General features: G+C 65.6%; 103 protein-coding genes and 1 pseudogene (1 of these 104 only partly in view). 66 read left to right on the top strand and 38 right to left on the bottom strand.

Features of this window, described 5'->3' with window-relative positions:
* Window positions 1-775, bottom strand: partial view of an ABC transporter substrate-binding protein gene (locus tag ACQP1T_RS35085; protein ID WP_433757277.1) — the 5' portion only. It extends 209 nt beyond the left edge of the window; the window shows 775 of its 984 coding nt (coding positions 1-775); it begins with the start codon at window positions 773-775; its stop codon lies off the left edge, out of view.
* Window positions 776-1,046: 271 nt separating this feature from the next.
* Here ACQP1T_RS35085 and ACQP1T_RS35080 point away from each other — a divergent pair, with 271 nt between their 5' ends.
* Both ACQP1T_RS35080 and ACQP1T_RS35075 read left to right on the top strand, forming a co-directional pair.
* Window positions 1,047-1,379, top strand: a complete 333-nt coding sequence (locus ACQP1T_RS35080) for a hypothetical protein (protein ID WP_433757276.1) — start codon at window positions 1,047-1,049, stop codon at window positions 1,377-1,379.
* Between the two features lie 160 nt (window positions 1,380-1,539).
* Window positions 1,540-2,121, top strand: coding sequence for a Uma2 family endonuclease (locus tag ACQP1T_RS35075; RefSeq protein WP_433757275.1), 582 nt, complete (start codon window positions 1,540-1,542; stop codon window positions 2,119-2,121).
* A 41-nt stretch (window positions 2,122-2,162) separates the two neighbouring features.
* Here ACQP1T_RS35075 and ACQP1T_RS35070 read toward each other — a convergent pair whose 3' ends face one another.
* On the bottom strand, window positions 2,163-4,199 hold the full coding sequence (locus tag ACQP1T_RS35070) for a M13 family metallopeptidase (RefSeq protein WP_433757274.1): 2,037 nt from the start codon (window positions 4,197-4,199) through the stop codon (window positions 2,163-2,165).
* A 98-nt stretch (window positions 4,200-4,297) separates the two neighbouring features.
* On the bottom strand, window positions 4,298-6,343 hold the full coding sequence (locus tag ACQP1T_RS35065) for a M13 family metallopeptidase (protein WP_433757273.1): 2,046 nt from the start codon (window positions 6,341-6,343) through the stop codon (window positions 4,298-4,300).
* Between the two features lie 346 nt (window positions 6,344-6,689).
* Here ACQP1T_RS35065 and rplN point away from each other — a divergent pair, with 346 nt between their 5' ends.
* Genes rplN through ACQP1T_RS35045 form a run of 4 tightly spaced genes read left to right on the top strand, consistent with a single transcriptional unit; the run spans window position 6,690 to window position 8,132 of the window.
* Window positions 6,690-7,058 (top strand): 50S ribosomal protein L14, encoded by a 369-nt coding sequence (gene rplN / locus ACQP1T_RS35060; protein WP_040686591.1) that lies wholly within the window; start codon window positions 6,690-6,692, stop codon window positions 7,056-7,058.
* A gap of 1 nt (window position 7,059) precedes the next feature.
* Window positions 7,060-7,377: a 50S ribosomal protein L24 gene (rplX, locus tag ACQP1T_RS35055; RefSeq protein ID WP_062983172.1), complete on the top strand. Its 318-nt coding sequence runs from the start codon at window positions 7,060-7,062 to the stop codon at window positions 7,375-7,377.
* Between the two features lies 1 nt (window position 7,378).
* A complete protein-coding gene (rplE, locus tag ACQP1T_RS35050) occupies window positions 7,379-7,942 on the top strand; it encodes a 50S ribosomal protein L5 (protein ID WP_062983164.1) in 564 nt (187 codons plus the stop codon).
* A 4-nt stretch (window positions 7,943-7,946) separates the two neighbouring features.
* Window positions 7,947-8,132 carry a type Z 30S ribosomal protein S14 gene (locus ACQP1T_RS35045; protein WP_062983162.1) on the top strand — a complete coding sequence of 62 codons (186 nt, stop codon included), beginning with the start codon at window positions 7,947-7,949 and terminating at the stop codon, window positions 8,130-8,132.
* 299 nt (window positions 8,133-8,431) lie between these two features.
* Here ACQP1T_RS35045 and ACQP1T_RS35040 read toward each other — a convergent pair whose 3' ends face one another.
* Window positions 8,432-11,209: an ATP-binding protein gene (locus ACQP1T_RS35040; RefSeq protein WP_433757272.1), complete on the bottom strand. Its 2,778-nt coding sequence runs from the start codon at window positions 11,207-11,209 to the stop codon at window positions 8,432-8,434.
* A 275-nt stretch (window positions 11,210-11,484) separates the two neighbouring features.
* Here ACQP1T_RS35040 and rpsH point away from each other — a divergent pair, with 275 nt between their 5' ends.
* From rpsH to map, 9 genes are all read left to right on the top strand, one after another.
* The gene (rpsH, locus tag ACQP1T_RS35035) at window positions 11,485-11,883 is read left to right on the top strand and encodes a 30S ribosomal protein S8 (protein ID WP_062983150.1); all 399 of its coding nucleotides are present in this window, start codon (window positions 11,485-11,487) and stop codon (window positions 11,881-11,883) included.
* A gap of 14 nt (window positions 11,884-11,897) precedes the next feature.
* Window positions 11,898-12,437: a 50S ribosomal protein L6 gene (gene rplF, locus ACQP1T_RS35030; RefSeq protein WP_433757271.1), complete on the top strand. Its 540-nt coding sequence runs from the start codon at window positions 11,898-11,900 to the stop codon at window positions 12,435-12,437.
* A gap of 2 nt (window positions 12,438-12,439) precedes the next feature.
* Window positions 12,440-12,847 carry a 50S ribosomal protein L18 gene (gene rplR, locus ACQP1T_RS35025; protein WP_062983146.1) on the top strand — a complete coding sequence of 136 codons (408 nt, stop codon included), beginning with the start codon at window positions 12,440-12,442 and terminating at the stop codon, window positions 12,845-12,847.
* A gap of 31 nt (window positions 12,848-12,878) precedes the next feature.
* Window positions 12,879-13,541, top strand: coding sequence for a 30S ribosomal protein S5 (gene rpsE / locus ACQP1T_RS35020; protein WP_364780190.1), 663 nt, complete (start codon window positions 12,879-12,881; stop codon window positions 13,539-13,541).
* A 2-nt stretch (window positions 13,542-13,543) separates the two neighbouring features.
* On the top strand, window positions 13,544-13,723 hold the full coding sequence (gene rpmD, locus ACQP1T_RS35015) for a 50S ribosomal protein L30 (protein ID WP_062983142.1): 180 nt from the start codon (window positions 13,544-13,546) through the stop codon (window positions 13,721-13,723).
* A 1-nt stretch (window position 13,724) separates the two neighbouring features.
* Complete coding sequence (rplO, locus tag ACQP1T_RS35010) at window positions 13,725-14,168, top strand: 50S ribosomal protein L15 (RefSeq protein ID WP_433757270.1); 444 nt, start codon at window positions 13,725-13,727, stop codon at window positions 14,166-14,168.
* Window positions 14,169-14,303: 135 nt separating this feature from the next.
* Entirely contained in the window at window positions 14,304-15,626 is a 1,323-nt protein-coding gene (gene secY / locus ACQP1T_RS35005) for a preprotein translocase subunit SecY (RefSeq protein ID WP_433757269.1), read from the top strand.
* Entirely contained in the window at window positions 15,623-16,168 is a 546-nt protein-coding gene (locus tag ACQP1T_RS35000) for an adenylate kinase (protein ID WP_433757268.1), read from the top strand. The genes secY and ACQP1T_RS35000 overlap by 4 nt, the downstream gene beginning before the upstream one ends.
* Before the next feature lie 6 nt (window positions 16,169-16,174).
* Window positions 16,175-16,972, top strand: a complete 798-nt coding sequence (gene map, locus ACQP1T_RS34995; RefSeq protein WP_433757267.1) for a type I methionyl aminopeptidase — start codon at window positions 16,175-16,177, stop codon at window positions 16,970-16,972.
* A 577-nt stretch (window positions 16,973-17,549) separates the two neighbouring features.
* Here the strand turns inward: map and ACQP1T_RS34990 are convergent.
* The 3 genes from ACQP1T_RS34990 to ACQP1T_RS34980 form a co-directional block, all read right to left on the bottom strand.
* On the bottom strand, window positions 17,550-19,058 hold the full coding sequence (locus ACQP1T_RS34990) for a hypothetical protein (protein WP_433757266.1): 1,509 nt from the start codon (window positions 19,056-19,058) through the stop codon (window positions 17,550-17,552).
* 152 nt (window positions 19,059-19,210) lie between these two features.
* A complete protein-coding gene (gene dtd, locus ACQP1T_RS34985) occupies window positions 19,211-19,642 on the bottom strand; it encodes a D-aminoacyl-tRNA deacylase (RefSeq protein WP_433757265.1) in 432 nt (143 codons plus the stop codon).
* 53 nt (window positions 19,643-19,695) lie between these two features.
* Window positions 19,696-21,453 carry a hypothetical protein gene (locus ACQP1T_RS34980; protein WP_433757264.1) on the bottom strand — a complete coding sequence of 586 codons (1,758 nt, stop codon included), beginning with the start codon at window positions 21,451-21,453 and terminating at the stop codon, window positions 19,696-19,698.
* Between the two features lie 324 nt (window positions 21,454-21,777).
* Between ACQP1T_RS34980 and ACQP1T_RS34975 the strand changes: the two genes are divergently transcribed.
* The gene (locus ACQP1T_RS34975) at window positions 21,778-22,599 is read left to right on the top strand and encodes a cupin-like domain-containing protein (RefSeq protein ID WP_433757263.1); all 822 of its coding nucleotides are present in this window, start codon (window positions 21,778-21,780) and stop codon (window positions 22,597-22,599) included.
* Between the two features lie 147 nt (window positions 22,600-22,746).
* Window positions 22,747-24,357, top strand: coding sequence for a hypothetical protein (locus tag ACQP1T_RS34970; RefSeq protein WP_433757261.1), 1,611 nt, complete (start codon window positions 22,747-22,749; stop codon window positions 24,355-24,357).
* On the opposite strand, the gene ACQP1T_RS34965 is transcribed toward ACQP1T_RS34970, so the two are convergent.
* Window positions 24,354-25,019 (bottom strand): response regulator transcription factor, encoded by a 666-nt coding sequence (locus ACQP1T_RS34965; RefSeq protein WP_433757260.1) that lies wholly within the window; start codon window positions 25,017-25,019, stop codon window positions 24,354-24,356. The genes ACQP1T_RS34970 and ACQP1T_RS34965 overlap by 4 nt on opposite strands.
* Window positions 25,020-25,557: 538 nt before the next feature.
* Here ACQP1T_RS34965 and ACQP1T_RS34960 point away from each other — a divergent pair.
* Together ACQP1T_RS34960 and ACQP1T_RS34955 are read left to right on the top strand one after the other, a co-directional pair.
* Window positions 25,558-26,853 carry a hypothetical protein gene (locus ACQP1T_RS34960; RefSeq protein WP_433757259.1) on the top strand — a complete coding sequence of 432 codons (1,296 nt, stop codon included), beginning with the start codon at window positions 25,558-25,560 and terminating at the stop codon, window positions 26,851-26,853.
* A gap of 74 nt (window positions 26,854-26,927) precedes the next feature.
* A complete protein-coding gene (locus tag ACQP1T_RS34955; RefSeq protein ID WP_433757258.1) occupies window positions 26,928-27,215 on the top strand; it encodes a hypothetical protein in 288 nt (95 codons plus the stop codon).
* Here the strand turns inward: ACQP1T_RS34955 and ACQP1T_RS34950 are convergent.
* Together ACQP1T_RS34950 and ACQP1T_RS34945 are read right to left on the bottom strand one after the other, a co-directional pair.
* Window positions 27,197-27,802 (bottom strand): GNAT family N-acetyltransferase, encoded by a 606-nt coding sequence (locus ACQP1T_RS34950; protein ID WP_433757257.1) that lies wholly within the window; start codon window positions 27,800-27,802, stop codon window positions 27,197-27,199. The two genes, ACQP1T_RS34955 and ACQP1T_RS34950, sit on opposite strands and share 19 nt — an antisense overlap.
* Before the next feature lie 30 nt (window positions 27,803-27,832).
* Window positions 27,833-28,642 carry a GntR family transcriptional regulator gene (locus ACQP1T_RS34945; protein ID WP_433757256.1) on the bottom strand — a complete coding sequence of 270 codons (810 nt, stop codon included), beginning with the start codon at window positions 28,640-28,642 and terminating at the stop codon, window positions 27,833-27,835.
* A 174-nt stretch (window positions 28,643-28,816) separates the two neighbouring features.
* Here ACQP1T_RS34945 and ACQP1T_RS34940 point away from each other — a divergent pair, with 174 nt between their 5' ends.
* A complete protein-coding gene (locus tag ACQP1T_RS34940; protein ID WP_062983115.1) occupies window positions 28,817-29,317 on the top strand; it encodes a DUF4254 domain-containing protein in 501 nt (166 codons plus the stop codon).
* A 73-nt stretch (window positions 29,318-29,390) separates the two neighbouring features.
* Here the strand turns inward: ACQP1T_RS34940 and ACQP1T_RS34935 are convergent, their stop codons facing one another.
* Both ACQP1T_RS34935 and ACQP1T_RS34930 read right to left on the bottom strand, forming a co-directional pair.
* Window positions 29,391-29,663: a hypothetical protein gene (locus tag ACQP1T_RS34935; protein WP_433757255.1), complete on the bottom strand. Its 273-nt coding sequence runs from the start codon at window positions 29,661-29,663 to the stop codon at window positions 29,391-29,393.
* Between the two features lie 218 nt (window positions 29,664-29,881).
* Window positions 29,882-30,313: a VOC family protein gene (locus ACQP1T_RS34930; RefSeq protein ID WP_433757254.1), complete on the bottom strand. Its 432-nt coding sequence runs from the start codon at window positions 30,311-30,313 to the stop codon at window positions 29,882-29,884.
* 100 nt (window positions 30,314-30,413) lie between these two features.
* On the opposite strand from ACQP1T_RS34930, the gene ACQP1T_RS34925 reads away from it, so the two are divergent.
* On the top strand, window positions 30,414-31,388 hold the full coding sequence (locus tag ACQP1T_RS34925; protein ID WP_433757253.1) for a GlxA family transcriptional regulator: 975 nt from the start codon (window positions 30,414-30,416) through the stop codon (window positions 31,386-31,388).
* A 264-nt stretch (window positions 31,389-31,652) separates the two neighbouring features.
* On the opposite strand, the gene ACQP1T_RS34920 is transcribed toward ACQP1T_RS34925, so the two are convergent.
* Window positions 31,653-32,936: an AAA family ATPase gene (locus tag ACQP1T_RS34920; protein ID WP_433757252.1), complete on the bottom strand. Its 1,284-nt coding sequence runs from the start codon at window positions 32,934-32,936 to the stop codon at window positions 31,653-31,655.
* Window positions 32,937-38,027: 5,091 nt separating this feature from the next.
* On the opposite strand from ACQP1T_RS34920, the gene infA reads away from it, so the two are divergent.
* From infA to truA, 8 genes are all read left to right on the top strand, one after another.
* Window positions 38,028-38,249 (top strand): translation initiation factor IF-1, encoded by a 222-nt coding sequence (gene infA / locus ACQP1T_RS34915; protein WP_003418601.1) that lies wholly within the window; start codon window positions 38,028-38,030, stop codon window positions 38,247-38,249.
* A gap of 148 nt (window positions 38,250-38,397) precedes the next feature.
* Window positions 38,398-38,511 (top strand): 50S ribosomal protein L36, encoded by a 114-nt coding sequence (gene rpmJ, locus ACQP1T_RS34910; protein WP_040686659.1) that lies wholly within the window; start codon window positions 38,398-38,400, stop codon window positions 38,509-38,511.
* Between the two features lie 218 nt (window positions 38,512-38,729).
* Window positions 38,730-39,101: a 30S ribosomal protein S13 gene (gene rpsM, locus ACQP1T_RS34905; protein ID WP_364390903.1), complete on the top strand. Its 372-nt coding sequence runs from the start codon at window positions 38,730-38,732 to the stop codon at window positions 39,099-39,101.
* A gap of 10 nt (window positions 39,102-39,111) precedes the next feature.
* A complete protein-coding gene (gene rpsK / locus ACQP1T_RS34900; RefSeq protein ID WP_014349147.1) occupies window positions 39,112-39,525 on the top strand; it encodes a 30S ribosomal protein S11 in 414 nt (137 codons plus the stop codon).
* Between the two features lie 20 nt (window positions 39,526-39,545).
* Window positions 39,546-40,151 carry a 30S ribosomal protein S4 gene (gene rpsD, locus ACQP1T_RS34895; RefSeq protein WP_327095488.1) on the top strand — a complete coding sequence of 202 codons (606 nt, stop codon included), beginning with the start codon at window positions 39,546-39,548 and terminating at the stop codon, window positions 40,149-40,151.
* 108 nt (window positions 40,152-40,259) lie between these two features.
* Complete coding sequence (locus tag ACQP1T_RS34890; RefSeq protein WP_040686662.1) at window positions 40,260-41,318, top strand: DNA-directed RNA polymerase subunit alpha; 1,059 nt, start codon at window positions 40,260-40,262, stop codon at window positions 41,316-41,318.
* Between the two features lie 49 nt (window positions 41,319-41,367).
* Window positions 41,368-41,895, top strand: a complete 528-nt coding sequence (gene rplQ, locus ACQP1T_RS34885; protein ID WP_433757251.1) for a 50S ribosomal protein L17 — start codon at window positions 41,368-41,370, stop codon at window positions 41,893-41,895.
* Between the two features lie 217 nt (window positions 41,896-42,112).
* Entirely contained in the window at window positions 42,113-42,973 is an 861-nt protein-coding gene (gene truA / locus ACQP1T_RS34880; protein ID WP_433762485.1) for a tRNA pseudouridine(38-40) synthase TruA, read from the top strand.
* A gap of 65 nt (window positions 42,974-43,038) precedes the next feature.
* Here the strand turns inward: truA and ACQP1T_RS34875 are convergent, their stop codons facing one another.
* Window positions 43,039-43,482: an Hsp20/alpha crystallin family protein gene (locus ACQP1T_RS34875; RefSeq protein WP_433757250.1), complete on the bottom strand. Its 444-nt coding sequence runs from the start codon at window positions 43,480-43,482 to the stop codon at window positions 43,039-43,041.
* A 187-nt stretch (window positions 43,483-43,669) separates the two neighbouring features.
* Here ACQP1T_RS34875 and ACQP1T_RS34870 point away from each other — a divergent pair, with 187 nt between their 5' ends.
* From ACQP1T_RS34870 to ACQP1T_RS34850, 5 genes are all read left to right on the top strand, one after another.
* Window positions 43,670-44,494, top strand: a complete 825-nt coding sequence (locus ACQP1T_RS34870; protein ID WP_433757249.1) for an LLM class F420-dependent oxidoreductase — start codon at window positions 43,670-43,672, stop codon at window positions 44,492-44,494.
* Window positions 44,495-44,759: 265 nt separating this feature from the next.
* The gene (locus tag ACQP1T_RS34865) at window positions 44,760-46,160 is read left to right on the top strand and encodes an MFS transporter (RefSeq protein ID WP_433757248.1); all 1,401 of its coding nucleotides are present in this window, start codon (window positions 44,760-44,762) and stop codon (window positions 46,158-46,160) included.
* A 46-nt stretch (window positions 46,161-46,206) separates the two neighbouring features.
* Window positions 46,207-46,866, top strand: coding sequence for a response regulator transcription factor (locus ACQP1T_RS34860; protein WP_420776945.1), 660 nt, complete (start codon window positions 46,207-46,209; stop codon window positions 46,864-46,866).
* Between the two features lie 36 nt (window positions 46,867-46,902).
* Window positions 46,903-48,327 (top strand): sensor histidine kinase, encoded by a 1,425-nt coding sequence (locus ACQP1T_RS34855; protein ID WP_433757247.1) that lies wholly within the window; start codon window positions 46,903-46,905, stop codon window positions 48,325-48,327.
* A complete protein-coding gene (locus tag ACQP1T_RS34850; protein ID WP_433757246.1) occupies window positions 48,324-49,232 on the top strand; it encodes a TAXI family TRAP transporter solute-binding subunit in 909 nt (302 codons plus the stop codon). The genes ACQP1T_RS34855 and ACQP1T_RS34850 overlap by 4 nt, the downstream gene beginning before the upstream one ends.
* A gap of 3 nt (window positions 49,233-49,235) precedes the next feature.
* On the opposite strand, the gene ACQP1T_RS34845 is transcribed toward ACQP1T_RS34850, so the two are convergent.
* Window positions 49,236-49,505, bottom strand: coding sequence for a metal-sensitive transcriptional regulator (locus ACQP1T_RS34845; RefSeq protein ID WP_062983353.1), 270 nt, complete (start codon window positions 49,503-49,505; stop codon window positions 49,236-49,238).
* A gap of 296 nt (window positions 49,506-49,801) precedes the next feature.
* Between ACQP1T_RS34845 and ACQP1T_RS34840 the strand changes: the two genes are divergently transcribed.
* Window positions 49,802-50,611, top strand: a complete 810-nt coding sequence (locus ACQP1T_RS34840; protein WP_433757245.1) for an S-methyl-5'-thioadenosine phosphorylase — start codon at window positions 49,802-49,804, stop codon at window positions 50,609-50,611.
* Between the two features lie 39 nt (window positions 50,612-50,650).
* Window positions 50,651-51,619: pseudogene (locus ACQP1T_RS34835) on the top strand (NAD-dependent epimerase/dehydratase family protein); the annotation flags it as partial.
* Window positions 51,620-52,327: 708 nt separating this feature from the next.
* On the opposite strand, the gene ACQP1T_RS34830 reads toward ACQP1T_RS34835, so the two are convergent.
* On the bottom strand, window positions 52,328-53,164 hold the full coding sequence (locus ACQP1T_RS34830) for an NAD(P)H-binding protein (protein WP_433757244.1): 837 nt from the start codon (window positions 53,162-53,164) through the stop codon (window positions 52,328-52,330).
* Between the two features lie 135 nt (window positions 53,165-53,299).
* On the opposite strand from ACQP1T_RS34830, the gene ACQP1T_RS34825 reads away from it, so the two are divergent.
* Window positions 53,300-53,860: an NADPH-dependent FMN reductase gene (locus ACQP1T_RS34825; protein ID WP_433757243.1), complete on the top strand. Its 561-nt coding sequence runs from the start codon at window positions 53,300-53,302 to the stop codon at window positions 53,858-53,860.
* Between the two features lie 259 nt (window positions 53,861-54,119).
* On the opposite strand, the gene eccE is transcribed toward ACQP1T_RS34825, so the two are convergent.
* Complete coding sequence (eccE, locus tag ACQP1T_RS34820; protein WP_433757242.1) at window positions 54,120-55,769, bottom strand: type VII secretion protein EccE; 1,650 nt, start codon at window positions 55,767-55,769, stop codon at window positions 54,120-54,122.
* A 112-nt stretch (window positions 55,770-55,881) separates the two neighbouring features.
* On the opposite strand from eccE, the gene eccB reads away from it, so the two are divergent.
* On the top strand, window positions 55,882-57,369 hold the full coding sequence (gene eccB / locus ACQP1T_RS34815) for a type VII secretion protein EccB (protein WP_433757241.1): 1,488 nt from the start codon (window positions 55,882-55,884) through the stop codon (window positions 57,367-57,369).
* Between the two features lies 1 nt (window position 57,370).
* Here the strand turns inward: eccB and ACQP1T_RS34810 are convergent, their stop codons facing one another.
* From ACQP1T_RS34810 to eccD, 3 genes are read right to left on the bottom strand one after another with little or no spacing between them, the layout of a single operon-like run.
* Window positions 57,371-58,120: a potassium channel family protein gene (locus ACQP1T_RS34810; RefSeq protein ID WP_433757240.1), complete on the bottom strand. Its 750-nt coding sequence runs from the start codon at window positions 58,118-58,120 to the stop codon at window positions 57,371-57,373.
* A 60-nt stretch (window positions 58,121-58,180) separates the two neighbouring features.
* On the bottom strand, window positions 58,181-59,575 hold the full coding sequence (gene mycP, locus ACQP1T_RS34805; RefSeq protein ID WP_433757239.1) for a type VII secretion-associated serine protease mycosin: 1,395 nt from the start codon (window positions 59,573-59,575) through the stop codon (window positions 58,181-58,183).
* 8 nt (window positions 59,576-59,583) lie between these two features.
* On the bottom strand, window positions 59,584-61,050 hold the full coding sequence (gene eccD / locus ACQP1T_RS34800) for a type VII secretion integral membrane protein EccD (RefSeq protein WP_433757238.1): 1,467 nt from the start codon (window positions 61,048-61,050) through the stop codon (window positions 59,584-59,586).
* Window positions 61,051-61,224: 174 nt separating this feature from the next.
* Between eccD and eccCa the strand changes: the two genes are divergently transcribed.
* Together eccCa and ACQP1T_RS34790 are read left to right on the top strand one after the other, a co-directional pair.
* Window positions 61,225-65,265, top strand: coding sequence for a type VII secretion protein EccCa (gene eccCa / locus ACQP1T_RS34795; protein WP_433757237.1), 4,041 nt, complete (start codon window positions 61,225-61,227; stop codon window positions 65,263-65,265).
* Window positions 65,266-65,282: 17 nt separating this feature from the next.
* Complete coding sequence (locus tag ACQP1T_RS34790; RefSeq protein WP_433757236.1) at window positions 65,283-66,716, top strand: type VII secretion-associated protein; 1,434 nt, start codon at window positions 65,283-65,285, stop codon at window positions 66,714-66,716.
* A 112-nt stretch (window positions 66,717-66,828) separates the two neighbouring features.
* Here ACQP1T_RS34790 and ACQP1T_RS34785 read toward each other — a convergent pair whose 3' ends face one another.
* From ACQP1T_RS34785 to ACQP1T_RS34755, 7 genes are all read right to left on the bottom strand, one after another.
* Window positions 66,829-67,134 carry a WXG100 family type VII secretion target gene (locus tag ACQP1T_RS34785; RefSeq protein ID WP_062983067.1) on the bottom strand — a complete coding sequence of 102 codons (306 nt, stop codon included), beginning with the start codon at window positions 67,132-67,134 and terminating at the stop codon, window positions 66,829-66,831.
* A 34-nt stretch (window positions 67,135-67,168) separates the two neighbouring features.
* Entirely contained in the window at window positions 67,169-67,492 is a 324-nt protein-coding gene (locus tag ACQP1T_RS34780; RefSeq protein ID WP_062983065.1) for a WXG100 family type VII secretion target, read from the bottom strand.
* 376 nt (window positions 67,493-67,868) lie between these two features.
* The gene (locus ACQP1T_RS34775; RefSeq protein WP_433757235.1) at window positions 67,869-69,452 is read right to left on the bottom strand and encodes a serine/threonine-protein kinase; all 1,584 of its coding nucleotides are present in this window, start codon (window positions 69,450-69,452) and stop codon (window positions 67,869-67,871) included.
* Between the two features lie 134 nt (window positions 69,453-69,586).
* The gene (locus tag ACQP1T_RS34770; protein ID WP_433757234.1) at window positions 69,587-70,807 is read right to left on the bottom strand and encodes a DUF7373 family lipoprotein; all 1,221 of its coding nucleotides are present in this window, start codon (window positions 70,805-70,807) and stop codon (window positions 69,587-69,589) included.
* Between the two features lie 7 nt (window positions 70,808-70,814).
* On the bottom strand, window positions 70,815-72,032 hold the full coding sequence (locus ACQP1T_RS34765) for a DUF7373 family lipoprotein (RefSeq protein ID WP_433757233.1): 1,218 nt from the start codon (window positions 72,030-72,032) through the stop codon (window positions 70,815-70,817).
* 10 nt (window positions 72,033-72,042) lie between these two features.
* Complete coding sequence (locus ACQP1T_RS34760; protein ID WP_433757232.1) at window positions 72,043-73,272, bottom strand: DUF7373 family lipoprotein; 1,230 nt, start codon at window positions 73,270-73,272, stop codon at window positions 72,043-72,045.
* A gap of 228 nt (window positions 73,273-73,500) precedes the next feature.
* Entirely contained in the window at window positions 73,501-74,706 is a 1,206-nt protein-coding gene (locus ACQP1T_RS34755) for a DUF7373 family lipoprotein (protein ID WP_433757231.1), read from the bottom strand.
* Between the two features lie 142 nt (window positions 74,707-74,848).
* Here ACQP1T_RS34755 and ACQP1T_RS34750 point away from each other — a divergent pair, with 142 nt between their 5' ends.
* Window positions 74,849-76,147, top strand: a complete 1,299-nt coding sequence (locus tag ACQP1T_RS34750) for an FHA domain-containing protein (RefSeq protein WP_433757230.1) — start codon at window positions 74,849-74,851, stop codon at window positions 76,145-76,147.
* 165 nt (window positions 76,148-76,312) lie between these two features.
* Here ACQP1T_RS34750 and ACQP1T_RS34745 read toward each other — a convergent pair whose 3' ends face one another.
* Window positions 76,313-77,704 (bottom strand): metallopeptidase, encoded by a 1,392-nt coding sequence (locus tag ACQP1T_RS34745; protein WP_433757229.1) that lies wholly within the window; start codon window positions 77,702-77,704, stop codon window positions 76,313-76,315.
* Window positions 77,705-77,865: 161 nt separating this feature from the next.
* Between ACQP1T_RS34745 and ACQP1T_RS34740 the strand changes: the two genes are divergently transcribed.
* From ACQP1T_RS34740 to ACQP1T_RS34715, 6 genes are all read left to right on the top strand, one after another.
* On the top strand, window positions 77,866-80,445 hold the full coding sequence (locus ACQP1T_RS34740; RefSeq protein WP_433757228.1) for an FHA domain-containing protein: 2,580 nt from the start codon (window positions 77,866-77,868) through the stop codon (window positions 80,443-80,445).
* Window positions 80,446-80,515: 70 nt separating this feature from the next.
* Window positions 80,516-82,312: a hypothetical protein gene (locus tag ACQP1T_RS34735; protein WP_433757227.1), complete on the top strand. Its 1,797-nt coding sequence runs from the start codon at window positions 80,516-80,518 to the stop codon at window positions 82,310-82,312.
* Window positions 82,313-82,457: 145 nt separating this feature from the next.
* Window positions 82,458-82,901: a 50S ribosomal protein L13 gene (rplM, locus tag ACQP1T_RS34730; protein WP_040686710.1), complete on the top strand. Its 444-nt coding sequence runs from the start codon at window positions 82,458-82,460 to the stop codon at window positions 82,899-82,901.
* Complete coding sequence (gene rpsI, locus ACQP1T_RS34725; RefSeq protein ID WP_397055801.1) at window positions 82,898-83,398, top strand: 30S ribosomal protein S9; 501 nt, start codon at window positions 82,898-82,900, stop codon at window positions 83,396-83,398. Before rplM ends, rpsI begins: the two co-directional genes overlap by 4 nt.
* 217 nt (window positions 83,399-83,615) lie before the next feature.
* On the top strand, window positions 83,616-84,992 hold the full coding sequence (glmM, locus tag ACQP1T_RS34720) for a phosphoglucosamine mutase (protein WP_433757226.1): 1,377 nt from the start codon (window positions 83,616-83,618) through the stop codon (window positions 84,990-84,992).
* Between the two features lie 270 nt (window positions 84,993-85,262).
* A complete protein-coding gene (locus ACQP1T_RS34715; RefSeq protein WP_433757225.1) occupies window positions 85,263-85,958 on the top strand; it encodes a hypothetical protein in 696 nt (231 codons plus the stop codon).
* Here ACQP1T_RS34715 and ACQP1T_RS34710 read toward each other — a convergent pair.
* Window positions 85,955-87,613 (bottom strand): ABC-F family ATP-binding cassette domain-containing protein, encoded by a 1,659-nt coding sequence (locus ACQP1T_RS34710; protein ID WP_433757224.1) that lies wholly within the window; start codon window positions 87,611-87,613, stop codon window positions 85,955-85,957. The two genes, ACQP1T_RS34715 and ACQP1T_RS34710, sit on opposite strands and share 4 nt — an antisense overlap.
* 168 nt (window positions 87,614-87,781) lie before the next feature.
* Between ACQP1T_RS34710 and ACQP1T_RS34705 the strand changes: the two genes are divergently transcribed.
* The 5 genes from ACQP1T_RS34705 (at window position 87,782) to ACQP1T_RS34685 (ending at window position 91,138) form a co-directional block, all read left to right on the top strand.
* Complete coding sequence (locus ACQP1T_RS34705) at window positions 87,782-87,979, top strand: PspC domain-containing protein (RefSeq protein WP_433757223.1); 198 nt, start codon at window positions 87,782-87,784, stop codon at window positions 87,977-87,979.
* A 113-nt stretch (window positions 87,980-88,092) separates the two neighbouring features.
* Window positions 88,093-88,401, top strand: coding sequence for a DUF6802 family protein (locus ACQP1T_RS34700; protein ID WP_433757222.1), 309 nt, complete (start codon window positions 88,093-88,095; stop codon window positions 88,399-88,401).
* A gap of 369 nt (window positions 88,402-88,770) precedes the next feature.
* Window positions 88,771-89,082 carry a hypothetical protein gene (locus ACQP1T_RS34695; protein WP_433757221.1) on the top strand — a complete coding sequence of 104 codons (312 nt, stop codon included), beginning with the start codon at window positions 88,771-88,773 and terminating at the stop codon, window positions 89,080-89,082.
* A 44-nt stretch (window positions 89,083-89,126) separates the two neighbouring features.
* Window positions 89,127-90,722 (top strand): hypothetical protein, encoded by a 1,596-nt coding sequence (locus ACQP1T_RS34690; RefSeq protein WP_433757220.1) that lies wholly within the window; start codon window positions 89,127-89,129, stop codon window positions 90,720-90,722.
* Between the two features lie 29 nt (window positions 90,723-90,751).
* Window positions 90,752-91,138 carry a hypothetical protein gene (locus tag ACQP1T_RS34685; protein WP_433757219.1) on the top strand — a complete coding sequence of 129 codons (387 nt, stop codon included), beginning with the start codon at window positions 90,752-90,754 and terminating at the stop codon, window positions 91,136-91,138.
* Between the two features lie 11 nt (window positions 91,139-91,149).
* Here the strand turns inward: ACQP1T_RS34685 and ACQP1T_RS34680 are convergent, their stop codons facing one another.
* Both ACQP1T_RS34680 and ACQP1T_RS34675 read right to left on the bottom strand, forming a co-directional pair.
* Window positions 91,150-91,920 (bottom strand): ESX secretion-associated protein EspG, encoded by a 771-nt coding sequence (locus ACQP1T_RS34680; protein ID WP_433757218.1) that lies wholly within the window; start codon window positions 91,918-91,920, stop codon window positions 91,150-91,152.
* A gap of 228 nt (window positions 91,921-92,148) precedes the next feature.
* Window positions 92,149-93,309, bottom strand: coding sequence for a WXG100 family type VII secretion target (locus ACQP1T_RS34675; RefSeq protein WP_433757217.1), 1,161 nt, complete (start codon window positions 93,307-93,309; stop codon window positions 92,149-92,151).
* Window positions 93,310-93,541: 232 nt separating this feature from the next.
* On the opposite strand from ACQP1T_RS34675, the gene ACQP1T_RS34670 reads away from it, so the two are divergent.
* Together ACQP1T_RS34670 and ACQP1T_RS34665 are read left to right on the top strand one after the other, a co-directional pair.
* Window positions 93,542-93,991 (top strand): DUF6640 family protein, encoded by a 450-nt coding sequence (locus ACQP1T_RS34670; RefSeq protein ID WP_433757216.1) that lies wholly within the window; start codon window positions 93,542-93,544, stop codon window positions 93,989-93,991.
* 26 nt (window positions 93,992-94,017) lie between these two features.
* Window positions 94,018-94,569 carry a TetR/AcrR family transcriptional regulator gene (locus ACQP1T_RS34665; protein ID WP_433757215.1) on the top strand — a complete coding sequence of 184 codons (552 nt, stop codon included), beginning with the start codon at window positions 94,018-94,020 and terminating at the stop codon, window positions 94,567-94,569.
* Here ACQP1T_RS34665 and ACQP1T_RS34660 read toward each other — a convergent pair whose 3' ends face one another.
* A complete protein-coding gene (locus ACQP1T_RS34660; protein WP_433757214.1) occupies window positions 94,570-95,427 on the bottom strand; it encodes a dienelactone hydrolase family protein in 858 nt (285 codons plus the stop codon).
* A 36-nt stretch (window positions 95,428-95,463) separates the two neighbouring features.
* Between ACQP1T_RS34660 and glmS the strand changes: the two genes are divergently transcribed.
* Window positions 95,464-97,344: a glutamine--fructose-6-phosphate transaminase (isomerizing) gene (gene glmS / locus ACQP1T_RS34655; RefSeq protein WP_433757213.1), complete on the top strand. Its 1,881-nt coding sequence runs from the start codon at window positions 95,464-95,466 to the stop codon at window positions 97,342-97,344.
* 418 nt (window positions 97,345-97,762) lie between these two features.
* On the opposite strand, the gene ACQP1T_RS34650 is transcribed toward glmS, so the two are convergent.
* The gene (locus tag ACQP1T_RS34650; protein WP_433757212.1) at window positions 97,763-98,959 is read right to left on the bottom strand and encodes an MFS transporter; all 1,197 of its coding nucleotides are present in this window, start codon (window positions 98,957-98,959) and stop codon (window positions 97,763-97,765) included.
* Window positions 98,960-99,098: 139 nt separating this feature from the next.
* On the opposite strand from ACQP1T_RS34650, the gene ACQP1T_RS34645 reads away from it, so the two are divergent.
* Complete coding sequence (locus ACQP1T_RS34645; RefSeq protein ID WP_433757211.1) at window positions 99,099-99,572, top strand: MarR family winged helix-turn-helix transcriptional regulator; 474 nt, start codon at window positions 99,099-99,101, stop codon at window positions 99,570-99,572.
* 238 nt (window positions 99,573-99,810) lie between these two features.
* On the opposite strand, the gene ACQP1T_RS34640 is transcribed toward ACQP1T_RS34645, so the two are convergent.
* Window positions 99,811-100,359 (bottom strand): plastocyanin/azurin family copper-binding protein, encoded by a 549-nt coding sequence (locus tag ACQP1T_RS34640; RefSeq protein WP_433757210.1) that lies wholly within the window; start codon window positions 100,357-100,359, stop codon window positions 99,811-99,813.
* Between ACQP1T_RS34640 and ACQP1T_RS34635 the strand changes: the two genes are divergently transcribed.
* From ACQP1T_RS34635 to tsaD, 7 genes are all read left to right on the top strand, one after another.
* A complete protein-coding gene (locus tag ACQP1T_RS34635; RefSeq protein WP_433757209.1) occupies window positions 100,358-102,019 on the top strand; it encodes an NAD(P)H-hydrate dehydratase in 1,662 nt (553 codons plus the stop codon). The two genes, ACQP1T_RS34640 and ACQP1T_RS34635, sit on opposite strands and share 2 nt — an antisense overlap.
* A gap of 452 nt (window positions 102,020-102,471) precedes the next feature.
* Complete coding sequence (gene alr / locus ACQP1T_RS34630) at window positions 102,472-103,611, top strand: alanine racemase (protein ID WP_433757208.1); 1,140 nt, start codon at window positions 102,472-102,474, stop codon at window positions 103,609-103,611.
* A complete protein-coding gene (locus ACQP1T_RS34625; protein WP_433757207.1) occupies window positions 103,608-104,681 on the top strand; it encodes an alpha/beta fold hydrolase in 1,074 nt (357 codons plus the stop codon). The genes alr and ACQP1T_RS34625 overlap by 4 nt, the downstream gene beginning before the upstream one ends.
* Complete coding sequence (gene tsaE / locus ACQP1T_RS34620; RefSeq protein WP_062983010.1) at window positions 104,674-105,126, top strand: tRNA (adenosine(37)-N6)-threonylcarbamoyltransferase complex ATPase subunit type 1 TsaE; 453 nt, start codon at window positions 104,674-104,676, stop codon at window positions 105,124-105,126. Before ACQP1T_RS34625 ends, tsaE begins: the two co-directional genes overlap by 8 nt.
* 88 nt (window positions 105,127-105,214) lie before the next feature.
* Entirely contained in the window at window positions 105,215-105,928 is a 714-nt protein-coding gene (gene tsaB, locus ACQP1T_RS34615) for a tRNA (adenosine(37)-N6)-threonylcarbamoyltransferase complex dimerization subunit type 1 TsaB (protein ID WP_433757206.1), read from the top strand.
* Between the two features lie 41 nt (window positions 105,929-105,969).
* Window positions 105,970-106,473 (top strand): ribosomal protein S18-alanine N-acetyltransferase, encoded by a 504-nt coding sequence (gene rimI, locus ACQP1T_RS34610; RefSeq protein WP_433757205.1) that lies wholly within the window; start codon window positions 105,970-105,972, stop codon window positions 106,471-106,473.
* Window positions 106,470-107,513 (top strand): tRNA (adenosine(37)-N6)-threonylcarbamoyltransferase complex transferase subunit TsaD, encoded by a 1,044-nt coding sequence (gene tsaD / locus ACQP1T_RS34605; RefSeq protein ID WP_433757204.1) that lies wholly within the window; start codon window positions 106,470-106,472, stop codon window positions 107,511-107,513. Before rimI ends, tsaD begins: the two co-directional genes overlap by 4 nt.
* Before the next feature lie 394 nt (window positions 107,514-107,907).
* Here the strand turns inward: tsaD and ACQP1T_RS34600 are convergent, their stop codons facing one another.
* On the bottom strand, window positions 107,908-109,461 hold the full coding sequence (locus tag ACQP1T_RS34600; RefSeq protein WP_433757203.1) for an Hsp70 family protein: 1,554 nt from the start codon (window positions 109,459-109,461) through the stop codon (window positions 107,908-107,910).
* 719 nt (window positions 109,462-110,180) lie between these two features.
* Here ACQP1T_RS34600 and groES point away from each other — a divergent pair.
* On the top strand, window positions 110,181-110,480 hold the full coding sequence (gene groES / locus ACQP1T_RS34595) for a co-chaperone GroES (protein ID WP_040686722.1): 300 nt from the start codon (window positions 110,181-110,183) through the stop codon (window positions 110,478-110,480).
* 88 nt (window positions 110,481-110,568) lie between these two features.
* A complete protein-coding gene (groL, locus tag ACQP1T_RS34590; RefSeq protein ID WP_433757202.1) occupies window positions 110,569-112,179 on the top strand; it encodes a chaperonin GroEL in 1,611 nt (536 codons plus the stop codon).
* A gap of 124 nt (window positions 112,180-112,303) precedes the next feature.
* On the opposite strand, the gene ACQP1T_RS34585 is transcribed toward groL, so the two are convergent.
* From ACQP1T_RS34585 to ACQP1T_RS34575, 3 genes are all read right to left on the bottom strand, one after another.
* Window positions 112,304-112,555: an RskA family anti-sigma factor gene (locus tag ACQP1T_RS34585; RefSeq protein ID WP_433757201.1), complete on the bottom strand. Its 252-nt coding sequence runs from the start codon at window positions 112,553-112,555 to the stop codon at window positions 112,304-112,306.
* 1 nt (window position 112,556) lies between these two features.
* The gene (locus tag ACQP1T_RS34580) at window positions 112,557-113,132 is read right to left on the bottom strand and encodes a sigma-70 family RNA polymerase sigma factor (RefSeq protein ID WP_433757200.1); all 576 of its coding nucleotides are present in this window, start codon (window positions 113,130-113,132) and stop codon (window positions 112,557-112,559) included.
* A gap of 339 nt (window positions 113,133-113,471) precedes the next feature.
* Window positions 113,472-113,765: a WhiB family transcriptional regulator gene (locus ACQP1T_RS34575; protein ID WP_014981828.1), complete on the bottom strand. Its 294-nt coding sequence runs from the start codon at window positions 113,763-113,765 to the stop codon at window positions 113,472-113,474.
* A gap of 625 nt (window positions 113,766-114,390) precedes the next feature.
* Between ACQP1T_RS34575 and ACQP1T_RS34570 the strand changes: the two genes are divergently transcribed.
* The gene (locus ACQP1T_RS34570; protein ID WP_433757199.1) at window positions 114,391-115,254 is read left to right on the top strand and encodes a hypothetical protein; all 864 of its coding nucleotides are present in this window, start codon (window positions 114,391-114,393) and stop codon (window positions 115,252-115,254) included.
* Window positions 115,255-115,343 lie beyond the last annotated feature (89 nt).

The raw sequence follows: 115,343 nt of genomic DNA, 5'->3' as shown, positions 1-115,343 counted from the left end.
TGAGCTCGTCGACCCGCTCCGGCGACAGTGCGAGCCTGCCCTGATTCGACGGCTGATCGGTAAGGTTCTTCGGAATGGTCAAACCCAGCTGGGTGAAGATCTTGCTCGACCCGTCGTTCGGATCGGTCAGCACCATCAGCTGTGCCGGACTGGCCAACCAGGTGCTCGCGAAGGTCTTGCCCTTCAGGCCCGGATTTGCCTGGCCGATGGATCCCACCTTCTTGTCCACATCGGCGATCACGCGCGTCGCGTCATCTTCTTTGTGCAGTACCTTGCCGAGCGTGGTCACCAGGTCCTGCCAGGGTTGGATGGACGAGGCGGTGAGTGCGGGCAGCGTCGGGGCGACCTTGGACAGCTCGTCATAGGTTTTCTGGTCGGCCAGGAAGCCGTCCACCAGAATCAGATCCGGCTCCAACGCCGCGACCTGCTCGGCGATATTGCCGGTGGTATTCAAGGCCTTCGCCGATTCGAGCGACTTCGGCTCCCATGCCGGGGTGCTCTTGGATACCGAGGCGACATTGTCGACATAGCCGACCGGCGTCACACCGAGCGCCAGTGTCGAATCCAGCCACTGATTCCCCAGTGTGACAATCTTTTTCGGGGTGCCTTGGACCGTTGTCGTACCGCGCGCGTGGGTGATGGTCACGGGTGCGCCACCGTCGGATCCCGCGTCATCGCTCGACGACCCGCAGGCGGCGATGCCCAGGCTGAACGCACCGGCCAGCACGGCGACCGCCGCCCGCTGCCAGACACGAGACGTCCGAACAGACTCCATCGTCACCCTCTCCTTCATCGAGGAATTCCCCGACTCGGCTCCCGCACGCCGCAATAGCAAAGGCCAGCCTAACCTATCTTGTTCGCCGCACTGCCTCGGCCTGCTGGTCGCTGTCATGTCATCTGTTGCGAACCTATTGAACGTGCCGCTATCTAGCGGTACGTTAAATGACGTCAATACATGATCCTCTCGTCCGGGAGGCATCGACGTCGAACCCGTGAACACGCGGGTCTTCGCACGACTGACGCATACCGAATTGAGGTTAGTTCCGATGAACCAAAAGAGTTCCGCACGACGCGTCCGCCCCATGGTCGCCCGTATCGCCATCACCTCCGCACTGGCCCTGGCCCCGATCGCCGCGGTAGCTGGCCCGGCGCTCGCCGATACGACCGACACCCAGGCCCCGGCGATCGTGCAGGTGGATCAGGCCGAAGACATCCACGGCCACCACGGCTACGGCGGCTTCGGCGGCTGGGGCGGCTGGGGCCACGGCGGTTGGGACGGTTGGGGCCACCGCAGCTACCCCGGCTACCCGAGCTACCCGGGCTTCTACCCCGGCTGGCCCGGCTACTTCCCCCGCCCCTCCACCGGCAGCGCCTTCTGACCCGACTCGCGTCAGCGGCGAAGCCATTTCCCAGCAGCGTCTCGCCTCCGAATGAGCCCGGCACAAGCCGGGCTCATTTCACACCCATTCGACGACGGCCACCGGCGCGGTCGATCATCGGACATCGGCTGTCGATATGGCGAATGGGTAGGCTTCCGTCATGACGATCGAGCCGTCCGGCCATCTGCCGCACGAGATGACCGAGGAGCAATACCGTCAGCTGCCCGAGGCGACAGCGCGCGAGATCGAGGTCGTGCACGGGCATGTGATCGTCTGTGAATCACCGGTGCCCGAGCACAATCGCGTGGCACGCCGACTGGCTAGTGCCATGGAGCAGCTGCCGAGCACCGAGCCGTGTATTCGGGTCGAGACCGATATCGTCGTAGTGCTCTGGCGAGTACCCAAATTCACGTTCCGGCGGCCGGATGTCACGGTCTATCGGTGCCTTCCGGAGCGGGGTGCGAAACCGGAGGCCGGTGATGCCCTGATCGTCATCGAGGTTTCCTCGCCATCCACCATGGCCGAGGATCTGCTCGACAAGAAAGCGCAGTACGCGCGCGCAGGCATCCCGCTCTATCTGGTCGTAGCTCTCGATACCAAATACGACATCGAAGAAGTCCGCGAGTTCCGGCTCGACGCGCACGCCGCCGAGTACCGCCTGCACCGCCTGCATCGCGACGGATTCGTCCAGCTCGAGCACGTCGTGCTGGGCGAGATCAGTTTCGCTGACCTGGTTCGATAACGAAGCAGCCCAGCGTGGGCCGGGCTGCTTCGAGATCGGTTTCAGAGGGTGATGCGCTGGTTTTCGGGGAGGAAGAGTTTGTCGCCTTCGTTGACGCCGAAGGTGTTGTAGAACTGGGCGATATTGCGGACGATCTGGTTGCAGCGGAATTCGTTGGCGGCGTGGACGTCCTGTAGCTGGCTGATGGTGGCTTCCTCGGTCTGCTTTTCCCGCCAGCTGCGGGCGTAGGAGAAGAACATCTGCTGGTAGTCGGGGTCGATGCCCGCGCGCTTGGCGGCGATGCGGTAGGCCTCGACGGCGATTTGCAGGCCGCGCAGGTCGGCGAGGTTTTCGCCGACGGTGAGTGCGCCGTCGACATGGTATTTGGGATCGAGGCCCTCGGGCACCAGCACGTCGAATTGGTCGATCAGCTGTTTGGTCTTGGCCTCGAACGCGGCCAGATCCTCCGGTGTCCACCAGTCGCTGCGATTACCGCTGGCATCGTATTTGCGGCCCTGATCGTCGAAGCCGTGGCCGATCTCGTGGCCGATGGTCGCACCGACGGCACCATAATTGACCGCGGTGGTCGCGTCCTTGTCGAAGAACGGGGGCTGCAGATAAGCGGCGGGGAAAGTGATCTGGTTGCTGGTGGGTGAATAGTAGGCATTGACGGTCTGCGGCGACATACCCCATTCGGACTTGTCGACCGGAGTGCCGAGCCGGTTGAACGCCTTCTTGGATTCGAAAGCATTGACGGCGCGCAGGGATTCGATCAGCTTGCCGCGAGTGATCTTCAGCGCGGAGTAGTCGTCCCACTTATCCGGATATCCGATCCTGGCCTCGATCTTGTCCAGCTTGACGATCGATGCGTCCCTGGTCGGCTTGGACATCCAGGTCGAATTGGTGAAGTTCTCCCGATAGGCGGCCATGAGGTCGGCCACCATCTCCTTGGCCCGATCCTTGGCGGCAGGCGGAAAGTGCTTGTCCACATACAGTTTGCCGAGCTGGTCACCCAGATTGTCGTTGACCACGCCGACGCCGGACTTCCAGGTCTCCGGCCGCTCCTCGAGTCCGCTGAGCACCTTGCCGACGAAATCGAACCGCGCGTCGCGGATCGCCTTGGGCAGAAAACGGGCGTATTCCGCAACCACATTGACCCGCAGGAACTCTCGCCACAGCGTGATATCGGTGTCGGCCCACAGCCGCGCGGCCGCGGTCACGAAGGACGGTTGTGCCACCACGAGCTTGTCGAACAGCGAGCGCGGTCGGTCGGTATTGCCCGCCATCCACGGATCCCAGTCGAATTGTGGTCCGAGCGCGACCAGATCGTGCCAGCTCATCACGTTGTAGGTGGCATCGGTATTGCGATTGCGCACGCTGTCCCAATGCGCCGCCGCGATCTTGGTCTCCAGATCGACCACGCGCTGGGCGATCCCCGCCGGATCGGCGAAGCCCGCGCCCTCGGACATCTTCTCGAGGTAGGTCTTGTAGCCGGCGAGCTGCTTGGCGTACTCCGGCTTGCGGTAGTACTGCTCGCTCAGCGCGATACCCGACTGACTGATGGTGGGGATATAGGCATTGGAGTCCTTGCGATCGATGCCGACTCCGATGCCGATCAGCCCGGCGATCGGCAGCTCCGCCATCACCTTGGCCAGATCCGGTTTGGTCGCCGCACCATCGATCTTGGCGAACAGATCGGTCAGCGGTGTCATGCCGAGCGTTTCGAAGGCGGCCTCATCCAGCCGCGCATCGTAGAGATCGCGAATCTGCTGCGCCTCCGAACCCGGCTTCGGATCCTTGATGCCCTCGATGATCTCGCGCAGTTGATCCAGCGTCCGGTCGCTCGCATCGCTGATCGCGCCGACCGTGGACTTATCCGGCGGCAGCTGGTAATCCCGCAGCCATGTGCCGTTGACATGCCGGTACAGATCGTCCTGCGGCCGGATAGCCGGGTCCGCGCCGCCCATATCGACCCCGGTGAGCCGCACCGGCTGCGCATCCTTCGAGCAGGAGACCAGGGCGACGGCCGCGGGCACCACCCCGAGCGCGACCAGGAAGGCACGACGGTCCAGCTGACCGAGACGACCGGTTGATGTCACGAGGACTTCCTCTCCCGATGCGGTCCCGGCCGCATCCTCGTCAGGCGCGATAGTGCTGGCCCGAGGCTACCTGTCTCCGGCGTTGCCAGCCTGTCGGATCACAGCGAGACCCGCTGGTCCTCGGCCAGGTACAGCTTGTCGCTTGGTTCGACGGCGAAGGTGGTGTGGAACTCGTCGATATTGCGGACCACCTGATTGCAGCGGAATTCGTTGGGCGCGTGCGGATCCATGGCCAATCGCAATTCCATATGCTGCTTCGTCGATTTCTCCCGCCAGATCCTGGCCCAGGACAGGAACAGGGTGCGGTTGTCCGGGGCGGCCTTGCCATCGCGTTCATCGGCGATACCGAGGGCGGCCAGGGCGATACCGAGACCACGCAGATCCGCGAGATTCTCCCCGACCGTGAGCGCGCCGTCGACGTGTTTGCTGGGGTCGAGTCCCGTCGGGACCAGCGCGTTGTACTGCTCGATGAGCTGGTTGGTCTTGGCCTCGAATGCGGCCCGGTCCTCGGGCGTCCACCAGTCGCGCAGATTGCCGTCACCGTCGTAGCGCGAGCCCTGGTCGTCGAAGCCATGCCCGATCTCGTGGCCGATGATCGCCCCGATCGCGCCGTAATTGACCGCGTTCGCGGCATCGGGGTCGAAGAACGGGGGCTGCAGAATGGCGGCCGGAAACGAGATCGAATTGGCATTCGGGTCGTATTGGGCATTCACCAGCTGCGGCGGCATATGCCATTCGGACTTGTCGACCGGGTTGCCCAACCGCGCGAAGCCGCGCTTGATCTCGAAATGCTTTGCGGCGCAGACGGATTCGATCAATTTGCCGCGGGTGATCGTCAATCCCGAGTAGTCGATCCAGTTGTCCGGATAGCCGATCTCGGCGACGATTTTGTCGAGCTTCGCGATGGCGGCCTGTCTGGTCGGCGGCGACATCCAGGTCGAATCGGTGAAGTCGGCCCGATAGGCGGACATGAGATCGGCGACCATCGCCAAGGCCCGCTCTTTCGCCGCAGGCGGAAAGTGCTCGGCCACATAGAGTTTCCCGAGTGGCTGGCCCAGATTCGCATTGACGGTTGCGATACCGTCCTTCCACAGCTCCGGACGCTCCCGCAATCCCTGCAGCACCTTGCCGACGAAATCGAATTCGGCATCGGCAATGGCCTTCGGCAGCAGCGATGCGAACTCTTTGACCACCGCCATACGCAGATACTCCCGCCAGGCCGCGATATCGACCTCGGCCCAGAGCTTTCCGGCCGTCGTCACGAACGACGGCTGACCGACCACCACGCGCTCGAATAGTGCGCGCGGTCGATCGGTATTGCCGGCCAGCCACGGCTCCCAGTCGAATTGCGGTGCGAGCGCGGTCAATTGGGCCCAGTTCATCGGGTTGTAGACGGCGTCGGGATTGCGCAGCCGAACATCGTCCCAGTAACCGGCGGCGATCTTGGTCTCCAGTTCGAATACCCGCTGGGCGGTGCCCGTCGGATCGGGAAGGCCCGCGCCCGCGGCGACGCGTTGCAGATAGGTCTGATACGCGGCACGCTGCTCGGCGTATTCGGGCTTGCGGTAGTACTTCTCGCCCATATTCGGGTCGATACCGGACTGCGAGATATTCGCGACGTACTCCGCCGAATTCTTCTGATCGGCCCCGACGGACAGACCGACCAGCCCACCGATCGGCAGCCCACCCATCACCTTGGCCAGATCCGGTTTGGTCGCCGCGCCGTCGATCGCCGCGAACAGATCGGTCAGCGGGGTCACGCCGAGCCGCTCGATTTCGGCCAGATCGACCCGAGCGTCGTAGAGATCGCGGATCTGCTGCTCGGCGGTCCCGGCCTTCGGTTCGTGAATGCCGTCGATGATCGCCCGCAGTTGCTGTTCCACCCGGTCGCCGACCTCGTCGAAGGTGGTGTAGGACGGCTTGTCCGGCGGCAGCTGATAATCGCGCAGCCAGCCGCCGTTGACGTAGCGGAACAGATCGTCCTGCGGACGAACCGCCCGATCCCCACCTTGCATATCGACACCGGTCAGCTGCACCGACCGCTCCCGCGCACAGGAGACCAGCGCCGTGGTGGCCGGAATCACGCCGAGTGCGATCAGAAAAGTGCGACGAGCGAGCCGGGCCGAACGCGTGGACGAACTCAAGAAAACCCCCTATATCAGCGACGATGCGGAATATGCACGGTTCATCTGGTGATCTTGCTCGTCCCGAGGGTAATAACGGGACCGTCCGCAAGCACTGATCCACGCGGGTTTCACAGCGGAAGTTCAGCCTGCGGTTGCGGTGCCCGATTTGGGACCGACCTGGGCGTTCACCTACACTGAACCGGTTGCCTGCGGGAGCTGTGCCCGCAATCCGGCCGCGAACCCCCAGTGGTTGATCCATCCGATCGAGAAAACCGCTGGCAGGCGCGCGTTCGGGTGGTAACACGACCATGCCCGTCGGGTCGGCAATCCGGCGTGCGTATACATCCAGGTCAAGGAGGCTGAAGTGATTCAGCAGGAGTCGCGACTGCGCGTCGCCGACAACACGGGTGCGAAGGAAATCCTCTGCATCCGCGTTCTCGGTGGTTCGTCGCGTCGCTATGCCGGTATCGGCGACATCATCGTCGCCACCGTCAAGGACGCTGTCCCCGGCGGCAACGTCAAGAAGGGCGAGGTCGTCAAGGCCGTCGTCGTGCGCACCGTCAAGGAGCGTCGTCGCCCGGACGGTTCGTACATCAAGTTCGACGAGAACGCGGCCGTGCTGATCAAGGCGGACAACGACCCGCGTGGCACTCGTATCTTCGGCCCGGTCGGCCGCGAGCTGCGCGAGAAGAAGTTCATGAAGATCGTTTCGCTGGCTCCGGAGGTGCTCTGACATGAAGGTGCACAAGGGCGACACGGTGCTCGTCATCTCGGGTAAGGACAAGGGCGCCAAGGGCAAGGTCATCCAGGCCTACCCGAAGGAGAACCGGGTCCTGGTCGAGGGCGTGAACCGGATCAAGAAGCACGTTGCCAACTCCACCAACCAGCGTGGCGCCTCCTCGGGCGGCATCGTGACCCAGGAAGCTCCGATCCACGTGTCCAACGTGATGGTCGTCGACTCCGACGGCAAGCCGACCCGCGTCGGCTACCGGACGGACGAGGAGAGCGGCAAGCGGGTCCGGATCTCCCGTAAGAACGGGAAGGACATCTGACATGACCACCTCTGAGAAGACCCAGCCGCGCCTGAAGGCTCGCTACCGTGCCGAGATCAAGGACGCGCTGAACAGCGAGTTCAACTACGCCAACGTGATGCAGATCCCGGGCGTGGTCAAGGTCGTCGTGAACATGGGTGTCGGTGACGCCGCGCGCGACGCCAAGCTCATCAACGGCGCGGTCCGGGACCTGGAACTGATCACCGGTCAGAAGCCCGAGATCCGCAAGGCGACCAAGTCGATCGCGCAGTTCAAGCTGCGTGAGGGCATGCCGATCGGCGCGAAGGTCACCCTGCGCGGCGACCGCATGTGGGAGTTCCTGGATCGCCTGGTCTCCATCGCGCTGCCCCGTATCCGCGACTTCCGCGGTCTGTCGCCGAAGCAGTTCGACGGCAACGGCAACTACACGTTCGGCCTGAGCGAGCAGTCGATGTTCCACGAGATCGACGTGGATTCCATCGACCGCCCGCGCGGTATGGACATCACCGTGGTGACCACCGCGACCAACAACGAAGAAGGCCGTGCCCTGCTCAAGCACCTCGGCTTCCCGTTCAAGGAGAACTGAGCACATGGCTAAGAAAGCACTGGTCAACAAGGCCAACAGCAAGCCGAAGTTCGCCGTTCGCGCCTACACCCGCTGCCAGCGCTGCGGCCGCCCGCACGCGGTGTACCGCAAGTTCGGCCTGTGCCGCGTGTGCCTGCGCGAAATGGCGCACCGCGGTGAACTCCCGGGCGTGCACAAGAGCTCCTGGTGAGCCCGCGCTCTTCGTGAGCGCACCCGCACGAAACTGAACAAGGGCACGGCCTCTGGTAGAGGCCGTGCCCTTGCTCGTTTCCAGTGCCCGCATATTCTTCATGGCTCGAAGCCGCTCGCGACGAGTCGGAATCTGCTTCAAGCCAGCTCGGTGGCTGCCGATTCGCTTGCCGCGGTTCAGAATTCGAGTTCGGACCAGCGGATGCGGATGGGGAAGTCCGCGGCTATTGCGTCGGAATCCTTGGGCGTCCATTTGCCGATGAGCAGGTAGTTCGCGGGGTACAGCGGGTGGACTCTGGGTCAGCGGGGTCGAGGCATGGCGGTGGCGATTTCGCGGCGGGAGCGGAGGTCGAGTTTGGCCAGGATGTTCGAGACGTGGGATTGAATTGTGCGGCGGGACAAGAACATTTGGGCGGCGATGTCGGTGTTGGACAGGCCATCGGCTACCTGGGCGGCGACCTTGCGTTCGGTATCGGTCAGTGCCGCCCAGCCGGATTTGGGGCGGTTGCGGGGGCCGCGGACGCCGCGGCGGATTCCGTACGGTCGCACTCGTGCTACCGCGCGGGCGCAATCCCAGGACGCACCGAGGCCGGAATACAGTTCGACCGCGGCGTCCAGCGCGTTGCGTGACTCGGGTGCGCGCCCCGCTGCGGCCAGGAGTACGGCAGCGTTTTCGTGCGCCTGGGCCTCGAACAGCGGACGGCCGGATTGCCGGAAAGCACTTGCGGCCCTGAGGAGAGCGTCGGGATCGGAATCGACGAGGCCGCGGCACAGCAGCGCGGTTGCGGTGCGAGATGCGGTCGGCTGTCGCGTGAGCAGCAGATCCGCGCTGGCGGCTACCGACCGGGCAGCGCGCGCGTCGCCGACGTCGGCGGCCAAACGCGCGATGTCCGGAAAGATGTAATGCAGTGTGGCCGCGGCCAATCCGTCGGCAAGGCGATGCTGGGTATCGACGAGTAGTCCCAGTGCCAGGTCGGGGCGACCGCGCGCCTCGGAAGTCAGCGCCTTGACCCATGGATGGAAATGCGCGTAGCCGACATTGCCCGGCCGATCGTCCGGCGTGGGCAAGCCGTCCTGGTCCGGCAGGAAAGTGCCGCGGCGAATTCCGATGAGCGCCGAGATGGTGTGCGCGACCGTCGCGTAACCGAGCACATCGGGCATCTGCATGCTCGCCGAGCATTCGGCCAGCGCATCGTCCCAGCGCCCTCCCACCAAATACATCCGCGCCTTGGCGACCAGGTTCGAGGACAGATAGACGCCGCGGAATCGACGGTTGCGCCCGATCGCCGTCTGCAAAACCTCCTCGGCGTCGCTCAGCCGATCGAGTTCGATCAGGCAGTGGGCATACAGCGCATACGGATCGAATTGGTCTGGCCCGGTTCCGTCCTCGAAGAGGGCCGGGATGCGGGCGCTGAGGTTCAACGCTTCGTCCAGGTGGCCCCGGGTGTAATGCACGGCGCCCACCGCGGTGAGTCCGTATCCGGTGGCCAGCGGGTTCCCGGTGCTCTCGCCTAGTGCCACGGCCCGTCGACCGGCCTGCTCGGCCGCGGCGAACCGCTCGAGGAAGAAATTGCCGAGTCCGCACATGCCGAGAAACCGGGCCGAGTCCTCGGCGTCGAGCTCCCGAGTGGACAGCACCTCCTCGGCCAATGCGACCGCATCGGACAACCGTGCCTGGGCCTGATAGATCTGGGCGAGCAGCCAGTGCAGTTCGATGTCCGGCTGGGTGAGCAACGCCTCACGCACCACCGATTCGGCCTCGGCGGCGTTCCCATCCCAGAGCAGGGCGTGAATTCTCAGTCGGATCAGTACCGAGCGCGTTCCAGCGTCGAGATCCGGCGTAGCGGCGACTCGGCTCAACAGCCGTTTCGCCAGTTCGGGCGCGCGAACGATCAGCTTGTCGGCGACACCGATCAGCCATTCGAGGCTGGCCAGGTCCAACTCGCGATCGGCGGCCGATAAGTAATAGGCAACCCGCTCGATCGGCGCATCGGTGGACTGGAGCGCCTGTCCGGCCCGTTGAAGCAGATCCGACCGCAGTGAAGCAGGCAGCCGATCGGCGAGTGCGTGCCGGATCAGATCGTGCCGAAATACCAGCTCTGCGTCGACTCGGATGAGCAGCCCGCCGTCCAGCGCCTCGGTCACGGCGCTCCAAGCATCCAGGATTGGGATCTTCAACACCACGGCCAGGTCCGCGACATCGATAGTCGGCCCGAGTGCCGCGGCCATCGGCAACACATCCCGTGTCGGACGGGACAGGAAGTCCAGCCGCTGCGTAATCGCCTCGGCAAGTGAGGCGGACGGGTTTGCGACAACAGCGCCCCCGGGATCGGCGGTGTCGGCGATCACCCTGATCGCCCCGTCGCGCACCAAGGCGGCCACCAATTCCGTGACATGCAGTGGATTCCCACCGGCCTCGGCCACCTTCGCCAGCAACCGAGGTCCCGGTTCGGCGCCGACCAGATGACGCACCAGTTCCGCGGCATCCGCGACAGGCAGACCGTCGAGCCGCAGCACCGGGGCCTGTCGCGCCGCCAGTTCGGCCGTCAGTGCGGCGTACGCCGGATCGCGCGGTAGCGGCCGGGCTGCGAGGACCAGCAGCAGCGGCAGTTCGTCGACGAGTGTGCAGAGCCGGTGCAGCAGCGTCAGGCTCGACCGATCCGCCCAGTGCACGTCGTCCATGACCAGCGCGATCGGTCCCGCCGCGCACCAGGTGTCGATCTGGTCCAGAATCGCCTCGGCAATGGCGAGTTCATGCGACGCCGCCACATCGCCCACGCGATCTCCGCTGCGCAGCGCCTCGATCGGGGAGGTCGTTCCCGCGTCGTCCAGCCAGGAGCACACCCCGGCGAACGGCACGCCCTGCCGCAACTCGTCGGCAGCGCCGATACGGATGTGCAGGCCCGCTGCCGCCAATGGATTTCGCGCCGCTTCCAGCAGTGCCGATTTGCCGATTCCCGGCGCACCCTCGATCGAAACGACGCACCCGTGACCGGCGACGGCACGCCGTCCGAGGGCGGTCAGAGTTGCTAGTTCGGCATCGCGGCCCACGAACGCGGCCGCGAGGGAATCCTGCACGCGGGTGAGTGTAAGGGGCCCGACCCGGATTTTGTCCTGGTCAGCCCATTGCCTACACTAGAGCGGTTGCTCGGGCACCTCTGTGTCCGCATGTCCGCGATGCGATGCCGCATCGACGATTGGACGGCCCGCGCACCGAGAGCTCATATGAGAACTCAATCCGGTCGGCAAATGTCGGCCGGACCGCCGAATTGCTGTAGGCCCACGGCTGGCATGCCTATTGGTGTGCCGGTGTTGCATGGGAACCGCGGCGAGAAAGGTGTCAAGGTCGAACCATGACCATGACTGATCCGATCGCAGACTTCCTGACACGTCTGCGCAACGCCAACTCGGCGTACCACGATCAGGTGAAGGCTCCGCACTCGAAGCTCAAGGCGAATATCGCCGAGATCCTCAAGCGCGAGGGCTACATCGCCGACTACCGGACCGAGGACGCGACCGTGGGCAAGACCCTCGTCGTCGACCTCAAGTACGGCCCCAGCCGTGAGCGCAGCCTGCAGGGCCTGCGTCGGGTGTCGAAGCCGGGTCTGCGTGTGTACGCGAAGTCCACCAATCTGCCCAAGGTCCTGGGCGGCCTCGGCGTGGCGATCATTTCCACGTCGACCGGTCTGCTCACCGATCGTCAGGCGGCCAAGCAGGGCGTGGGCGGCGAAGTCCTCGCCTACGTCTGGTAAGGGAGGTAGGACAAATGTCGCGTATTGGTAAGAAGCCCATCGCCATTCCTGCCGGTGTCGAGGTCGCCATCGACGGCCAAAACGTGTCGGTGAAGGGTCCCAAGGGCGCCCTGACCCACGTCGTCGCCGAGCCGATCACCGTCACCAAGGGTGAGGACGGCCAGCTCGAGGTCGCCCGCCCGGACGACCAGCGCCAGAACCGCTCGCTGCACGGCCTGACCCGTACCCTGGTCGCCAACATGATCGAGGGCGTCACCAAGGGTTACGAGAAGAAGATGGAAATCTTCGGCGTCGGTTACCGTGTCGCGGCCAAGGGCTCCAACCTGGAATTCGCCCTCGGCTACTCGCACCCGGTGCCGATCGAGGCCCCGGAGGGCATCACCTTCGCGGTGGAATCGCCCACCAAGTTCTCCGTGTCCGGAATCGACAAGCAGAAGGTCGGCCAGATCTCCGCTGTCATCCACGGACTGCGTAAGCCCGATCCCTACAAGGGCAAGGGCATCCGCTACGCCGGCGAGGTCGTTCGCCGCAAGGTCGGAAAGACGGGTAAGTGATCATGGCGCAAACCGAAAACCAGAAGGCCAAGCGCATTCCGCGTGGCAAGGACGTGTCGACGACGCGTCGTCTGTCGAAGACCCGCCGTCACTTCCGTCTGCGCAAGAAGGTCGTCGGCACCACCGAGCGTCCGCGCCTGGTGGTCAACCGCTCCTCGCGTCACCTGCACGCACAGCTCATCGACGACTCGCTCGGCAAGACCATTGCCGCCGCGTCCTCGATCGAGGCCGATGTGCGCGCACTGGACGGCGACAAGTCGGCCAAGGGCAAGAAGGTCGGTCAGCTGATCGCCGAGCGTGCCAAGGCCGCGGGCATCGAGGCCGTCGTATTCGACCGTGGTGGTCACGACTACCACGGCCGCATCGCGGCGCTCGCCGATGCCGCTCGCGAAGGTGGGTTGAAGTTCTGATGACTGCAAACATTTACGGAAGGAACGTCTGATGCCGGGACGTCAGAGGCGTGACGGCGGCAACGGACCCGCCGGACAGCAGAATGGTGCCGCCGGTGGCGGCGACAGCCGGGACGGCCGCGGCGGTGGCCGCGACCGTCGTGGCGGTGGTGACCGTCGTGACCAGCAGACCGACAAGAACCAGCTCGAGCGCGTCGTAGCGATCAACCGTGTCTCCAAGGTCGTGAAGGGTGGTCGTCGCTTCAGCTTCACCGCCCTGGTGATCGTCGGTGACGGCAACGGTCTGGTCGGCGTCGGCTACGGCAAGGCCAAGGAAGTTCCCGCGGCCATCCAGAAGGGTGTCGAGGAGGCTCGCAAGGGCTTCTTCCGCGTTCCGATGATCGGCTCGACCATCACCCACCCGGTACAGGGTGAGGCGGCGGCCGGTGTGGTCATGCTGCGTCCGGCCTCGCCCGGTACCGGTGTGATCGCCGGTGGTGCGGCGCGTGCGGTGCTGGAATGCGCTGGTATCCATGACATTCTGGCGAAGTCGCTCGGTAGCGACAACGCCATCAACGTCGTGCACGCGACGGTTGCGGCGCTGAAGATGCTGCAGCGTCCGGAAGAGGTCGCGGCCCGTCGTGGTCTGCCCCTCGAGGACGTCGCCCCCGCGGGCATGCTGCGCGCACGCGCTCAGGCAGCGGGAGGTCGGTAGATATGGCAGATCTCAAGGTGACCCAGATCAAGTCGTCGATCGGCGCCAAGGCGAATCAGCGGGAGAGCCTTCGTACGCTCGGCCTGCGCAAGATCCGCCAGACCGTGGTTCGTGAGGACAACCCGCAGAACCGTGGGCTGATCAACGTCGTGCGCCACCTCGTAACAGTTGAGGAGGTCTGACATGACCATCAAGTTGCATCACCTGCGTCCGGCTCCCGGCGCCAAGACCGAGAAGACCCGTGTGGGTCGCGGTGAGGGCTCCAAGGGCAAGACCGCGGGCCGTGGTACCAAGGGCACCAAGGCTCGCAAGAATGTCCCGGCCGCCTTCGAGGGTGGGCAGATGCCGATTCACATGCGGCTGCCCAAGCTCAAGGGCTTCACGAACCGGTTCCGGGTGGAATACCAGGTCGTGAATGTCGGCGCGATCGCCAAGCTGTTCCCCGAGGGCGGCGCGGTCGGCAAGGCGGAGCTGGTAGCCGCCGGCGCGGTTCGCAAGAACCAGCTGGTGAAGGTTCTCGGCGACGGCGAGATCGGCGTCGCGGTCCAGGTGACCGTCGACAAGGTGACCGGCGCCGCCAAGGAGAAGATCACCGCGGCCGGTGGCACTGTCACCGAGCTGGGCTGACGGTACTCTGACAACAAGTGGCACCGGACGAGTGAAGGCTCGTCCGGTGCCACTGTTAGAGTTCAATTGTTGTCTGCCAAAGCCTCGTCATGGGTTATTTCCATGGCATGACCATGTCGTTCGCCAGGAGGATCTGTGCTTTCCGCCTTCGTATCGGCCTTCCGGACTCCGGACTTACGGCGGAAGATTCTCTTCACGCTGGGGTTGATCGCGCTGTACCGCTTGGGTGCTTCGCTGCCGTCCCCCGGTGTCGACTACAAGAGCGTCCAGGAATGTATAGACCTGGTCTCCGGCGGTGACTCCGCCGGTATCTATCAGCTGATCAATCTGTTCTCCGGTGGTGCGCTGCTGCAGTTGTCGGTCTTCGCGATCGGCATCATGCCCTACATCACCGCGAGCATCATTATCCAGCTGCTCACCGTCGTCATCCCGCGCTTCGAAGAACTGCGCAAAGAAGGCCAAGCAGGCCAGAACAAGATGACGCAGTACACCCGCTACCTCTCGATCGCGCTGGCGATTCTGCAGGCCACCGGTCTGGTCGCGCTCGCGGCCCGCGGTCAGCTGCTGCAGGGCTGCCAGAAGGACATCCTGGCCGACACCAGCATCTTCGGCATGGTGATCATCGTGCTGGTGATGACCGCCGGTGCCGCACTGGTCATGTGGTTCGGCGAGCAGATCACCGAGCGCGGCATCGGCAACGGCATGTCACTGCTGATTTTCGGTGGTATCGCCGCGCGTATCCCGAACGAGGGCAACAACATCCTGCAGAACCGCGGTGGACTGGTCTTCGGTCTGGTGTGTGTGGCCGCGTTCGCGATCGTCACCGCGGTCATCTTCGTCGAGCAGGGCCAGCGCCGGATTCCGGTGCAGTACGCCAAGCGTGTGGTCGGCCGCAAGATGTACGGCGGGTCCTCGACCTATCTGCCGCTGAAGGTCAATCAGGCCGGCGTCATTCCGGTGATCTTCGCGTCCTCCCTGTTGTATCTGCCGAACCTGGTCGCGCAGCTGACCTCGTCGAAGACCGCCACCGATAGAAGTTGGTGGCAGGAGATCATCCAGAAATACTTGGTGAATCCGGGCAACCCCGTATACATCGCGATCTACTTCGGTCTGATCGTGTTCTTCACCTACTTCTATGTCGCGATCACCTTCAACCCGGAGGAACGCGCGGACGAGATGAAGAAGTTCGGTGGCTTCATTCCCGGATACCGTCCCGGTAGGCCGACCGCCGACTACCTCAACTTCGTATTGAGCCGCATTACCCTGCCCGGCTCGATCTACCTCGGTCTCGTGGCCGTCCTGCCTAACCTGTTCCTCGATATCGGCGCGTCCGGTGGCACCCAGAACCTTCCGTTCGGTGGCACCTCGGTGCTGATCATGGTGAGCGTCGGCTTGGACACCGTGAAGCAGATCGAAAGCCAGCTGATGAATCGAAATTACGAAGGGTTCCTCAAGTGAGACTTGTACTGCTCGGACCGCCGGGCGCCGGCAAAGGCACTCAAGCCGACCTCCTGTCGGACAAGCTGGGTGTCCCACACATCTCCACCGGGGACCTGTTCCGCACCAATATTTCCGCCCAGACGCCGCTGGGTCGGGAGGCGCAGAAGTACATCGACGCGGGCGATCTGGTGCCGAGCGATGTGACCAACCGCATGGTCGAGGCTCGGGTCGCCGAGCCGGATGCCGCGAACGGCTTTGTGCTGGACGGCTACCCGCGCACGGTCGACCAGGCCGACGCGCTGGAGAAGATTCTCGCGGATATGGACAAGAAGCTCGACGCGGTGCTCTGCTTCGTGGTGCCCGAGGAGACCGTGGTCGCCCGGATGATGGCGCGCGGTCGCAACGACGACAACGAGGACGTGATCCGCAACCGGCTGCGGGTGTACCGCGAGGAGACCGAGCCGCTGCTGGAGCATTACGACGGTCTGGTCGTCTCGGTCGACGGTGTCGGCGAGATCGACGAGGTCAACACGCGCGCGCTGCGCGCCCTGGGACACTGAGGCCGGATGGTCTTCAACCGCAAGAAGAAGGTCGTGCCGTTCCGGACGGCGGGCGAACTGGATGCGATGGCGGCGGCCGGTGCGATTGTCGGCCGCGCGCTCGTCGCGGTGCGTGCGGCGGCCAAGCCCGGGGTTTCCACCCTGGAGTTGGACGAGGTCGCCGAGCAGGTGATCCGCGATGCGGGTGCGGTGCCGTCGTTCAAGGGGTATCACGGCTTTCCCGGTTCGATCTGCGCGTCGGTGAACGACCGTGTGGTGCATGGGATTCCGACTTCGTCGGAGATTCTGACCGAAGGTGATCTGGTCTCGATCGACTGCGGCGCGATTCTCGAAGGCTGGCATGGTGATTCGGCCTGGACCTTCGGCGTCGGCACGATCATCGAGGCCGATCAGCTGCTCAGCGAGGCCACCAAGTCGTCGATGGAGGCGGGTATCGCGGCCATGCTGCCCGGTAACCGGCTGACCGATATCTCCCATGCCATCGAAATGGGTACGCGCGCGGCCGAAAAGGAGCACGGCCGGTCCTACGGCATCGTCGACGGTTACGGTGGGCACGCCATCGGCCGGGAGATGCATATGGATCCATTCCTGGCCAACGAGGGTGCGCCGGGTAAGGGGCCGAAACTCGTGGTCGGATCGGTGCTGGCGATCGAGCCGATGTTGACGTTGGGCACTACGCAGACGAAGGTGCTCGACGACGACTGGACCGTGGTGACGTTGGACGGTAGCCGCGCCGCGCACTGGGAACATTCGGTCGCGGTTACCGAGGATGGGCCGCGGATTCTTACGGTTCGTCCGGAGTAAGAGCGGTATCCCGCACATTCCTTCACGTGCGGTGGTCGGTCACCCTGTCGGACTCCGGGTTCGGTGGCGTCGCGCGGCGAGGAGCCGAGCCGCACCGACGCCCGCAGGTCGTAAATGTCTGGCATTCAACGGCTTCGGACACAATGCGTCCGCCGCCTTACCTGACGTTACCCAGCTCGCGCTGGATCGGTGACGTCGTTCCTTGCACCCGCGCTTGTGCGTCTTACCGCGCCTCGGGGTCATCCAGGAGATCGACCGCAACCACAGTGGCGATGATTTCTCCTCTGATTCGTACTGAACTTCGACGATGGGAGAAGCGTATGGTCGGGCCGGAGTGCTCACCCGAGTAGATAGCTACTCGAATTCCCTTGTGGGATTGCGTAGTTCTGTGGCGAACAGTGATCTCGCGATACGCGCCGTCGAAGTGGCGATAGGGTCTTCGCGCAGCTCAGGGCGGTACTGCGGGGCGCGTGGAGTATCGAGTAGGTAGGTAGCTGCTTCCGCTAGACGGCCGCGCGGCTCAATTCGGCTGTGGCGCCGAGGTATCGGGGCGTATGGCGCGGATACGTCGGTGCGGTCAATTCCCGTTGCCGCGGAAGAACAGGACGTTGTCGCCGTAGTCCGCGAGCGGAATGGCCAGTGCCGCCTGCCGGATGCCGCTGGCGGGCAGGTGGGTGAGTTTGGCGAACATATCGGTGTTACCGAAGGCGGCACGGACCTGGGTTTCGGACGCGTAGTCCGCGCCGTAGTCGGCCAGGGCGGCGAAGTCCAATGGTGCCAGGGGTGTATCGAGCGGAGCTTGACCGCTCGGGCGGCCGAGTGCGGCGTACTGGGTGGCCACACCGTCTTCGTATCGGCACAGCTCGTAGGACATCTTCTCGTTCGCGGTGACGCTGATGACCGGCCAGCGTGCGGAAAGATGCTGTGCCAGTGGGTGTTTGCCGACCGGTGCCATCTCCCAGTTCAGGCTCATGACGACAACCGAACCGCCGTACGGCTGTTCGATCAGCACCACATCGTCGCCGAGGGATTCGGCCGGGTTCAGTTCGGGATCGAAGGTGTGCCAGTGCGTTTCGTGTGCGCCGCGCACGGCCGTGCGATCGACCTGTCGTGCGTTGTCGGCGGCGTAGGCCGCGATGATCGCGGCGCGGACCTGGGCGACGGCATCGCGAGCGCTGCAGCGGACGCTCAATGCGCCGAAGGTCGCGCCGATTTCCACCGGCCGCGACGGTGGATCGGGTAGCGCACCCGCGGCCAGCGGCTTCAAGCCGACCAGCGCGAGTTTCCAGTTGATCTCTTCGATCGTGGCGAGATCGCCGGAAGTTTGGTACAGAATCTGCTGCTGCGTCAGATGTCCCGCGCGCTGCAAGGTCCGGGCTTCGAGTTTGGTGAGCGCGGTGAAGGACTTATTCGTGAAATCGATATCCTCGATGCGGGTTTCGCGCAGCCGCGCCGTCATCTCCGGTGAGGTCAGTGCCGCGTACCGCTCGCGGTACATCGCTACGGCCTGTTTGCGCTGGCGGCCGACCATCAGCGTGCGCAGCAGCATATTCAGGCTGGCGAGATACTTTCCGGACTGATCCGGATTCGCCGCGAACAGCGCGCTGCGGATACGCACGGCATCCTCGCTGGCGGCGACGGCGGCCTTCGGGTCGAGGCGGCACAACCAGACGCCGCATTTCGACAGCCCATCCGCGCAGACCGCGGCCACCTGCGGATGCGTCCGCGCCACTTGACGGTAGGTATGGCAGGCATTGCGGATAGTGCTCGCCGCGAGCTCACGGTGACCGATATGCCGGGTCGCCTGCTCGAAGACGCGCAGCGCATCCTGGACTTCGCCCGCGAATTCGGCGGTCACGCGACCGGCGGCGAGCCAGTGCAGCCGGATGCCAACAGACTCCTGCGATGGCGCGAGCGCCTCGGCCGTCCGGTCCCGGCCGGGGCCGTTCTTGGTGGCGACCAGGCCCTTTGCCAGGTCGCACAGCGATGTGGCCAAACGCAATTCGTTCTCGACCGTCCGGTCGATGGCTGCCCGGCGATCCTCGGCTACCCGACGCTCGAGTGCAGTCAGATCCCTCAGATCCATCGCGACCTCAACTCCCGCTTCACCTTCCGCGTCACGGTCGTCGAGCGGCCGCATTCTGCTCGACCGAGTTTGCCATACAAATGGCCGGAATGAGCAGGCAATCAACCGGCGACCGCTGCCGCCGCGATCGACCTGTTGACAGCTGTCGCGAATCAGCCCTCGAGCAGCAGTGTCACCGGACCGTCGTTGACGAGTTCGACGTGCATATGCGCGCCGAACCGGCCGGTGGCGACGGTCGCGCCGAGCCCGCGCAGTGCCTGGGCAAACGCTTCGACCAGCGGTTCGGCGACAGCGCCGGGCGCCGCGGCGGACCAGGACGGCCGCCGCCCCTTGCCGGTATCGGCGTAGAGGGTGAACTGGCTGACCACGAGTATCGGCGCATTCAGATCCGCGGCGGCGCGTTCCCCAGCCAGGATCCGCAGCCGCCACACCTTGTCCGCCAATGCCTTCGCGGTGGCCTCGGTGTCGTCATGCGTCACGCCGACCAGGGCGAGCAGGCCCTGCGGATTCGGTTCGATCCGGCCGACGGTCTGTCCGTCGACGGTCACTTGCGCGGCGGATACGCGCTGCACCAGTACTCGCATGCTTCGATCCTCGCACCCGGGTGATCGCGGTACCCGGCTGCACCGGACCGGCCTCAGGTCTGGTCCGGTTCGTCGGTCGGCTCGGCTTCGGTGATCGGGCGTGCCTCTTCGGTATGGGACGACGCCAGGTCGCGCAGGATTGCCGGATCGATCGCGAGGTCCTCCAACGCGGCGATATCCGTCGACGGGATCGGCGTATCACGGACTGCCAGAAAGGTATCGAGGATCGCGAGTGCGTCGGGTGATAGACCGGAATCGGCGGACAACAGCTCGTCCTGCAAGATTTCCAGCCCGGATGCCGCCTCGATACCGGGCGATGTGGGATCGACCCGCCGCCACCGCACCGCGGCCGTCCATGATGGGTCGGTACCGGCCCACGCCCAGATGACATCGCGAACGACCTTGTGCCGCAAGGTATATACCCGAAAATGTTCCGATGCGGATCCGGCCCGGTGCTCGATTTCGTAGACCCACTCGTGGCGGCGCGTTCGGATATAGGTCTCGTCCGTGCGTGCGACGACCAGGAATGGATCGTCCGGGTCGGCGGCGGCGACCACCAAGTCGTCGAGCAGTGCGCGGGTGAGGTAGGGCAGTGACCGGCCGTCACCGACGGTCACGTGGACCTCGACGTGACCGCGCGGGTCGTAGAGGTGGCCCGTCTCGACGTCGAGCACGGCGAGGTCGCGGTCCTTGGTGAGTTTCAGTACGGCGAGCAGGTGCTGGCCCCGGTTCGGTCCCCAGGTGCGCAGTACGGCGCCGCGCGAATCAGCAACGGCCGCAACGAATCCGACGGCGGCGCCGTTGCGGTCGATTTCGGCGATGAGGTCGTCGATGGCGGGTGGGGTCGCAATGTCGTCCGGAGCGGTGCACATCTGTCGGTACTGCTCCAGCGCGTCGAGCGCGGTATCGACCCCGTCGGCGGGTACCACCGCGAATTCGTAGGTCACTGCCAGGCTGGTCAGCAATGCCTCGAATTCCGGGGTCGGGCGCACCTCGACATTGTGATCGGGATCGATCTCGGTAATGGCGGCCAGGCTGATCTCCCCGTCTCGCCACCAGTAGACCGCCGGACTGATGGGCCGCGGTTCGCTGCGATAGGTGTTGGCGGCGACCTTGCCCAGCAGGATCATCGCCGTCAGTGCATTCGGTCCGACAATCGGATGCGCGTAGACGTTGCCCTCGTGCGAGACGACGAAAAGCGCTCCGTACGTTCCGATTACCGGATAATCGCCGAGCCAGTTCGAATGGGCGCTGGCGGAATCCGAGCCGCTAAGAATGGCGAAATGCGCATCGTTGTAGTTGCGCCATTCGATCTCGAGCCGCCCGGCCGCGCGAGTATTCGCCTCGGCCAGTTCGAAGAGTTCGTTGCTATCGATCTGCCACTGGTCGAGCTGATCGGTGGTGACGGCCTCGGCGGTGCGGGGTTGCTCGATCACCACCACCTGAATGATGCCCGGCGCGATGTAGCGCCCGACGTTGTCGATACCGGCGATGGTTTCCGACGACGCGAATCGTGTCCTGAGAAGTCCACGCACGGTAAGGAATTCGTCGATGTCGAGCGGCTCGGTGTTATCGAGATCCACTCGCGTCAGAAACGTTTCGACATGATCGGCGACGAGCGAGGGCCACTGCTCGAACGGCTGCTCGTCGAGTCTGCGCCGCAGGTTGTGCAGCCACAGGAAATGCGGCCCGTCGCCGCCTGGCCCCACCAATTGCACTTCGTCGGGTTCAGTTGCCCGGCACGAATACCCCATGTGCTCAGCCGCCACGGTCACCAGCGAAATCAACGGGTCCGAAGGCAAGTCGGCCACGACATCTCCTGAGATCGGCGTCCCCCCGACCCTAGGTGACGCGACCGGCGCGGACTGTTGCCGTTCGTGGGAGGACCGCCTACTCGGGCCGTGACGGTGTGTTCCCAGCGGTGGGTACGGTTCTGGACGGTAGACTCGAGGTTGTCGATAGTGTCGGCTCACGTCGGGGTGATGGTGGCGTTGAGCGACCGAAAGTCACAGCACTGGACCAATTCTCAGAGAAGATTCGGGGATATGACCAAGGGTTACGATGAGAGGCCGGTCACGCTGGCTCCTATTTTCCTAGCCAGCTTTGCACTGTGGGTCGGTCGGAGTATTCGGGATGTGGTGCGTCCGTCGACAGGCGGACGGCAGGGACTGGTCGTACCGGATCGGGATTTCCAACTCGAGGCTGTCTTCGATGAGCAGACTCCGGTCGTATTCCGTGGTGTCGCAACAACATGGCCCGTATTCGAGGATTTTCAGCCGGAAGCGCTGCGCGAGAAATACGGCGACAAGAAGGTCGCCGCGCTGACCAGCGCGACCAACGTGTTCACCCAGGAGACGTCGCCGGTCGAGGTGCTCGAATATCGCGATGTCATGGCAGCCGTCTTCGATGAGCCGAAGCCGGGCAAGAACTATTACTCGCGTGCCGCCGCCGAACCGCAGCCGCTCGCCGATCAGCTGCCCGCGCGCGTCGGCACTCGGCAGCAGAGTTCGGCGGCGAGCAGTGTGTGGATCGGCCAGCAGGGCAATCTGACTCCGTTGCACAATGACCCATGGCACGGCCTGCTGATTCAGCTGCACGGTCGCAAGCGGGTCCGGCTGTTTCCGCCGAATGAGTACCGCAATGTGTACGGCCGGATACCGAGGAAAGTTTCCGACCCCTACACCGGACTGCCCGACGAATTCGATCCGGATGTCAGCAGTTTCGAGAAGCTGGGCGAGGCATCCTGCTACGACGTGGTCCTCGAGACCGGTGACATCCTCTACATCCCGATGTTCTGGTGGCACCAGGTCGAATCCGTGGATCCGGCGATCTCGTATGTCGCGCGCTACAACCCGAGCTACTTCGAGTTCATGAAGGCGGCCTTCTTCCCGATGGCGGTGCGCGGTGTGCTACGCATTGTCGACGGCATCGTGGGCAGGTTCCGTAAACAGAAGTGACCGCGAACCGCGGTTCATGGGCACTGTAGCCGGCGCGGCGCTCGCCGTTCATGTTCGAGCTACCGATGAGTTGCCGAGCGCGCTGTCACCGTCGACCTTGGGACTGTGCGTGCGGGTCGGTGTGCATATGAGGGAGATTGCGGCGACGTGACCACACCTGATGGCGAAGCGACCGGTGGCAAGTCGAATGACGGGCCGAACTCGGATCGCGAGCAGCGCGCGGCCGGGACCGATGGCGATGCGGAGTTCATGGCCGAGTTCATGAAGGCCTTCGAGGCGGCCGACGATAACCCGAGCGACGACGACCCGACCGTGGACGAAGACGCCGCTGATATCGGCTTGGCCCTCGACGAACCGGTAGACGTCGCCGAGCAGGCCGAACAGCTCGTACATCGGATCGCCCGCGCACTCGCGGTCGGTGGCCCATCGGGCTGGCGTCGCCTGGAGGCCGTGTTCGCGATGACCACGAGCACCGAAATCGGGTTGGTGACCTTCGCCGATGACGAGCAGCGGGAGGTGCGGGTCCAGCCGAGCGATGATGTGCTCGAGCTGGTTCGCGAACAGCGGCATCTTTCGGCGCAACTGAGCGACGGTCCCTGGTGGCGCCTGTTGATCGACCTGGCGAGCACCGGCGAGATCGAGGTCGATTACGACTACGGTGACGAGCCCTTCCCGGACGATCACCTATTCCTCCCCGACGCCTATCTCGCGGATTTGCAGGCGTATCCGCGCGACCGGCTGCCGGTCTGGCTCGCGGCCTATATCCGCCACGGTGACCGGCAATCCCGCCCGGCCGCCGCCGCGGCCGCGCAGGCCAGGGCGGACCGGGAAATCGGGGTCCGGCCGGTGCTGTCCGAGCGGGACTTTCCGGCCTTTCCGGTGCTGTCGGCCCGCTGGGCGGTCATCGCAGCCGCCTTCGTGGCGGCCGGATCACAGTGGGGACCAAGGGTTTTGCCCGCGCTCGGCTGGTTCGAAGGTTCGAAACGCAGCGGGTCGACCCTATATGCCCTGCCAGGTGGTCGCGCGGTGCTGTCCGGTGGCGTGTGGGATGCCCCCGAACTCGATGCCGTCTACAACGGCGGGACGCCGATGCCCGCACTGTACGCCGGTGCCCCGGAGTGGGTCGCCAATCCGGTGCTGAATCCGCGCGCGGCCAGCGGATTGTTGACGTTCTGCTATTGGTGGGACGGTGGTCGGTGGTATCGCGGCGAGTCGCCGACCGCGGACCGGGTCAGCGAAGCGGTGCCCGGCATCTGGACCTCCGATACCGTGGCCGGTGTGGTCGCGAGCCTGGTCGCGGAGCAGCCGACCGATGTTCAGCGCGCGGCGGTGGCGAATCTGGTGTCGGCGGCGGAAATCGGTGTGGTAACCCGGGATACGCTCGTCGAGGTCTTCGGCGACGACAGCACTTTCGATATCGATGGCGCCCTCTATCAGCTCACGCTGGCCGGTGTGACGATCACCTTGCCGGAGCCGATCTCGCGGGAAACCGCGATAGCGCAGGTCCGGCGGTTCGTTCTGGATCAGAACATGGACACCATCGGCTATCCGCTGGAAAATCTGCGCGCGGACCGGATCAGCGTCGGATGGATGGTGTACGTGCCGACCGAACCCGGCGAGATATCGATCGGACGCGCGATCTTCTATGTCGCGGATGACGGTGTGCTGGAACAATCTTCGTCATCGGTGGCGCCGTCGGTCTATGCGGCTGAGTTCGAGCAGCGCTTCCAGCAGCGGCACGGTTCGGTGCAGAGCTAGGAGCCGTCGGTGCGCCACCGATAGCCGAAGCCGCGGATGGTGGTGATCAAACCGGGCCGGTCGAGTTTCGCGCGCAATCCGGCCATATGCACATCGAGCGCGCGCGATACCGAGGCCGATGAGTCGCCCCAGATGCGGTCCATCAGTTCTTGCCTGCTGACGGCGGTATCGGGGCGTTCCGCGAGGATCCGAACCAGCTGGAATTCCTTGTGGGTGAGCATGATCGGCACTCCGGCGACCTCGACCTGCCGAGCCATCAGATCCACTCGAACATCTTGGGAGACAACCGCTTCCATGGGTGAGGTATGGATCACGACGCGGCGGGTGACGGTCTCCAGCCGTGCGACCAACTCCGCGATGCGCGGCGGTTTCACCAGATAGTCGTCCGCGCCGGAGCGCAGTGCGTGCACGACGGTGCGCTCACCGGCCCGGGCGGTGAGGATCAGCACCGGAACCGAGCTGACCGCACGCAGCCGCCGCAATACCTCCAGCCCGTCCATATCCGGCAGTCCGAGATCGAGGATCACCGCGTCGTAGTCGCGGTGCGTGCGAAGTAGGTCCGCACCGCGCCGCTTGCGGTCGACGAGGTAGCCGCGAGCTGTGAGCGCGGCCTGCAGCGCTTCACCGACTCCGTCATCGTCTTCCACCAGCACAAGCCGCACGCGCCGATCCTTGCAAAGCGAAGGTTCGACGCGCAGGCATTTGCGGATAGCCATGCTCGATGCCCGGCCACCTCGGCGTCGGCGTCGGCCTTCGCCTCGATCGCGGAGTTCTTCGAGGTCTCGCGCATGAGGTATTCGCGAGCACGGTTTATGATCGAACCCGCGCGCCGGACGATCGTATTCGGCCTGGAATTGCTCGCATTCGTCCATGCTTCGCCGCAACCACATGACCAGCAGCGCATCGCCCGCGCCGATCAGGAACGGAATGCGCCGGCCCCACGTGTGCCTCTGCGCGTCGCCGAGAATGTTCCACAGCACGATCCGAGCCGACTTCAACGCTCGAAATTCGGCAGATGCGCAGGTCGAAGGCGATTCGAATTCTTAACAGTCCCTTTAGCTAGTCACCATCGGTAACGGGATACGGGCGCCGATCCGCATGCCAGTATCGGAAATGACACCGATGGCGACTATGTGCCGAGCACTCGATACAACAGTGCATGTTCGGTGAATCGGTTGTGTTGGAACAGGAACGAGAGCAATGACTCGAGCATCGCGTAGCGATTCCGTGCGGGGTGGCGATCGGGCGACGGGTGGGCGCGACGGACATATCGTCGTCGCCGACCACGGCCGGTACGCCGACACCTTGGTTTCGCGCATCGCGAGCGAGTTGGGCGAACTCGGACCACTCGGTTGGCAGCGGCTGAACGCGGTATTCGCCCTCACCGTGACCGTCGAATCGGCTCGCGTCGAGTTCACCGGCGAGCATCGGCCGGTGCGCCTGGAAGTGCCGGAGTCGGTGGTCGCGCTGGTGCGGCAGTGCCGTGCCGAGATCGCCGCGTCCGGCACCGAGCCGTGGTGGCGACTGTTGTTGCGGGCCAACGCATATGGTGATGTAGAGGTCGACTACGACTACGGCGACGAACCGTTCCCGGCCGATCAACTCTTCCGCCCGGAGGCGTATCGCGCCGACGTGGCTGCGTATCCGCGCCCGCGACTGCCGGTGTGGTTGGCGGCTTACATGGGTCACCGTGACCGACAGTGTCGCCGCCCGCGCCGTGCCGTGGCCGCCGCGCTCGTCGACCGGGCGCACGGGGTGACCGCGCGCCCGGTGGATCCGGAACTGCCGTCGTTTCCGCAGTTGTGGGCCCGCTGGGCGATGATTTCGGCGGCGCACGTCGCCGTTTCGTCCGACCGCGGGCCCCGCGTCGTGCCGTCGAACGGCTGGTTCGAGAGCGGCGGGAACCGCAGCAGCGGCTCCACCCTGTATGTCGTGCCGGGTGGCCGTGCCGTGCTTTCGGGCGGGGTATGGGACGCACCGGCCTTGAACGCGGCTTACAACGGCGGTGTCGACCTGCCGAATTTCTATGCGGGAGCACCGGATTGGGTGACCAATGCGGTACTGAGTCCACGTGCGGCCGTCGGATTGCTCTCGTTCTGCTTCTGGTGGGACGGCCAGCGGTGGTGCTGCGGGGAGTCGCCCTCGGTACAGCAGTGCGGTGTGGCGATGCCGGAAATCTGGGAGTCGCACACCGTGATCGAGACGGTGGCCCGGTTACTGTCGGGGGATCCGGGCACCCGAACGCGAACCGCGGTGGCGCAGTTGCTGACTGCCACCGAGCGCGGCACGATCACGCGAGAGCTGTTGGTGGACGTCTTCGGACGCGATGCCGATCTCGAAGCCGCGATGCGTCAGCTTTCCGCGGCCGGATTATTTGCGCCGCAACCGAATCGAGTCCATGCCGGAAACCGGTGGCGACAGCCGGTTTCCGAGAGCGTTCCGGGATTTCATCTTTTGGACGGCAGACGTCCGTGCGGTGATCAGGTTGCGCTTTAACCTGAGTTCCGAGAGGGCTCGAGCACAGCTGGTGGAGCGGACCCGAAATCTATCTGCGGATCGACGATTGCGACATGATCACCGCGGGCATCAATCCACAGCTGGAGTACCTGCCGCAGGCCCGCGATATCGGTCTGCACGTGGTCGTCACCGACGCACCGGCGGCGTCTCGCGCGCGACGACAATGTGCTCGGCGATATGAAGAACCTCTCCGTCGACGCGCTGATCATGAGCGGCCGCAAGGACGAAGGCAAGCCGATGGTGATGTCCGTCCGATGACGCTGCCGCCCGGACGCGGCATCCTGGTGTCGCGCAACCGCGGTCAGGAGATGGTGACGATCGCCTATCTGCCGCCGCTGTGAGCCTCCGGCGCTGGCTGCGGCGCTGGCTGCGGTACATGGGTCAGCATCGGCGTCATCGGCTCGAAGGTCCAACTGTCGGAGCGGCGTTGGAACAGCGCGCGGGACGGTCCCGAGGCGGCCGGGCCCGCGATCCTGGCCAGATGGAAGCCTTCCCTGCGGTAGTAGTCGTGCAGGTCGGTGTTGGTGGTCCAGGCATCTAGTCGGACCCAATGGCGTTGTCGTTGGCGCGCAAGCGATGCGGCGTGCGCCAATAGCCGGTGGCCGACGCGCTGCCCGGCGAAGCGAAGATCGACGATCATGAAATGCGCGATCACCGCATCGGCCAGTTCCCATGGCGACCACAAACCCGGGTCCGCATGGTCGTTGACGGTGATCGTCCCGGCCGGTTCCCCGGCCACCTCGGCGATCCAGGTTTCGCCCGCGTCCAGCGATCGGCCGACCGCCCGTGCGAAGATCTCGATCGGCAGGCCACGGCCCGCGACGGTCCACTGATCGGAGCCACGCGCCGTGAGCCAGGCGGTGCGCTGGATCCGGAGCCGGCAGATGGTGCCGAGATCACTCAGGGTTGCCCGGCGGATGGAATTCATGACTGCACCGTATTCATGGCCGAACGTTTTTCATGGCAACGAGATACCCGGCCGGTAGGAAATGCCGAGCGTATGTCGGATGACGTTGCTGCCCTCGTCATCGCCGAGCTCATAGGCCAGCCGGTTGCGGGTGGCGATCGACCGATGCCGGGTGGCCCTGGTGATGCGCTCGTGATTGGCGCCGATCCGGAGATGATCCAGCAGGATGGTGCCGGTCGCGACACCGAGCACGATCGCCTCCTCGGCACTGGCCGGGCGGGCGACAAGCGTGTCGCGGTGCGCGGTCTCGGCGTGGCCGCGGTCGGCAAGTCGGCGTGTCGTGCCCTCGGGAATATCGTGCGGCGAGTCGATGCCGGTCGCCTCCGCCAAGTCTCGTGGATAGAAACTGACCTCCCACGACCACGGCTCGTTGTCCAGATACTGGACGACCGTCCTGGCCAGTACCCAGGAATCCTCCGGCACGCCGAGCCAATGCGCCACCTCCGGATTCGCGGGTTCCATCTTCGCGCTGAACTCCTTGGTCGGCTCGCGATGTGCGGCACGCGCGATCTCTTCGAAAATATCGTGGGCCGATTGCGGACGATCCGGACGAATATGGTCGGTGACAACCGATTCCAGAACTTCTTGGTTTCGCACGATCGTTCCGCGGGAAGTAGCTGTGTAGACCAGATTTTCGGTGACCAGAACCTGAATAGCATTGCGCGCGGTAGTGATCGAAACCTGCATTTGATCGGCCAGCTCGGTATGGCTGGGCAACCGATCGCCCGGATTCCACTTGCCTGCGCGGATCTCCTCGCGGAGGAGGTCTGCGATCCGGAGATACGTCGGACCGTCCGCCATCTTGCTCCTCGGTCAGTCGTGCAGGTAACGAAGTGTACTCTTCGTGTCTCCCTACGGCCGGGTAACGCTTGACAGGTGCCTTCAGAGGTTTATTGTAATGAACGTCCTGATCCAGGTGTTGTGCGGCGATGACGGCGAGGCAACGTGGCAGGTTCGGATTCATCAACGGTTGTGATGGCTCTTCCAGGCACACCGAGGTGTGTCGATTCGACGGTGCAGTCCCTGACTCCCGGGCTACTTCCCACGTCGGATCTACTTGTTCGGGCGTGTCGCGGTCACCGGGTTGTCGGTGGTCCGCTGCTATGGTTCGCCCGTGACCTGGCGATTCTGCATGAGAGACGGCTCGTAGGTCGTGGCGGATCGGTATCCACCGATCCGGCGACGATCCTCGAAATCGAGCGTCGCAGAATCGAATTGGTCATGGCGATCGACGATTGGGTGGCGCGCAGTGTGCCGCAGCACCGGCTCGGCGCGACACTACACACCGAAACCGTCGGCTCGGTCATCGACCGGATCGCGGAGTCCTCGGTCCGCGCTCACCACGCGTTGATGACCCTGGACGCGCACGACGAACAGCTACACGGCGCGTGGCATCATCTGGCCGAATTGGCCGATGCCTACGACGATTTGGTGCGCGATGTACTCGCGGGGCGGCGGCGACTCCCGGAGTGGTGACGACCCGGGTTGACGAGGGGCCGTGGCTTCCCAGCCGGGTGTCACGGCCCCTTGCCGATTCGCGGCGGTCAGCTCACCGGTGCCTGGTGTCGGGTGACAGGCACCAGCGCCCGTCCTCGGCTTCGCGGACCAAATCTCCGTAGGCATTTGACAATTCGGCCAGCCGCGTCCATGCCACGTGCATATGTTCGCCGGTCAGATCATCGGTCATCAGCAGGTGGAAGGCGCGGTCGGCGGTGGCGGCGATGCGATCGATGATGTCGCCGAGTGCGGCGGCGCGATGGTCGGCGGCGCGCAGCGGCAGGTGCTCGGTTGCCCAGGCATTGATATTGGCAACCAATTCCATGCGGAGACAGTCGATTACCGCCGCACGCTGAGGATGCTCCCGTCTCATGCGGTGCAACCGGACCAGATCACGCGACCATCGGCAGACATGCCCGCGGACCTGTTTTCCGCTCAGTGCGCACAGTAGTTCGCTGGTGCTCGGCAGTGCCGAGCCGACATTCGTGCGCACCAGCGTCGGCGGCCGACGGAACGTCGGGTTACTACAGTGCGCCGGCGCGTTCACAGCGGTGCGGTGAGCTCGAGGTGGATACCGTCGGGATCGCTGAAGGACAGGATCGCGATGCCGAGTCCGTCCAGTAGCGTGACCTCGCCGTGTTCGATTCCGGCCGCGGCCAACCGGGCGGCGGTGCTGGTCAGATCATCGACCGAGGGCACAGCGAAGCTGAGATGGTCCAGACCGACGCGTTCGGAATCGAATTTGTCGCTCGGTTCGGCCACCGGACGTAGTCCGAACAGCATTCCGTTCGTTTGGAATACGACGCCGCCGTAGAACTGGGCCGGATCGGTGCGCACCTGCGGATCCTCGGGACGGCCCGGCGATTCCACCGCGATCTCGAAACCGAGCACATCACGGTAGAACGCCTTGGAGCGGTCGATATCGGTCACGGTCAGCCGGATGTGGTGGATACCGGTGGTTTCGACGATCGTCATATGAACTCCGCAGGGCAGGCCGGGTAAGTAATACGAACACTAAGCCGCTTATTCCGCAGTTCCGAGTGTCGGAAACGACATATTCAGTACTGTTTGCGACATGGATGTTGCGGTCTTCGTGCAGGACGGCGTCGCCGACCTCGGACTCACCGCTGTACTGGAGACCTTCGCCACCGCCAATGGACTGCGCGAGGAGTTGGAGTCGGCTCCCGAACCATGGCGGGTGCATCTCGTCGCCGATGGCGAACAAGTGCTTACGGCGCACGGTTTCCGCGCGCAGACGACACCGATGACCGAACTGCCCGACGATGTCGGTCTGATCGTCGTCCCGGCAACGCGCGTCCTGGACGCGGACGGGCTGATCGGCTTGGTATCCGCACCCGCGAATCGGCCGGTGCTGCAACTGATGACGCGGGCCTACGAATCCGGTGCGCACCTCGCCGCGGCCTGCACCGGAACCTTCTACCTGGCCGAGGCGGGTGTGTTGGACGGCGTGGTGGCAACGACGAGTTGGTGGCTCGGCCCGGCCTTTCGGCGCCGGTATCCGCGCATCGACCTGGACGAGAGCCGAATTCTGTGCCGGGCGGATCGGCTCACCACCGCGGCGGCCTCGCTCTCGCATATCGACCTCGCGCTGGCGCTGATCGCCGCGCAGAGTCCCACCCTGGCCGAATTGACCGCGCGATATCTGGTGGTCGGCGATCGCCGAATGCAGATCGACTCCGCGATTCCCGAGGTGATCGCCCGCAACGACTCCCTGGTCGCGACATTCGAGCGATGGGTGCGCGACCACATCGCCGAGCAGTTCCGAATCGCCGACGCGGCACATCTACTCGGCGTCACCGAACGCACGCTACAGCGCGCCACCCAAGCCGAAATCGGAATGTCACCACGGGATTTCGTGCACGAGGTCCGGTTGGAACGCGCCACCCAACTACTGCGCACCACGACCTTGACCATCGACGCGATAGCGGTCAAGGTCGGCTACCTGAACGCGGGCACACTGCGCGGACTGTTCCGTCGCCGTCGCGGGCGATCCATTGCGGAGGTGCGTGCGTCCCGGCTGTCATGGTGAGTTTTCCGCGCATGGTTGTGGCCGCGGTGATTTCACGAAGCGAGTCTTACGAGCGGAGTTCGTGGGCCGTGTCGCGTCCGCGCGAAGGCGCGGCCATCGAGCTCAGCCGAGTAGGAAGCGTAGACGCCGCAGTCGCGAGTATCGACGACGTCGTCAGCGACTGGTTGCAGATCGCTCGAATGGTCGGACATGAGGGTCGCCACGACCCCTCATCGAACCGCTACATTTCGGGCCGCGAACACGCCGCGTCGCAGGTGCGGCGAATCAAACACCATAGCGGCGGTGATCGATGCCGAATTCGTCTGCGACGGTAGCGGCGAGTTCGACGTAGGCGCGCTTGGTGGTCTTGTGCAGGCGGTGCAGATCGATCTCGGCGCCCTCGGACAGGTGCGAGTCGAACGGGATGATGTGCACGGCGCGGCAGCGCGACAGGAAGTATTCGCGCAGCTGCTGGATGCCGACATTCGGGGAACCCTCACGCGGCAGGTTGATCACCACGACCGCATTGCGGACCAGATGGTCGTGGCCGTGCAGGGACAACCAGTCGAGCGTCGCGGCGGCACTGCGCGCGCCATCGATCGCCGCCGAGGAGATCAGCACCAGCGAATGCGCGAGGTCGAGTACACCGCCCATTGCCGAATGCATCAGTCCGGTACCGCAGTCGGTCAGGATGATGTTGTAGAACCGCTGCAGAATGCGGGCGACCGCGCGGTACTCCTCATCGTTGAACGACTCCGACGCCGCCGGATCACGTTCGCTGGCAAGCACTTCCAATCGGCTGGTGCCCTGCGAGGTATGCCTGCGCACATCCGAATACCGCTGGATCGCGGGATCGAGCAACAGATCTCGCACGGTCGAGCGGGTCTGCAGCGGCACCCGCTGCGACAGCGTGCCGAAGTCCGGATTGGCATCGACCGCGATCACTCGGTCACCACGGATGGAGGCGAAGATCGACCCGAGACCCATTGTCGTGGTGGTCTTTCCGACACCGCCCTTGAGCGAGAGCACCGCGATCCGATAGTCACCGCGCACCGGCTGTCGGATCCGCGCCACCAACTCCTGCAGCCGCAACTCCTCTGACGACAAGCCGGGATTGATGGCGCCACCGGACACATGGTGCACCGCCTTGCGCCACCCACTGCTCGGCGACTTCTTCGCGCGCCGCAATGGCACGTCATCGAGCGAAGGGTGTGGACCATGCGGAGGCTGCGGCTGATATGGCGCGGGCTGATACTGCCCACCCTGCTGATACCCGGGCGGCATCCCCTGCAGCCCAGCGGGCGGACGGCCGTATCCCTGCGGATCCCCAACGGGCGCTTGCTGTCCCATCGGCCCCGAAGCCTGCCCCTGCTGCCAGTGGTCACCCGTCGACTGCTGCCCCGACCCCCGTGCCGCCGGATTCTGCCACTGCTCACCCTCAGGCGCCCGCCCGACCTGCGGCTGCCCATACCCGGGCGCGCCCTGCCACGGCGCGTGATCCCCGCCGGGCGCTCGGCCTATGGGTCCGGGTCCCTGCCACCCCGCCTGATCACCCGACGCCTGCCCCATTGGCCCGGCCACACCTTGCCATGGTGCCTGGTCGCCGCCGGGAACCTGACCTGCCGGTTGCGGTGCCTGGTCGCCGGGCGCTGGGCCAGTAGGTGCGGGTCCGCCTTGCCACGATGCGTGGTCGCTACCGGGTGCGTGCCCGATGGGTCCGCTCTGTGCTTGGTCGCTGCCGGGCGCTTGGCCCGTAGGTGCGGGTCCGCCTTGCCACACGTGGTCGCCGCCAGGTGTGTACCCGGTGCGACCGCTCTGTGACGATGCTTCATCGCCGCCGGGCATCTGCCCCATAGGCGCGGGTCCACCTTGCCATGACACGTGGTCGTCACCGATTGCTTGGCCGGTAGATCCGGAGCCGCCGTGCCATGGCATCTGATCGCTGCCGGGTATGCGCGCGATTGGCCCGCTCTGTGACGGTCCCTGGTCGCCGCCAGACGCCTGTCCTGTGGGCGCGGGTCCGCCTTGCCATGGTGCGTGAGTGTCGCCTGAGGCTTGCGCCATGGGACCGCTCTGCCACGGTGGGTCAGCCTGCTCGCTGACCGATGCCTGCCCGATGGGAGGTTGCGTGTGCCCGGGCCCGGTCTGCTGCGGCGCGGCTTGATCGCTGCCAACGGCTTGCCCCGTGGGCCCGAGGCCGACCGCCCGGAGGCTTTGGTCGCTGCCGGGTACCTGCCCGGTGGGCGCTAGTCCGCCTTGCCATGGTGCGTGAGCGTCGCTTGGGGCGTGCCCTATTGGACCGCTCTGCCATGGGTCGGCCTGCTCGCTGACGGGTGCCTGCCCGATGGGCGGTTGCGTGTACCTGGGCCCGGTCTGCTGCGGCGCGGCGTGATCGCGTGCCGCGCCAGCTTGCCCCGTGGGCGCGGAGCCGCCTTGCCATTGTGTGTGAGTGTCGCTTGGGGCCTGCCCTTTTGGACCGCTCTGCCATGGTGGGCCAGCCTGCTCGCTGACCGGTGGCTGCCCGATGGGAGGTTGCGCGTGCCCGGGCCCGGTCTGCTGCGGCGCCGCTTGATCGCTGCCGGCGGCTTGCCCCGTAGGGCCGAGGCCGCTCGGCTGGGGGCTTTGGTCGCTACCGGGTGGGCGTCCGGCGGGTCCGCTCTGTGATGGTGGTTGGTCGCTGCCGGGCACTTGCCCCGTGGGTGCAGGGCCACCGTGCCACGGTGTCTGATCGCCGGGTGCGTGCGGCGTTGCTCCGTCTCCGCCTTGCGATCGTGCCTGTTCGCTGCCGAGGGCTTGCACTGTGGGCGCGCCGCTTTGACCTAGTGCGCCCTCGTCGCCGGGTGCCTGCTCGGTGGACGGTTGCGCGTACCCGGGTCCGTTCTGCCATGGCGCTTGGGCGCTGCCTGGTGCTTGGCCTGTGGGGGCAGGTTCGCCTTGCCGCGATGCGTCAATGTTGCCGGGTGCTAGCCCTGTTGGTCCGTGTCCGCCTTGCCATGGCGCTTGGGCGCTGCCAGGTGCTTGCCCTGTGGGCGCGCTCCCTGGTGCGCGATCGTCGCCGGGTGCCTGGTCGGTGGACGGTTGCGCGTACCCCGGTCCGTTCTGCCATGGCCCTGCCGGGGCCCCGCTGGGTGTTTGTCCTGTGGGCGGCGGGATATGTCCAGTTCCGTTGTGCCCCTGGGCATTCGGCTGGTCGGTGCCTGGTACTTGCGGGCCCGTCGCGGGGTGCGTGAATCCGGCTGGGTTGCGGTCGCCGAGTTGCCCTTCGGCTACCGCGGACTCCGCTCCGGTCGCGCTTTCTTGGTCGCTCGGCGCATGTGGTGTCGACTCGCCAGTCGGGATTTGCTGATCGCTAACAGCTTCGGTCGCCCGCGCGGCCTCGTCGCCAGACCTACCCGCCTCATCGGCCGCTTCGATCTCCGACGGCAACCGGTGCCGTCCACCGACGGGCGTTGGTGCGCCCGTCGTCCCCGGCACGGGGTGCGCAGCCCAACCGGGCGCGGCCAACCCGCGTCCTCGTTGCGCCGCACCGGATCCCGACTGCCCTGGGGTACCGGTCGGCAGTTGGGCTCCGGCCGCGGTTCCCTGTGGTCCCGCGTCCGGACGTCCGAGCTCCTCGTCCGGTGCCGACGCTGGTCCTCGTACCTCGGAACCCGCCGGATCGGGACCGTCAGCCCATCCCGGTGCCGCCGATCCGCTATCACGTTGCGGCCGATCGGCTTCCGACTCTCCGGTCGGACCCTGGGGATCAGTTCCCTGCGGCGCGAAGGGCGGCTGGTTGAACTCGCCGCCCGGTGCCCGCGGTGTCGATGCCGCCCGGTGCAAGTCGCCGCCAGGCGCTGGTGGTGCGGTGCGGTCGGTGGCCGGCGGTGCCGATGGGGGGCGTTGGAAGTCGTTGCCGAGTGCCTGTGGTGCGGACGCGGGGCGATGGAACTGACCCGGTGTCTGAAGTGCCGTCCCCGAGTCGGCGGCCTGCGCGGCGGGGTCGCCGCTTGGGGTTTGCGTCGCTTGGCCGTACTGGCCGTAGTCGTGCGGTGTGCCGCCAGTCGCGGACGACGTTGTGCCCGAAGGCGTTCCGCCTGCGCCGGGGTGGCCGAAGCCGGGAACCCGCGGGGACCCGCCTGCCCGCCTGGTCGGATCGACGGTCTCGGAATCGAATATCGGTGTCGCACCCGCGGATTCCGCGCGGTCGCCCGTTCCCGCGCCGCCGTCGGCGGAACCAACCGCGTCATCCGCTGCTTGCTCGGTACCGAGCACTGGCGCCGAATCATCCTGATCCGTGCGACTTACCGTCTCCGGTTCATCTGTCGCTGCCCCGGCACCACCTGCCGCGCCAGCGTCCGAAGGTACGCCGGAATCCACGGCCGACTGTGCGTCGAATTCCCCTGGTGGCGACGGCAACTCAGGCCGCTGCCCGCTGCGCGCACCCGCTTGCTCATCAGCAGTGCGATCCTGCGGCGCAAGCCGAGGCGGCGGACCATCGTCACCTTGCGAGCTCAGCTGACGCGCGTCGTCCAATTGCTGCGCCGAGCCATCGTCGCCGTCCGAGCCAGCCCGCGACTCATCGAGTCCCGGCCCTGCGCTGTCCGCACGCGAGCCCGGCCGCGACTCGTCGAGTCGCGAAGGTGGACTGTCGATTCCGCGCGGATCATGCGGCCGTGGTTCATCGTGCCGGGTGGGCGGTCCGACGAGCTGTGACGTTGGCGTGAGCTGGTCGTTTTCGGGCGCCGAAGTCGGGCTGGGATGAGCGGGTGCCGAGGCAGCGGGGGTGCGCAGGCCAACGCCAGCCGCTTCGGGGGACGGTTGGTCTTGTTCGGTCCGTTGTGTATCGAGCCGGGGCGACGGGGCGTCGAAGTCGCCGGTCGGCGGCGTGTCGGGCTGCTCGCTCGTTGGCGGCTGCGGTGCTGCGGCAGGCGAATACGGTTGTGCGGCGGCCTGGTTCGGCGGGGGCGGCAGGTCGGGGCGCGACGGCTGGAAGCGCACCGTTTCCTCGACGGATGCCGGCGGCTCCGCGGCAGTCGGTTGGCCTGCACCCGACTGCGAAAAGGCGGGCGATTGGCCCGTACCCGGTTGCGGGTAGTCAGCAGCGGGCTGTTGCGGACCGGAAGGGTGTGCCGCCACCGACGGCGGTGTCGGCGGCCTGCGGCCGAGCGGCTCGAAACCGGCGGAGGGCTGGCGCGGGTTACGGGTCGGCAGCGGATTGCTGCCCTGCCAGCCGTTTTCCGGATGCGGCGAACCATCCGGACTCGCGTGTGGACCGTAGCCGTGCGGTGGTCCCTGTATCGGGTCCCCGTGCTCCGGGCCGTGCTGGGGTTCGGGTCCACGAAAGGCGTTCGCGCCCTGGAAGCTGCTCGGTCCGCCGTGCAGTTCGAAACCGGGACCGGACAATTCGCGCCCCGCCGAACCTGGGCGCGGGCGCGGCTCCTCGGACTGCTCGTCCTTACCTTTGCGTCGGCCGAATCGGCGCTTTTCCCTGCGCGCGGCTTCGGGACGCTCCGTCTCCGGCGCGCGCTTGGAACGTCCACGCCGCGAAGGCGCTTCATCGATGAGGTCGTCGTGTGGCAGGTTCTGTACGGGCGCTTCGTAGCCGCCGGTGACATCGCTCTCGGAGAGCCACGGGGGCAGCATGGGGAGGCCGTCGTTATTACGGCTCACGACTCCGCCTCGCTGGCGCTCGGCTGCGCCGTGCCCGAGGGCGCTGTGCTGATTCGCTCGCTGCGCTCCCTCACGCGTCCCCCTTGATCTGCTCGACCTTTGTTCCTGGGCTGTGGTCAGTTTACGCGACGACTCTGCCTCATCACGGGTGGGGAGTGGGCCGAATGACCGGTTTTCGAAGACCCAACTATCGCGGGATCTGTTGGGCCCATGCACCTGTCGGCAAGCAGTCCGGAAGTGTCGCGCTGTACGACAGCGCTCACTCCGCACGACTGATTGCCGAACGTCTGCTTCGTCACCGGCGGCCCGCCTCGATCCCGATCTCCGGCGCCCTTTTACATCCCGGCGATGGGGCCTCATGAATCCCGGCAACCTTCAGTGCTCTCCGTGCATGCCCTGCCCGAGTGATGAACGCGCTCCACGCATCCGTTGCGATCGCGTTCGCGGAGAACCCCATGCTCTCGTCCGGCCATGAACCCGGCAGCGTCGACGACATTCACAGCAGGACCCGGCTCCCGGCCTCGTCATCGACAGTGCCTTGCCGCGACGATCACCGCCGCCGCTCGGCCGGGGCGGGTGGCGGCGAACCTCGGTGTCGACGCCTTGCCATGCCGAGGAAGGGAACCGCGCTACATTAAGAACGGCGTTGCCGGAGGAGCAGATGGTCATTCGGCGACGCTCAGAGCATCATGACTTCTGATCTCGTCACCGACAGTGGCCACTGCGCGACGATCACGGGTTCCAACGCGGTTCCTGGCGCCACGACTACGCCGACAACTGCAGGTCGACGCACCGCCTCAAGCGCATCAAAAGCGGAAGAATAGGCGCTCACGCGCATCGTGACCAGGGCGAATTGGCCTGCCAGCAATTAAACCGGTAAGCTTGGTCGGCGGTGCACCTACGCGCCGACTGTTTGCATGCCGCCGATTGGTTCGACCGATGGGTTACATGGAATCAGATACAAGGCAATCAAACCAGGTTTGAGCATAAACCGGGATCGCGGAGGACATGGCGAAGAAAGACGGGGCCATCGAGGTCGAGGGTCGAGTTGTCGAGCCGCTGCCCAATGCGATGTTCCGGATCGAGCTCGAGAACGGGCACAAGGTTCTCGCGCACATCAGCGGAAAGATGCGGCAGCACTACATTCGCATCCTTCCCGAGGACCGTGTGGTCGTCGAGCTCTCGCCCTACGACCTGTCGCGCGGCCGCATCGTTTACCGCTACAAGTGAATCGAGTGGGCGACCGCTGCTCGCGGAGAGCGCTCGCCGTGGTCGATTCACTCACGCCGCCCTGCGCGGCGGCAACAGACTTCCTCAGCCTTCCGGCTGGGGAAAAACTGTGTTCACACCCGTGTGGACCGAACAAGATTGGACGGACGTGAAGGTTCAGCCGAGCGTCAAGAAGATCTGCGAGAAGTGCAAGGTGATCCGCCGTCACGGTCGGGTCATGGTGATCTGCGAGAACCTGCGCCACAAGCAGCGTCAGGGCTGATTTCGCAGCACCAGCCGGGCACCGATCACTGATCGGCTTGGCCAAACAAAGAAGAACTCCCAGCTCCAGCCGCACACTGCGGATATTCGGACCGCGCGGTTCCTCGGAATCGCAAGGTCCGAGGTGTGCGAGCCAACCACCGGTACGGAGGCCGGTGCCCCACCAGACGAGGGGACGGACAGGGAGCAGACCTCCGCAACGATTAAGGAACCTGCCACATGGCACGTCTCATGGGCGTTGATCTCCCGCGTGAAAAGCGCATGGAGATCGCGCTGACCTACATCTACGGCATCGGCCGTACCCGCGCCAAGGAGATCCTCGAGGCGACGGGCGTCAGCCCCGACCTGCGGTCGAAGGACCTCAGCGACGAGCAGGTCACGCAGCTGCGTGACTACATCGAGGGTTCGGCCCTCAAGGTCGAGGGTGACCTGCGCCGCGAGGTGCAGGCCGACATTCGACGCAAGATCGAGATCGGCTGCTACCAGGGTCTGCGCCACCGTCGTGGCCTGCCCGTGCGTGGCCAGCGCACCAAGACCAACGCGCGCACCCGCAAGGGCCCGAAGCGCACCGTCGCAGGCAAGAAGAAGTAGGGGATAAAGGATGCCTCCGAAGAGTCGGGCCTCCGGCCCCAAGAAGACCCAGAAGTCGCGTCGCCGGGAAAAGAAGAACGTCCCGCACGGCCACGCGCACATCAAGAGCACGTTCAACAACACGATCGTGTCGATCACCGACCCGTCCGGCAACGTCATCTCGTGGGCGTCCTCGGGCCACGTCGGCTTCAAGGGTTCGCGCAAGTCGACCCCGTTCGCCGCGCAGCTCGCCGCCGAGAACGCTGCCCGCAAGGCGCAGGAGAACGGTGTCAAGAAGGTCGACGTGTTCGTCAAGGGCCCGGGTTCGGGCCGCGAGACCGCGATCCGTTCGCTGCAGGCCGCTGGCCTGGAAGTCGGCACGATCTCCGATGTCACCCCGCAGCCGCACAACGGCTGCCGTCCGCCCAAGCGGCGTCGCGTCTAGCGGGAAAGGAATAGCGAAAAATGGCTCGTTATACAGGCCCCATCACCCGTAAGTCGCGTCGTCTGCGCGTCGACCTCGTCGGCGGCGACCAGGCGTTCGAGCGTCGCCCCTACCCGCCCGGCCAGCACGGCCGTGCGCGGATCAAGGAGAGCGAGTACCTGCTCCAGCTGCAGGAGAAGCAGAAGGCTCGCTTCTCCTACGGCGTCATGGAGAAGCAGTTCCGCCGGTACTACGAAGAGGCCAACCGCCTCAAGGGCAAGACCGGTGACAACCTGCTGCGTCTGCTCGAGTGCCGGCTGGACAACGTCGTGTACCGCGCCGGTCTGGCCCGTACCCGCCGTCAGGCTCGTCAGCTGGTCAGCCACGGTCACTTCCTGGTGAACAACCGGGCCGTGAACGTTCCCAGCTTCCAGGTCACCCAGTACGACATCATCGATGTCAAGGAGAAGTCGCTGGGCACGCTGCCGTTCCAGGTTGCGCGCGAGACCGTGGGCGACCGTCCGGTTCCCGGTTGGCTGCAGGTCATCCCGGGCCGTCTGCGGATCCTGGTGCACCAGGTTCCTGAGCGCGCCCAGATCGATGTACCGCTGTCTGAACAGCTGATCGTCGAGTACTACTCGAAGTAATCAGCTTTCACGCTGCTGGTGCGTGACCGTCTATTTCATCAGCGGTCACGCACAACCCCCAAGACGTGGGCGTCAAATAGTGGGCGCCCGTACAGGAGGATGATCCTAATGCTGATTTCACAGCGTCCGACGCTGACCGAAGAGGTCGTCGCCGAGAACCGCTCGAAGTTCACCATCGAACCGCTCGAGCCGGGCTTCGGTTACACCCTCGGCAACTCGCTGCGACGTACCCTGCTGTCCTCGATTCCGGGGGCCGCGGTCACGAGCATCCGCATCGACGGCGTCCTGCACGAGTTCACCACCGTCCCCGGTGTGAAGGAGGATGTCACCGACATCATCCTGAACCTCAAGGGTCTGGTCGTGTCCTCGGAGGAGGACGAGCCGGTCACGATGTACGTGCGCAAGCAGGGCCCGGGCACCGTCACCGCCGGTGACATCGTGCCGCCTGCCGGTGTTGTCGTGCACAACCCGGATATGCACATCGCCACCCTGAACGACAAGGGCAAGCTGGAGATCGAGCTCGTCGTGGAGCGCGGTCGCGGTTACGTCCCGGCGGTGCAGAACAAGGCGTCCGGCGCGGAAATCGGCCGGATCCCAGTGGATTCGATCTACTCGCCGGTGCTCAAGGTGACCTACAAGGTGGAGGCCACCCGTGTCGAGCAGCGCACCGACTTCGACCGTCTGATCCTGGACGTGGAGACCAAGAACTCCATCACCGCCCGGGACGCGCTCGCTTCGGCGGGCAAGACTCTGGTCGAGCTGTTCGGCCTGGCCCGTGAGCTCAACGTCGAAGCCGAAGGCATCGAGATCGGCCCCTCACCGGCCGAGGCGGATCACATCGCCTCGTTCGGTCTGCCGATCGAGGATCTGGACCTCACCGTCCGGTCCTACAACTGCCTCAAGCGCGAGGGCGTGCACACGGTCGGCGAGCTGGTCGCCCGCACCGAATCGGATCTGCTGGACATCCGCAACTTCGGCCAGAAGTCCATCGACGAGGTCAAGGTCAAGCTGCATGCGCTGGGCCTCTCGCTGAAGGACAGCCCGGCCTCGTTCGATCCTTCGTCCGTGGTGGGTTACGACGCGAGCACCGGAACGTGGAGCGACAGCGGCACGTTCAGTGACACCGATGGCGGCGAGCAGGACTACGCCGAGACCGAACAGCTCTAGGCCGCTGGGGTAGGCACCCCGGCCCGGCCTCACACAAGGAGAACAAACAATGCCCAAGCCCAAGAAGGGTGCCCGCTTCGGCGGGTCGGCGTCGCACCAGAAGGCGATCTTCGCCAATCTGGCCACGGCGCTCTTCGAGCACGGTCGGATCACGACCACCGAGGCCAAGGCCAAGGCGCTGCGCCCCTATGCCGAGAAGCTGGTCACCAAGGCGAAGGCCGGCACCCTGGCCGACCGGCGCGAGGTGCTCAAGGTCATCCGCAACAAGGATGTCGTCCACGAGCTCTTCGCCTCGATCGGTCCGTCGTTCGAGGGCCGCGAGGGTGGCTACACCCGCATCACCAAGACGCTGCCCCGCAAGGGTGACAACGCGCCGATGGCGGTCATCGAGCTGGTCCGGGAGAAGACCGTGACCAACGAGGCCGACCGCGCCCGTCGCGTTGCCGCGTCCAAGAAGGCCGAGGCGCCCGCCGCCGAGGCCGTGGTCGAGGAGAAGGCCGAAGAGGCCGTCGCCGAGACCGTCGAGGCCGAGGCCCCCGCTGCCGACGAGGCCGCTGAGGACAAGAAGGACGCCTGACGCTCGCGTTGGAGTTCTCGAACGAGCCCGCCGCCCCCTGTGGGTCGGCGGGCTCGCTCGTATCCGAGGCAACCGCGCTGACAACGGTTTCGTTCCGGCCGGAGCGTCAACCGTGTTCGTATCGACTAGGAGATCGCCTGTGACCGAGGAGGATTCGGTGGATTCGGCCGTGCGGTCGGCGGTGAGCGCGTCTGCGCAGGTGGATTCGCCCGCAGCCGTGCAGGACGCGGCGGCCGATGCGCGGGCGGAGTCCGATGCTGTACCGGTTCGAGTGCGGCTCGATATCGGTTACGACGGAACGGATTTCATCGGCTGGGCGCGCCAGCCCGGTCTGCGCACCGTGCAGGGCGTGCTCGAGGAGTCGCTGAGCAAGGTATTCCGGGAGCCGATCCAATTGACGGTCGCGGGCCGTACCGATGCCGGTGTGCACGCCGAGGGGCAGGTCGCGCATTTCGATACCGGCACCGAACCGGATGCGGCCAAGCTCATCCATCGGATGGCACGGTTCCTGCCGAAAGACGTGCGGATCAAGGATATTCGCGTCGCACCGCCGGAATTCGACGCCCGCTTCTCGGCGATCCGCCGCCACTATGCCTACCGGCTGACCACCGCACCCTATGGTGCCGAGCCGCTGCGGGCCCGCAGCGTTGTCGCCTGCCGTCACGACGTCGATCTCGATGCCATCCGGGAGGCGTCCCGAAAGTTGTTGGGCCTGCACAACTTTGCCGCATTCTGTCGCCGCCGCGATGGTGCGACCACGGTCCGCGAACTCCAGCGCTTCGACTGGGTGCGTGACGGTGATCTGCTGACCGCCTATGTCAGCGCGGATGCGTTCTGCTGGTCCATGGTTCGCAGCCTCGTCGGCGCGGTGCTCGCGGTGGGGGAGGGGCGGCGCACGCCCGAATGGGTTGCCGCGCTACTGAACGAAACCGAGCGCTCCAGTTCGGTCACCGTGGCTCCCGCCCACGGCCTGAGCCTTATCGCCGTCGACTACCCGGACGATGCCGACCTCGCCGCGCGCAATGCCGAAACCCGCGAAATGCGTACTGTCCCAACCGAAGGCTGCTGCGGCGAGTGATCCTGCGTGGCGCTCCCGCACCGCGATCAGCGGGCGCGGGCGGTGCGGGAGCATGACCCACCGATCTAGCTGGACGAACCCGCCTCGATCGTCCGCGGCTGGTTGGAACCGGAGATTTCGATTCGGCGCGGCTTGGCCCTCTCGGCGATCGGAATCGTCACCGAGAGCACGCCGTTGTTGTACGTCGCGCTGATCTTGTCGGCATCGACATTGTCGCCGAGGCTGAGCTGGCGCATATAGGTACCGGCGAAGCGCTCGGACGCAATCCATTGGACGCCTTCGTCACTCGGCAGGCTGCGCTGTGCGCGCAGGGTGAGTGTGCCGTTGTCGACGCTCACATCTACCGAGCCCGGGTCCACACCGGGCAGGTCGGCGTTGAGTACGTAATGATCGCCTGCCTTGAAAAGATCCATCGGCATGAATCGCGGCGCGCGCGATGTTCCCATGGATTCACCGAGCAGTTGGCGAGCAACAGTGTCGATGTCATGGAATGGATCGAACCGAAGCACAGCAATCACCTCCATTTCGCTAGCGGCGACGCCTGCCACGGCGGCAGGCGCCGGAAGCTGTGCACCATCTAAGTTAGCACTCTTGGCCTGCGAGTGCTAATGATTGGCTCGAACGTTTCGCGGTGTGTCTCGGATCGAGTGCGGCCCGGACGGAATAGGGACCGCGGCGGCCTCGTTCATTCGGGACATGGCTATCGGAGATCTCGGGCAGTTCGGTGTATGGCGCTACTACGGGGCGTTCACCCCGCAGGATGCGCAGGATCTGGAAGGGCTCGGCTACGGCACGCTGTGGCTCGGCGGGTCTCCGCCCGCCGATCTTGCCTTCGTCGAACCGCTGCTCGAGGCGACCGAGTCGATCACCGTCGCGACCAGCATCGTGAACATCTGGACGGCGCCCGCCAAGCAGGTCGCGGAGTCGTTCCACCGGATCGAAGCGCGCTTTCCGGGCCGGTTCCTGCTCGGCATCGGCGCGGGTCACCCCGAACACGAGGGCGAGTACCGCAAGCCTTACGACGCACTGGTCGAATACTTCGACGAACTGGATGCCGCGGGCGTGCCCAACGAGCGCCGTGCCCTCGCCGCGCTCGGCCCGCGTGTGCTGAAGTTGGCGGCGGAACGGTCCGCGGGCGCGCTGCCCTACAACGTCACCCCCGAACACACCGCCCGCGCCCGCGCACTGCTCGGCGACGGTGTGCTGCTGGCCACCGAACACAAGGCGGTCCTCGACGACGACCCGGTCCGGGCCCGCGCCGCCGCTCGTCCGCGCGTCGAGTTCTACCTCGACCTGCAGAACTACGTCGCCAACCTCCGTCGCCTCGGCTTCATCGATGACGACCTCGCCAAACCCGGTAGCGACCGCCTCATCGACGCCCTGGTAGCCCACGGCGACGCGGATACCGTCGTCGATCGCCTCTCGGCCCATCGCGCCGCAGGTGCCGATCACGTGGTGATCCAAGTCTTGGCCGACGAAGCCGCCACACTGCGCACGCTGGCACCACTGCTCCCGAAGTAGACCGCCGCTGGCGATCGGCCCGAGATAGCGGCCGATCGCCATGCGGGACTGTTGAATCGGGTCGAACAGCTCGATCCGAGCAGAAGACGTTGCCCTCATTCGGACGTCCTCGGGTTCAGTACGGGCTGAAGCGTGCCCGGAAGGTAGCCGACCGAAATCGTCCTAAGACAGCGTTAGAAAGCGCCCCATGCGCTTCCGTCGGCGCTGTGACTGCGCACACACTGGTCTCCGACCGACGCAAGGCCGCGTCGAAGAAGGAGATCTTGTGACTACGACACAGCCTGTCGGCGAGCGCCGGGTGGTCGCGAATGTATTGCGTGGCTCCATCGGCAATCTCGTCGAGTGGTACGACTGGTACGTCTATACCGCATTCAGTGTGTACTTCGCGAAATCGTTCTTTCCGAAGGGCGATTCCACCGCGCAATTGCTTTCCACCGCGGCGATTTTCGCGGTCGGCTTCCTCATGCGGCCGCTGGGTGGTTGGTTGCTCGGTCGCTATGCCGACAAGTTCGGACGTCGCTCGGCGCTGACGCTGTCGGTGACGGTGATGGCGGCGGGTTCGCTGCTGATCGCGGCCACGCCGGGATACCAGACGATCGGAATCGCCGCTCCGGTACTGCTTTTGCTGGCCCGGTTGTTGCAGGGCCTCTCCGTGGGTGGTGAATATGCAACCAGCGCAACGTATTTGTCCGAGGTGGCCTCGACGGGTAAGCGCGGATTCTATTCGAGCTTCCAGTACGTCACGCTGGTCGCCGGACAATTGGTGGCGCTCGGGGTGCAGATCATCCTGCAGCAGTTCCTGAACAACGCGCAGATGAACAACTGGGGCTGGCGCATTCCGTTCGTGATCGGTGCGGCGGGCGCGCTGATCGTGATGTGGCTGCGGCGCAGCATGGACGAGTCGGAGCACTTCGAGGCCGAGGTCGAGCGTGATCCCGCGGCGAGCAGCGCCGGTGCGAAGCAGCCCGCGCGTGGTTCGCTGCGGATGCTGCTGCAGTACCCCCGGGAATGCCTGCTGGTGATCGGGCTGACGCTCGGCGGCACCGTCGCGTTCTACACCTACACGACGTACATGCAGAAATTCATGATCAATACCTCCGGCATCTCCAAGCCGACGGTCTCCTGGATCAATTTCATCGCACTGCTGGTCTTCGTGGTGCTGCAGCCGCTGGCGGGCGCGCTGTCCGACCGCATCGGGCGACGTAAGTTGCTGATCTTCTTCGGTGTCGCGGGCACCCTGCTCACCGTGCCGATCATGACCGTGATCGCGCACACCAAGAATCCGATCGCCGCGTGGGCGCTGATGATGGGCGCGCTGGTCATCATCACCGGCTACACCTCGATCAATGCCATCGTGAAGGCCGAGCTGTTCCCGACCAAGATCCGCGCACTCGGCGTCGGACTGCCGTACGCGCTGACCGTCGCGATCTTCGGCGGTACGGCCGAAACCATCGCGCTGTCGCTGAAGCAGGCGAACCACGAATCGCTCTACTTCTGGTATGTCGCCGGATGCATCGCAATCTCGCTGCTGACCTACTGGTTCATGCGGGAGACCTCGCGCGGATCCGCCATCGACGCCGATGCCGCCACCGACGATATTTCGCTCACCAAGGCGGATACCTCGGCCACCGAGTCGGACCGTGACCTCACGGCGGCCCGACCCTGACGGCCCGACCGCACACGCCGCCGCGCCGCTATGGAAGGATCGGCGTGTGCGGCTTGCGGTGGTCGAGGACGATGACGGCGTAGGCGACGCGCTGGTAGAGGCGCTTAACGCCCGCGGTTACCAGGCCGAGCGCAAACGCCGCGGCGCGGATCTGCTCACCGCCCATCGTGGCTACGACGCGGTCATCCTCGATCTCGGTCTACCCGACGGTGATGGTCTGCATGTGCTGCGCCAGCTGCGGGAAGTGAGCTCCGTGCCGGTGCTGATCCTGACCGCACGCAGCGACGAACGTTCGATCGTGCGCGGACTGCGCGGCGGCGCCGACGACTATCTGGTGAAGCCGCCGCGGATCGCGGAACTGATGGCCCGACTGGAGAATGTGGTGCGCCGCGCGGCCGCCGGATCGCAACCTGAGCGGGCCGAGGTGGTCACCGGGGATGTGCGAGTCGATCTGGCGGCCCGGGTGGTCGAGGTGGCCGGGCGGCCGATCGCCTTGACCCAGAAGGAATTCGAGTTGGTCGAGGCGCTGGTGGAGCGGCCCGGCGCCGCGGTCAGCCGCCAGCAGCTGATGGATCGGATCTGGGGTGACGCGTTCGTCGCGGTGTCGCGCTCGCTCGATGTGCACATGACCGGACTGCGCGCGAAATTGGACCGACCTGGGCTGATAACGACGATTCGCGGCTACGGTTACCGCTGGGGCCAGTGATCGTGCTGGCCCGACGAACCTAGGAGCGGAGCCCGGATGCGCAGACGACTACTCGTCGCGCTGACGGTATTCGCGGCGATCGCCGTCTTCGCCTTCGCGGTGCCGCTCTCGCTGACCTTCGCGACCAGCCGCACCCAGGAGTTCGTGGCCGATCGCTCCGGCGATGCCGACCGGTTCGCCAGCCTCGCCGATGCCGCGGTGGCCGAGGGGGACAGCCGGGCGCTGGCCGACGAGGCCGGGCGCTACCACGATCTCTATGGCGAGAATGTGCTCGTGGTCGATGCGCGCGGTGCGCGGACGGTGAATGCGGGCGTCGATGCGGCGGCCGCGCCGGTCGAGGCCGCAGTCGCCGCGGCTCGGCGCAATCAGCGGCCCCAGCCGGTCTATCGGCTTACCCCGTGGAGTGGGGCGTCGGTGCTGATCGCCCGGCCCGTCGGTACCGGGGTGCAGGTCAACGGCGCGGTGGTGATCGAGGCATCCACCGCGCGCGCCCGACGCGATATCGCCCGCGCGTGGGGAGTGATCGCGGTCGGAGCGGTGCTGGCGATGGTGGTGTTCACCATGTTGGCGCTGAGCCTGGCGCGCTGGGTGCTGCGCCCGCTGGCGGCGCTGTCGCAGGCGGTCGCCGAATTGACCGCGACACTGCCGAAGCCGCGCGCCGAAGCCGCCGCGCATGTCTCGATTGCCCGCCACCACGGTGGGCCGCCGGAGATGCGGGCGGTCGCGGAATCCTTCGATGCCATGGCTCTGGCGGTCGCCGACTCGGCCGATGCGCAACGTCAGCTGGTGGCGGATACCGCGCACGCCATGCGAAATCCACTCGCGGCCTTGACAATTCGTCTCGACTCGCTGGAAGCCGCCATTCCGGAAAGTGCGGCGGCGACCTTCCGCAGCGCGGGTGCGGAAGTCGAGCGGCTGACCGCGCTGCTCGATGGCCTGCTCAGCCTGGCGGTCGCCGAGACACCTGCCGCTTTCGAGGCCGCGCGCGATCCGTCCGACACCGAAAACCATTGTGATGCAGTACAAGTAGCCGCGGATCGGATCGACGCCTGGTACTCCGCCTACGAGAACGCCGGGCAGGAATTGCGGGCGGAACCGCAGGTGCACGAGGCTGACACAGCTGTGTCCGCCGATGTACTCGCCCAGATTCTCGATGTGCCACTGAGCAATTCGTGCAGCTATGCCGGGTCCGGCACGCAGACCGTCATCGTGGTCGATGCCGAGCCGGGCTGGGTGACGGTGACCGTGCGTGACAATGGCGTCGGCGTCGAACCCGCCGAGCTCGACAAGCTGACCACCCGGTTCTTCCGCGGCTCCGGTGCGTCCTCCGGCGGCTCGGGCCTCGGCCTCCCGATCGCGACGGCCTTGGCCCAAGCGCGCGGGGGGACCTTATCCGTGCTCCCCGTCGAGCCGCACGGTCTCGCGATCCGGATCCGGCTGCCGCAGGCGGTGCGGCCGTGATGCCGCGGCGGAAGTTCCTGGCGCTCACCGTTTTCGGTGTCACGGCCGGTGCCGTCGGATGTGGTCGGGGCCCGGACCTGGTGCGGCTGGCCTCGGGTGAGGTCGGTGGCTTCTATCACGCATTCGCCGAACTGCTCGCGGCGGTTGCCCAAGAGGTGGGCACGGTGCGGATCGAACCGGTGACGACGACCGGATCGCAGGAAAATCTGCGGATGTTGGCGAACGGGCAGGTGGATTCCGCACTGGCGCTTGCGGATTCGGTGCAGAGTGAGCGCGCTCCGCTGGTGGCGCTCGGTCGGGTGTACGAGAACTATTTGCAGCTGGCCGTGCGGTCGGACGCGCCGATTCAGCGGGTCACCGATTTGCGCGGGACCCGAGTCAACCTGGGGGCCGCGGGATCCGGTGCGGCGGTGACCGGGGAGCGGCTGCTCTGGGCGGCGGGGGTGAATCCAGTTTCGGATGTGGATATTTCGCATCGACCACTGCGAGATGCGGTGGCGGGAGTGGAATCCGGTGAGCTGGACGCGCTGCTATGGGCCGGTGGCGTGCCGACCGACGCACTCGATGTGCCGCAGCGGCTGCGGTTGGTGGAACTCGGTGAGTTGGCCGCGCCGATGCGCGAACGCTTCGGACACCTCTACGATCTGGTCGAGATTCCCGCCGACGCCTATGACAGCGGTCGCTCGGTCCGCACGGTCGGCATCGCGAATCTGCTGCTCGCCGCCCCGACCATGTCCGATGCGGCGGCCGGGGCGATCGTCGAGCTGCTGGTTTCCCGCGCGGACCGGCTGGTGCCCGCCGAGGCCGCCGGGACCCAATTCCTGGATACCCGCTCGCTCATCGGAACCGATTCCGTGCCCTTGCATCCGGGTGCGGCGGCGGTGTACCGACGGCGCCACGGTTGACGGTCAGGAACGCACCAGGCGAGCGATGGCGTCGGTGGCCTCTTTGATCTTGGCGTCCGCCTCGGGACCACCGGCGACCGCCGCGTCCACCACGCAGTGGCTGATGTGGTCCTCGAGCAGCCCCATCGCAACGGCCTGCAGCGCCTTCGTCATCGCGGAGACCTGGGTGAGGATATCGATGCAGTATTTCTCTTCCTCGACCATGCGCTGCAGGCCGCGGGCCTGGCCCTCGATCCGGCGCAGGCGCTTGAGGTAGTCGTCCTTGGCGGTGATGTAGCCGTGGCCGTGTGCGGCGTGGTCGTGGCCGCCGGCCGAGTCACTGCCCGGCGCGGGCGCGGTGTCATTGTGCGACGGGGTGGGTGTCACCGACTGTCTCCTCGCTGCTCACCGGCTCGACCGGCCTGGTTAATACCCCCCTAGGGTACAGTGTCGCGAGGGTGTTGTCAGGTTACCGCGCTCCGTGCCGGGTCGGCCACCGGTGTGTGGGTGGGGTCATGATGAACGAAGGTCCAGTTGGCCAGATGGGACCCGTCTGGTCGGGAATCGAGCACGAGCGAGAGAATCGGTGCATGAGTTTGGATGTTCGGCCCGCGCTCGCCGTGATCGGCGGTAGTGGCTTCTACGATTTCTTCGATAACGAGGCGACCACCGTCGAGGTCGAGACGCCATACGGCAAGCCGAGCGCGCCGATCGCCGTCGGCGAGGTGGAGGGTCGGCCGGTGGCCTTCCTGCCCCGGCACGGCAAACAGCACGAATTCGCGCCGCATACGCTGCCCTACCTGGCCAATATGTGGGCGTTGCGCTCGATCGGGGTGCGGCGGATCTTCGCGCCGTGCGCGGTCGGCAGCCTGCGCGCGGACTGGGGGCCCGGGACCGTGGCGGTGCCGGATCAGCTGGTCGACCGGACCTCCGGCCGTCCGCAGACCTACTTCGACGGCGGTGGTGTGCACGTCTCCTTCGCCGACCCGTATTGCGACGAACTGCGTTCCGCGGCAGCGAAATCCGCCACCGATGCGCTGGCGATGAAGGCGTCGGGCACCATGGTCGTCGTACAGGGGCCGCGCTTCTCCACCCGGGCCGAGAGCCGGTGGTTCGCGGCCCAGGGCTGGGAGCTGGTGAATATGACCGGACATCCCGAGGCCGTGCTCGCCCGTGAACTCGAAATGTGCTATGCCGCAGTCGCTTTGGTGACCGATCTGGATGCGGGTCTGGAGGAGGGCGACGGTGTGCACGCCGTCGACGTCTTCGCCGAGTTCAAGAAGAACCTGGGGCCGTTCAAGGAGCTGATCCGGCGCTCGGTTTCGGCGGTCACCGGAACCGATACCTGCGACCGTTGCCGTGTCCATGCCGGAGTGTCGCTGCCGTTCGAACTACCGTGATCAGGTTGGTTCGGAGCCGAAACGCGGGGTGCGGATGCGATGAGAGTGCTGGTCACCGGGGCAGCCGGGTTCGTCGGGGTGCGGTTGCGGCGGGCGCTGGCCGCGGCCGGACACGAGGTGGTCGGAGTCGATCTACTCGAGCCGGATGCGGATGTGCCGGACGGTATTTCGCGGGTGGACGTGCGCGATGCCGATGCGCTGGAGCCGTTGCTGCACGGCATCGATACGGTTTGTCATCTCGCCGCCGTCACCTCGGCGCCCGAATCAGCGGTGTTCGCCGCGCACAATGATCTCGGGACGGCGGTGCTGCTCGATGTGATGGGGCGGGCGAAGGTGCGTCATCTGGTGCTGGCCTCCTCCATTGTGGTGTACGGCGAGGGGCGCTACCGCGGGATGAACAGTGGTCCGTTCTACCCCGGACTACGGCGGCGGGCCGATCTGGATCGCGGCATGTTCGATCACTTGGCGCCGCGCACCGGGGAGTTGCTCACCTGGGAGCCGGTCACCGAGGACGCGCCGCTGCGCCCGCGCGGCTTCTACGGCGCGAGCAAGCTGGCGCAGGAAAACTATGCGCTCGCTTGGGGTTTGGCCACGGGCGCGGCCGTCACGGCATTGCGCTACCACAACGGTTACGGCGAAGGCACGCGCTCGGGCTTCATCGGAAACTTCCGCACCGCCCTCGATCAAGGCCGTCCACCGCTGGTGGGCGAGGACGGCGGGCAGGTCAGGGACGTCGTGCACGTCGACGATATCGTCGCCGCCACCGTGGCCGCCGTCGACCGCCGCCCACCCGGCTTCGTCCCACTGAACATCGCCTCCGGCCACCCCATCACCATGTGGGAAGTCGCCTCGATCATGGCCAAAGCCCGCGGCGGCCCGGCCCCCGTGGTAACCGGCCGCTACCACCTGGGCGATGCCCGCCACCTCGCCGCCGACCCCGAACGAGCCAGGCGCACACTGGGTTTCACCGCCCGAATCCCACCCGCCCAAGGCCTCGCCGAACTCGCCGCCCCCGCAGCCGAGCCCACCACACCCCAACGGGAGTCCGCTCCACTACACGTGCGCGGCGCCCCGACTCCTCCGACCACACATGAGCCTCGGCCCGCCGCACCGATCGCACGGCCCGAACCCCACCCGGACGCTCCGGTGCCGAACGCGTCCGCGCCCCGGCCGGAGCCAGTGATCGAGGGTGCCGGTCCGCATACTGCGCCCTACCCGGAGTTGACGAAACCGGAGGCCGGAGCAGGTTCGTCGATGTGAAGCCGATTGTTACGTCTCGAGTCGGCGGTGTTTGTGGCGCGATGGCGCTGATCCGAATGCTCGAAGTCGCCTGCGCTCCCAGCCGGGCGGCGGCGATGCCAGCGATCGGGCGGGCTCGACGGGTGCGAAGACGACTGTGCCTCGGTCGGACGCGGTGACGCCAGCTGTTGAGGCGGGCGCGCCGAATGCGACGGTGCGTGCGCATCGACCCGAGCCAGCTACGACAGCGGGTGAGCTGGCGCGTGGTTCGGAGCTCGCAACTGCGCTGGCCGGTGCTGCCTCGGCTACCCACGAAGGTGGCGCATAAGCAGTGAGTATCTCGCACAGGGTGTTTGGTGTGCGAGGTAGTCAGTGCTTATGCGAGGTTGGGCGTGGAGCTGTGTCGGCGGCATTCGCTGGACGGCTGCGCTGGTTCTGGGCGGGTGAAGTGATAGGTCGCACCGTTCCATTGATCGATCAGGCCTTGGCGAAGGCGTCGGCGTGTGCGTGGGCCCACTGGGCGAAGGTGCGCGGTTCTCGGCCGGTCACCTCGTGCACGGTGGGGTAGACCTGGGATTCGTCGAGGGTGCCGTCGACGAAGAAGCTCCAGAATGCGTCGACATAGTGCTGCGGCATGGTGGACTCGAGTTCGGCCCGCGTCTCCGCATTCGTCAAGCCCTGGCAGACCAGCGGCCGGTCGAGCACTTCGGCGAGCACCGCGACCTGATCGGCGGGCACGAGCGCTCGCGGACCGGTCAGCTCGAGGATCCGCCCGGCCAGCCCACCGTCGGTCAGGGCGACCGCAGCGACGGCCGCGATATCGGCGGGATCAATTGCCGCGACAGGTACGTCGGGAAACTGCGCGCGAATCACATCGCCCTGTTCGAGTTGCGGCAACCAGCGCAGCGCATTCGACATGAACGAGCGCGGGCGCAGAAAGGTCCACGCCAGACCGGATTCGCGCACGTCCCGCTCGGCCTGTGTCATATACGCGGAGACCGCGTTGTTCATATCCTCGAGCGCCGCCGAACCACCCGAAAGCAGGACGATGTGCTGGACGCCCGCCTTTTTCGCGCGGGCGAGCAGGTCCGGGGCGTCGGCATAGCCCGGCAGCAGGAACATTCCGGTGACCCCGTCCAGGGCCTCGGTCAGGCTCTCCGGCCGGTTCAGATCGCCCGTCACCGGCTCGACACCGGCGGGCAGCTGCGCCCGCGCCGGATCGCGGACCAGCGCGCGCACGGCAGCGCCGGAGTTACTCAGTGCCGCAACCAGTTCCGTGCCGATATTGCCGGTCGCACCGGTCACCAGGATCATGCCGTCTCCTTCAGAGTCGCACCGCGTCGCCCGGTCCATCATGCGGAATCACCGAGCCGAGCGTCGACCGTTCCCGCGAAAGGATCGCCGCCCCGCCTCGACCGTACCGTCGGCACACCGAGTTAGGCTCGCGCAGTGGATACTCCGCTACGGCTAGAGGTCATCGTGGCCAGCACGCGCCCGGAGCGATTCGCTCCGGTGGTCGCCGACTGGTTCCTGCGCACGGTCCGGGCCACCTCTGAATTCGACACCGGCGTCATCGATCTGATCACCACCCCGCTGCCGACGGACCTGACCCGCACCGCCGAAGTCGAGGCCTATCGCCAGCGCCTGGCCGCCGCCGATGCCTTCGTCGCCATCACCTCCGAGTACAACCACGGCTACCCGGCGTCCCTGAAGACCGCCTTCGACAACGCGAAACACGAATGGCGCGCCAAACCCATCGGCTTCGTCTCCTACGGCGGCCTATCCGGCGGCCTGCGCGCCGTCGAACAACTCCGCCAGGTAGTCGCCGAAATCCACATGGTCTCCATCCGCGAAACAGTCAGCTTCCACCAGGCCAAAAAACAATTCGACGAATCAGGCAACACCCATGACGGCGCCGCCATAGACGCCGCTGCCCGCCTGATCCGCCAATTGGCCTGGTGGGCAAGAACTCTCCGCACCGCCCGCACCACAGACCCCTACCCAGGCTGACCCGCGCAGCCCACACACCCCATAGCCCGAGCTGCCTCCCCGAGTAGAGACGTGCCCACGGCACAAGACTGTGCAACCGAGCCGGGAGCCTGCGTACCGCCGGAGCCCATCGAGGTACGGTGCCCGCCCACCGGACCTACCGCAGCCCGAGCAACAAACCCAGCACGTCCTGTCTTCCCCGACACTCAACCCGGGACCTCTCGGGAGGTGAACCCGGTCGGACCGCCCGCTGGCCCCGTCCGCGCATCGAAGCCGAGCGCTACTGCGCACTCTCCGCCATAGCCCGCCGCCCTCGCGGATGTCCGATGTACGTCGCCTCGCGCGGAATCGACACCAACGTCAGATCAACTTGAGCGGTCCCGGTTCGCAGCACCACGTGATTACCGATGGCTCCCGGCTGGTGGATCGACAGGTCCGGGCGAGTCGCGGGCCAGCCCATCGGATCTCCGGTCACATAGATAGTCGTGACACCGGCGTGTGGCGCGGGGGCCAGCACACCGTCGACCACGGTCGCGGTGAACCCGGCATCGGATTGATGCGTCTCCACCGCGATCTGCAGCCGCTCCGGATTCCCGATGGTCGTCACCAGGTTCTCCCAGGCTTGCGCCCGATCGGTTCGGATCAGGATGCGTTCGCCGACCGCCAGCGCGCGAAATACCAACTGCTGAGCCAGATACAGCTCGCCGGCCACATACACCGTCGAAATACCGGTACCGACAATGCGGACCGCGACACCCTGCCCCTCGTCGTCCGACCCGATCAGCTGACCACACCCCGACGACGGCAGATGCAGTGCACTCATCACATCGATCGGATACTCGGTCACCGGCACCGCATCGTCGAGACCCGGAATCGCCAGCGGCAGGTGCGCGAGCAGACCATCTCGCTGCCGCCCGTTCATCGAGATCAGACCCTTGAGCTTCGTGCGCTCCGGCAGCTCCCGCGTGGTCAACCGCCAAGCCGCGCCGATGCTCACCGATTCTGCCGAACGACCGGGACGCAGCCGCACCGCGACGGTCGTACCGCGCGACGGCGCGACCCACAGCTGCGACAACAGATCCGAACCGAGCCGCTTCGGGTCGACCGCGCTACCGATATTCACACTGTTGCCGATTTCGGCGTAGCGCCAGCGATGAGTCAGCGTGCGCGGGTCGAAGCCCTGCGTTACCTGCAGAACCGCCTTGCGGATCTCGGGTGCGGTGAGAATGCGGGCGCTGCAGTCGGCGTCCTCGAGCGTGCGCATAATGCGTTGCGTCGCAATGGTTACCGCCCGTGACGCGCCCTCGCTACCGCCACCGCGCCGGTCCGCGGCTTCCGGGCACGCGATCGCGTCGAAGCTGATGGCGAGCCACACATTCCGGTGCGCGGTCGCGGGCAGCGGACCCAGCAGCGATTCGTAGATCTTGCCAGCGGGCGTACCCGAACGGCTGCGGTGGCCATGGCTGATGATGTCGATACCGCTGAGCAGAATGTCGTGCTGGCTCAGGCATTTCGCCAATTCCGGCAGCGGCAGCAGATGCGAGGCATGCACCGTGGTGCGGGCGATCCGGGTCAGCCCGCCCTTGGGGGCCAGCACCTCGACGACCGTGACGACTCTCGTACCGTCCCAATACAGCCCGAGCGAGCGACCGTCCGAACCGCGGAAGTCGACGGTGTCCCCGAGTTCGTAATCGCCACGGGTGACGTAGCGCCACCAGGTGGCGATCCAATCCAGGATGGTGCGCTTGGCGACCGGGATGAGTGGCAGCAGTCCGACGACCACCGCTACGCCCAACGCGGGCCAGGCGGCGAGCCCGACCAATAAGGCGAGCAGTCCGGCGATGAGCCCGATCACCTGCGCGATAAGCAGATTCGGCAATGAGATGCGCCCGAGCAGCGGGCGTGGTCCCGCGCCGCCTTGTTCGGCCATCGTCGTCCCCCAAGTACCCGGTATCGGCCGTATCGCAGCGGCCGAGCTGAACAATAGTCCTCGGGAACTGTACTGTGTTCCGCGAACACGAGCATTGTTCGGGGAGGGAAACATGCCTTCAAAACCCACTACACGCTGGCAGGTGAGCGGCTACCGCTTCCTGGTCCGGCGGATGGAACACGCGCTGGTGCGCCGGGACGTGCGCATGCTGCACGATCCGATGCGATCCCAGTCCCGTGCCTACGCGGCCGGATTGATCATGGCGATCGTGGTGCTGGCCGGTTGTGGCGTGCTCGCACTGCTGCGTCCGCAGGACAAGGTAGGCAGTAACAAGATCCTGATCGGCAAGGAATCCGGCGCCGTCTACGTGATGATCAACGATGTCGCGCATCCGACGCTGAACCTCGCCTCGGCCCGGTTGGCCGCGGGATCGCCCGAAAAGGCCGTCATCGTCAAGGAATCCGAGATCGGCAAGAAAACGCGCGGCCAGCTGATCGGCATTCCGGGCGCACCGTCTTCGCTGCATTTCGACAAGGACGGCAAGGGCCGGATCTGGACCGTCTGCGACCAGCTGAAGGTGGACGGCAGCAAGGATCTCACCACGTCGGTGCTCGCGGGAAGTCTCTCGCTCGGCGAGAAGGCCTCGGTGATGGGTAAGGACCGGGCGCTGCTGGTCCAGGGCAAGGATTCGGCTTACCTGGTCTATGAGGGCAAGCGCGCCCGCGTCAACCTCAAGGATCGGGCCGTCACCGACGCACTGAAGATCACCGGCGCTACCGCCCGGCCGATCGGCGAAGGCCTGCTGAATACGATTCCCGAAGTGCTGCCGATCATTCCGCCCCACATCGATAACCCGGGCGGCTCGGTGACCTACTCGGTCAGCGGCCACCGGATCGGTGACGTGGTACAGGTGCCCAGCGAGCCCGACCTGAACTATGTGGTGCTGCAAGACGGTCTACAGCCGGTCTCCCGGGTGACCGCCGAAATCATCCGCAATAGCAATCCGACCAGTGCCAGCAATAGTTGGATCGAACAGATCGAGCGCACCCGCGCGGACGTCTCGCGGGCGCTGCCGGTCGGGGACTATCCGCAGTCCGCTCCTTCGCTGATCCAGGCCAAGGATGATCCCGTCAGCTGCCTGTCGTGGAAACCGCTGCCTGCGGCAGCTGAGAACAAGGACGGCGGCAATCGCGCCGAACTGTCGGTGCTCACCGGTGTCGCACTGCCGATTCCGGATAACGCCAAACTCGTACCGCTGGCTCAGGCCGACGGTTCCGGCGCCAACGCCGATTCGGTCTACATCCCGCCGGGCACCGGCGCCTTCGTCCAGACCACCGGCATCGAACCCGACAGCCGCCGCAAGGACAGCAAGTTCTATATCGCCGATACCGGTGTCCGCTACGGCATCAAGGACTCCGACGCCGAAAAGGCGCTCGGCATGGATTCGGATTCGGGTACCAAGGCCGAACCCGCACCGTGGCCGATCGTCGGCCTGCTCGCGGCCGGTCCGAGCCTGGCCCGCGCGGATGCCATGGTCGCCCACGACGGCGTGGCCGCGGATCCGTCGCCCTCGAAATCGCCTGTCGCCTCGGCGAATTGAGTCAGTCTTCGGAGACCGAAGCGGCGCGCAACTCGGCGACTTCGCTTCGTAGCGCGCGAATTTCGTCGATCAGCACGGTGATCTCCACTTCGGTGCGGTCGGCGGTCACCTCGACGGCCTTCAGTTGCTCCATCAGCCAGCTGGTCGTGGTGCCGATGGCGAAGCTGATCAGGCCGATGCCGAGTGTCATCAGGATGAGGGCGATCAGGCGGCCGTGCACGGTCACCGGATACACATCGCCATAGCCGACCGTGGTCACCGACACCATCGACCACCACAGGGCGTCGCCGAAGTTGTGGATCTTGCTGTCGGGTGCGCCGTACTCGGCATCGAAGAACGCCAGACTGCACAGCACCAGCGTGAGTGCCGAACTGGTGCCGACGAATATCGCGAGGCGAGCGCGCGTCACCCGATTGCGGTTGAGCTGGTCGAGCACCAACAGCGCCGCCCGCAGCAGCCGCACCGGACGGAACGGCGGCAACAGCACGATCAACAGTTCCAGCGGATGTGTGCGCACGAACCGCCAGCGATCGGACGACAGCCAGGTTCGGATGCCGAAGTCCGCGGCGAATGCCGCCCAGATCATGAAGTCGACCCGTTCGAGCCAGGCATCGAGCCGCGGTGACGCTCCGGTATCCAACACATGCCAGGCGTAGACGCAGATGAAGAGGACGGCGAGCACCAGCATCGGGATACCGGTCGCGCGTTCCCAGACTTGTCTACGACTCGGATGGCTGTGTGCTGCGTGCATGGGAACTACCTGTATCGATCGGGTGCGACACCCTATGTACCGCCGTTTGCCACGACGACGCTACATATCGTCGGAGTGGACCCCGAACCGGCGGCGGATCGGGAACGAGGCGAGGTAGCCGAGCACCAAGGCGGTCCCGATGATCCCGGTGCCGATCAGCGCCACATTGCGAGCCCGATTGTCCGGCGGCGGAGCCGGTTTCGGCACCGCGAGCTGGGAGCTCTTGGCCGGGCTCGGCCGTTTGGGCGGCAGCGGCGCGCTGCTCACCTCATCGGTCAGCGCCGCGACCGGATCGATCGCGCCGTAGCCGATATAGGGACTCCACCCCTCGGCGGGCGCATGCGCGGTGGCCTGCATCCGCTTGACCACATCCAACGCACTCAGCTCCGGAAAACGCGCACGGACCAGCGCGACCACCCCGGAAACCAGCGGCGTCGCGAAGCTCGTCCCGCTCATCGCCTGTTGCTGCCCTTGCTGATTCACGGTGCCGGTAGCGGTCCCGGTCCCGCGCGGGTCGAGCGAAACCATATTCTCGCCCGGCGCGGCCACACTCACCCATGGGCCCGGCACCGTGAACTTCGATGGTGCGCCGTTGGAATCGATCGAGCCGACCGAGAGCACATAGTCGTCCCAGCGCGCCGGGCTCACATTGACCTTGACGTTGCGCCACGGATCGGCGGACGGATCGAGCGGATCGATGATCTGCTGTTCGGTCTTGCAGGAGCCGTCTTGGTTTCCGGCGGCCACGACCACGACCACGTTTTTCTCCAAAGTCGCGTATCGCACTGCCGCGCCGATGGATCCGTCCACGTCGTTGGACGGCCCGCACCACACCTCGGAGATATTGATGACGCTCACGTTCGCATCGGCCGCGCGTCGGATCGCCGAGGCCATGGTGGCCAGATTGCCGTAGCCCTCGGGCAGGTCGTCGGGATTGCGCTCCCTGGCCCTGCCCTCCTTCTGATACATCTTGCTGGTCTGGCGGATGGTCATGATGCGTGCTTCCGGTGCGACACCGGAGAATCCCTGACCGTCGATCTTCGACGCGGCGATCAGACCCGCGACGAAGGTGCCGTGTCCGTCGCAGTCCTCGGTGCCGTCGCCCGAATTCGCCACGAAGTCGCCGCCGGCGATCAGGCCAGGCAACCGGGGATGCCGCGCGACACCGGTATCGATGACCGCGACGGTCTGGCCTTCACCCTTGGAGAACCGCCACGCGCTGTCCAGGTCGAGCGAGCGCTGGGCGGTGGGAATCGTCGCGCCCTCACCGCCGGACACCGTATTCGAGCAGTCGGAATTCGCTGGCCGCTCGGTCTTTTCGGGCGGCGCTGCCGGATCACCAGCTGGCAGCAGACCCGGATTCACCGCGGGTGGGTGATCCGCGGAAGCCGCGCCAGCGCCCAGACCCAACGACGCGCTCAGGCCCAACGCCACGGCCGCCGCCGCGACGCGCATTTGCCGGTTCACAGCCCGCGAACGAGCGAGTAGAGCGAGGCCACCCAGAACACCAGCGGCAGCACAGCGGCCACGAACCCGTACTCGAGCAATTCGACGCCACGACGCATCGGCGGCGTCGCGGACTGGTTCGGAATGATGATGCCGAGAATCAGCGCGGCGACCAGCACCACCATTGCCGCCCCGAAGACGGCCAGCGGCTGCTCCATGCCGATGGCGACGCCGACCATCATGATCAGCACGATTGCCGCGCCGCCCGCGATCAGCACGACGGCCTGTTCCGCACCCGCATAGGTCCGGCTGCGGAACATCAGCACCACGGCGGTGACCAGTGCCAGTGCGATACCCGGCCAATACGGATCGTCGGCCCCGGGATCGGTGGACGCCAACGCACCCGCCACCGAGACCAGCGTGGTGGCCGAGACGAGTCCGGCCAGATACATGCGGGCCCGCTCGGACTTGACCCGCAGCACCTCCATGGTCGGCAGCGCGCGGTGATCGTCCGGATCGTCCTCGGTCGGATCGATCGGAGTGCCGGGGGAGGGGACCGGCGGCAGCGGCAGTTTGGCCAACAGCATCGAAACCCGTGGCGAGAGTGAAAGACCCGCGAGACCGAGCGCGGCGGCGACGGCGCCGATGGCCTTCTCCGGCTGGTCGGTCAGTACGCCGACCAGCGCAGCCGGTACCGCGTACACCGCGAGCGTGGCCGCGCCGATGAACAACGCGAGTCCGACGCCGGTGACGCGCCACGCGAGAACCGCTGTCGCGCCGAACAATACCGAACCGAGCAGCAGATGCGCCCAGCCGTAATCGTCTGGCACATAAAGCATTCCGGCGGTGAACGCGGCGGGCAGCGCACAGCCCCCGAGCACCAGCGCGGTCGAGGTATCGCCGTACATCCGGCTGAGTACCATGCCCGCGACCACGAGCAGAATCGCCACGGTCAATGCGAGCGAACCGCTGACCCAGCCCGGCAGCGCGTCTTTGGACAGCAGCAGACCGAGGCAGCCGACGATCATGGTGAGCGCGGCGAGCACCGAACCGGTGATCCGCGCGATTTTCGGTGTCCAGCTGCGGTAGTGATCGGCGTCGGCGATCGCGACGTTGTACATGATGTCGTCGAACAGCGGCGTCGGCGCGGTATGCGAGGCGCTCTCCAACATGAGCAGTTCGCCGTCGCGCACGCCGTGCTCACCGAGACTCAGCGAATTGGAGAAGGGCGGATGGCCGATTCGGGCCAGCACCCATTCGGCGGGCTCGAAGCGCTCACCCTCATTGTCGAAATCGTTGGTGCGGCTGTGTTGAGCGACCATATCGACGACACTCGGAATCACCAGCGCGACCGGCACATCGACCGGAATCGCCATGTCCACCTGGGTGTGCTTCGCGAGAATCGTGACCCGGGCAAGGTCGGGCGCACGGACGATGCCGCGCGAGGATTCTTCGTCGATGTGGTCAAGTCGCGCGTGCGTCAAGCTTCCCCCAACTCGGTCTCTACCTCGTATTTCCGCGTCCCGTGCGCGAGGGGGCCGAGCTTGCGAACCCACCGTTCGGGCAGCAGAATGCTGGTCGAACTGTACGACATGTCAGCTGTGCCCTCTACACTGAGGCCGAAAACGCGCAGCTTGCGAAGAGGGGGATCTCGTCCGATGAGTACCGTCCGGTTCCAGCGGCGTGCGCGTCGCGAGATGCCACGATCGCCAGGGGGCGAGGTCACGCTGCAGCCGCCGCCCGAAATCCCAAGGGTGACACCGGGCAGCCTGGTATCGAAGCTGATGCCGGTCGTGATGGTCGTCGGCATGGTCGGCATGATGGCGCTGCTGTTCACCCAGGGCGGCAGCATCGCGTCGAATCCGATGAGCATGATGTTCCCGATGATGATGGTCGTCTCCATGGTCGGCATGTTCGCCGGTCAGGGCGGCGGCAAGGGGCAGAAGGCGGCCGAGGCGAACGAGGACCGCAAGGACTATCTGCGCTACCTCGATCAGGTCCGCAAGGATGTCGACCAGACCGCCGCCCAGCAGCGCGCTTCGGTGGAATGGAGTCACCCTGAGCCGGGCCTGATCTGGATGCTGGCGGGCACCAGCCGCATGTGGGAACGCCGCGCCGGGGACAAGGACTTCTGCCACGCCCGCATCGGCATCGGCGGGCAGCGTCTGGCCACCCGCCTGGTCGCGCCGGAGACCGGCCCGGTCGAGGAATTGGAGCCGATCGCGGCGGTCTCGCTGCGTCGCTTCGTGCGTGCGCACTCCACCGTTCCGGATCTGCCGACCGCGATCGCGGTCAAGGGCTTCGCGACCATCGCACTGGACGGTGACCGCGCCGAGGCCCGCGATATGACCCGCGCAATGCTGTTGCAGCTGTGCATGTTCCAGGCGCCGGACCAAGTGCTCATCGCCGTCGTCTGCGGCCCGGACACCGCCCGCGAATGGGAGTGGACCAAGTGGCTGCCGCATACCCAGCATCCGGACGCGCAGGACGGCATCGGCACCCAGCGCATGTTCTACGGCTCGATCCGGGAGGCCAGCGCGGGCCTGCATCCGTTGCTGGCCAACCGCGTTCGCTACTCCCGCAACCAGCCCGCCAACGCCAATCTGGTGCATATCGTCATCGTCGTCGACGGCGGCCTGCTCGAGGCCGAAGAAGACCAACTTCGCGAATCCGGTTACGAAGGCGTGACCATCATCGACTTGTGCGGCTACGCACCGCGTTTGGCGGTTTCGCGCGGCATCAAGATGGTCGTCGAGAACGGTGAATGCGTCGGTCGCGGCGCCACCGGCAACCAGGAGCGTTTCGCGCTCATCGATCGGATCAGCCCGCAGCAGGCTCAGCAGGTCGCGCGCCGACTCGCACCTTATCGTGCCGCGACCCAGCGCAGCAGCGACGTGGAAAACGATGACGCCGAAGTGATCTCGACCTGGACCCAGCTGATGAAGCTCGGCGATATCGGCACGTTCAATCCCGAACACGCCTGGCGTCCCCGTTACGGCCGTGAGCGGCTGCGCGTGCCCTTCGGCGTCGGCGCCGACGGCGCACCCATCGAACTCGATATCAAGGAAGCCGCCGAAAGCGGTATGGGCCCGCACGGATTGTGCATCGGCGCAACCGGTTCCGGTAAATCGGAATTCCTGCGTACCCTGGTGCTCAGCCTGTTGGCCACGCATTCGCCGGACCAGCTGAACCTGGTGCTGGTCGACTTCAAGGGTGGTGCGACCTTCCTCGGCTTGGACGGCGTCCCGCACGTCGCGGCCGTCATCACCAACCTCGAAGAGGAAGCCGACCTGGTCGACCGTATGCGCGACGCCCTGGCCGGTGAAATGAACCGCCGTCAGGAAGTGCTGCGCCAGGCGGGCAACTTCGCCAACGTCTCCGAATACGAAAAGGCGCGCGCCGCGGGCGCCGACCTCGATCCGCTGCCCGCGCTGTTCGTCGTGCTCGATGAGTTCTCCGAATTGCTCACCCAGCACCCGGATTTCGCCGAACTGTTCGTGATGATCGGCCGCCTCGGCCGGTCGCTGCACGTGCACCTGCTGCTGGCCTCGCAGCGCCTCGAAGAGGGCAAGCTGAAGGGTCTGGAGAGCCACCTCTCCTACCGCATCGGTCTGAAGACCTTCTCCGCCAACGAATCCCGCCAGGTCCTCGGTGTTCCGGACGCCTACAACCTGCCGGGCATCCCCGGCGGTGGTTACCTCAAGTCCGATTCCGGCGAGATCCAGCGCTTCCAGGCCGCCTACGTCTCCGGCCCCTACGTCGGTGGCGGTTCGCAGCGCGAGGTCACCCAGGCCGGTGTCGCGGGCGGCGAAATCGACGTCAAGGCAAGGCCGTTCACCGCGACCCACGTCGACTTCCGCGCCATCGACCGGGTCTCGCTGCCGTCCGAGCCGTCGCACGACCCCGAACCGCAGTCCGAAGACGGCGAACAGATCTCCAATCTCAATATGCTGGCCTCCCGCATCCGCGGTCACGGCCGCCCGGCCCACGAGATCTGGCTCCCGCCCCTGGACGAGGCCCCCACCCTCGACCAACTCATCCCGCGCAGCGTGCTCACCGGCGAATACTCCGCCGTCGCCACCCTGCGCGCCCCCATGGGCATCGTCGACCGCCCCTACGACCAGCGCCGCGACCCGTTCGTCGTGGATCTGTCGGGCTCCCGAGGAAATGTCGCCGTCGTCGGCGGCCCCCAGTCGGGTAAGTCGACGGCTCTGCGCACGATGATCATGGCCCTGTCCCTCACCCACACCGCCGAACAGGTGCAGTTCTACTGCCTCGACTTCGGTGGCGGCACCCTGGCCAGCCTGGAAGGTCTGCCGCATGTGGGTTCGGTGGCGAGCCGTCTCGATGAGGACAAGGTCCGTCGCACCATCGCCGAAATGACGACAATTGTCCGCCAGCGCGAGGCGCGGTTCCGGCAACTGGGCATCGAGTCGATGACCGAGTTCCGCCGTCTCCGTGCCATGGACCCGGCGAGCAGTCCGGCCGCGGCAGGCGCCCACGAGGATCCATTCGGCGATGTCTTCCTGGTGATCGACGGCTTCGGCTCGATCCGCCAGGATTTCGATGCACTCGAGCAGACCATCATGAACCTTGGTGTGCAGGGACTTTCCTATGGTGTGCATGTCGTTATCGCCCTCAACCGCTGGGCGGAGGCTCGACCTGCTCTCAAAGACCAGATCGGCACCCGTATCGAGCTCAGGCTCGGCGACCCGATGGATTCGGATCTGGGCCGCAAGTTCGCTCAGCTGGTTCCGCAGGGGCGGCCGGGACGCGGTATGACACCCGAATGCCTGCATATGCTGACCGGCCTGCCACGGATCGATGGAAGTGCCGATCAGGCCACCCTGGGCCAGTCCGTCTCCGAAGCGGTTGCGACGATCGCCCGCTTGACACCGGGACGGCCTGCGCCAGCGGCCCGCATGCTTCCGGAGATGCTCCCGCGCGAGCAGTTGCTGCAGTCTGCCGGCAATTGGCCATCGCAGCTTCCACGGGGCGTCAAGAACATGCGAATCCCGATTGGTATCAACGAATCCGAGCTGGCACCAGTCTATCTCGACTTCGTCGAGAGCCCGCACTTCATCATCATCGGTGATACCGAGACCGGTAAGACAACCTTGCTGCGATCGATCATCGAGGGGATCGCCGCGTCCAATACTCCGAACGAAGCTCGCTTCATTCTGGGCGACTACCGGCGAACAATGCTCGGCCTGGTGCCAGACGGCTACCTCGCCGGATATGGTTCCACCGCACCGCAATTCACTCAGAACATGGCGGATCTGGCCGCTTACGTCGCCCAGCGGACGCCGGGGCCCGACGTGACGCCGCAGCAACTGCGAGATCGCTCGTGGTGGAGTGGCCCGGAGCTCTATGTCATCGTCGACGACTATGACCTGGTCGCCTCGTCGTCCGGCAATCCGGTGTCCGCCCTTCTGGATCACCTGCCCCACGCCAGGGATCTCGGTTTCCATGTGATCATCGCGCGGCGATCAGGCGGCGCGAGTCGCGCGATGTACGAGGCAACTGTCGCGCGAATGAAGGACCTCGGATCCGCGGGTTTGATCATGAGTTGTAGCAGGGACGAAGGCGTGCTGATGGGCACCACTCGTCCAGGCCCGAAGCCGCCCGGGCGTGGCACCTATGTCACACGGAACCAAGAAGGTCTGATCCAACTCGCGTGGATGCCTCCGGCCGAGTGATGCCGGCAGTCGATTTGGTGGTTACCGACACCCGCATCTGGGCGCGTGGCCCCACTACACATTGGGATGCGCCACCGTCGGTGGTCTTGGGTAGCAACGGGGATCTGGTTGTCGGAGAACCGCTTACGCCACCGACGCAGGTCAGCTCTGCGGTGCAGTACGTCGATGCGGACCGAATCGCGCTGGTGCCCCGCGTGCCGAGCGTCGCCGAGGCAATGACCGCAGTGGTCGGCACAGCGATGCAGAACCTAGGCGTCCAGGTTCCGTGTGACGAGGTAACCGTCGTACTTCCAACCGAATGGGGTGGTCGGCGTCGGGCGGTTGTCGACAATGCGGTGCGTGGCTTCGCGTCCAATGTCGTGTTCGAGGATATGGCGGTACGCGCGGTAGCCGTCGATGCTGGGGCCGGTCGCAGCAGGCGCGTGGTCGTGCTGGAGTTCGGTTCGCTCTCGACTACTGCGACCTCCGTGATCCGGGGGCATCAGGGTATCCAGATCGAGTGCTGCGCACATGAACCGAATCTCGCGGTGGCCTCGCTCGAACCGGATTCGGCCGCCTTCGCCGAACTGTCGGCGCTCATCGGCGACCTGCTTGCTGGGCAGCCCGCGGATGTCGTTCAGGCAGTGGGTATTTCCGATCCGACGAAACTGGAACTGATTCGTTCAGTCGTGCTGCAGGTCTGTGGGCCTGACACCGAACTGCGTCCGATCGCAGGGGTGGACCTGGTCCGCAGAACGCGGCAGGAACCCGCGTACCAGCCCGGGGCCGCTCCGTTGCCGACCATGGAATGGATGCAACCGCTGCGTCAGCGTGCCGCGGCAATACACCCTCCTCAGCGAAATACCAAGGTGTACGCCGTCGGTGGCATCGCGGCCATTGCGGTTGTCGCTGCCGCCGTCGCCGGTACGGTTGCTGCGCTCGGTGGTTCGGATGGCAGCCCCACGCGGTCATCCGCGGGCACCTCTGTGGCCGCGAGCACCGCCGCGCCGATCAGTGCGCAGCCATCTAGGACGACAGCACCCAATGCGCCCTTCGAAGCCGTGGGGCGTCTGCGTTTTCAGGTACCCATCGGATGGCGTTTCACGCAAACCCCTGATCCGAGCAAGCCGCGGATCGACCTTGTCCCGTCGGACGGAACTCGTAAGCGCATCACCGTTATTCAGACCTCGGTCGCCCCGGGTGCTGGGTATGAGCAGGTTGCGGCGAATCTCGACGCGCAGATGAAGCAGCGGCCGATCGGCACCGTCAGTGAACTGAAGCGTGACGTTGTGTTCGGAGGCAAATCCGGCCTGTCCTACACCGAGCAGCCCGGCGACGGCTCGACCGTTCGCTGGCAGGTGTTGGTGGAGCACGGGCTTCAGGTCAGCATTGGGTGTCAGTACCTCGATGGGTTCGAGTCGATTGCGTCGACCTGCGAGCAGTTTGCGGCATCCGTGCAGGTGACGCCGTAGATAAGGCGGCCCGGCGCGTCCGCAACGGACGATTCCGATAGCGTCCCATACGCCGCAGAACGATTCATGCCCCCGGCGGGACCGCCGGGGGCACGAATCGTACTAGCGAAGCTCAGAAGAGGCCTGCGAGCGCCGTGTCCGTGCCCTGCAGTTCCGCATTGCCGGTGCTGACCAGTTGGGCCGCGCCATTGAGAGTGTCGTTCAGCTGTGCTGCATGCTGGTTCCACATCTTCTGCAGTTCCTGGAAGGCTTCGGAAGCTGCACCTTCTTCCCAGTTGTCCTGCACGAACTTCAAGACATCGCTCTTGAAGTCATCGAGCATGGTCATGATGCTCTGGGCCTGGTTCTTGATATCCATGGCGCCGGCTTCCACGGCATGGAAGTCGGCGGAGATCTTGTTTACGGCGTTTGCTACCATTTCAGCTCCTTGAGTCCTGTTGGCAATTCTGGGATTACACCGGCGGAAGGTCGAGGCTGGAGGCGTGCGACTGCACGCTCTGCTGGAACGCAGAGTCCTGTGCGCTGAACTTTCCGCTGGACTGCACCAGGTTCTCTACCGTCTGAAGCAGCTTGTCGTTGAGCTTGTCGGCCTGGTAGTAGTAGCGCTCCATGAAGGAGTCGAAGGCTCCGCGAGCCTCACCGCTCCAGGTGGCGGTGGTGGCGTCCTCATGCGCCTTCACCCGCTGGATTTCCTGAACAAGCCGGGAGTGCTTGTCTTCGCATTGCTGTGCGAAGGTCTTGAGCGCTCCCGCATCAACGCTTGCCTTTATTGCCACTGTGGCTCCCTTCGGTTCCGGCCAACGGATCCCCAGTCGGCCTCTTCATGTGATTGGACGCGAGCGAGGATGGATCGGTTCCATCCATCTCGGAGAAGTTTTGGTCGATCACGCGTTCGGTCCCGAACTCGTCGACGGAACCCCTCGGACCTTGACACCCCCAGCAATGCGCTCGTCGTGATCTGCCGTGCTCACACGCCCCTCCCTCCGCGTACTCACTATCGCCGACGAGCCATGCCCCCCGGCGGTGTGCCAACGGTACCGTACCTCGGGAGGGCGACGCTACCCTTGCCTACAGGTCAACGCGACATCGGACAGACGAGCGCTCGGCAATGTGCCAGAACAGGATACGGCCCTGTGCGGGGCCGCCCGGAGCTTACTTCGTTACGATCTTGGCGATGGTTGGGACCATCTTGTCGACAAGCACATCGGTCGACTGATCCGTCCATACCTGGAATGCCTGGACGGTCGACGGGTCGTCCACGATGACGATTTTCGCGGACGTATTCAGTAGGCCACTCGGCAGACCACCCAAACCGCTGTTCCCGGCCTTGCTATCTGCCCTCAGCACAATGATTATGTCGGCATCAATGTCCAAAGAGTAGGTGTTGACCGACAATTGGCGCGGGGACTTCTCGTCACCGACCGCTTTGTATTTGGAGCTGTACCTGAAACCGATGTCCTGCAGGAACTTGGACTGGGTGCTGGGATTCAGTGTCACCGACAGCGTCGCATTGCCGAAGTTGAACGCGGTAACGGACTTCCCGTCGAATTCCGGATGCGCCTTGCGTACTTCGGCCAGTCGATCGCCGCTGGTGCTGGTGGAGTCGGATTTCCGATTGGTGAGGATGAAGGTCCCCGCCGCGACGGCAGCCGCGACGACCAAAATGCTGAGGGCGGGTACCAGCAGACGGCGGACACGGGAACGCTGGGCACCGCCATTCCGCAGCGTTGCCACCAGATGCTGGTCGGTATCCGCGCGCGGCGGTGCCGACATCGGGAGGGAGGATTGGGCCGCAGTCGGGTAGGAAGACAGCGGTGCGGTGTTCGGGTGCGCCTGGAGAGTGTGCCTCGGGTCGGTGATGTAGGCAGGTCCGGCCGCGGGGAACCGCGGGGTGCCGTACAGTGCGGCCTCCGCATCCTGGACGAACTCTCGACAAGTGCTGTACCGGATGGCCGGATCTTTGGCCATCGCCTTCTCGATCACCGCGTCGAGCGCCGGGGGCAGACCGGGGCGGACAGCACTCAACTTGGGTGGGGGCTCATGAAGGTGACCCATCATGACGACCGCGGGCATGGTCGATGGATACGGATTCTGTCCCGTCAGGAGTTTGAAGAACGAGCAGCCGAGGCTGTAGATATCGGCGCGATGATCCAACCTTGTGCCGACCAACTGCTCGGGTGGTGCATAGGCCACCGTGGCCATGAAATTGCCGGTGGCCGTGAGATCTTGGCCATCCTCGGCCGACTTCGCAACGCCGAAGTCGGTCAGCAGCACCCGTTCCTCATCGCCCTGTTCAGCGGCGGAGAGCAGAAAGTTGGCCGGCTTCACATCACGATGTAGTAAGCCGCGCCTGTGGGCATAGTCGAGCCCCTTACCCACCTCGGACACTATCCGAAGTGCCCGCTGCGGTGTCATGACCGCGGGGCCCTTCTTGGCCTCGTCCGCGGCGTCGACGCCGTCGACGTATTGCATGGCTATCCAGAGCTGGCCGTTTTCCTCGCCACGGTTGTACACCGCAACGATGTTCGGATGGTCCAGTCCAGCAGCCAAGTTGGCTTCTCGCTCGAAACGCGCGCGGAACTCATCGTCGGTCGATAGATCCGCGCTGAGGACCTTCAGCGCGTCGCGGCGAGGCAGGATGGGGTTCTGCGCCAAGTAGACAGTCCCCATCCCGCCACTACCGAGAACCTGAATCACCCGGTATCCGCCAACGATTGCGCCGGGCCGCAACGCCATTCGGTCCTCCCTCGATCATGTCGAATGCCCGGACATGCGAGCCTTCCGGAGAAATCTAGCAAGCCGCAGTCGGCGATTCGACCCGCATCGGCCGTCGACGCGGCGCGCGGTGAAGGTCCGACGGCCGAACAACCTCAGCGTCCGCTCGCCAACAGTTTGTACTGCGCCGCAGTGCGCTGGTGCAGATCTTGGACATTGCGTCCGCCCACCCGCGCGACATACCGGTCGAACGCGATCCAACACACTGGTGGGTAGTTCGACGGTGATGAGATACCGGGCTTGGCGTTGTAGCACTGTGCGGTGGGCAGATTGGTCGGACTGTCGACCTTGGCGTAATTTTCCTCGTCGAGATCCGACGCCTCGAGCGCTGCGATGAGTCTGGTCGTGCTGGACGCGTCCCGCGTGCGATAGATGACGGTGGCCGATTCCGCGATATCGTCGACCCCCGCGTCATCCAAAGCGGCCATGGTCAGGTTGGGATGCTGCGCGAAGTGCACCGCCGCATGCTTGGGGTAGACCGCTGTTGGGTCGGATCCGCTTGGTCTGTTGTCCTTGTCGAAGGGCAGCGTGCGGCTGAGTAGCCCATCCACGTCGAGCTGGAGCGATTTGATTTGGTCGATCGGCGTCGGCGAGTAGCCTTTCAGCCCTTCGATGATTTTGTCGAAGGCGCGCTTCACCAAGTCGGCTTGTTCGGCCGGATCGAACGGAATACTGATCGGGTCGTCGACCCGCACGTACAACAGCATGTCGTCGTGCGCGAGCCAGGATGCCATCCGGGGCGAGCCGTAGGGGACCTTCGGAACATATGTGGTGCGAGCCGCTGGATAGTCTGTGATGCGAAAACCTTCGCCGGGTGTGCGATCGGCCAGTGCTTGCGCGGCAATCTTTGCCGAGTCAGAACTCGAAAAGCGGATGACATCCATTTCGATTTCTCGTCCGAGTCCTGGCTCCGCTCGTCGCTGGCCAAAGGTATACCAACCGGCCACGAGCCCAGGCGCAATAGTGTTGAATTCTCCGGACTCCAATTTTGTGCCGGTGAACTCGGGTTTGGATCGCGGTGTGAGTATTCGACTGATATAACCGTGATAATCGAAGATGAATCGGTTGTCGACTTCCATGACGAATGGTGTCGCCGCGCCGATCTTGATTGCCTCACGGACTGCGCCGGAGTCATCGGTTCTCGTCTTCTCGACATCACTCGGGGTGGTCGGGTAGTTACCTGAATCCAGTTTCGATATCTCGATCACCGCGCCGTTCTCGCCGGCGTCGTCCTTGGTATCGCGCCCGCACGCGCCGACGGTCAGTGTGAAAGCAACTGCGAGCGCGGTGGCGCAAATGCGAAGACATTGTCCCATGATTCGATCACTCGCTCTTCGCTAGAATAGAGTATTGTCCCGCAGTGCGCTCCTCCAGGCGGCGATCAACCCGCGCGAGTTCGGGAAATGAAGATATGACAACCGCCACGTAGCGGTCGTAGACGATTGCGCAGAAACTGCTGTACTGGCGATTCAGATCCTTTGAATCGAGTCGCAGACACCGCGCATCGCCGAGGCCCGGAGGTGGATCCAGGACCGTATCGTTCTTGTCGGGTTCGGTCAGTGCGGTTTGTAATCGAATGGCGGCAGCGAGGTCGCGCGCTCGATAGACGGTGCTGGCCCGGCGTCCGATCAGATCCACCCCGCCCTCCTCGAATGCCTTTCTGACCTCGATCGGGTTGCGCTCGAAATGCAATATCCCAGAAGGTTCGAACGAGCCGAAGTCCTCGTCATAAAGACTGAACCCCGGATCGGAATAGTCTTTTGCTTTCGGCGCCGCTCGACGCATGATGCCGTCCGGGTCCAAAGGGAGGTCCAGCAGGTCGTCGACCGGAACGGGCTTCTGCCTGTCGAGTGCGGGGATCTGCAAATCTATTGTCTTCTTAATGGTTTCGGCGAGCTTATCCTGGTTTGCCTGGGGTATTCCCGCGCTGATCGCGATAACATATGGGCCGTGCGGCTGGAATGCGTTCGCGGAGAGGTCATCGGCAGACGTCGCGCGCGCATCGGGGTAGCCTTCGACATGTATCGGATGACGTTCACGCTGTTCGGTGGTTATTCTGGCGAAATCGTCCGCCGCATTCTTGCTGTCGACGTCCGAAGCGAAACGCAGAATTGATACGATCAATCTCTTCTGGCTGCGGAGATTCCCGTTGCTCCGAGAAACATATGCGCCGGCAATGAGATTATTATTTTCGCCGACCGGTTTGTAAATTTCCGGAAGAGCTCCGTCTGCGGTCATCGACGTAGCATCGGCGATCAGTTTGACGAAGCCTACGCTCGTCAGATCGCGATCCACGTCGAAGGGATGCACAACGTAGTTCAGCATGCGGCGAGCTTCGATGAACCGCACCGACTGGGCGGCATTGGAGCTGGTTCGTAGTTTGAAGGGTGAGGGCTCGGTGGCGGCAGCGCCGGTCTTCAGGGTGGACAGATCAACGGGTGCCAGACCCGGTAATGGTTTTCCGTCCACCGAGCTCGCGCAGCTGCTGCCAGCAATAAGTGCGACCGCCAGCATCGCCACGGCAGACAATCGTCTCTTCACTGGATCGTCCTCATTGTGTGGTCAGGAGCGCGTACTGGGCCGAGATCTTCTGATGGAGATCCTGCAACTGCTTCGCGGCCGCTTGGATGACGTATCGATCGATTTGGGCAATACAGAAATTCGCTATTATCAGTTCTTTGTCGAGAGACTGGGACGTCTGCGCATGGCACTCGGCATTCTGGCCGAGTCCGGCCGGGACCTCGACTGGCTTGTCATTTTGTCGTGGATGTGTCGATGGCCGCCATTCTTGCCAGAGTGCGTCGGAGCCCTTCTGCGACTTGCTTCGGAACACCACGGCGTCGCCGAATGAAACAAGATCGACTTCGGCGCGCTGAAATAGCGGAAGCGTATCTTGCCCGGGACTCGACAACAGCGACATTGATCCCCGGCCGGTGTACAAACCGTCGGGCTCGGCGCGAACCGGCGCGTCCGGATTGCTGGGGAGGGTGCGCCCGAGAAGCCCCTGCGGATCGAGGGGGATGTGCGGTAGATCCGTGGCCGGGGTCGGCTGGAACTTGTCGAGCAACGGGAGCTGCACGTCGAGCATCTTCTCGACCTGCGCAGTCAACGCGGGAAGGTCGGGTACGGACGTATCGTCGACCACCTTCATGAAGATGACGTATCGGTCGTGCACCGTCCAGGAGCCGATGGAGGAGACGTTCGGCCGCCAATGTGCCGTAGTGCGCGGATATTTGGCGATCCGGACTGGTTCATTGCCGATGTTGTAAGTGAAGTCGTCGTGTTCGAGCGTCGGGCCGACGGACTGCGCGGTTTGCGCGTCGGGGAACATCAGCACCGCGATGTTCATAGTGCGCTGCCTGTGGTCTGGGTTATCGGCTGTCGCCCATGCATTGACCCAGCCCGCGACCAGGTCTTTGGCGACATCATCGAACGTGTCGTTGATGATGAGCGGACCCAGGGTCTTGCGGTTCAGCACGATATGTGGCCGGATACTCCACACGTCCTCGACGTAGGACGGATCCGCTTCATACGGCAACGCCACATAGTCCGCCAGCCGCTGGGCCTCCCGCGCCCGGGCCTGCTTATCGCTCTTGGCATTGCCGATTTCCCGTGGCTTGGTCTGGTAGTTTCCGACATTCAGTTTCGAAACATCGGGCGCTACGCGCCGGGGATACCCGGAAACCTCGGAGCCGCAGGCGCCGACGACTGCCGCTAGTACGCCTGCCGTCACCAAGGCGCACGCGGTCCGAAGCCGGATCGACCTCATGGCGAGCTTCAACACCCTCCCCCTTTGTTCGCGAACTTCTCGCGGATCCTACTTCACACCCGCGGTCAGCGTCGGGGCCTATTTTCGCAACCGGGAATGCGAACGCAGCCGACAACATTCTCACCGCTGGTCAGGCGGAGAGGTGAAATTACATGTGGCGCATAGGTAGACGGAATCTGTTCCGGCGCGCCGCGACAAAGTCGCCGACGCGATGGGTGAGTGCCGCCGGGGCCGTCGGGTTCACAAGCTGTTGGCGAGCAGCGCGAACTGTGCGGTCACCTTCTGCCGCACATCCGGTTCCTTGTCGCTGGTGACCACACCGACATACCGCTTGTACGGGACATAGCAACGGTACTTGTACTGCCGATCCGGATCGCCTTTGCTGTTGAGCTGCAAGCACTTCGCGCCAGGAACATCCTTGGGTGCGTCGATCGGGTCGAAGGTATCGCGCACTTCGTCGATCAGCCCGTCGATGAATTTCTGCCCGGCCGGATTGTCCCGCACGCGGGTCACCGAACCGTTGTCGACGATGGCGAAACGCTCGACGCCGACCTCGTCGACCAGCTTCTGGGTCTTGCTCTCGTCCTCGGCCGACTGCACGAAGTAACTCGGTCCATAGACCGCGAAGTTATCGGCATTCGGGGTGTGCCCACGGCGATCGGCGACCACCACGCGCGCGAGCATGCGCTCCGGATCGATCTTCAGGCTGCTGAATTTGTCCTGCGGGGTGGCCTGGAACTTGTCCAGCGCGCGGGTCTGGGCATCGAGCGTTTTCTCGACCCAGCTCAGCAGGTCCGAACTGTCCGCGCGGGGCCGCCCGACGAACAGCGAGATGACGAACTCCTTGTGCGCCATGAAGGTTCCGACATTGGGAACGCCCGGCCGCCAATGGATATAGGCGTCCGGATATTTGCTCGACGTCAGTTTGCGGTTGTCGGGGGAGATATTGATATCGGCGTCCTCGAGTTCGCGCGCGGCGATCTTCGCGGTGGCCTCGTCCGGGAACCGGAATACGACATTGGTGATCGCGGTGGTGTCGGCAGCCGGCCGGGTCTGACCGGGCGGATCTGGCTTATCCGAACCGCTGGTGGCATATCCGGTGAGGTAGTTGCGGTTCACCAGCACCGGTTTGGACGCGGACGCGACGTGTTCGACGGCATCATCGATGCTGCTGAGCACCTTGCCTTCGCGTCCATAGGTGAGCGACGGGTCGATCTTCGAACTGGCGACCACCGCGTCCGACATCCGCATGCCCTCGACCAGTGCCCCGTTCGAGCCCGCGTCCTGGTCGTATTTGTGTCGATCGACCGGATAGGTACCGACCTCGAGTTTGCGCACATCTTGCTCGGCCGCCAGCGGCGTACCCTGCACGCCGCCGCACCCGGCCAGCACCCCGGTCACCGCGATACAAGCCACAGCGAGCGCGATGCGCGAAGTCCTAACCATGACAGGCCCCTCGTTCCTCCCGATGTGCATTCGAAGTTACCGGACGGACGCCGGGGACGGGCACCCCTTAGGGCTTGGATTGCAATACCCTTGTCGATGTGGCGACGACCCCGCGATATGCACCTCTGGAAGGCCGATACCGTTGAAGGATCGGCAGGTTGAGGTCGTTGTCGGAGGTCACGCCGTCGCCCGGGTCGCGGGTGCGGTGGTGGTCGTCGCGCATCGTGGGCATGCGCGTCCGACTCCGGACACACCCGCCGTTGTCGCGCTCGAATCGCTGGCCGAGCTCGTGCGAGACGCTGCCGAACAGCATCCGGAAGGGCCCGGCGCACTGGTCGCGCGCGCGGCGACCCGCTGGCTGATGACCCATGCCGAGCGGATAAGCCCCGGTGCGCCGATCGATTTCGGCATCCTGTCCGCGGCCGAGACCGGTGGGGTGGCGATCTTCCTGCACGGCGCGGTCACCGCGGTACTCGCCGGTGACGGAACCCTCGAGCGCTATCGGGGCGGTGATGCTGCCTTCACCGTGGACCGGGTCGCATCGGTGCCCACCCGCGCGGTCGCGCTTTTCGTCGACGATCCCGCCGGCCGCATTCCGGATCTGCCCGCCGAACGGGGGATCGGCTGGTTGGTCGAGGGGATCGCACAGGCGGGCGGCGCGATCGTCTGGTCCGACGCGGTGCGTGGCCGATCCGAACCACTGCGATCCGGGGGCGCGCATCCACCGCCGACCGCGCGCATCGACTCGGGACCGACCCAGCGCCCCGAGCCCGAACCGCAGTCGGAGGCCGAACCACAGTTGACCGAGACCCGCGCGTCGACCGCGATGCTCGATTCGGTCCAGGAGCAGGAGCCGGTCGACCCGCATCACGCGCCGACCCAAATGGGCGGCACCAATCCGGCCCCGCGCCCGGATCCGGATCTGCAGCGCAGGCTGGAGGCCACCGCGAAGGCCACCGCGCTGACCGTCAAGGTGCTGGGATTCAAGTGCGCGCGTGCGCATCCCAGCGATCCGCGCTCGGCATTCTGCACGGTCTGCGGGATGCCGGTGGATCAGACGCAGCAGCTCATCGAGGTGGTCCGTCCGCCGCTCGGCATGCTGGTCCTCGACGACGGCATGACCTACATGCTGGCCGCGGACGCGGTCCTCGGCCGCGATCCGGAGCATTCCGAACAGGCCCGCCGCGGCATGGTGCCGTTGAAGGTCGAGGACTCCTCGGGCGGCATGTCCCGCGCGCACGCCGAGGTGCTGCTGGTGAATTGGGATGTGTCCCTGGTAGATCGGGGTTCCACCAATGGCACCCGCACTCGCCTACCCGGCTACCGCGACTGGATCCGCCTACCACCCAACCAGCCGATGGGCCTGATACCCGGCACCGAAATCATGATCGGCAACCGGGTACTGCGATTCGAACCCGCCGCGCCCCCACCTTTCGGCTGACCGACTCGGTTGTCCCGCGCATCTGCCCAACGCAGCAACTGATTTCGTGCGGACATGGGTAACTCGCTGGGTACGGGTTAACGCGATTCGCCCGCACTATCGGCCGCCAACGCTACTGTCCAGGCAGATGAGTCTGGCGCCTGAAGGTGCGGGGAGGCGGGGAGCTCAGGAATAACGTGACGTGCAGGTGTGCTCGCCGTTGAGCACCCCGGCGCGGAACGCGTCGACCCTGGAGAACCCACTCGGCACGGTCTTGCCCTCGATATCGCTGGCCGCGAGCCCGTCGGCCAGCAGTCCGGAGACCGCCTCGTCGAGATCGCCTGCGGCCAAGACGATATCGCCCTGTGCCTGGGTCCGCCCTGGCTGCGCGAGCTTGCCGGTGACCACTCCCGAAAGGCAGGCCGCGCGCAATCCGGTCTTCGCCCCGACGAGCTGCTGACCGTTGCTCTGCTGCACGGCGAGGGTATAGCGCGAAATGAAGACGACGTAGCCGTTGTAATCGCCGGTCACCTTGAGCGGCAACGGATCATTGTCATCGGCATTGGAGGTGCCACGCTGCGCGAGCGCGGGCACATCGGTCGAGATGGTGTTCTTGGCGGGACAATACGAAACCGGCGGTGTGGCAACGCCGTTCTTGCAGTCGATCTTCGCACCGGAGTAGTCGTAGGTCGGCGTCTGCTTCAGCGGCAGGATCACCGCGAGTGCCTTGCTGAGCTCGATCAGACTGTCCTTGTCGATCGGATTCTCACCGTGGCCGGGATCGTCCTTGAAGCTCTGCGGTAAATTGCCGCGGCGGCGCTCGATCTCGTGCATATCAATGGCCTTGCACGCCTTCGGGCCATCGGTGAAGCCGATCTGCACTGCCGTGACCCGCTCGAATGCCGAACCGTGCACGCTCTCGGGATCATCCGGGTTCGAGTCCCGAATGGCGACGGTCGCGGCCAGCACCGAGTTCAGGCCATCGGAGGTATTGATGGTGAAGTGCTTGGATTTGCCTTCGGCCACATGGCGAATGAACGCACCCGAGAAGCAGTCGGCCTGCTGCTCCTTGACGATCACCGGATCCTTCGTCTGCACGATTTTCGCCATGGTCTGGATGGCGTGTCCGTATTCGTGGGCGAGCACCATGATCACGGCCATCTTGCCGAAGGTGTCCTCGATCGTCGGCAACAGCACCGAGCGATCCCAGCCGATCGAGTTGTCCAGTCGGCAGTAGGCGGCGTTCACCAGGTGATAGGTGGACTCCTTGCAGAATTCGAGCGCCTGGCTGCGCGGCGCCTTGGCGCTCCAGGAGATCAGCTTGTCGACCGGCTTGAATTCGCCGTCGAAGTCCTTGCTGTATTCGGCACGCCAATATGTCTGAATATCCTCGATCGCGTTGAGCGCCAAGGCATCCACCTCGCCGCTGTCCCCGTTGACCGCGGTGAGTGAGCTATCGGGGACGCCGTCGCGCGGACCGCTCGGACCGCTCGTAGTCGGCAGTCCAGCGACCTTGAACGGATCGTCGTAGACCGAAACCGCTCGACCGTGCACCGCGCGAGTACAGCCCGGCAACATTGCGATTACGCATAGTGCTGTGGCAATGATTGCGGTCGCTCGGAGTTTCGGCAAGGCTCCCCCTAGTCGGCCGGTCGCGCGTTCATAACGGTCTCCGGATCGGGGCAAAAGGCGCATCGGGGGCACCGCCGAAGTCCGGGTGATGGAATAGTATCCGCTGCATGTCTTCACCGGGGGCGCAGACCATCACCGTGCGCCATGATGGAACCGAACGGGTCTTCGATTCGAATCAACAGGTCACGATGGGGCGCGCACCGGAAGTGACGCTCTTCGTGGACAGTCCGCTGGTCTCGCGGGTGCATGCGACGCTCGCCTGGCAGGGCAACAGCTGGGTGCTCACCGACAACGGCAGCACCAACGGCGTTTTCGTGGATGCGCGGCGGTTGAGTCAGCCGGTGCCGATCAATCGGCCGACGCAGGTGCGCCTCGGTGATGCGATCAGCGGTCCGCTATTGCATCTGCTGCCCGCGCCGCCCCGGCCTCCGCAGCCGCCCTCCCAGCCGCAGTCGTCGGTGCCGTCGGGTTACCAGCATCCGAGACGGACACCGCAGGCGCCACCGCCGTCACAGCAGCGTTCGGAGCAGCCACCACAACCATTTTCACAGCCGCCGTCCCAGCAGCGTCCGCAACAGCAACCCGCACAACCACCTTCGCAGCCGCAGGTTCAGCAGCCACCGCCTTCCCAACCGCAGCAGCCGAACGTCAATATGACCTTCAAGGCCGACACCTCCATGTTGCCGCCGGTCCGCTCCCGCCCGTCCACCGCGCCGATCGCCAGGGCCGACCGCCTGCCGCCCGGCGGGCTCACTATCGGTCGTACCTCCGACAATCAGATCGTCGTCAACGATCCGCTGGCCTCGCGCAAGCACGCGCGTCTGGTCGCGGCATCCGAGGGCCTGACCATCGAGGACCTCGGCTCGGCCAACGGCACCTTCGTCAACGGACATCGCGAGCAGCGCACGGTGCTGCGTGAGCGCGACATCATCACCATCGGCAATATCGACTTCGTCGTCCAGCAGGGCACGCTGGTGCATCGGCAGAAGCCGGTCGCCGAGCAAGGCCTGCACGTGCACGGCGTCGGGTTCACCGTCGAGGGCAATAAGCAGTTGCTCGTCGATGTGAATATGCAGGCGGGGCGCGGCACGCTCACCGCACTCATCGGACCTTCCGGCGCGGGCAAATCGACGCTGTCGAAATTGATCGCGGGCACCACGCATCCCTCCGGCGGTGTGGTCACCTTCGAGGGCCGCAACCTGCACGCCGAATACGAGGCGCTGCGTTCCCGCATCGGCATGGTGCCGCAGGACGATGTGCTGCACCGTCAGCTCACCGTGCGCCAAGCCCTCGGCTATGCCGCCGAACTCCGACTGCCGCCGGACAACTCGAAGGCCGACCGACAGCAGGTGATCGACGGTGTGCTGAAAGAACTTTCGCTCACCGAACATGCCGACACCAGGGTCGACCGGCTCTCCGGCGGTCAGCGCAAGCGCGCGTCGGTGGCGTTGGAACTGCTGACCGGTCCGTCGCTGCTGATTCTGGACGAACCGACCTCGGGTCTGGATCCGGCGCTGGATCGTCAGGTGATGACGATGCTGCGCGAACTGGCCGATGCCGGGCGCACCGTCATCGTGGTCACCCACTCGGTGGCCTGCCTGGACATGTGCGATCAGGTGCTGTTGCTCGCCCCCGGTGGCAAGACCGCCTTCTGCGGTCATCCGGCCAGTGTCGGCGCGGCCATGGGCACCAGCGACTGGGCCGAGATCTTCGGGCGGGTCGCCGCGAATCCGGATCAGGCATTCGCCGCGTACCGGTCCAGGCTGGCCTTCGCGCCACCGCCGCCACCACCAGCGCCACCGCGGCAGGGGTCGGCGGGCAGTCCACCGCAATCCGGGCGCGCCAAGCAGTTCTCCACCCTGGCGCGACGGCAGGTGCGGTTGATTTTCGCCGACCGCGGTTATCTGGCGTTCCTGGTGATCCTGCCCTTCATTCTCGGTACGTTGTCGCTGGTCGTGCCGGGCAGCAACGGTTTCCAGAGCGGCCCATTGGAGCAGGTGCAGAGCGGCAACGAGGTGCTCTTCGTCCCGTCCGGGGGCAGCGAGACGCAGCAGCTGCTCGTTGTGTTGATTCTGGGTGCCTGCTTCATGGGATCCACGCTGACCGTGCGCGATCTGGTCGGTGAGCGCACCATCTTCCATCGTGAGCGCGCGGTCGGGCTGCTGCCCTCGGCGTATCTGTTCGCAAAGATCGCGGTGTTCAGCATTACCGCGTTCCTGCAGGCGGCGGTGCTGGTCGGCATCACGTTGGTCGGTAAGAAGCCGCCGCTGGAGGGTTCGGTAATCCCGAATGGACCCGCCGAGCTCTATCTCGATATCGCATTGACCGCCGTGTGCTGTGTGGTCTTCGGTCTGCTGTTGTCGAGCCTGGCGAGGTCCAACGAGCAGGTCATGCCGATGCTGGTGGTGATGATCATGGTCCAGCTGGTCATGGCGGGCGGCTTGATTCCGGTGACCAACCGGGTTGTGCTCGAGCAGATCTCGTGGCTGTTCCCGGCGCGATGGGGATATGCGGCGGGAGCGTCGACGGTGGATATCCGGACACTGTTCGCCAACGCGCAACCCGATGCGTTGTGGAAGCACGAGCCGAATGTCTGGTATCTCGATATCGGCCTGCTCGTCGCGATAACCGCCGTGTTGGCGATTATCACCTGGCGCCGGTTGCGGTTGCGGAAGTCGAACGCGTGACGGCCTGCTCAGGCGGCTTCTCCCCGGATGCGGTGAGCATGTCGCTCGCGCAACAGGCACACTTATGCCTGTGACGGTGCGAGTTGGGGCAGTACATCTCGGGTGGGATGTGGTGTCCGTTGCCGCGGGCGGCGGTGGGACACCGATCCGCCCCGTGCAGGTAGAAGGTACGTACACGCCGCCCGCATATCTGCTGGCGGATTCGTCGGGCGGGCTACATACCGCCGGAATGGAGCGGCAGCGGCCGGATCTGGGGATGGCGATCGCCGATGTGCGCGACATCCTCGGCCATCCGCAGATCGTGGTGGCCGGTGCGACATGGCCCGCCGAACTGGTCTTCCGTGCCCGCATGTACAACCCGCTCGCGGCCGTCGGCAAATATCTGCGCGGTAAACCGGATCTGGTCGCGCTGCCGTTCCCGGACGGCTGGCCGGACGCGAAGGTCGATGTGTACGTCGATCTGGTCGAGCGGCTGGACGTCACGGTCGAACCGCTGCCGGAAAGTGTCGCGCTGTCCGGATATGTGCGTGCGCTCGGGTTGGTGCGGTCCCCGGACGATCGCAATCCGCACGGCATCGGCGCGACCGGTGTGTACTCCGACGGGCGGACCATGCTGGTTGTCGCGGTGCACGGCGACGATGAGCAGCCGACCGAATCGGTCGACGTGCCGGTCACCGCGGAGGCCATGCGCGATGCGCGTTCGGCCGACAATGTGGTGATCGAGGTGATGGCCGCGGCCCGCTCGATCGGCGCGGACACCTCGACGGTGCTGCTGTCCGGCAATGTCTGCTTCAACGACGCGCTGCGGCTGGCCTTCCAGAACCATCTCGGGCACCGATTGCATGTGGCCGATCACCCGATGCACGCGCTGGTGCTCGGTGCCTCGCACCTGCTGCTGACCGATAACGAGAACGGTGAGCCGGAGTCGGCGGGCAGGCATGCCGAGCCGCCGCCGCGGGCGAGGCAGGTGGAGTCGGCGCAGTATCAGGCCGAATCGGCACAGCAGCAGGCGCTTTCGGTGCAGCGACAGGTGGAGGCCGCGCAGGCGCAGGCGTTATCGGCGCAGCGGCAGGCCGAGGCGTTGCAGGGGCGGGATGTGCCGTCTCGTTCCGAGCAGGGGCCGGTCCGTTCTGATCCGGGGCAGGTCCGGCCTGATCAAGGGCAGGGACGTCCAGAACATGGGCAGGGCCCCCGCGAGGTCGGGCAGCCGCATCCGCCGGTGGTTCAATACGGGCCCGGATATCCGACCGTGCAGCCGTCGACCGAGCCGACGGGTGAGGAGCCGACCACGCGGGTCAGCCGGGAATCCTTGCCGCCGAACCTCGCTGAGCTCGGCAGCCGATTCACCCGCCCGCCCGGGCAGTATCCGGATGACCAGCGGCCCACCGTTATCGGTCGGCCACCAACGCCACCGGGACCGGTGCCGCCGTTGGGTCCGCGTGGTCCGTACCAACCGCCGCAGGACCAACCGCCGCAGGGCGGTTCGCAGTGGCGTCCGTCCGAGTCGGACGACGAAGACAAACCGCGCAAGGGCAAGCGCTGGGGCAAATTGTTCGGCGCGCAGGCGGTTGCCGGTGCCGCCGCACTGGCCGCGATGGCCATGCCCTCGGGTGGTGACCGGGTCGAACTGGCCGCTTCGGTCGCCGGGTCGCCGGTGTCCTGCCCATTGACCCCGTACGTCACCAATGAGCAGCGTGCGGGCATTGCCGCGGCTCGTGGATACGACCCGGGTCTGGTTTCGGAACAGGGCGACTCCGGATTCGGCGCCGCGGGCGCGGAGTGCGCGCAGCCGAGCATCGACGTCCCGCGCTATGTGGTTCCGGGCCCGCCCGGCGCCATCGACCACGGTCCGCCGATCGAGATCTGACCGGTTTCATACCGCTGCGGCATGGCTGGTATCGTTGCCCGTTGGCGTGTGAACGTACGTCGAGCCCCGGGTCTCCACCGGCCGCCGGGAACTCACTCGACCGCACGCCGTGGCTGGCAACACCGACTACAGACAGGGAACCACTGTGCCTACGTACAGCCCCAAGGCGGGTGACGTGACCCGTAAGTGGTACGTCATCGACGCCACTGACGTAGTGCTCGGCCGTCTCGCCGTCCAGGCAGCGAATCTGCTGCGCGGCAAGACCAAGCCGACCTACGCGCCGAACTTCGATGGCGGCGACTTCGTCATCATCATCAACGCCGACAAGGTTGCCATCTCCGGCAACAAGAAGGCCGACAAGCTGATCCACCACCACAGCGGACACCCGGGCGGCCTCAAGTCGCGCACTGTCGGTCAGGTGTTGGAGTCGCGCCCCGATCGTCTCGTGGAGAAGGCCGTCAAGGGCATGATCCCGAAGAACAAGCTCGGCAACGCCATCGCGGGCAAGCTGAAGGTCTACGCGGGCCCGACGCATCCGCACGCCGCTCAGCAGCCCATTCCGTTCGAGATCAAGCAGGTGGCCCAGTGACCGCTCCTGAGGAATTCAACGAGGACTTCGCCGAGGACGCCAACGTCGAGGTCGTCGAGGAGGACTACGGCTACGAGGCCGAGCCCGCCGCCTACGCCCCGATCGTGATCGACCGTCCCGTGCAGACCGTCGGTCGCCGCAAGGAGGCCGTCGTTCGCGTGCGCCTGCTGCCGGGTACCGGCAACTTCGTGCTGAACGGCCGCACCATCGAGGACTACTTCCCGAACAAGGTGCACCAGCAGCTGGTCAAGTCGCCGCTGGTGACCGTCGAGCGGACCGAGTCCTTCGACATCCACGCGCGTCTGGTCGGCGGTGGCCCCTCGGGCCAGGCCGGTGCGCTGCGTCTGGCCATCGCCCGTGCGCTCATCGAGGTCACCCCGGATGACCGTCCCGCCCTGAAGCGGGCCGGATTCCTGACACGTGACCCGCGTGCCACCGAGCGTAAGAAGTACGGCCTCAAGAAGGCCCGCAAGGCGCCGCAGTACTCGAAGCGCTGATTTTGGCTACGTCGGCCGCCGTCATCCGGCACCCTGTGGGTGCCGGAGACGGTACGGTCGGCGGGGCACCTGTGCGAGAGCAGGCTTCCAGCACGGCTGGGCGCCTGCTCTCGTGCTGTATCTATTTGCCGCGTTTGCGGGGCCCTGCGTGGTTACGCGGGCTGCCGCCTCCGTGCCCGTCGCGCACGCCGCGGATCTACGATGAGGGGCGAGGGTAGTGGGACGTTTGTTCGGCACCGACGGAGTCCGTGGGCTTGCCAATGAATCGCTGAGTCCGGAACTGGCGCTGCGGGTTTCCGGTGCCGCCGCGCAGATCCTGAGTCGCGGCAAGGAGCGCGCGCTCGCCGTGGTCGGTCGCGATCCACGCGCCAGCGGCGAGATGCTCGAAGCCGCGGTCACCGCCGGTCTGACCGCCGCGGGCGTGAATGTGCTTTCGGTAGGCGTACTTCCGACCCCCGCCGTGGCGTACCTGACCGGACTCTACGACGCCTGCCTCGGCGTAATGATCTCGGCCTCGCACAATCCCATGCCGGACAATGGAATCAAGATCTTCGCGGCCGGTGGGCACAAGCTCGACGACGCGGTCGAGGACCGGATCGAGGCGTTGATCGTCGAAGGTGCGACGCTGCGGCCGATCGGTGCCGGAATCGGTCGCGTGCTGAACGCTTCCGGCGCCCGCGATCACGGGCAGGTGATCCCGGATCAATACAGCGAGGCGGGCACGCACGAGCGGTACGTCGAGCATCTGGTCGAGGCGACCGGACAGGATCTGTCCGGGCTGACCGTCGTCGTCGATTGCGCGCACGGCGCGGCCTCCGAGGTCGGACCCGCGGCCTATCGCGCGGCAGGTGCGACGGTCATCGCGATCAATGCCGAACCTGACGGCCTCAATATCAACGATGGTTGCGGCTCGACGCATCTCGAACAAATTCAGCACGCGGTGCGCGAACACGGCGCTGACCTGGGCATCGCGCATGACGGCGATGCGGACCGCACGCTGGCCGTCGATGCCGACGGCGCCGTCGTCGACGGTGACGCGATTCTGGCCATTCTCGCGCTGGCCATGCACGAGACCGGTTCGCTGGTCCAGAACACCCTGGTCGGCACGGTCATGAGCAATCTGGGCCTGCATATCGCGATGCGCGAAGCGGGAATTACCTTGCGCACCACCGCTGTCGGCGACCGGTATGTTCTCGAGGAGTTGCGTCGCGGCGGCTATAATCTCGGCGGCGAACAATCCGGACATGTGGTTTTCCCCGACTACGGCACCACCGGCGACGGCATTCTCACCGGATTGAAACTGATGGCTCGCATGGCGCAGACTCGCCGCACGCTGGCCGATTTGGCTTCGGTGCTGCAGACGGTGCCGCAGGTGCTGGTGAACGTTCCGGTCACCGACAAGGCGACGGTTGCCGCGGCGCCCGAGATCCGCGAGGCGGTGGCGGAAGCCGAACGGGTGCTCGGGGATTCCGGGCGAATCCTATTGCGCCCCAGTGGAACCGAGCAACTGGTTCGGGTGATGGTCGAGGCTACCGACCTGGTTCGAGCTCAGCAGCTGGCCGATGACTTGGCCAAGCGTGTAGCCGCGGTGTAGTCGCGTCAGCGGTACGATCCCGCGCGTCCCGGCGGTGCGCACCTCTGCATCGCAGCTGTGCGGCTCCTGTGGTGGTGTCGCAGACTCCGTTTGATCGCCAGCGATGACCATCTGCCAGCCCGGCTTCGAGTGGTCGATCGAGGTCAGCACGAGCCGTGAATGCTTGCTGCGGCACGGCGAGTTGTCCACAGGGAATCGGTTATCCACAGACTTTCTGTTTGCGCTGCTCGGGCAGCGAGGGCGCGGTTCGGTTTCGCCGATAGTTGGCGTATGCGACCAGGCCTGGAAGAAGTACGGGACAAGCAATTCGGCGTCTTCACCTCATGGCAGGTGCTGTGCGAATACACCCGCACGGAAATGCGGACCTTGCTCGACAGCGGCGAATGGGTCCGTGTCTTCCGCGGCGTCTTCCGGGAGGCCACCACTCCACCCTCTGCCCAACTCCGCGTCGAAGCGGCCCGACTATCCATGGGAGTGCCGACGGTGATCGCCGCCTACCACACCGCCGGCGAACTGCACGGTTTCGCGATACCGCACAGCCAACCCACTCACGTACTGGGCCTGCAAGATTCGCGCTCCCGCCGCCTCATCGTCCACCGCGACCACATCGACAAGGCCGAACTAGACCTGACGCACGGAATTGTGACCACCAATCCCACCCGAACCGCAATAGACGTGGCCCGCACCGCGTCTCGCCCCGAAGCTCTGGCAACGCTGGAATCCGCACTGCGCATGGGCATCTCCCGCACCGCCCTCACCACCGAACTCCAACGCCACCACAGACGCCGCGGCTATACCCAAGCCGCCGAACTGATCCCCCTTGCCACCCGCCCCGAATCCCCCCTTTCCACCTGCCAGCACCAGACGATCCACCCTCGACCTCAGGCCCCCCGGTTATGCATTCATGAGGCGCGGGCGAGGATGTCCGGGGCGAGCAGACGAAGCGACCTGAATGAGATCACCTAGTTTTCGGTGAGATGGCCGTTGTTCATATGCCAGCGGCGGGTCGCGGTGATCGAGTCGAGCATGCGGCGGTCGTGGGTGACCAGAAGCATTGTGCCTTCGAAGGATTCGATGGCCTGCTCGAGTTGTTCGATCGCGGGTAGGTCGAGGTGGTTGGTTGGTTCGTCGAGGACCAGCAGGTTGACGCCGCGGGCTTGGAGCAGGGCGAGTGCGGCGCGGGTACGTTCGCCGGGGGAGAGGGTTTCGCAGGGGCGCAGGACATGTGGGCCGCGGAGGCCGAATTTGGCCAGCAGCATGCGGACCTCGGCGTCGGGCCATTCCGGCATTTCGGCACTGAAAGTATCTGCGAGGGCGGCACTTCCGCGGAAAAGTCCGCGCGCCTGATCGACCTCGCCGATTTCGACGCCGGAACCGAGCGTGGCAGTTCCGCTGTCCGGCTGGACTTTTCCGAGCAGCAGAGCCAGGAGTGTGGACTTGCCGGAACCATTTGCGCCGGTCAGCACGATGCGGTCGGCCCAGTCGACCTGGGTGCTGACCGGGCCGAGCTCGAAATCCCCTCGGGTGAGGGTCGCATTCGACAAAGTGGCGACCACCGAGCCACTGCGCGGGGCCGCCGCGATGGACATGCGCAGCTCCCACTCCTTGCGCGGCTCCTCGACCACATCCAGTCGCTCGATGCGCCGCTGGGTCTGGCGGGCCTTGGCGGCCTGCTTCTCGGTGGATTCGGCGCGCATCTTGCGGCCCGCCTTGTCGGAGTCGACCTTCTTGGGGTCGCGGGCCTTCCGACGAGCGTTGCGAACGCCGTGTTCGAGCCAGTTGCGCTGCATTTGGGCGCGTGCCTCGAGCCCGGCCTTGGTGTCGGCATACTCCTCGTAGGCCTCCCGGGCATGCTGGCGGGTGATCTCACGCTCCATCAGATACGCCTCGTAACCACCGTCATAGATCCCGACTTGCTGTTGCGCGACATCGAGTTCGACAATGCGATTCACGGTGCGCGCCAGGAACTCTCGGTCATGACTGATCACCATCAGCGGCACCCGAACCCCGGCCACGAACTGTTCCAGCCGGGCGAGGCCGTCGAGATCCAGATCGTTCGTCGGCTCGTCGAGCAACAGAATGTCGAAGCGTGACAACAGGACCGATGCGAGACCGGCGCGGGCTGCCTGGCCGCCGGAAAGTCCGCTCATCGCGGTATCGAGGCCGTTCGGCAGGCTTTCCGCGAGTCCGAGATCCGCCGCGACCTCCTCGGCTCGCTGGTCCAGATCAGCGCCGCCGAGTGCGAGCCAGCGCTCCAGTGCAGGCGAATATTCGTCCTCGCCGGCATCGGCCAAACGTTCTGCGGCAGCATCCATGATGCGTTGTGCTTCGGCGACACCTGTTCGGCGACCGAGGAATTCGAGCACGGTCTCCCCGGCGATCCGCTCGGGCTCCTGCGCCAAGTACCCGACGGTGGCATCAGGCGGGGACAGCGTGATGCTGCCGGTGGGCGCCGATCGGTTCGCGAGCATGCGCAGCAGCGTCGACTTGCCCGCACCGTTCATGCCGACCAAACCGATCACATCACCCGGCGCGAGGGTGAAATCGAGGTCGTCGAACAGGGTACGTTCGCCGTGGCCCGCGGACAGTCCGCGCACGTGCAGAGTGGTGCTCACCAGCATGAGTCTGCCGTGTCCGTGCCACACACTGGCACCGCGGGGTCTCGGGGTAGCACCCTGAGTCCACAGCCTCCGGAAATCAGGGTCGGGATAGGTCATGGGACCGATGTGAGGCGTTGTTTTCCCGGGCAGAGTTGATGTCGTACCGAACATCACCAGAGAGGGACCACAATGACCGCCCCCGCCCCAACCCGCCGACTCACCCGCTCCGGCAACGACAAGTGGATCGCCGGCGTCTGCGGCGGCATCGCCGAATACTTCGGCTGGAACGCCAACGTCGTCCGGTTGCTCTTCGTTCTGTCCTGCCTGCTCCCGGGGCCGCAGTTCGTCGTGTATCTGGTTCTGTGGCTGATCATTCCGAAAAAGTGATCCCCGATAAATAGGGTCTCGGAGCTGCGTTCGGGACTCGCGGATGACACTATGGATCGGTACCCACCGATCGACCGCCGTGTCACCCACGCGAGTCCCGACCAGGAGGAGTCATGATCACCTCAGGTGAATTCCCGGGCATGGATCTACCCGGCATCGACGCATCCTCCTCCCTGGGCGGCCTCGGTGAAGTCGAACTGCACCACCCCACCCAGGACATCGACGGCGACGGCACTCTCGACACCGTCACCACCACCGGCCCCGAGGCCATGCAGGTGTGGACCGACTGGGACCACGACGGCATCGCCGACCAGGTCACCGTCGTCGAGAAGGACGGCGACTACTCCGCATGGGAGTTCCATCGGCATCCGGATGGGACTTCCGAGTGGGTGCGCACCGATCAGGGAAAGATCGGGCACTAGCCGCCGAGGGGGTCTCTACTGTCGGCCCGGCCTCGTTCTCGGGGCCGGGCCGCTTTGCGCTTCACATCGAGCAGCAGTGGTCGACCGCATCTCGACGGGTTCCCCCACCGCCCGAGACCCAATTACACTGTCCGACAACGGCCCCCACAACCCAGACCCTTCGTGGGTACACCCGGCCGCAGGCTGCAATGATCCGCGCGGCTGACGTGCGGATCATTGGAACCTGCGGAACGATTCGGTGTCGACCTGGGCCGAGCGATCCGATGGAACCGAATCCCGCCCGGACGCGTCGAAGGAAGTAGGCAAGTACTCGGCGCGAGCTGGATCGCCGCCCGATGATCGGACGACAGGACTGGAGGGGCCTTACCGATGACCGATTCGAGCCAGATGTTGGGCGTCAAGACCGGGGAACTCGGTCAGTTCGGCAGCGATCTGCAGCTGTCGGCGGCTGTTGTGACGAACAGCGCCGAGCGGGTTTCCGACAATATGTTCGGCGAGCGGGATGCCGGTCGTAACTACGGGGCCCAAGGAAAAGCGATCTATTCCGGGCTGGAAAATGTCGTGAAATGGCTGAAAGCCTGGGGCTCCGCAGGTGCGGCCATCGGGGACACCGTCGGTGCGGCCAGCATTGTCTATTCCGATACCGACAAAGAGAACGCGGACAAGACCAAAAATGCTTAGCCAATTGCCGAAGATGACGGGTTCGACGAGCGAGGAGTCTTAGCATGGCGGATACCACGTCACCTGATCTGAGCGGTAAGAATGTCGATGTAATTCTCGACACCGGATCGTCGGGTCTCCAGTTCTTTGCTCAGTTGATCGAGCGGTACAAGCGGGCGTTCGGGCACGACACCGGTCTGACCTTGAATCAAATCTATGCCAGGTACGACGAACAGCGTGGCATGAATCTGGAAAAGTTGGCCGATACGGCTACGGCTCTTCGCTCATCGCTCAATGAGGCTGATACCCAGTGGGATACGCAGTACGCATTGTCGCAGAAGTTGGAAACGATATGGACCGGACAGGCGGCTGGCGCTGCCAAGCACATGTTCGGACAGCAACTCGCGATGGCCGAGGAGGATCGCCGCAAGGCCAGGGCTGCGCTCGATGCGATTACTACCGTGGTGCCGAAACTGCGGTCGGCGGTTCAATCGAAGGCCGATCACGTCCATGAACTGGCGAGCAGCTCTGGTGAAGTAAAGGTCGACGGCAAGTCCCCATCGGATATCGACGAGATAATCAAAGGTGCCGATACCGGGTGGTCGGACTTTTCGTGGGACGATGTGGGAATCACGTACGCCGTCGGTGTTCCTACCTTTGGGGTGGGTAGTGCAATCGCAGCCGGTAAGTTGGCTTTCGATAGAGAATCGACAAACAAGGTCAGCCGTAAGTGGCTCGATGATGTTTTCAAGAAGAAATTCGAGGACACGCTGACCAACTTCGTGGACAAGTGCAACTCGACGGATACGGCAATCAAAGAGGCGTACCCGTTGCTGGTCAAGGCCATGGCGGATCTGGATGGCAACCCTTATCCGCGACCGCAAGGAACCGCCACTACTGCCTCGAATAACAACAACAATCCCACTGACACCACCACCACCAGCAGCTCCACGACTTCGTCGACTCCCAGTACGACGACGACCCCGAGCGCGACTACCTCGACACCGACGACCACTACCACGACGACGCCCTCCACTACCGCGACGTCGCCATCCACTACCACCACGGCGAGCAATCTGCTGTCCGGGCTGTCATCCCTCACTTCTGCGGCATCGCAACTGACTTCGCTCGGTCAAACCGTCGGTCAAGGACTCACCTCCCTCGGCACTTCGATCAAGGACGGGATCGATAATGCGATGCAGGAGATCGAGAAGACTTTCAATCCGACGAGCACTGAAGACAAGGATGGCGACGGCAAGCCGGATGACGACAGTAGAACCAGCGTCGAGTTCGATTTGGCCGGAAAGCATTTGAAGTTCGAAATGGGCCAGGACGGACAGTTGAAGCTGGTCTCGACCGATGCCGACGGAAAGTCGCATGAGTACAGCGTGAAGCTGGACGAGAACGGTGCACCGGTCATCTCGGACAGCGAGGTCGAGCAGGAAGGCGAAGAGCCTGAGGGCAAGTCCCCTGACAACTCGCAGCAGGAGCAGGGCGCAGGAAGTCCGGGCACAACCTCCGGCGTGCCTACGGGTACCGGCACCAAGCGGGAGGAGGACGGCGAGCACACGCCCGACCCGGCGCTTACCGGCACCGAGGAAGCGAAACCCGAGCAACCGTTCGACAGTGGGGCGCAACTCGCCGAGGCGGGCCCGCTGTAGTCGATGGACGCGATTAGTGGAGGTGCGAGGTGACGAATTACTCGGAAGAGATCGAGCGGATATTCGAAGAGCACGACCGTCAGGCTCGGATGCTGCGCGAGGAGCTCGTGGAAATCGAGCAGCGCAGCGCGGAGCGGGGTCGCGAATTCGTGGAACAAATGAACGTGGAAATGCGCGAGTTCTGGGAAGAACACGCTGCGGAACTGGAGAGGGCACAGGCGGAGGCGGAAGAGCGAGAACGTCGCGAGGTCGAGGCTCGTGCCGAGCAAGAACGCTTGGCCGCCGAGGCCCGCGAGCAGCGAGAGGCGATCGCGCGGTCGATAGCGGCTCGTAAAGCCCACGATGTCGTCACACCGATCGATGAGGACGACGATCCGGAGTCCGAGTATTACCGCCGGAAGAGCTGGTTGATCTGAGGACTGCGGGTCTACCGCCGTTCTTCTTCGGCTTGTCGGAGGCGTTGGGTTGTTTGGGCGATCCAGGTGGTGAAGTGGCTGGTCAGCTCGGTGGGGGTGGTGGGGCGAACGGTGACGTGTCGGGTGCGGTGTTCGGTGTAGCGGCCGTCGTTGGTCAGGTCGTGCCATTGGACGGTGGTGAGGGGAGCGCTGAGTTTATTGACGGGGCCGGTGTGCAGGAGGGCGGAGCCGCCGCCGTCGGCGGGGCGGTTCAGGAGGCGTTGGTAGCGCTCGCGGGGCGAGTTGCGGGTGACGCTTTCGAGGTGGGTGTCGGAGCGGCCGTAGATGTCGTCCGGGTGGAAGGTGGCGGGTGGCTGAGTGCCTGGAGTGCAGGGTGGCAGGGAGCTGGTGAGCTGGGCGGGGAGGTGGTCTACGGGGAACAGGCGGCAGCGGATGGGGCCGTTGGTGTCGCCGAAGGTGGCTTGCGCCAGTGACATGGCGTGATGGTCGGTGCGGGCGCCGACTATTCGATAGACGCGGACACCGCCTGCCGGGTTTTTATGTCGGGTTGTGCCGCCGAAGATTTGGACGCGGATCGTCGAGGTGCTGAGGGTGTGCAGGGCGAGTTGGATCTCTTCGAGTTCGTCGGGGGAGTAGCGCTCGCGCATGGTGACCCGATGGGTGTCGAAGTCGTCGCGGTAGGCGAAACGACTGGTGAAGCGGAGTGGATTGGGGAAGCGGTCGTTCGCGGGGCTGAACCATAGTGCGGCGAAATCGTCCGGCTCCCAAGTCCATTCAGCCATCTGGAGATTCCAATCGATCGTGCGGTGTACGCCGGACGAGGTGTCCGGCCGGAATGCGTGTTTGTTTTGCTGCCAGCGGCTTTGTCGACGATGCGGCTAAGAGTCCGGCGGCCGCACCGAACTGAACCAGCTGTGGCCAGGCGGTGCCTCGAGATGAGCCGATGATGCTGCGATCCGGCCGCCGATACTGCGCGGCAAGGTGTCGCGTACAGCTGGACATCCGTGAGGTCAGGTGCGCGGCGGCGGAGGGGGTTCCGGGTTTTCGCCGATCACGCCACCCTCGACGGTCTTCGCGATTTCGCCGAGCAGCTCTTCGGTATTGGCGGCGTTGATGAGGTAGTCCGGTGTCTGGTGAGTGCTGTCCTCATCGGATTTGCCGCGACCCGCACCGGCGCCCATACCGCCCATCCCCATTCCGCTGCGTCCGGTCGCGGTGGATGTAGTCGCCGCTGCCGCAGCGGGATTGGTCGTGGTTGTGCCGGGGGTGCCGGATACGGTGCGGCCGGGACTCGGCGTGGTCGAGGTGGAACTGCCCGGAGAGCCTGGCGAACCGGTGCTGGTCGGGCTGGAACTCGGGGTTGTTGTGGTGCTCGGCGTTGTCGCGGTTGTGCTGCTCGGTGTCGTCGTAGTCGGTGTCGTCGACGTCGTGCTGCTCGGGTTGGTCGAGCTCGAGGTCGTGTTTGTCGGGTTGGTGTCTGTGGATGTGGTCTCCTCGGGAGACTCGCCCTCGGATTCGGTCCCGTCCTTGGTTTCGCCGCCCTTCGAGGTGCCGCCCGTCGTCCCGCCCGAGGTCCCGCCGGGACCGGGCGATCCCGGTTCGTTGCCGCCGGATTCGATCGGCCCGGAGATGTCGAGCGGATGGGTCGGATCGAGTGCGGTGGGCAGCACGGGGACGCGGCCGTCGAATTCGGCGAATTTGTTCACGTAGTTGGTGAGCATGGCGTTGCGGGCACCGGCGGTCGCCTCGTTCTTGGTGTTCTCTTCCTCATGGGCGCGGGGCGGCCAGACGTTCGAGGTCCAGGAATGGTGGTTGGCTTCCGGAATTCCGTTGGCGACGTTGCGGACTCCGTCGGCGGCGGCTTCCATGTCGTTGGACATCTGCGTGATCAATGGAGTCAGCTCGTGGGCGCTGGTGACGTAGCGGTTGATCGCGTCTTTGGCCTTATCGGCGGCCGAGCCTTCCCATGCTTCGGCGATCGAGCCTTGGACGGAGCGGGCGAAAGTCTCCAGCCCCTGGTCCCATTGAGTGGCCACGTTGGAGTACGTCATGGCCGCACCGTGGGTATTCTGCGGATCCAGCGGCGTGAACGCTTCCTCGATTTCAGTACGCTCCCAATGGAATACGTTCTCCCCGTGTGGAGGGATTCTCGTGGGCTCATTGCCTGACATCGAATCGCCCCTTCCCTACAGCAGGGCCGGACCGGTTCCCCGCCCCCCTATTCAGCTGGATCGACCGTACCGAGCAGTTGACCACCGTGCAACCGCCCCACACCCGAGTTCCCACTGGCCCAACCCAGTCGATCATCCGGAATGCCAACGGCCCGTTGACAGTCCACACACCACAGCCCTACCGTCTAATCGGAATCGGATTCCGGTTCATCAACTGACCGATAGGACGCCCATGACCACGCACTGGACCCTCCCGCGAATCCTCGTCGGCGCCGTCCTCCTCAACACCCTCATCGGCCCCCTGCTCGCCGACCTGGTCATCCCCGACATCGCCGACCTCCACCTGCACAACCCCGCCTGGCCCCCGCATGCCAAATTCCACGACGCCCAATACATCGGCATGGGCACGCTCATCGGTGCGATCGGGCTTGTTGTCCTATGGCAGCGAACAGGAAACCTCCGCGCCCAGTTCTTCCTGGCCGCCGGACTCGGGTCGGTCACCTGGCTGGCCATGTTCGGCGCGCTACTGTTCCCCGGCACCGCGGCCCAGGACCCTGAGCATGCGGCCGACGCGGCCAAGGTCATCGGCATGGACCCGCAACTGTTCATCGCCTTGGTAATGCTGCTTGCCTTGGCGGTCGCGATCGTCGTCGAGCGCACTCGCGCACCGATCCGGGGCTAACCTACGGCCAGCAGACAGGGAGATCGATGACCGACCGCAAACTCCGCACCGACGCCGCCCGCAATCGCGACCAGGTTCTCGCGACCGCGACGGCACTGTTCGCAGAACAGGGTGATGAGGTGCAGATGGCCGATGTGGCGCGCGCCGCTGGGGTCGGGGTCGGCACCATCTATCGACATTTCCCGACTCGGCGCGCCTTGATCGAGGCGGCTGCCGAACAGCGGTTCGCCGGAATCCTCGAGCATGCGCGCCGCACGTGCCTCCCGAATCCGGATACGAGGCAGGCCCTGGCCGGTTTCCTCGGTCATGTCGCCGAAGTGCACGAGCGGGGGCGTGCTCTGTCCGGCACCATCGAATCGGTGCTCGGCGACACCGAACCGCGCGGTACGGTACGCGACGACCTGGCCGAACTCGGCGCGGAACTGCTGGCGAGGGGCCGAGCCGATGGCAGCATTCGCGCCGATGCGACCGTCGCCGACCTTTATATGATCGTCGGCGCGGTCGCCACGATCAGTCGCGACGGATTCGGCGACTGGCGGCGGTTCATCGAACTCGCGCTCGACGGCCTTCGGGCATGATCACTTGCGCAACAGCTGTGCGAGCTGCATGACCGAAAGTTTCGGCTTCTCCTCCTCGCGCGGCGCTTCCGGATCGATAACAGTGGTGTGCGGGATAACCGCCTCCGGGTCGGAAAACGCCGCATATGTCTTGTCGCGCAACAGTTTGTGCAGCAGATATCCGGTGAGCAGCGCCCGTGTGGTCCGCGCGGTCTTGGACTCGTGCTTGCCCGCACCCAACGCGGCCAGCGCCCGACGTCCTTCGACAATGCCGTTATGTGACGCCCCGTCGACCGCCCGCAACACCACCGATCCGGCCCACGCGGCCGCGAGCGGGATCGCATTCGAGCTGACCGATTCGATATCGGTCGCCCCCGCCAGCACCAACGCGGGCGTGTCGATATCGGGTGCGATGGTCTCGGCGGCCGGGGCGGTCGGCGCCGGGTAGAGAGCGGCGATCGCGGCGACGCGACGCTGCCCGGCGGCGATCACCGCGGCGCCCGCGCCCATGCCGTGCCCGGCCAGCGCCAGCCGCTCCGGATGCACGCTGATCGCGCCGTCGCCGAGCCGGACGCTGGTGCAGATATCGAGCGTGGTGAGCAGATCGGTGGCCAACCCGAGGTGTGACGGAATCGGCCCGCGCTCGGTATCTGGGGCCGCGGCCACAAAACCCCAGGACGCCAGGTGTTCGAGCGTGGCGCGATAGTTGGCGGCGCCGGTCAGCCAGCCATGGCCGAAGGCGACCGCGGGTAGATTCAGGCCGGACTCCGGGGTGAACACCACGCCGGGCTGACCGGCGATGGCGAGATTGCCGCGCAGTACGCGGTGGGGCCCCCGGCTGGTCAGGGTGCTCAGGAGTGATTTCACAGACGCCGACACGACGTGAACGTTATCCGATAAGTACTCTGGTGAGCCATGTGCGGAATCGTGGGGTACGTCGGGTACCGGGACGCCCTTGGCGTTGTCGTTGACGCGTTGCGCCGCATGGAATATCGAGGATACGACTCGGCGGGCGTCGCGATCCTGGACGGCGCGGGCGTGTTGGCGGTGGAACGCAAGGCGGGCAAACTGGCCAATCTCGAGGCCGAACTCGCCCAAATCGGGACCGAGCACTTCGCCGGTACCACCGGCATGGGACACACCCGCTGGGCCACCCACGGTGCGCCGACCGACCGCAACGCCCACCCGCACCGCGATACCACCAACAAGGTGGCCGTCGTGCACAACGGCATCATCGAGAACTTCGCGCCGCTGCGCCGGGAGCTCGAAGACGCGGGCGTCGAGCTGGGCAGTGATACCGACACCGAGGTCACCGTGCACCTGGTGGCGCGGGCATACGCCGAAGGCCCCACCGCGGGTGATTTCGCGGCGAGCGCGCTGGCCGTGCTGCGTCGGCTGGAGGGTGCGTTCACGCTGGTATTCACCCATGCCGATCATCCGGACGTCATTGTCGCCGCGCGCCGGTCGACGCCGCTGGTCGTCGGTGTCGGCAAGGGGGAAATGTTCATCGCCTCCGATGTCACCGCGTTCATCGAGCACACCCGCGAGGCCGTCGAACTCGGCCAGGACCAGGCCGTCGTGATCACCGCCGACACCTACACGGTCACCGATTTCGCGGGCAACGACAGCACCGCGCGCACCCGCCCGTTCACCATCGACTGGGATCTGGCCGCCGCCGAGAAGGGCGGGCACGACTTCTTCATGCTGAAGGAGATCGAGGAGCAGCCCGCCGGTGTCGCCGATACGCTGATCGGCCACTTCACCCACGATGAGGCCGGTGGCCGGATCGTGCTGGATGAGCAGCGCCTCGCTGATCAGGAACTGCGCGACTTCGACAAGGTATTCGTCGTCGCCTGCGGCAGTTCCTATCACGCCGGACTGTTGGCCAAGTACGCGATCGAGCACTGGACTCGGTTGCCCGTCGAGGTCGAGCTGGCCAGCGAATTCCGTTACCGCGACCCGGTTCTGGACCGGTCCACGCTGGTGGTGGCGATCTCGCAGTCGGGCGAGACCGCCGACACCCTCGAGGCGGTGCGGCACGCCAAGGAGCAGAAGGCGCGCGTGCTCGCCATCTGCAATACCAATGGCGCACAGATTCCGCGCGAGTCCGATGCGGTGCTCTACACCAGGACCGGACCGGAGATCGGTGTCGCGTCCACCAAGGCATTCCTGGCGCAGGTGGCCGCGAACTACCTGGTCGGGCTGGCCCTGGCGCAGGCTCGCGGCACCAAGTATCCGGATGAGGTGGCGCGTGAGTTCGCCGAACTCGAGGCGATGCCGCATCTGGTCCAGCAGGTGCTGGACACCGCGCCGCAGGTGCGCGCGATCGCCAGGGAACTGGCGCACGTGCCGACCGTGCTGTTCCTCGGCCGCCACGTCGGCTATCCGGTGGCGCTGGAGGGTGCGCTCAAGCTCAAGGAGCTCGCGTACATGCACGCCGAGGGATTCGCGGCGGGTGAGCTCAAGCACGGTCCGATCGCGCTGATCGAGCAGGGGTTGCCGGTGATCGTGGTCATGCCCTCACCCAAGGGCCGCGCGGTGCTGCATTCGAAGCTGCTCAGCAATATCCGTGAGATCCAGGCCCGCGGCGCCCGCACCATCGTGATCGCCGAGGAGGGCGATGACACGGTGCGCCCGTTCGCTGACGACCTCATCGAGATCCCTTCGGCACCAACGCTTTTCCAGCCGTTGCTGTCGACCGTTCCGCTGCAGATCTTCGCCGCGGAAGTGGCTCAGGCTCGCGGGTACGACATCGACAAGCCGCGCAACCTGGCCAAGTCCGTCACCGTCGAATAGCGCCCGCCCTAGTTCGTCTCGCCGCCTCCTCCCATCGCGGCGTCGATCCAGCGAGAAGACTGTCGCCCCCGCCCGCGACGTAGTTGATCTGCCGCAAGAGAAGTCCTCGCAGGACTGACGTACACCTAATGACTACCTCGCACAGGCTCTGCCTTGTGCGAGGTAATCACTGGGTGTGCGACAACTTGCGGGCGGATCTGTTGCTGGAGCTCTGTGGCTATATGCCGTCGACGGGGGAGCGCTCGATCGGCAGGCGGCGGTGAAACGTTCGACGCGTACGAGCTGCGACCGCTGTGCCGGGAAATCGGCAATTGCCGGGGGCGTGGACTCTGGAGACCTGTGCTATTGGCGGCCTGAATGCGGTTCGGCGTGGACAGTCGTGACCGGCGACGATCGATCGCCACCGGTGACAAGGTCTTCAGGAACGCCCGGCCGCGACCAGGGGTTCGGTTGTCTCGCTTGGCGTTTCGACTCCGCGACGTTCGAGATTGCCCGACAGGACCGCCAGACCGAGCGCGCTCACGACCAGGGCAACCCCGACCCAGTTCGGCGAGGTGTACCCGTATCCCGCGGCGATGACGACGCCGCCGAGCCAGGCGGAGATCGCGTTGCCGAGGTTGAATGCGCCGATATTGAGGGCCGAGGCCAGGGTCGGCGCGTTACCGGCTTGGTCGAGGACGCGCTTCTGCAGCGGGGGGACGGTGGCGAACCCGAGGGCGCCGATGAGGACGACGGTGATGGCGGCCGCGATCTTGTTGTGTGCGGTGAGCGTGAATAGTGCGAGCACCAGCGCGAGGCCGCCCAGGGTGGTGTAGAGCATCGGCATCAGGTGCCGGTCGGCGAATTTGCCGCCGATCAGGTTGCCGAGGAAGAAGCCGATGCCGAAAAGGACGAGCAACCAGGTGACCGAACTCGCCGCATAGCCGGTGACCTCGGTCATCATCGGTGCGAGGTAGGTGATAGCCGCGAAGACGCCGCCGAAGCCGAGCACCGTCATGGCCATTGCGAGCAGTACCTGCGGGTTGGTGAGCACGGCGAGTTCGTGACGCAGGCGCGCATCGTGGGGGGCGGGCTGTTCGGGTACCAGCGCCGTGACGCCGACCAGACCGGCTAGGCCGACCAGCGCGACGAGCAGGAAGGTGAGCCGCCACCCGAATTGCTGGCCGAGCAGGGTGCCCAGCGGCACGCCGACGATGGTCGCGACGGTAAGTCCGGTGAACATCATGGCGATCGCACCGGCTTTGCGATCCGGGTGGACCAGATTTCCGGCGACCACCGATCCGATGCCGAAGAAGGCGCCGTGCGCGAGCGAGGCGACGATGCGTCCGGTCAGCATGAGACCGAAAGTGGGTGCGAGTGCGGACAATACATTGCCCGCGATCAGCAGCAACAGGCTGACGAGCAGCATCCGCTTGCGGGAGACCCGGGTGCCGAGCCCGGTCATGATCGGCGCGCCGACCAGTACGCCGAGCGCGTATCCGGTGACCAGCAGGCCTGCGGTGGGGATCGACACGGTGTAGGTGTCGGCGATGTCGGGCAGCAGTCCGACGACAACGAATTCGGTGGTGCCGATTCCGAAGGCCCCGAGTGTCAGGGCGAGTAGTGCGAGCGGCATGAGCACGAGCCTCCACGTGATGTTGCGCCTGAGCTTTACAGGCGCCAACAATAATTGCATACGCGTTTTAATTGCAAACGCGGGCTATTTCGATCTTCGTCTATCCTGGAGGAACGAGCCCCGACGCAGAAGGAAAGCCATGACCGCGGATGCCGCACTGACCGGCCTGGCCGATGGTTGGTACGCACTGTCGCTGCTGCACGATCGGATCGAGGCGCATATCGAACGTGCCCTGCAATCCGGTCACGAGCTGAGCGTGCGCGAATTTTCGCTGCTCGTCGTGCTCAGCCGCCAGCACGACGGACCCGGCGGTCACCTGCGCATGAACCAAGTCGCCGAAGCCGTGGTGCTCAGCCAGAGCGCGACGACCCGCCTGGTCACCCGCCTCGAAGACCGCGGCCTGCTACAGCGCTACCTCTGCCCCGACGATCGCCGCGGAATCTACACCGACGTCACTCCAGCGGGACTGGAACTACTGACCCGCGCCCGCCCCACTCACGACACCGCCCTGTCCAGCGCTCTTGGCCAAGCCGCCGCGGATCCTGAACTGGCTCCACTGGTCGCCGCCGTGGAAGCGATGAACACAAACGCCGCCCGAATCCCGCAGGCGTAACCTCGTTCGCCGGGCCACTGACATGCGCCCCTACCCGGCCCGCATGTGCGTGCTGCCATGGGGGCAAGTGGCCCGAATCTATTCGTCAACTTCGCCACCACGACCCCGCTGTGGAAGCTGATCCGACGCTTGTGTGCGGAAATGCCTTGGTGCTCGGGCCATCCGAGCGCGATCCGCGGTGTCGCTGCCTGTCGCCGCGCTGATCTTGGAGTGCCAAAGCCGCGGGTCCAGGGCCCGGTTACTCGACGGTGACCGTGCCGCGCATCTGGGGGTGCAGGGAGCACAGATAGCGGTAAGTGCCGGGGGCGAAGAAGGTGTAGCTCCATTCGCCCTTGTCGAAGATGGGGCTGTTGAGGCCCATAGCCCTATCGCCGATGCCCTGGACGGTGTGCGGGACCGAGTCCTTGAACTTCCAGGTCACGGTCTCGCCGACCTTGACGGTGACATCGGCGGGGGAGAACTTCATATCCGTGACGTCGACGGTGACGGCGGTGGGTTTCGAATCGCCGGACTTGGCGGTGGTCGTCGGGTGGCCGGACTTCGCCGTGGCCGATGCTGCGGTCGAATTCGTGTCGCCGGAGCCGCAGCCCGCCAGCAATAGCGTCGCGGCCAAGACGAATCCGGTTGCGATCCGGGTGGACATCGCGTGGCGCACCATCGGCATGACGGCCAAGCGTAGTCTGCTGACGGTGCGGGCCCGCGCGGCACCATGGCGTTGCCACTTCGGCGTATCCCCGCACCAGCGGAACCGCAGTGCCCGATCGACGCAGTGGAGGCGAGCGTTCATGTCCAGCCAGCGGGGCTATTTCACCGCCGATGAAGTGCGCGCGGCCGAGGCCGAGCTGTTCACCCGCGTCCCCGAGGGCATGCCCATGCATCGGGCAGCCTATGGACTGGCGCGGATAGTCGCGAGCGAATTGCGCGCACGGACCGGCGGCATCGCGGGTAGGTCGGTGCTGCTGCTCGTCGGCTCCGGCGATAACGGCGGTGACGTGCTCTGGGCCGGATCAATGCTGCGCCGCCGCGGCGTCGCCGTCACCGCGCTGCTCCTGAATCCGGAGCGTGCTCACGCGAAAGGCCTTGCCGCACTGCGCAAGGCAGGCGGTCGTATCCGAACCGCATCGGACCTGTCACGTGCGGATGGTGCGAGCTCGGCCCGATCGAGCGACGCCGGATCGAGTCCCGGTGGCTCGGCTGATGTTGCCGAGTCGAGTAGCGGGCAGAGCAGTGCCGAATCGAGCAGTGGGCAGGGCAGTGCCGGACCGAGCAGTGTCGAGCAGAGCGGCACCGGATCGAGCTACGGTGCGTCAATCCTGGGCGAAAACAATTCGGCTGCACCCGATCTGGTGATCGATGGCATCGTCGGCATCTCGGGTCACGGCCCGCTGCGCCCGATGGCGGCGGAAATCGTTGCCGCTCTGGATGTTCCGATCATCGCCGCCGATCTGCCGAGTGGAGTCGATCCGGACACCGGCGCGGTCGCCGGCCCGGCTGTCCGCGCCGAGGTCACGGTCGCGTTCGGCGCTTACAAGCCGGTGCATGCCTTGGCGGCGCCCTATTGTGGCCGAATCGAATTGGTCCCCATCGGTTTACGGCTACCCGCACCGAGTCTCGCGGCGCTGGAACCCGCGGAGATCGGTGCGCAGTGGCCCATCCCGGGACCTTCCGATGACAAATACACCCAAGGGGTCACCGGCATCTGTGCGGGCAGCGCGACCTATCCCGGCGCCGCCGTACTGTGCACCGGCGCCGCTGTCGCGGCCACCTCCGGCATGGTCCGCTACGCCGGAACCGGCTCGGCCGATGTTCTCGACCATTTCCCCGAAGTCATTGCCGCCCAGACCATCTCGTCCACAGGCCGAGTGCAGTCCTGGGTATTCGGCCCCGGCGCGGGCACCGACACAGACGCCCACAAACGACTCGCCGAAATCCTCGCCACCGACCTTCCCGTCGTCGTCGACGCCGACGGCCTTACCTTGCTCGCCGCCGATCCTGACCTGGTCCGCGGCCGCACCGCCCCCACCGTATTGACGCCGCACGCAGGCGAATTCGCCCGCCTGACCGGACAAGAAGTCGGCCAGGACCGGGTCTCCGCCGTCCGCGAACTCGCCGAATCCTGGCAACTCACCGTCCTGCTCAAAGGCCGAGCCACCCTTGTCGCCACCCCGGGCCGCCCTGTACTCGTCAACGAAGCAGGTGGTTCCTGGGCCGCCACCGCCGGTGCGGGCGACGTCCTCTCCGGCATCATCGGCGCCCTGCTCGCCGCAGGCCGCGACCCCGCCTGGTCCGCTGCCGCCGCCGCCCGCGTCCACGCCCTCGCCGCCAACCTCGCCGCCCACGAAAACCACCCCTCCGCCGCCCCCACCTCCGCATCCCCGCTCCTCGACCACCTGCGCCCGGCCATCCGCACCTTGCGCGCTTGCCGCGAATTACGCGAGACGCGCTGATGTCGGCAACCCACTGCTCGACCGCGGCGGTCGGGGCGCTCACGTCCTACCTGCGCCCGCCGTCAAGTCCCCTGCCGTCGCGCCTGAACCAGACGCCCTCGCCGCCAACCTCGCCGCTTACGAAAATCACGTCTTCGCCGCTCCTAACTGGGCGGTCCCGGTCCTAGCCGTCTTCGGCCCGCGATCCGCATCTTGTGCGTCCACGCTGTAGATCGAGGTTCTCGCTGCACTACGAAAATCGCGTGTCCGCCGTTCCCGGCTCGACAATGACGTTCCTCGCCATCTCCGCTCCGCGATCCGCATCCCGCGCGGTTTCATGCCGCGTACGAAAATCACCTCTCCGCCGCTCCCGTCTCGGCAGCGCCGCGCAGCGCCATCTCCGTCCCGCGATCCGCATCCCACGTGCCCTCGCCTCCCCGTAAACCGACGCCCTCGCGCGTGCCGGGCGCCGAATGGCAGGATCACTAAGCGTGGAGGCGCAAGTGGAGACGGTTATCGATTTGGATGCCATTGCCCACAACGTGCGGGTCCTGCGTGAATATGCGGGGGATGCGGCGGTGATGGCGGTGGTCAAGGCCGACGGCTACAACCATGGCGCCGTCGAGGTCGGGCGGGCCGCGTTGGCGGCGGGGGCGGCGGAACTCGGGGTCACCACGGTCGCCGAGGCGGTGCAGTTGCGTACCGCCGGAATTACCGCCCCGATCCTGTGTTGGCTCAATAATTCCGATGCCGACTTCGGCGCCGCGATCGAACACGATATCGAGATCGGCGTCTCCTCCCTGGAGATCCTGCGTGCGATCGAGGCCGCGGCGCGCGCAACCGGACGAACCGCGGTCGTCTCACTCAAGGTCGACACCGGCCTCAACCGCAACGGCATCGCACCGCCCGAATACGAGGCGGTGCTGGTTGCCCTGCGCACGCTGGTGGACGAACAGGTGGTGCGGTTGCGCGCGATCTTCTCCCACCTCGCACACGCCGACGAGCCGGAACACCCCTTCCTCGACGTCCAGCGCGACCGATTCGTCGAGGCCGTCGCCGCCGCCAAGGAGCACGGCCTCGAACCGGAACTGGTCCACCTCGCGAACTCGGCCGCCACGCTCACCCGCCCGGATCTGGCCTTCGATATGGTCCGCCCCGGCATCGCGATGTACGGCCTGACCCCGATACCCGAACTCGGCGAGTTCGGGCTGCGCCCCGCGATGACCTTCCAGGCCCGAGTCGCCTTGGTCAAGCAGGTCGCGGCCGGTGAAGGCGTCTCCTATGGCCACCAGTGGATCGCTCCGCGCGACACCACCGTCGCCCTCATCCCCGCTGGATACGCCGACGGTGTGTTCCGCCCGTTGAGCGATCGCTTCGCGGTGTGGCTCGGCGGCGCGTTGCGCCCCAACGTCGGTCGCATCTGCATGGACCAATTCGTCGTCGATCTGGGCGACAATGCCGCGGGCGTCACCGAGGGCGATACCGCGATCCTGTTCGGCGCGGACCAACCGCGCGCCCAGGACTGGGCCGATCTGCTCGGCACCATCCACTACGAGATCGTGTGCTCCCCACACGGCCGGGTGGTGCGGCGCCACGTAGGGGGAATCCGATGAGGGCAGTCGTCCGCGGCGGACTGGCAACCGCCGGTGTGGTCGGCGCGCTGGCCTCGGGCCACGCTTTGCGCCGCATCGGCGCCCGGGTGCTCCGGCCCGCCAGCGCCGATGAGTACCGACACGAGAACTTCGACCTGCTCGACGAGGACCGCTCCGGCGCGGTGCTCACCGAAGACGGTGTGCGCCTCGCCACCCGGGAATGCGGCCCGCCCGATGCACCGGTCACCGTGATTTTCGTGCACGGCTTCTGCAACACCATGGAGTCCTACCACTTCCAGCGCCGTGATCTGGAAAAGCGTTGGGGCACAAGCGTTCGCCTTGTCTTCTTCGATCTGCGCGGCCACGGCCGCTCCGGCACCCCGACCACCGGCAGCTGTACCGTCGCCCAACTCGGCCGCGATCTGGCCGCCGTCATCGAGGCGACCGCCCCGACCGGTCCGGTGGCGCTGGTCGGTCATTCGCTCGGCGGCATGGCCGTGCTGGCCGCGGCGGCGCAGTTCCCGGAGTTGTTCGCGGCGCGAGTGATCGGGGTCGGTCTGCTTTCGACTGCTGCCGCCGAGGTCACCTCGGCGGGTATCGCGCAGCTGCTGCGCAACCCGGCCGTCGACGGTTTCCGGTTGGCCGTGCACACCGCGCCCGCGTTGGTGCAGGCCGGGCGCAGCACCGTCCGGCATGTGATCGCGCCGATACTGCACGTCAGCTCGTTTCACGGACACGTAAGTCCGACCCTGTCCCGCTTCACCACGCTCATGATCGACCGCACACCCGTCGAAACGATCGTGAAGTTTCTGAAGGCCATCGAACTGCACGACGAATCGGCCGCGTTGCCGACACTCGCGGGCCTGCCGGTGCTGGTGCTCGGCGGCGCGCACGATGTCGTCATCCCGTTCCGAAATTCGCGGGCGCTGGCACGCGAATTGCCCGATAGCGAACTCATCCGACTCGATGACGCCGCGCATATGGCGCATATGCAGTTCCCGGATATCGTCAACGCCGCACTCGACCGGCTGCTCATGCGTGCGGGCGTCATCGAGGACACCCCATCAACCGCGGAGGTCGCCGGTGGCTGAACGGCAGCAACGGATTCTGCCCACGGTCGCCGACACCGAGGCCTTCGGTCGCGAACTCGCCGCCGGACTGGGCGCGGGTGACCTGGTGGTACTCGACGGGCCGCTCGGCGCGGGCAAAACGGCACTGACGCGCGGCATCGCCGAGGGCCTCGGTGTGCAGGGCCGGGTCAGCTCACCGACCTTCATCATCGCCCGCCAGCACCGGGCCGGACAGCGCCAGGGTGCCGCGCCGGTGCCGCTGGTGCATGTGGACGCCTACCGACTCGGCGGCGATCTGGACGAACTGGACGCCCTGGATCTCGACACCGATCTGCATCAGGCGGTCGTGGTGGTCGAGTGGGGCAAGGGTGTGGTGGAACATCTCGCCGAGCGGCACCTGTACGTGCTGCTCTCCCGCGAACCGAATTCCGAAGTCCGCACCGCGATCTGGGAATGGGTCGGTTAGCTCGCGAGATGGCGGATACTCAGGGCGCCGTAACGACCGAGTAGGTCCGCACCGCGCGCAGGTACCACCCGGTATCGTTGGGTCAATCATGCTTGTATTAGCCGTCGACACCGCGACACCCGCCGTAACAGCGGGATTGGTGGAACTGGAGCAGGCCGCATCCGGCACCCTCGCCCCGGCCCGGGTGCACACCGTCGCCGCACGCGTCCGGGTCGACGCCCGCGCCCACGCCGAGGTGCTCACCCCGCAAATCCTCGAATGCCTCTCGGAGGCAGATCGTTCCAGGGCCGATATCGAGGCCGTCGTGGTCGGCATCGGGCCGGGACCGTTCACCGGACTTCGGGTCGGCATGGCGACCGCGGCCGCCTTCGGTGACGCGCTCGGCGTCCCGGTATACGGCGTGTGCAGCCTCGACGCGATCGCCGCCGACGCGGTGCTCGAACCCGCGCTGCTGCCGGGCATCACACCCGAGAGCGAGCTGCTCGTGGTCACCGACGCGCGCCGTCGGGAGGTGTACTGGGCCCGCTACCGTGACGGATATCGCATCGAGGGCCCGGAAGTGAGCAAGCCGGGTGACCTGGATCCCGTGCGGGCCACCGTGATCGCCGGATCCGCCTCGCACGTCGATCTGTTCGACCTGCCCGTGCTTCCGGCCGAGACCCCGTCACCCGCCGGTCTGGTACGGGTCGCGGCTGCCGAACTGCTGGCGCGCGCCGTGCCGGAACCGTTGATCCCGCTGTACCTGCGCAGGCCGGACGCGGTCGAACGGAGCTACCGCACGCTCGACCGGACGGGAGCGTGACGGCCGTGCAGCCGAGCAGACCCGCGGTTCGCATCGAGCCCATGGACATCGCGGATATCGAACGCTGTGTCGAACTCGAGCAGTTGCTGTTCCCCGAGGACGACCCGTGGCAGGCGGTGTCCTTCCGCTCGGAACTGGCCGGACCGCACAACCGCTATATCGTCGCGCGCGACGAGGCCGGACGGATGGTCGGCTACGCGGGTATCGCGCTGCTCGGTAATCCCGAACATCCGGAGGCCGAGGTGCACACCATCGGCGTCGATCCTGGCTGCCATCGCGGCGGTGTCGGCACGCTGCTGCTGGAAGCGCTGCTCGCCGAGGCGGGAAAGCGCGGCGGACCGGTCTTCCTCGAGGTTCGCACCGATAACGCCCCCGCTATCGCGCTCTACGCGAAGCACGGCTTCCACATCATCGGCCTGCGCAAGAACTACTACCACCCCAGCGGTGCCGACGCCTACACCATGCGCAGACCGGAACTGGCAGCGAATCCGGCCTGGCGCCCGCAGCCGACCGAATCGGCACAACCGAACGAGGTGCTGTCGTGATCGTCATGGGCATCGAAAGTTCCTGCGACGAAACGGGAGTCGGCATTGTGCGCCGACACCCCGACGGCACCTGCGAACTGCTCGCCGACGAGGTCGCCTCCAGCGTCGAACAGCACGCCCGCTTCGGCGGCGTAGTCCCGGAGATCGCCTCGCGCGCACACCTCGAGGCCATCGTGCCCGCCATGCGCCGAGCGCTGGCCGCCGCGGGCATCAGCAAGCCAGACGCGCTCGCGGTGACCATCGGACCCGGACTGGCCGGTGCGCTGCTGGTCGGCGTCGCGGCCGCGAAAGCCTATGCGGCGGCGTGGGATGTGCCGTTCTACGCACTGAACCATCTCGGCGGACACGTCGCGGTGGACACCCTCGAACACGGCCCGATGCCGCCCTGCGTCGCGCTGCTGGTCTCCGGCGGGCACACGCATCTGCTGCACGTCACGGATCTGTCCGAGCCGATCGTCGAACTCGGCAGCACCGTCGACGACGCGGCGGGCGAAGCCTTCGACAAGGTCGCCCGGCTACTCGGCCTCGGCTTCCCCGGCGGTCCCGCGCTGGATGCCGCTGCGGCACACGGCGATCCGAAGGCCATCGCCTTCCCGCGCGGTATGACCGGCCCGCGCGATCCCCGCTACGACTTCTCCTTCTCCGGCCTCAAAACCGCCGTCGCCCGCTACGTCGAGGCGGCACAGCGCAATGGTTTCACCGCCGATGAGCTGCCGATCCCGGACATCGCGGCATCGTTCCAGGAATCGGTCGCAGACGTACTCACGATGAAGGCTGTGCGCGCGGCCGAGGACGTCGGTGTCGAGACCCTGGTCCTAGGCGGCGGCGCCACCGCCAACTCCCGAATCCGCTCGATGGCCGAAGAGCGCTGCGCCGCGGCCGGATTGCGCCTGCGCGTCCCCAAACCCCGCCTGTGCACCGACAACGGCGTAATGATCGCCGCACTCGGCGCCCACGTAATCGCAGGCGGCGCACCCCCATCCCCCCTGACCGTCGCCACCGACCCCGGCCTCCCAGTCTCCGTCAGCCAAGTCGGCTGACGCACCCGGCCCCGAGGGGCAATCAAGATCAGGTGGAACTGGTGGCGGAGGCTACTCGCGTTTGCCGCCATAGTTCCACGTGACCACCCGTCCAGCAGCGAGCGGGTGGGTGGGGCCTGGACTCTGTCAGCCTGGTGCGCCTACGAGAGGTGTCCGACGGGTCGTTGCCGACTGGCCTCGCGCTGGGTGCCCCGCCTGCTCTCGTAATTGGTGCCGCCTCTCTTCGCGCTTGGTGCCGCCCGCTCCCAATGCTCGTGTCCTGGACGGTTTCGCCCGTCGGGCTTGCTGCTGGGTTTGCTCTCGTTCTGGACGGTCTTCGCCCGTCCGGCTACATGCCGGCTGCTCCCGGCCCAGACGATCTCTTCACCCCTCCGGCCGCCCAGATGGGGATCACTCAGTCGTGCGGCCCGACCAACTGCCCCGACCGTCCGGCACTCGACCCCGAATTCGCCTTCGGCGGGAACGGAATCCGCGATTGCGCAGGCGTCTGCGTCGGCCCGAATTGCGGCGTCGGCGTAGCCGATGACGCCGGACCGCGCTCCTGCCCAGATGACCCGGGGCCCGGCGCATTCGGATTTCCGAACAGCGGCCCGAGCAACTCGGGGAACGGGATCGGCGGCAGGTTCGGATCCGGGCGCAGCGTCGGCGCGGACGGGGTGGTCCCGACGGGTGAGGAGGCGGTCGAGGTGGCCGGTTGGCTGCGGTCCGGGGTGAGTGAGGGGATATTGGCGCCGGAGGGCCGGTTGGTGTTCTCCCGGTTCGGGCCGGTGGTCGAAGTGCCCGCGCTGGTCGGTGGCGCCACCGTCACCGGCGCCGTGGGTAGTTGGGCACTGCTGGTGGTGCCCGCGGGGGAGATCTCGTCGTCTCCGGTCGGCGCGAAGGTCTTCACCCCGTAGCCGATGACCAGCCCGACCACCACGATCGCACCCGCCAGCGTGCCGACGACCTTGGTGAAGGTACCGACCGGCGCGTCGGCGGCGCCGACCACCGGGAAGACCGACGGCTGCGCCGAATCCGCCACCAGCGCGGCGCCTTTCGCGATCACCGCCTCCGGATCGTCGATGGTGTGCACCGGAATATCCAGCTGGTGTTCGAGGGTGGACAGGACGGCCGGAATATTGGCCCCGCCGCCGATCACGATGACGGCCTGCGGCATTTTGGGGGCCCGCCCGAATACCGCGGCCGTGAAGACCGCGGTCTCGCGCAGCAGATCCGAGATCAGTTCCTCGAAGTCGGCCCTGGTCAGCTTGAGCGGCTGTCCGGCGACGTGATCGATGGTCACGGCTGGCGCGATCGATAGATGTTCCTTGGCGGCCCGGCCGCGGTTGGTCAGCATGCCGCGGTTGGGCCGGGTGCCGCGCCGGGCGTAGTGCAGATCGACGAGGTGGTGATAGATCAGCTCGTCGATGGCGTTGCCGCTCACCGCCGCGCTGCGCTCGGTGCGCAGGATGGTCGAGTCGGCCTGATCGGCGACGGTGACGCTGAGACCGGTCGCGCCGAGATCGACGATGGCGACGGTGTCGTAGCGGTCCACGAGTCCGGTGTGCCGCAAATAGGTAAGTGCCGCAGTACCTTCCGGCACCAGCCGCAGATCGCGCTGTTTGCCGGTGGCCGACCGGATCACCTGCGCCTGCTCTTTGCTGCGGTAGGCGACCGCCACGCTGGTGGGCGGTCGACCGGCGGCGGAATCGACACCGATCGATTTCGCACCGGCGAAGCGCGCACCGACCGGATGCGCCGGAAACGACACGTCATAGGAGAGCTGCGTGGTCGGAAGTTGGGTGGTCATCAGCTCGATCGAGGACGCGACGAGATCGCCGAGATCGGAGTGGGCCGCGTCCGCGGAAACCACCCGATAGTCGAAACTCTGCGCGCCGTTGGACGCGGTAGCGACCAGCGCCGAGCACACGACCTCGTTACCGGCCGATATGCCGAGGGATGTTCGCATGTCACCTCCCTTCGAGCGGATGGTCATGGTGTCGCCGACCATCTCGAATGGACAGCCGGACAGCTCGCGTGGATGGCGAGCGATCCGGACGCGGGACCGGGCCGACCCGTTGTCCGGATGGGTCGCTGGGACGGCCATGGATCACGTGTGGTCTTGCCCTCTGGTGAAGCTTCTTGGTGAAAAACGCTGGTGTTGTGACGCTGGTTCGAACTCGGTACTGACGCTGATCTTGCTCGTGCGGAGCGGGTATTGCTCTGTGGCGCTGGGTGTTTCGTGACGCTTGGTGCTCCCCCCACGGCGCCGGTTCGTGACGAACACGGCGAGCGGAGCACGACCGTCGTCAATACTGTCACAATCCGTTATCCGAACGTTACAGATTTGCCGAAGTCTTGGGAAGCCCTCAGTCATCTGGGCGTGGCGTGGCGCACGCGTGTCGGAAAACGACACGCAGGTGCCCGGGACCAACGTTTTTGGCACAGTCCAACCTTGAGCGCTGGCACTCGCATGTATAGAGTGCTAGTCGGCACTGTGTGATGTGCGTGTGCCACTTCGACTACTGAGCAGGGGTCCCGGCACCCGCGACGACGGGGCTGATGCGCAGGGTCGAGTTCGAGTGACCGTCGGCGACTGCTTGCCGGTCGCTCGATACAAACCGATACCGATGGTCCGGGACAACAGTTCCGGACGACCGTAAATCCCCTGAAAGTGGAGGGCTCAACGTGGCGAGCGTGAACATCAAGCCGCTCGAGGACAAGATCCTCGTCCAGGCCAACGAGGCCGAGACGACGACGGCCTCCGGCCTGGTCATCCCCGACACGGCGAAGGAGAAGCCGCAGGAGGGCACCGTCATCGCCGTCGGCGAAGGACGCGTCACCGACAAGGGTGACCGCATCCCGGTCGACGTCAAGGAAGGCGACGTCGTCATCTACAGCAAGTACGGCGGCACCGAGATCAAGTACCAGGGCGAGGAATACCTCATCCTGTCGGCGCGCGACATCCTGGCCGTCGTCACCAAGTAGCCGATAGGCACATGCGTTCCGCCCCGGTGTCTTTCGCGACCCGGGGCGGAGTGCGTTCGGCCCAGAACACACAGGAGCTGACAAACACATGGCAAAGCAGATCGAGTTCGACGAGAAGGCTCGTCGTGCTCTCGAGCGCGGCGTCGACAAGCTCGCCGACGCGGTGAAGGTCACCCTCGGGCCGCGTGGTCGCCACGTCGTGCTCGCGAAGGCCTTCGGCGGCCCGACCGTGACCAACGACGGTGTCACCATCGCGCGCGATATCGACCTCGAGGATCCGTTCGAGAACCTCGGCGCGCAGCTGGTAAAGAGCGTCGCGACCAAGACCAATGATGTCGCCGGTGACGGCACGACCACCGCCACCGTGCTGGCCCAGGCGCTGGTGCGCGCGGGCCTGAAGAACGTTGCCGCGGGCGCGAATCCGATCGCGGTCGGTTCGGGCATCGCCAAGGCCGCCGACGCGGTCTCCGAGGCGCTGCTCGCGCTGGCAACGCCGGTCTCCGGCGAGCAGGCCATCGCACAGGTCGCCACCGTCTCCTCGCGCGACGAGGAGATCGGCGAAATGGTAGGCAAGGCGCTGACCACCGTCGGTAAGGACGGCGTCGTCACCGTCGAGGAGTCCTCGACGCTGCAGACCGAACTCGTCGTCACCGAGGGCGTGCAGTTCGACAAGGGCTACCTCTCGCCCTATTTCGTCACCGATGCCGACAGCCAGCAGGCCGTCCTCGAGGACGCCTACATCCTGCTGAACCGGGAGAAGATCAGCTCGCTGCCGGATCTGCTCCCGCTGCTGGAGAAGATCGCCGAATCCGGCAAGCCGGTGCTGATCATCGCCGAGGACGTCGAGGGCGAGGCGCTGTCCACCCTGGTGGTCAACTCGATCCGCAAGACCCTCAAGGCCGTTGCGGTGAAGGCCCCATTCTTCGGTGACCGGCGCAAGGCCTTCCTCGACGACCTGGCCGTCGTCACCGCGGGCACCGTGGTCAACCCGGATCTGGGCATCGCGCTGCGCGAGGCGGGCATCGAGGTGCTCGGCAAGGCACGTCGCGTTGTCGTCACCAAGGACGACACCACGATCATCGACGGCGCCGGCACCGCCGAAGACATCGCGGCCCGCGGCGCGCAGCTGCGGCGCGAGATCGAGGCCACCGATTCGGATTGGGATCGGGAGAAGCTCGAGGAGCGCCTGGCCAAGCTGGCCGGTGGTGTCGCGGTGATCAAGGTCGGCGCGGCCACCGAGACCGCACTCAAGGAGCGCAAGTACCGGGTCGAGGACGCGGTGAGCGCGGCCAAGGCCGCCGTCGACGAGGGCATTGTGCCCGGTGGTGGTACCGCCCTGGTGCACGCCGCCGGCAAGCTCGTCGAGCTGCGCGACTCGCTGTCCGGCGATGAGGCCATCGGCGTCGAGGCAGTGCGCACCGCACTGTCGGCGCCGCTGTTCTGGATCGCCACCAATGCGGGCGTGGACGGTTCCGTGGTGGTCAGCAAGGTCGCCGACGGCAAGGAGGGCTTCAACGCCGCCACCCTCGCCTACGGTGATCTGCTCACCGACGGTGTCGTGGACCCGGTGAAGGTGACCCGCTCCGCGGTCGTGAACGCGGCGTCGGTGGCCAGGATGATCCTCACCACCGAGAGCGCGGTGGTCGACAAGCCTGCCGAAGAGGAGCACGACCACAGCCACCACGGTCACGCGCACTGAGCGTAGGCCGCACGGCAAAAGGCCCCCGGGACCGCACGTCCCGGGGGCCTTCGTTTGTGAACAATATGAACGCAATGCCGCGCGAGAAGTCGGAAAATATCAATCGCGACGGCTCGGCGGAGTTCTAAGAGGCGACGGGTGGCTGCTCAGCGGCGATGGCGGCGAGCAATCTGGTTCGCAGGGCGGCGGGCGGTTCGGCCGCCGTCGCCTCCGCGAGAGCGGCGAGGACTTCGGCCGTCTGCTGGACCTCGGTCACGAATTCCGCGCGTAGTGCGGGGTCCTCGCCGTCGAGCACTTCCTGTACCGCATTGTGGTCTTCGTCGTCGATCGATCCGAGCGCGACGGCGTGCGCGAGATCGATCCGGACTTCGTTCATCTCACGTCACCCCCAAACTTTTCTTCAGTCGTGTCAATCCGTCCCGTATACGGGACTTAACGGTCGGTAACCCTACGCCGAGGAAGTCGGCGACTTCCGCGTAGGTTCGCCCGCCGTAGTAGGCGAGCGAAATGGCTTCCCGCTGAGTCTGTGTCAATGTCCCTAGACCCTGCTGGACGGCCTGCTGCTCGAGCCTTCGCTCTACTTCTTCGGTGACCTCATCGAATTCGTTACCGAGAACCCTTATCCCATAAGCGACTTCGCGCAGGGTATGGGCCTGTTCGGCGCGGACCCGGTCGACGGCCCGCCGATGGGCGAGGGTCATCAACCACGTCACCGCGGAACCTTTGGTCGCGTCGAAACTGGACGCGGTCCGCCAGATCTGGAGATACACCTCCTGGGTGGTCTCCTCCGCGTAGCCGGGGTCGTGCAGGACCCGTAGCACCAGACCGAATACGCGCGCGCACGTTCGGTCGTAGAGCTCGGCGAATGCCTCCTGGTCGGACTGGCCGCAACGTTCGAGAAGTGCGGCGAGCTCGATACTTTCGGCGGCGCGTGCCGTTACCGCAGATTCCACCCGGTTGGAAGCAATGGTGGGTGGGATGGCTTCTCTTCGGAACGAGTCGCCCTCTGCGGCCGGCGGCCGCGTTGTCACAACGCTCCATTCTGTGTCATCGGTCACTACCGTAGCGGGCCGCTATCGGACCCCGTGCGGTGGGGTGTCAGCGAACCGCGTACGGATTAGCAACTTCTCTGTAAACCTCGACACGCCAGGCGTTTCTGGCGGGGACACGCCGTGACACGCCGATAGTTTTCGCGAAACGCCGTATGTGCAACCGACTTCGGCTTGTGGCCATCGCCGGGTGTTTGCTAGGCATTCGGCGCGCCGCGCCACGCGGATGGGAAGAAGTTGGTTTCAAACGGCCATGCGGCGACGGTTGCGCCGGGCGTGCATCTCCCGCTCGGTTTCGGACATGCCGCCCCAGATGCCATAGGGCTCGCTGACTTTGAGCGCGTGGCTGCGGCACTGCATGAGCACCGGGCAGGCCCGGCAGATCTCCTTGGCGCGCATCTCGCGGGCGGTACGGGCGCGGCCGCGTTCACCATCCGGGTGGAAAAACACCGCGGAATCCTGGCCGCGGCAGGATCCCCGCATCTGCCAGTCCCAGACGTCCGCGTTCGGTCCGGGGAGGTGGGTCGGCATGGGCATGGTGAACTCCTCATGGTGCGAGCTCGTCAGCGTTGTCGAGCAGTTGTTCTGCAACAGTTGTGGCCACGGCGCTGGGTCGGCGGCGTGCCATCGGGCTCGCCTATTGCGGTCGCTGCAATTTCGCGCGGCGCCGACCGTGGCGATGAGCTACGTTAGGTCCAGCCGCGAAATTCCGTCAATAGTTCGATGCAGCAGTTTTCTAAATCTTAAGCTGCGAAATTTAACCTCGAAGCTGTTTACTTTTTGGAGTCGTCCGGTAATACTGGTCGGTTGCCCAGAGGTCGGTAGGTCTTCGCATGGCGTCAGTATTCCGCATTCCCGCAGGTGGGAACGGGTTGGCGGTTGCACCCCCGAGTGGTAGCGAGTAGGCGCGGACGTGGGTCCTATCACACCGCTGATCGGCCACTGCGATGTCCGTTCGATCGGAGATGGCAGAAACGGGGCGCTGAGGTTAATTGCGCGAAACGCATGTGAATTCCGGTCACACACGCTATGTGATTGCCAGAAGTACTTTTACTTGATGGAAACATCGCGACGGCGATGAAATGCTCAATATTAGCCGGAAGTACCTGACGGACGGTTTCTCTTCCATGGCCGCCTGCCGCACGCGGGTTAGAGTTCGGCCGTGCTCGTGCCCGCTTCCCCCATATATATCGAGTCCGCCATGCTTGCCGACGCGGCCTTCGGTACCTGTCCCGGCCGTGCCGCTAGTGAGTTGCCGGCCGCGGCGAACCCGCTCGATCGCTGGCACCGGGCGGTGATTTTCGGTGGTCAGGGCTGCTATGCCGCGGCACGCGAAGAGTTGCGGGTGTTGCGCGCGCACACCGCCGATCCGGTGTTGCTGTCACTGGCCGCCAGCACCGAGGGCTCGTTTCTGCGCCAGCTCGGCTGGCATGCTCGCGCGGCCACATACGACGGTCGCGCGGCCGCGTTGATCCTGCCGACGGGAAATGCGATCGGACCCGCTCGCGCGGACGCGATCGGTGACGCGCTGACAGGTCTGGCGGCCGACGCACTCGGCACCGGCCGCCTGGCGCTCGCCGCCCGGCTGCTCCGGCGCAGCCATGACGCGATGACCCAGGCGCAGTCGCCGCACGGCTGGCGGACCCTGATCCGCTGGCATTGGGTCTGTGCGGAGACCGCACTCGCTTCCGGCGCCGCCGACACCGCCGCACCCCATGCCGCGACGGCCCTCGCACTGGCCGAGGACGGACCCTCGGTCCGACACCGGGTCAAGTCCCGGCTCTTGGTCGCCGCGACCGCCGCGGCATCCGGTGATATCGAACGCGCGCGCACGCTCGCCGACGAGGTCGCCGAGCAGTGCCGCGCGCACGGATTGCTCCCATTGCGTTGGGCCAGTTCGATGTTGCGCTCCGGGGTGTGCACCGAGGCGCGCGCCAGCGCAGCGGCAACCGATGCGCAGGAGTGCGCGCAGACCATCGGCCGTCGTGGCGGGCACTTTCGTCCCATGAGTGATTCCCGAGTCTGATCAACAGACCACCGTGTTGCCCGGATTCGCGGGTTGTATCGCTATTGTTAGACCCGTTCCGCCCCTTCGGCGGAAGCACTGGTCATCAC

Origin of the sequence: Nocardia sp. CA-135398 (genome assembly GCF_050955845.1) — a bacterium.
Classification (GTDB): domain Bacteria; phylum Actinomycetota; class Actinomycetes; order Mycobacteriales; family Mycobacteriaceae; genus Nocardia.
Note: the sequence above shows the minus strand (reverse complement) of the source record. Positions and strands in the feature narration are given on the sequence as shown.

Coding starts and splice junctions, on each gene's coding strand:
- ACQP1T_RS35080 (WP_433757276.1), top strand. CDS start 1,047: ATGAACCAAAAGAGTTCCGCACGACGCGTCCGCCCCATGGTCGCCCGT.
- ACQP1T_RS35075 (WP_433757275.1), top strand. CDS start 1,540: ATGACGATCGAGCCGTCCGGCCATCTGCCGCACGAGATGACCGAGGAG.
- rplX (WP_062983172.1), top strand. CDS start 7,060: ATGAAGGTGCACAAGGGCGACACGGTGCTCGTCATCTCGGGTAAGGAC.
- rplE (WP_062983164.1), top strand. CDS start 7,379: ATGACCACCTCTGAGAAGACCCAGCCGCGCCTGAAGGCTCGCTACCGT.
- ACQP1T_RS35045 (WP_062983162.1), top strand. CDS start 7,947: ATGGCTAAGAAAGCACTGGTCAACAAGGCCAACAGCAAGCCGAAGTTC.
- rpsH (WP_062983150.1), top strand. CDS start 11,485: ATGACCATGACTGATCCGATCGCAGACTTCCTGACACGTCTGCGCAAC.
- rplF (WP_433757271.1), top strand. CDS start 11,898: ATGTCGCGTATTGGTAAGAAGCCCATCGCCATTCCTGCCGGTGTCGAG.
- rplR (WP_062983146.1), top strand. CDS start 12,440: ATGGCGCAAACCGAAAACCAGAAGGCCAAGCGCATTCCGCGTGGCAAG.
- rpsE (WP_364780190.1), top strand. CDS start 12,879: ATGCCGGGACGTCAGAGGCGTGACGGCGGCAACGGACCCGCCGGACAG.
- rpmD (WP_062983142.1), top strand. CDS start 13,544: ATGGCAGATCTCAAGGTGACCCAGATCAAGTCGTCGATCGGCGCCAAG.
- rplO (WP_433757270.1), top strand. CDS start 13,725: ATGACCATCAAGTTGCATCACCTGCGTCCGGCTCCCGGCGCCAAGACC.
- map (WP_433757267.1), top strand. CDS start 16,175: ATGGTCTTCAACCGCAAGAAGAAGGTCGTGCCGTTCCGGACGGCGGGC.
- ACQP1T_RS34990 (WP_433757266.1), bottom strand. CDS start 19,058: ATGGATCTGAGGGATCTGACTGCACTCGAGCGTCGGGTAGCCGAGGAT.
- dtd (WP_433757265.1), bottom strand. CDS start 19,642: ATGCGAGTACTGGTGCAGCGCGTATCCGCCGCGCAAGTGACCGTCGAC.
- ACQP1T_RS34960 (WP_433757259.1), top strand. CDS start 25,558: ATGACTCGAGCATCGCGTAGCGATTCCGTGCGGGGTGGCGATCGGGCG.
- ACQP1T_RS34955 (WP_433757258.1), top strand. CDS start 26,928: ATGATCACCGCGGGCATCAATCCACAGCTGGAGTACCTGCCGCAGGCC.
- ACQP1T_RS34950 (WP_433757257.1), bottom strand. CDS start 27,802: ATGAATTCCATCCGCCGGGCAACCCTGAGTGATCTCGGCACCATCTGC.
- ACQP1T_RS34945 (WP_433757256.1), bottom strand. CDS start 28,642: ATGGCGGACGGTCCGACGTATCTCCGGATCGCAGACCTCCTCCGCGAG.
- ACQP1T_RS34940 (WP_062983115.1), top strand. CDS start 28,817: ATGGCTCTTCCAGGCACACCGAGGTGTGTCGATTCGACGGTGCAGTCC.
- ACQP1T_RS34935 (WP_433757255.1), bottom strand. CDS start 29,663: ATGGAATTGGTTGCCAATATCAATGCCTGGGCAACCGAGCACCTGCCG.
- ACQP1T_RS34930 (WP_433757254.1), bottom strand. CDS start 30,313: ATGACGATCGTCGAAACCACCGGTATCCACCACATCCGGCTGACCGTG.
- ACQP1T_RS34925 (WP_433757253.1), top strand. CDS start 30,414: ATGGATGTTGCGGTCTTCGTGCAGGACGGCGTCGCCGACCTCGGACTC.
- ACQP1T_RS34920 (WP_433757252.1), bottom strand. CDS start 32,936: ATGGGGCAGGCGTCGGGTGATCAGGCGGGGTGGCAGGGACCCGGACCC.
- infA (WP_003418601.1), top strand. CDS start 38,028: ATGGCGAAGAAAGACGGGGCCATCGAGGTCGAGGGTCGAGTTGTCGAG.
- rpsM (WP_364390903.1), top strand. CDS start 38,730: ATGGCACGTCTCATGGGCGTTGATCTCCCGCGTGAAAAGCGCATGGAG.
- rpsK (WP_014349147.1), top strand. CDS start 39,112: ATGCCTCCGAAGAGTCGGGCCTCCGGCCCCAAGAAGACCCAGAAGTCG.
- rpsD (WP_327095488.1), top strand. CDS start 39,546: ATGGCTCGTTATACAGGCCCCATCACCCGTAAGTCGCGTCGTCTGCGC.
- ACQP1T_RS34890 (WP_040686662.1), top strand. CDS start 40,260: ATGCTGATTTCACAGCGTCCGACGCTGACCGAAGAGGTCGTCGCCGAG.
- rplQ (WP_433757251.1), top strand. CDS start 41,368: ATGCCCAAGCCCAAGAAGGGTGCCCGCTTCGGCGGGTCGGCGTCGCAC.
- ACQP1T_RS34870 (WP_433757249.1), top strand. CDS start 43,670: ATGGCTATCGGAGATCTCGGGCAGTTCGGTGTATGGCGCTACTACGGG.
- ACQP1T_RS34855 (WP_433757247.1), top strand. CDS start 46,903: ATGCGCAGACGACTACTCGTCGCGCTGACGGTATTCGCGGCGATCGCC.
- ACQP1T_RS34840 (WP_433757245.1), top strand. CDS start 49,802: ATGAGTTTGGATGTTCGGCCCGCGCTCGCCGTGATCGGCGGTAGTGGC.
- ACQP1T_RS34830 (WP_433757244.1), bottom strand. CDS start 53,164: ATGATCCTGGTGACCGGTGCGACCGGCAATATCGGCACGGAACTGGTT.
- eccE (WP_433757242.1), bottom strand. CDS start 55,769: ATGGCCGAACAAGGCGGCGCGGGACCACGCCCGCTGCTCGGGCGCATC.
- eccB (WP_433757241.1), top strand. CDS start 55,882: ATGCCTTCAAAACCCACTACACGCTGGCAGGTGAGCGGCTACCGCTTC.
- ACQP1T_RS34810 (WP_433757240.1), bottom strand. CDS start 58,120: ATGCACGCAGCACACAGCCATCCGAGTCGTAGACAAGTCTGGGAACGC.
- mycP (WP_433757239.1), bottom strand. CDS start 59,575: ATGCGCGTCGCGGCGGCGGCCGTGGCGTTGGGCCTGAGCGCGTCGTTG.
- eccCa (WP_433757237.1), top strand. CDS start 61,225: ATGAGTACCGTCCGGTTCCAGCGGCGTGCGCGTCGCGAGATGCCACGA.
- ACQP1T_RS34785 (WP_062983067.1), bottom strand. CDS start 67,134: ATGGTAGCAAACGCCGTAAACAAGATCTCCGCCGACTTCCATGCCGTG.
- ACQP1T_RS34775 (WP_433757235.1), bottom strand. CDS start 69,452: ATGGCGTTGCGGCCCGGCGCAATCGTTGGCGGATACCGGGTGATTCAG.
- ACQP1T_RS34770 (WP_433757234.1), bottom strand. CDS start 70,807: ATGGGACAATGTCTTCGCATTTGCGCCACCGCGCTCGCAGTTGCTTTC.
- ACQP1T_RS34755 (WP_433757231.1), bottom strand. CDS start 74,706: ATGGTTAGGACTTCGCGCATCGCGCTCGCTGTGGCTTGTATCGCGGTG.
- ACQP1T_RS34745 (WP_433757229.1), bottom strand. CDS start 77,704: ATGTTGCCGGGCTGTACTCGCGCGGTGCACGGTCGAGCGGTTTCGGTC.
- ACQP1T_RS34740 (WP_433757228.1), top strand. CDS start 77,866: ATGTCTTCACCGGGGGCGCAGACCATCACCGTGCGCCATGATGGAACC.
- ACQP1T_RS34715 (WP_433757225.1), top strand. CDS start 85,263: ATGCGACCAGGCCTGGAAGAAGTACGGGACAAGCAATTCGGCGTCTTC.
- ACQP1T_RS34710 (WP_433757224.1), bottom strand. CDS start 87,613: ATGCTGGTGAGCACCACTCTGCACGTGCGCGGACTGTCCGCGGGCCAC.
- ACQP1T_RS34705 (WP_433757223.1), top strand. CDS start 87,782: ATGACCGCCCCCGCCCCAACCCGCCGACTCACCCGCTCCGGCAACGAC.
- ACQP1T_RS34700 (WP_433757222.1), top strand. CDS start 88,093: ATGATCACCTCAGGTGAATTCCCGGGCATGGATCTACCCGGCATCGAC.
- ACQP1T_RS34695 (WP_433757221.1), top strand. CDS start 88,771: ATGACCGATTCGAGCCAGATGTTGGGCGTCAAGACCGGGGAACTCGGT.
- ACQP1T_RS34690 (WP_433757220.1), top strand. CDS start 89,127: ATGGCGGATACCACGTCACCTGATCTGAGCGGTAAGAATGTCGATGTA.
- ACQP1T_RS34680 (WP_433757218.1), bottom strand. CDS start 91,920: ATGGCTGAATGGACTTGGGAGCCGGACGATTTCGCCGCACTATGGTTC.
- ACQP1T_RS34675 (WP_433757217.1), bottom strand. CDS start 93,309: ATGTCAGGCAATGAGCCCACGAGAATCCCTCCACACGGGGAGAACGTA.
- ACQP1T_RS34670 (WP_433757216.1), top strand. CDS start 93,542: ATGACCACGCACTGGACCCTCCCGCGAATCCTCGTCGGCGCCGTCCTC.
- ACQP1T_RS34665 (WP_433757215.1), top strand. CDS start 94,018: ATGACCGACCGCAAACTCCGCACCGACGCCGCCCGCAATCGCGACCAG.
- glmS (WP_433757213.1), top strand. CDS start 95,464: ATGTGCGGAATCGTGGGGTACGTCGGGTACCGGGACGCCCTTGGCGTT.
- ACQP1T_RS34650 (WP_433757212.1), bottom strand. CDS start 98,959: ATGCCGCTCGCACTACTCGCCCTGACACTCGGGGCCTTCGGAATCGGC.
- ACQP1T_RS34645 (WP_433757211.1), top strand. CDS start 99,099: ATGACCGCGGATGCCGCACTGACCGGCCTGGCCGATGGTTGGTACGCA.
- ACQP1T_RS34635 (WP_433757209.1), top strand. CDS start 100,358: ATGTCCAGCCAGCGGGGCTATTTCACCGCCGATGAAGTGCGCGCGGCC.
- ACQP1T_RS34640 (WP_433757210.1), bottom strand. CDS start 100,359: ATGAACGCTCGCCTCCACTGCGTCGATCGGGCACTGCGGTTCCGCTGG.
- alr (WP_433757208.1), top strand. CDS start 102,472: ATGGCAGGATCACTAAGCGTGGAGGCGCAAGTGGAGACGGTTATCGAT.
- ACQP1T_RS34625 (WP_433757207.1), top strand. CDS start 103,608: ATGAGGGCAGTCGTCCGCGGCGGACTGGCAACCGCCGGTGTGGTCGGC.
- tsaB (WP_433757206.1), top strand. CDS start 105,215: ATGCTTGTATTAGCCGTCGACACCGCGACACCCGCCGTAACAGCGGGA.
- rimI (WP_433757205.1), top strand. CDS start 105,970: ATGGACATCGCGGATATCGAACGCTGTGTCGAACTCGAGCAGTTGCTG.
- ACQP1T_RS34600 (WP_433757203.1), bottom strand. CDS start 109,461: ATGCGAACATCCCTCGGCATATCGGCCGGTAACGAGGTCGTGTGCTCG.
- groL (WP_433757202.1), top strand. CDS start 110,569: ATGGCAAAGCAGATCGAGTTCGACGAGAAGGCTCGTCGTGCTCTCGAG.
- ACQP1T_RS34585 (WP_433757201.1), bottom strand. CDS start 112,555: ATGAACGAAGTCCGGATCGATCTCGCGCACGCCGTCGCGCTCGGATCG.
- ACQP1T_RS34575 (WP_014981828.1), bottom strand. CDS start 113,765: ATGCCCATGCCGACCCACCTCCCCGGACCGAACGCGGACGTCTGGGAC.